Origin of the sequence: Pseudorhodoferax soli, assembly GCF_003337555.1 — a bacterium.
In the GTDB taxonomy this organism is placed as follows: domain Bacteria; phylum Pseudomonadota; class Gammaproteobacteria; order Burkholderiales; family Burkholderiaceae_C; genus Pseudorhodoferax; species Pseudorhodoferax soli.
Map to the genome: position 1 here is coordinate 1 of NZ_QPJK01000017.1, position 115343 is coordinate 115343.

At 69.4% G+C, this 115343-nt stretch carries 93 protein-coding genes and 2 tRNA genes (1 of these 95 running past the window's edge); 44 read left to right on the forward strand and 51 right to left on the reverse strand.

Annotated elements, in window-relative coordinates; all coding sequences use genetic code 11:
* Both DES41_RS36000 and DES41_RS36005 read left to right on the forward strand, forming a co-directional pair.
* Nucleotides 1–582 (forward strand): response regulator (locus DES41_RS36000; protein ID WP_147283054.1); only part of this gene is annotated, 582 nt, incomplete at its 5' end.
* Between the two features lie 110 nt (nucleotides 583–692).
* Nucleotides 693–2033, forward strand: coding sequence for a PQQ-dependent sugar dehydrogenase (locus DES41_RS36005; RefSeq protein ID WP_114472504.1), 1341 nt, complete (start codon nucleotides 693–695; stop codon nucleotides 2031–2033).
* 21 nt (nucleotides 2034–2054) lie between these two features.
* Here the strand turns inward: DES41_RS36005 and DES41_RS36010 are convergent, their stop codons facing one another.
* The 3 genes from DES41_RS36010 to DES41_RS36020 form a co-directional block, all read right to left on the reverse strand.
* Nucleotides 2055–4121 (reverse strand): TonB-dependent receptor, encoded by a 2067-nt coding sequence (locus tag DES41_RS36010; protein ID WP_245966037.1) that lies wholly within the window; start codon nucleotides 4119–4121, stop codon nucleotides 2055–2057.
* Between the two features lie 338 nt (nucleotides 4122–4459).
* Nucleotides 4460–4849: a DUF2784 domain-containing protein gene (locus DES41_RS36015; RefSeq protein ID WP_114472506.1), complete on the reverse strand. Its 390-nt coding sequence runs from the start codon at nucleotides 4847–4849 to the stop codon at nucleotides 4460–4462.
* On the reverse strand, nucleotides 4846–5799 hold the full coding sequence (locus tag DES41_RS36020; protein WP_114472507.1) for a DMT family transporter: 954 nt from the start codon (nucleotides 5797–5799) through the stop codon (nucleotides 4846–4848). The genes DES41_RS36015 and DES41_RS36020 overlap by 4 nt, the downstream gene beginning before the upstream one ends.
* Nucleotides 5800–5941: 142 nt before the next feature.
* Between DES41_RS36020 and DES41_RS36025 the strand changes: the two genes are divergently transcribed.
* Entirely contained in the window at nucleotides 5942–8011 is a 2070-nt protein-coding gene (locus tag DES41_RS36025) for an AsmA family protein (protein WP_114472508.1), read from the forward strand.
* On the forward strand, nucleotides 8008–8967 hold the full coding sequence (locus DES41_RS36030) for a YihY/virulence factor BrkB family protein (protein WP_114472509.1): 960 nt from the start codon (nucleotides 8008–8010) through the stop codon (nucleotides 8965–8967). The genes DES41_RS36025 and DES41_RS36030 overlap by 4 nt, the downstream gene beginning before the upstream one ends.
* On the opposite strand, the gene DES41_RS36035 is transcribed toward DES41_RS36030, so the two are convergent.
* Both DES41_RS36035 and DES41_RS36040 read right to left on the reverse strand, forming a co-directional pair.
* Complete coding sequence (locus DES41_RS36035; RefSeq protein ID WP_114472510.1) at nucleotides 8964–9698, reverse strand: ABC transporter substrate-binding protein; 735 nt, start codon at nucleotides 9696–9698, stop codon at nucleotides 8964–8966. The genes DES41_RS36030 and DES41_RS36035 overlap by 4 nt on opposite strands.
* Before the next feature lie 124 nt (nucleotides 9699–9822).
* Nucleotides 9823–10869, reverse strand: a complete 1047-nt coding sequence (locus tag DES41_RS36040) for a LacI family DNA-binding transcriptional regulator (RefSeq protein ID WP_114472511.1) — start codon at nucleotides 10867–10869, stop codon at nucleotides 9823–9825.
* Between the two features lie 129 nt (nucleotides 10870–10998).
* Here DES41_RS36040 and DES41_RS36045 point away from each other — a divergent pair, with 129 nt between their 5' ends.
* The 8 genes from DES41_RS36045 to DES41_RS36080 all read left to right on the forward strand — a co-directional run bounded on the left by DES41_RS36045 (nucleotide 10999) and on the right by DES41_RS36080 (nucleotide 17781).
* Nucleotides 10999–11688, forward strand: a complete 690-nt coding sequence (locus tag DES41_RS36045) for an amino acid ABC transporter permease (RefSeq protein WP_114472512.1) — start codon at nucleotides 10999–11001, stop codon at nucleotides 11686–11688.
* On the forward strand, nucleotides 11685–12341 hold the full coding sequence (locus DES41_RS36050) for an amino acid ABC transporter permease (protein WP_114472513.1): 657 nt from the start codon (nucleotides 11685–11687) through the stop codon (nucleotides 12339–12341). The genes DES41_RS36045 and DES41_RS36050 overlap by 4 nt, the downstream gene beginning before the upstream one ends.
* Before the next feature lie 286 nt (nucleotides 12342–12627).
* Nucleotides 12628–13356, forward strand: coding sequence for an amino acid ABC transporter ATP-binding protein (locus tag DES41_RS36055; RefSeq protein WP_114472514.1), 729 nt, complete (start codon nucleotides 12628–12630; stop codon nucleotides 13354–13356).
* A 19-nt stretch (nucleotides 13357–13375) separates the two neighbouring features.
* Entirely contained in the window at nucleotides 13376–14158 is a 783-nt protein-coding gene (locus DES41_RS36060) for a transporter substrate-binding domain-containing protein (RefSeq protein ID WP_114472515.1), read from the forward strand.
* A 14-nt stretch (nucleotides 14159–14172) separates the two neighbouring features.
* The gene (locus DES41_RS36065; protein ID WP_114472516.1) at nucleotides 14173–14715 is read left to right on the forward strand and encodes a VOC family protein; all 543 of its coding nucleotides are present in this window, start codon (nucleotides 14173–14175) and stop codon (nucleotides 14713–14715) included.
* Nucleotides 14715–15986, forward strand: a complete 1272-nt coding sequence (locus DES41_RS36070) for a ribulose-bisphosphate carboxylase large subunit family protein (protein ID WP_114472517.1) — start codon at nucleotides 14715–14717, stop codon at nucleotides 15984–15986. The genes DES41_RS36065 and DES41_RS36070 overlap by 1 nt, the downstream gene beginning before the upstream one ends.
* Nucleotides 15983–17275, forward strand: a complete 1293-nt coding sequence (locus DES41_RS36075; RefSeq protein WP_114472518.1) for a four-carbon acid sugar kinase family protein — start codon at nucleotides 15983–15985, stop codon at nucleotides 17273–17275. Before DES41_RS36070 ends, DES41_RS36075 begins: the two co-directional genes overlap by 4 nt.
* Before the next feature lie 23 nt (nucleotides 17276–17298).
* Entirely contained in the window at nucleotides 17299–17781 is a 483-nt protein-coding gene (locus DES41_RS36080) for a low molecular weight protein-tyrosine-phosphatase (protein WP_114472519.1), read from the forward strand.
* Here DES41_RS36080 and DES41_RS36085 read toward each other — a convergent pair.
* Complete coding sequence (locus DES41_RS36085) at nucleotides 17762–18781, reverse strand: SDR family oxidoreductase (protein ID WP_114472520.1); 1020 nt, start codon at nucleotides 18779–18781, stop codon at nucleotides 17762–17764. The genes DES41_RS36080 and DES41_RS36085 overlap by 20 nt on opposite strands.
* A 203-nt stretch (nucleotides 18782–18984) precedes the next feature.
* On the opposite strand from DES41_RS36085, the gene DES41_RS36090 reads away from it, so the two are divergent.
* Complete coding sequence (locus DES41_RS36090; protein ID WP_114472521.1) at nucleotides 18985–19374, forward strand: hypothetical protein; 390 nt, start codon at nucleotides 18985–18987, stop codon at nucleotides 19372–19374.
* Here DES41_RS36090 and DES41_RS36095 read toward each other — a convergent pair.
* On the reverse strand, nucleotides 19371–20861 hold the full coding sequence (locus DES41_RS36095; protein ID WP_114472522.1) for an AMP-binding protein: 1491 nt from the start codon (nucleotides 20859–20861) through the stop codon (nucleotides 19371–19373). The genes DES41_RS36090 and DES41_RS36095 overlap by 4 nt on opposite strands.
* 164 nt (nucleotides 20862–21025) lie before the next feature.
* On the opposite strand from DES41_RS36095, the gene DES41_RS36100 reads away from it, so the two are divergent.
* Entirely contained in the window at nucleotides 21026–22048 is a 1023-nt protein-coding gene (locus DES41_RS36100) for a transporter (RefSeq protein WP_114472581.1), read from the forward strand.
* A gap of 22 nt (nucleotides 22049–22070) precedes the next feature.
* Nucleotides 22071–23600: a CYTH and CHAD domain-containing protein gene (locus DES41_RS36105; protein ID WP_245966038.1), complete on the forward strand. Its 1530-nt coding sequence runs from the start codon at nucleotides 22071–22073 to the stop codon at nucleotides 23598–23600.
* Between the two features lie 44 nt (nucleotides 23601–23644).
* On the opposite strand, the gene DES41_RS36110 is transcribed toward DES41_RS36105, so the two are convergent.
* The 4 genes from DES41_RS36110 to DES41_RS36125 all read right to left on the reverse strand — a co-directional run bounded on the left by DES41_RS36110 (nucleotide 23645) and on the right by DES41_RS36125 (nucleotide 27749).
* On the reverse strand, nucleotides 23645–23971 hold the full coding sequence (locus tag DES41_RS36110; RefSeq protein ID WP_245966039.1) for a hypothetical protein: 327 nt from the start codon (nucleotides 23969–23971) through the stop codon (nucleotides 23645–23647).
* Nucleotides 23972–24071: 100 nt separating this feature from the next.
* Nucleotides 24072–25226, reverse strand: coding sequence for a glycosyltransferase family protein (locus DES41_RS36115; RefSeq protein ID WP_114472523.1), 1155 nt, complete (start codon nucleotides 25224–25226; stop codon nucleotides 24072–24074).
* Nucleotides 25223–26476, reverse strand: coding sequence for a glycosyltransferase family 4 protein (locus DES41_RS36120; RefSeq protein WP_114472583.1), 1254 nt, complete (start codon nucleotides 26474–26476; stop codon nucleotides 25223–25225). Before DES41_RS36120 ends, DES41_RS36115 begins: the two co-directional genes overlap by 4 nt.
* A 64-nt stretch (nucleotides 26477–26540) precedes the next feature.
* Nucleotides 26541–27749: an MFS transporter gene (locus tag DES41_RS36125; protein ID WP_114472524.1), complete on the reverse strand. Its 1209-nt coding sequence runs from the start codon at nucleotides 27747–27749 to the stop codon at nucleotides 26541–26543.
* A gap of 90 nt (nucleotides 27750–27839) precedes the next feature.
* On the opposite strand from DES41_RS36125, the gene DES41_RS36130 reads away from it, so the two are divergent.
* On the forward strand, nucleotides 27840–28430 hold the full coding sequence (locus DES41_RS36130) for a TetR/AcrR family transcriptional regulator (RefSeq protein ID WP_114472525.1): 591 nt from the start codon (nucleotides 27840–27842) through the stop codon (nucleotides 28428–28430).
* A 262-nt stretch (nucleotides 28431–28692) separates the two neighbouring features.
* Here the strand turns inward: DES41_RS36130 and DES41_RS36135 are convergent, their stop codons facing one another.
* Nucleotides 28693–29490, reverse strand: coding sequence for an IclR family transcriptional regulator (locus tag DES41_RS36135; RefSeq protein WP_114472526.1), 798 nt, complete (start codon nucleotides 29488–29490; stop codon nucleotides 28693–28695).
* 159 nt (nucleotides 29491–29649) lie between these two features.
* Here DES41_RS36135 and DES41_RS36140 point away from each other — a divergent pair, with 159 nt between their 5' ends.
* The 12 genes from DES41_RS36140 (at nucleotide 29650) to DES41_RS36195 (ending at nucleotide 44837) form a co-directional block, all read left to right on the forward strand.
* Nucleotides 29650–30642 (forward strand): tripartite tricarboxylate transporter substrate binding protein, encoded by a 993-nt coding sequence (locus DES41_RS36140; RefSeq protein ID WP_114472527.1) that lies wholly within the window; start codon nucleotides 29650–29652, stop codon nucleotides 30640–30642.
* A gap of 25 nt (nucleotides 30643–30667) precedes the next feature.
* Complete coding sequence (locus DES41_RS36145) at nucleotides 30668–31462, forward strand: enoyl-CoA hydratase/isomerase family protein (protein WP_114472528.1); 795 nt, start codon at nucleotides 30668–30670, stop codon at nucleotides 31460–31462.
* 4 nt (nucleotides 31463–31466) lie between these two features.
* Nucleotides 31467–33554 carry an acetate--CoA ligase family protein gene (locus tag DES41_RS36150; RefSeq protein ID WP_114472529.1) on the forward strand — a complete coding sequence of 696 codons (2088 nt, stop codon included), beginning with the start codon at nucleotides 31467–31469 and terminating at the stop codon, nucleotides 33552–33554.
* Nucleotides 33555–33580: 26 nt separating this feature from the next.
* Nucleotides 33581–34933: an MmgE/PrpD family protein gene (locus tag DES41_RS36155; protein ID WP_114472530.1), complete on the forward strand. Its 1353-nt coding sequence runs from the start codon at nucleotides 33581–33583 to the stop codon at nucleotides 34931–34933.
* 23 nt (nucleotides 34934–34956) lie between these two features.
* A complete protein-coding gene (locus DES41_RS36160; RefSeq protein WP_147283055.1) occupies nucleotides 34957–37602 on the forward strand; it encodes a winged helix-turn-helix domain-containing protein in 2646 nt (881 codons plus the stop codon).
* Nucleotides 37603–37690: 88 nt separating this feature from the next.
* Nucleotides 37691–39436: an FAD-dependent oxidoreductase gene (locus tag DES41_RS36165; RefSeq protein WP_211333160.1), complete on the forward strand. Its 1746-nt coding sequence runs from the start codon at nucleotides 37691–37693 to the stop codon at nucleotides 39434–39436.
* 67 nt (nucleotides 39437–39503) lie between these two features.
* Complete coding sequence (locus tag DES41_RS36170; protein WP_114472532.1) at nucleotides 39504–40247, forward strand: SDR family NAD(P)-dependent oxidoreductase; 744 nt, start codon at nucleotides 39504–39506, stop codon at nucleotides 40245–40247.
* A gap of 14 nt (nucleotides 40248–40261) precedes the next feature.
* Nucleotides 40262–41122 (forward strand): sugar phosphate isomerase/epimerase family protein, encoded by an 861-nt coding sequence (locus DES41_RS36175; protein ID WP_245966040.1) that lies wholly within the window; start codon nucleotides 40262–40264, stop codon nucleotides 41120–41122.
* Nucleotides 41123–41151: 29 nt separating this feature from the next.
* Entirely contained in the window at nucleotides 41152–42186 is a 1035-nt protein-coding gene (locus DES41_RS36180; protein WP_114472534.1) for a DctP family TRAP transporter solute-binding subunit, read from the forward strand.
* Between the two features lie 12 nt (nucleotides 42187–42198).
* Nucleotides 42199–42774, forward strand: a complete 576-nt coding sequence (locus DES41_RS36185; RefSeq protein ID WP_114472535.1) for a TRAP transporter small permease — start codon at nucleotides 42199–42201, stop codon at nucleotides 42772–42774.
* A gap of 3 nt (nucleotides 42775–42777) precedes the next feature.
* Nucleotides 42778–44058: a TRAP transporter large permease gene (locus tag DES41_RS36190; RefSeq protein WP_114472536.1), complete on the forward strand. Its 1281-nt coding sequence runs from the start codon at nucleotides 42778–42780 to the stop codon at nucleotides 44056–44058.
* A 146-nt stretch (nucleotides 44059–44204) separates the two neighbouring features.
* A complete protein-coding gene (locus DES41_RS36195) occupies nucleotides 44205–44837 on the forward strand; it encodes a hypothetical protein (RefSeq protein ID WP_245966041.1) in 633 nt (210 codons plus the stop codon).
* A gap of 18 nt (nucleotides 44838–44855) precedes the next feature.
* On the opposite strand, the gene DES41_RS36200 is transcribed toward DES41_RS36195, so the two are convergent.
* On the reverse strand, nucleotides 44856–46499 hold the full coding sequence (locus DES41_RS36200) for an aminotransferase class III-fold pyridoxal phosphate-dependent enzyme (RefSeq protein WP_114472585.1): 1644 nt from the start codon (nucleotides 46497–46499) through the stop codon (nucleotides 44856–44858).
* A gap of 53 nt (nucleotides 46500–46552) precedes the next feature.
* Here DES41_RS36200 and asd point away from each other — a divergent pair, with 53 nt between their 5' ends.
* Nucleotides 46553–47476: an archaetidylserine decarboxylase gene (asd, locus tag DES41_RS36205; RefSeq protein WP_114472538.1), complete on the forward strand. Its 924-nt coding sequence runs from the start codon at nucleotides 46553–46555 to the stop codon at nucleotides 47474–47476.
* A gap of 107 nt (nucleotides 47477–47583) precedes the next feature.
* The gene (locus tag DES41_RS36210) at nucleotides 47584–49218 is read left to right on the forward strand and encodes a methyl-accepting chemotaxis protein (RefSeq protein ID WP_114472539.1); all 1635 of its coding nucleotides are present in this window, start codon (nucleotides 47584–47586) and stop codon (nucleotides 49216–49218) included.
* Here the strand turns inward: DES41_RS36210 and DES41_RS36215 are convergent.
* The 7 genes from DES41_RS36215 to DES41_RS36245 form a co-directional block, all read right to left on the reverse strand.
* On the reverse strand, nucleotides 49215–49676 hold the full coding sequence (locus DES41_RS36215) for a GNAT family N-acetyltransferase (RefSeq protein ID WP_211333161.1): 462 nt from the start codon (nucleotides 49674–49676) through the stop codon (nucleotides 49215–49217). The genes DES41_RS36210 and DES41_RS36215 overlap by 4 nt on opposite strands.
* Before the next feature lie 134 nt (nucleotides 49677–49810).
* Nucleotides 49811–50683 (reverse strand): UDP-2,3-diacylglucosamine diphosphatase, encoded by an 873-nt coding sequence (locus tag DES41_RS36220; protein WP_114472541.1) that lies wholly within the window; start codon nucleotides 50681–50683, stop codon nucleotides 49811–49813.
* Nucleotides 50683–51486, reverse strand: coding sequence for a GNAT family N-acetyltransferase (locus DES41_RS36225; RefSeq protein ID WP_114472542.1), 804 nt, complete (start codon nucleotides 51484–51486; stop codon nucleotides 50683–50685). Before DES41_RS36225 ends, DES41_RS36220 begins: the two co-directional genes overlap by 1 nt.
* A 105-nt stretch (nucleotides 51487–51591) precedes the next feature.
* Nucleotides 51592–52947 carry a phosphoglucosamine mutase gene (gene glmM, locus DES41_RS36230; protein WP_114472543.1) on the reverse strand — a complete coding sequence of 452 codons (1356 nt, stop codon included), beginning with the start codon at nucleotides 52945–52947 and terminating at the stop codon, nucleotides 51592–51594.
* On the reverse strand, nucleotides 52944–53843 hold the full coding sequence (folP, locus tag DES41_RS36235) for a dihydropteroate synthase (RefSeq protein ID WP_114472586.1): 900 nt from the start codon (nucleotides 53841–53843) through the stop codon (nucleotides 52944–52946). The genes glmM and folP overlap by 4 nt, the downstream gene beginning before the upstream one ends.
* A gap of 68 nt (nucleotides 53844–53911) precedes the next feature.
* The gene (ftsH, locus tag DES41_RS36240; protein ID WP_114472544.1) at nucleotides 53912–55831 is read right to left on the reverse strand and encodes an ATP-dependent zinc metalloprotease FtsH; all 1920 of its coding nucleotides are present in this window, start codon (nucleotides 55829–55831) and stop codon (nucleotides 53912–53914) included.
* Nucleotides 55832–55976: 145 nt separating this feature from the next.
* Nucleotides 55977–56645: an RlmE family RNA methyltransferase gene (locus tag DES41_RS36245; RefSeq protein ID WP_114472545.1), complete on the reverse strand. Its 669-nt coding sequence runs from the start codon at nucleotides 56643–56645 to the stop codon at nucleotides 55977–55979.
* A gap of 20 nt (nucleotides 56646–56665) precedes the next feature.
* Here DES41_RS36245 and DES41_RS36250 point away from each other — a divergent pair, with 20 nt between their 5' ends.
* A complete protein-coding gene (locus DES41_RS36250; RefSeq protein ID WP_114472546.1) occupies nucleotides 56666–57148 on the forward strand; it encodes a YhbY family RNA-binding protein in 483 nt (160 codons plus the stop codon).
* 15 nt (nucleotides 57149–57163) lie between these two features.
* Here DES41_RS36250 and DES41_RS36255 read toward each other — a convergent pair whose 3' ends face one another.
* The 22 genes from DES41_RS36255 to rpsB form a co-directional block, all read right to left on the reverse strand.
* Nucleotides 57164–58291 (reverse strand): aminotransferase class V-fold PLP-dependent enzyme, encoded by a 1128-nt coding sequence (locus DES41_RS36255; RefSeq protein WP_114472547.1) that lies wholly within the window; start codon nucleotides 58289–58291, stop codon nucleotides 57164–57166.
* 2 nt (nucleotides 58292–58293) lie between these two features.
* Nucleotides 58294–58722: a DUF4149 domain-containing protein gene (locus DES41_RS36260; protein WP_114472548.1), complete on the reverse strand. Its 429-nt coding sequence runs from the start codon at nucleotides 58720–58722 to the stop codon at nucleotides 58294–58296.
* 10 nt (nucleotides 58723–58732) lie between these two features.
* Nucleotides 58733–59212 (reverse strand): transcription elongation factor GreA, encoded by a 480-nt coding sequence (gene greA / locus DES41_RS36265; RefSeq protein WP_114472549.1) that lies wholly within the window; start codon nucleotides 59210–59212, stop codon nucleotides 58733–58735.
* Nucleotides 59213–59275: 63 nt separating this feature from the next.
* Entirely contained in the window at nucleotides 59276–60145 is an 870-nt protein-coding gene (kdoO, locus tag DES41_RS36270) for a Kdo hydroxylase KdoO (RefSeq protein WP_114472550.1), read from the reverse strand.
* 18 nt (nucleotides 60146–60163) lie between these two features.
* The gene (gene carB, locus DES41_RS36275) at nucleotides 60164–63406 is read right to left on the reverse strand and encodes a carbamoyl-phosphate synthase large subunit (RefSeq protein ID WP_114472551.1); all 3243 of its coding nucleotides are present in this window, start codon (nucleotides 63404–63406) and stop codon (nucleotides 60164–60166) included.
* Nucleotides 63399–64598 (reverse strand): glutamine-hydrolyzing carbamoyl-phosphate synthase small subunit, encoded by a 1200-nt coding sequence (carA, locus tag DES41_RS36280; RefSeq protein WP_114472552.1) that lies wholly within the window; start codon nucleotides 64596–64598, stop codon nucleotides 63399–63401. The genes carB and carA overlap by 8 nt, the downstream gene beginning before the upstream one ends.
* 223 nt (nucleotides 64599–64821) lie before the next feature.
* A complete protein-coding gene (locus tag DES41_RS36285) occupies nucleotides 64822–65649 on the reverse strand; it encodes a TrmH family RNA methyltransferase (protein ID WP_114472553.1) in 828 nt (275 codons plus the stop codon).
* A complete protein-coding gene (gene rnhB / locus DES41_RS36290) occupies nucleotides 65646–66287 on the reverse strand; it encodes a ribonuclease HII (RefSeq protein ID WP_114472554.1) in 642 nt (213 codons plus the stop codon). The genes DES41_RS36285 and rnhB overlap by 4 nt, the downstream gene beginning before the upstream one ends.
* The gene (gene lpxB / locus DES41_RS36295) at nucleotides 66259–67419 is read right to left on the reverse strand and encodes a lipid-A-disaccharide synthase (RefSeq protein ID WP_245966042.1); all 1161 of its coding nucleotides are present in this window, start codon (nucleotides 67417–67419) and stop codon (nucleotides 66259–66261) included. The genes rnhB and lpxB overlap by 29 nt, the downstream gene beginning before the upstream one ends.
* 3 nt (nucleotides 67420–67422) lie before the next feature.
* Nucleotides 67423–68211: an acyl-ACP--UDP-N-acetylglucosamine O-acyltransferase gene (gene lpxA / locus DES41_RS36300; protein ID WP_114472587.1), complete on the reverse strand. Its 789-nt coding sequence runs from the start codon at nucleotides 68209–68211 to the stop codon at nucleotides 67423–67425.
* A 14-nt stretch (nucleotides 68212–68225) separates the two neighbouring features.
* Entirely contained in the window at nucleotides 68226–68666 is a 441-nt protein-coding gene (gene fabZ / locus DES41_RS36305; protein WP_056660463.1) for a 3-hydroxyacyl-ACP dehydratase FabZ, read from the reverse strand.
* A gap of 13 nt (nucleotides 68667–68679) precedes the next feature.
* The gene (gene lpxD / locus DES41_RS36310) at nucleotides 68680–69663 is read right to left on the reverse strand and encodes a UDP-3-O-(3-hydroxymyristoyl)glucosamine N-acyltransferase (protein WP_114472556.1); all 984 of its coding nucleotides are present in this window, start codon (nucleotides 69661–69663) and stop codon (nucleotides 68680–68682) included.
* 20 nt (nucleotides 69664–69683) lie between these two features.
* Nucleotides 69684–70205, reverse strand: a complete 522-nt coding sequence (locus tag DES41_RS36315) for an OmpH/Skp family outer membrane protein (protein ID WP_114472557.1) — start codon at nucleotides 70203–70205, stop codon at nucleotides 69684–69686.
* Nucleotides 70205–72490 carry an outer membrane protein assembly factor BamA gene (bamA, locus tag DES41_RS36320; RefSeq protein WP_245966043.1) on the reverse strand — a complete coding sequence of 762 codons (2286 nt, stop codon included), beginning with the start codon at nucleotides 72488–72490 and terminating at the stop codon, nucleotides 70205–70207. Before bamA ends, DES41_RS36315 begins: the two co-directional genes overlap by 1 nt.
* A 70-nt stretch (nucleotides 72491–72560) precedes the next feature.
* Nucleotides 72561–73916 carry an RIP metalloprotease RseP gene (gene rseP / locus DES41_RS36325; RefSeq protein WP_114472588.1) on the reverse strand — a complete coding sequence of 452 codons (1356 nt, stop codon included), beginning with the start codon at nucleotides 73914–73916 and terminating at the stop codon, nucleotides 72561–72563.
* Between the two features lie 10 nt (nucleotides 73917–73926).
* Nucleotides 73927–75099: a 1-deoxy-D-xylulose-5-phosphate reductoisomerase gene (gene ispC / locus DES41_RS36330; protein ID WP_114472559.1), complete on the reverse strand. Its 1173-nt coding sequence runs from the start codon at nucleotides 75097–75099 to the stop codon at nucleotides 73927–73929.
* On the reverse strand, nucleotides 75096–75926 hold the full coding sequence (locus DES41_RS36335) for a phosphatidate cytidylyltransferase (RefSeq protein WP_114472560.1): 831 nt from the start codon (nucleotides 75924–75926) through the stop codon (nucleotides 75096–75098). Before DES41_RS36335 ends, ispC begins: the two co-directional genes overlap by 4 nt.
* Before the next feature lie 10 nt (nucleotides 75927–75936).
* The gene (gene uppS, locus DES41_RS36340; protein ID WP_281277270.1) at nucleotides 75937–76647 is read right to left on the reverse strand and encodes a polyprenyl diphosphate synthase; all 711 of its coding nucleotides are present in this window, start codon (nucleotides 76645–76647) and stop codon (nucleotides 75937–75939) included.
* 37 nt (nucleotides 76648–76684) lie between these two features.
* Nucleotides 76685–77245 (reverse strand): ribosome recycling factor, encoded by a 561-nt coding sequence (gene frr / locus DES41_RS36345; protein WP_114472561.1) that lies wholly within the window; start codon nucleotides 77243–77245, stop codon nucleotides 76685–76687.
* 55 nt (nucleotides 77246–77300) lie between these two features.
* A complete protein-coding gene (gene pyrH / locus DES41_RS36350) occupies nucleotides 77301–78023 on the reverse strand; it encodes a UMP kinase (protein ID WP_114472562.1) in 723 nt (240 codons plus the stop codon).
* An 84-nt stretch (nucleotides 78024–78107) separates the two neighbouring features.
* The gene (gene tsf, locus DES41_RS36355; protein ID WP_114472563.1) at nucleotides 78108–79031 is read right to left on the reverse strand and encodes a translation elongation factor Ts; all 924 of its coding nucleotides are present in this window, start codon (nucleotides 79029–79031) and stop codon (nucleotides 78108–78110) included.
* Between the two features lie 92 nt (nucleotides 79032–79123).
* Complete coding sequence (gene rpsB / locus DES41_RS36360; protein WP_114472564.1) at nucleotides 79124–79876, reverse strand: 30S ribosomal protein S2; 753 nt, start codon at nucleotides 79874–79876, stop codon at nucleotides 79124–79126.
* Nucleotides 79877–80119: 243 nt separating this feature from the next.
* On the opposite strand from rpsB, the gene DES41_RS36365 reads away from it, so the two are divergent.
* Nucleotides 80120–81370: a D-amino acid dehydrogenase gene (locus DES41_RS36365; protein ID WP_114472565.1), complete on the forward strand. Its 1251-nt coding sequence runs from the start codon at nucleotides 80120–80122 to the stop codon at nucleotides 81368–81370.
* Between the two features lie 28 nt (nucleotides 81371–81398).
* Nucleotides 81399–82829 carry an NAD(P)H-hydrate dehydratase gene (locus DES41_RS36370; protein WP_114472566.1) on the forward strand — a complete coding sequence of 477 codons (1431 nt, stop codon included), beginning with the start codon at nucleotides 81399–81401 and terminating at the stop codon, nucleotides 82827–82829.
* A gap of 3 nt (nucleotides 82830–82832) precedes the next feature.
* Here the strand turns inward: DES41_RS36370 and DES41_RS36375 are convergent, their stop codons facing one another.
* Together DES41_RS36375 and rnr are read right to left on the reverse strand one after the other, a co-directional pair.
* Entirely contained in the window at nucleotides 82833–83582 is a 750-nt protein-coding gene (locus tag DES41_RS36375) for an SDR family oxidoreductase (RefSeq protein ID WP_114472567.1), read from the reverse strand.
* Between the two features lie 43 nt (nucleotides 83583–83625).
* Complete coding sequence (rnr, locus tag DES41_RS36380; protein ID WP_114472590.1) at nucleotides 83626–85887, reverse strand: ribonuclease R; 2262 nt, start codon at nucleotides 85885–85887, stop codon at nucleotides 83626–83628.
* A 23-nt stretch (nucleotides 85888–85910) separates the two neighbouring features.
* Between rnr and DES41_RS36385 the strand changes: the two genes are divergently transcribed.
* Nucleotides 85911–85995: transfer RNA gene (locus DES41_RS36385), tRNA-Leu, on the forward strand.
* A 244-nt stretch (nucleotides 85996–86239) separates the two neighbouring features.
* Nucleotides 86240–86324 (forward strand) — tRNA-Leu (locus DES41_RS36390).
* A 127-nt stretch (nucleotides 86325–86451) separates the two neighbouring features.
* Here DES41_RS36390 and rimO read toward each other — a convergent pair.
* The 3 genes from rimO to nhaR form a co-directional block, all read right to left on the reverse strand.
* Nucleotides 86452–87831, reverse strand: a complete 1380-nt coding sequence (gene rimO / locus DES41_RS36395; protein ID WP_114472568.1) for a 30S ribosomal protein S12 methylthiotransferase RimO — start codon at nucleotides 87829–87831, stop codon at nucleotides 86452–86454.
* A 34-nt stretch (nucleotides 87832–87865) separates the two neighbouring features.
* The gene (phaR, locus tag DES41_RS36400) at nucleotides 87866–88399 is read right to left on the reverse strand and encodes a polyhydroxyalkanoate synthesis repressor PhaR (RefSeq protein ID WP_114472569.1); all 534 of its coding nucleotides are present in this window, start codon (nucleotides 88397–88399) and stop codon (nucleotides 87866–87868) included.
* A gap of 215 nt (nucleotides 88400–88614) precedes the next feature.
* Nucleotides 88615–89511: a transcriptional activator NhaR gene (gene nhaR, locus DES41_RS36405; protein WP_114472570.1), complete on the reverse strand. Its 897-nt coding sequence runs from the start codon at nucleotides 89509–89511 to the stop codon at nucleotides 88615–88617.
* 152 nt (nucleotides 89512–89663) lie between these two features.
* Between nhaR and DES41_RS36410 the strand changes: the two genes are divergently transcribed.
* Both DES41_RS36410 and DES41_RS36415 read left to right on the forward strand, forming a co-directional pair.
* Nucleotides 89664–90194 (forward strand): Rrf2 family transcriptional regulator, encoded by a 531-nt coding sequence (locus tag DES41_RS36410; protein WP_056660422.1) that lies wholly within the window; start codon nucleotides 89664–89666, stop codon nucleotides 90192–90194.
* Between the two features lie 92 nt (nucleotides 90195–90286).
* Nucleotides 90287–91303 carry a S1C family serine protease gene (locus DES41_RS36415; RefSeq protein WP_114472571.1) on the forward strand — a complete coding sequence of 339 codons (1017 nt, stop codon included), beginning with the start codon at nucleotides 90287–90289 and terminating at the stop codon, nucleotides 91301–91303.
* A 10-nt stretch (nucleotides 91304–91313) separates the two neighbouring features.
* On the opposite strand, the gene DES41_RS36420 is transcribed toward DES41_RS36415, so the two are convergent.
* The gene (locus DES41_RS36420) at nucleotides 91314–92225 is read right to left on the reverse strand and encodes an SDR family oxidoreductase (RefSeq protein WP_114472572.1); all 912 of its coding nucleotides are present in this window, start codon (nucleotides 92223–92225) and stop codon (nucleotides 91314–91316) included.
* Nucleotides 92226–92273: 48 nt separating this feature from the next.
* Here DES41_RS36420 and DES41_RS36425 point away from each other — a divergent pair, with 48 nt between their 5' ends.
* Nucleotides 92274–93359 carry a CDP-6-deoxy-delta-3,4-glucoseen reductase gene (locus tag DES41_RS36425; protein ID WP_114472573.1) on the forward strand — a complete coding sequence of 362 codons (1086 nt, stop codon included), beginning with the start codon at nucleotides 92274–92276 and terminating at the stop codon, nucleotides 93357–93359.
* Complete coding sequence (locus DES41_RS36430; protein ID WP_114472574.1) at nucleotides 93356–94342, forward strand: Bug family tripartite tricarboxylate transporter substrate binding protein; 987 nt, start codon at nucleotides 93356–93358, stop codon at nucleotides 94340–94342. The genes DES41_RS36425 and DES41_RS36430 overlap by 4 nt, the downstream gene beginning before the upstream one ends.
* A gap of 333 nt (nucleotides 94343–94675) precedes the next feature.
* Here the strand turns inward: DES41_RS36430 and DES41_RS36435 are convergent, their stop codons facing one another.
* The 3 genes from DES41_RS36435 to DES41_RS39725 are packed head-to-tail and all read right to left on the reverse strand — an operon-like array spanning nucleotide 94676 to nucleotide 103296.
* Complete coding sequence (locus DES41_RS36435) at nucleotides 94676–98773, reverse strand: response regulator (protein ID WP_425466419.1); 4098 nt, start codon at nucleotides 98771–98773, stop codon at nucleotides 94676–94678.
* A gap of 56 nt (nucleotides 98774–98829) precedes the next feature.
* Nucleotides 98830–101667 carry a PAS domain S-box protein gene (locus DES41_RS36440; RefSeq protein WP_114472576.1) on the reverse strand — a complete coding sequence of 946 codons (2838 nt, stop codon included), beginning with the start codon at nucleotides 101665–101667 and terminating at the stop codon, nucleotides 98830–98832.
* A 36-nt stretch (nucleotides 101668–101703) separates the two neighbouring features.
* Nucleotides 101704–103296, reverse strand: a complete 1593-nt coding sequence (locus tag DES41_RS39725) for a methyl-accepting chemotaxis protein (RefSeq protein WP_114472577.1) — start codon at nucleotides 103294–103296, stop codon at nucleotides 101704–101706.
* Nucleotides 103297–103585: 289 nt separating this feature from the next.
* Here DES41_RS39725 and DES41_RS36450 point away from each other — a divergent pair, with 289 nt between their 5' ends.
* From DES41_RS36450 to DES41_RS36465, 5 genes are all read left to right on the forward strand, one after another.
* Nucleotides 103586–104947 carry an efflux RND transporter periplasmic adaptor subunit gene (locus DES41_RS36450; protein WP_114472578.1) on the forward strand — a complete coding sequence of 454 codons (1362 nt, stop codon included), beginning with the start codon at nucleotides 103586–103588 and terminating at the stop codon, nucleotides 104945–104947.
* A 2-nt stretch (nucleotides 104948–104949) separates the two neighbouring features.
* Nucleotides 104950–107151 (forward strand): hypothetical protein, encoded by a 2202-nt coding sequence (locus DES41_RS38645; protein ID WP_170168401.1) that lies wholly within the window; start codon nucleotides 104950–104952, stop codon nucleotides 107149–107151.
* Nucleotides 107148–109190, forward strand: a complete 2043-nt coding sequence (locus DES41_RS36455; protein WP_170168402.1) for a preprotein translocase subunit SecA — start codon at nucleotides 107148–107150, stop codon at nucleotides 109188–109190. Before DES41_RS38645 ends, DES41_RS36455 begins: the two co-directional genes overlap by 4 nt.
* A 23-nt stretch (nucleotides 109191–109213) precedes the next feature.
* Entirely contained in the window at nucleotides 109214–110113 is a 900-nt protein-coding gene (locus tag DES41_RS36460) for an efflux RND transporter periplasmic adaptor subunit (RefSeq protein WP_114472579.1), read from the forward strand.
* A 6-nt stretch (nucleotides 110114–110119) separates the two neighbouring features.
* Nucleotides 110120–115343: part of a DUF4347 domain-containing protein coding region (locus DES41_RS36465; protein WP_114472580.1), annotated on the forward strand (this coding region is incomplete at its 3' end). The annotated region continues 7207 nt past the right edge of the window; the window shows 5224 of its 12431 annotated nt.

Here is a 115343-nt window from a genome sequence, read left to right on the forward strand (position 1 = left end):
CGCGCCAGCGGCGGCCTGGGGCTGGGCCTGTCCATCGTCAAGCACCTGGCCGAGCTGCACGGCGGTGGTGTGGAACTGAGCAGCCCGGGCCTGGATGCCGGCACCACGGCGCGCGTGTGGCTGCCGCTGCAGCCGGCCATGGCCGACGGCGGGCCGGCTCCGGAGACCCAGCCCGGCGCGCTGGACGACGCCGCGCTGGCAGGCCTGAGCGGCCGCCGGGTGCTGGTGGTGGAGGACGACCGCGACGCGGCCGAGATGCTGGAGCACATCCTGGAGGACCGCGGCGCCCAGGTGCGCATCGCGGGCGACCACGACAGCGGGCTGGCGGCGCTGCAGGACGCGCGGCCCGACCTGCTGCTGAGCGACATCGGCCTGCCCGGCAAGGACGGCTATGCGCTGATCCGCCATTGGCGCGCGCAGGAAAAGCGTGACGGCCAGCCGCGTCTGCCGGCCATCGCGCTCACCGCCTTCGGCCGGCCGGACGACCGCGCCATGGCGCTGGACGCAGGCTTCGACGCGCACGTGGCCAAGCCGTTCGAGCCGCAGCTGCTGCTCAACACGATCCGCCGGCTGCTGGGGTGAGCCATGGTCCGCGCGGCGGACTACATGGCACCTGCCTGCGCACCGTCAGCCGCTCTGCGCCGGCCGCGCCAAGCTCGGGCCCATCCCTTTTCCAGACAGGAGTTCCGTCCATGCCAGCGCCGCAGCATCTTCGCCTCGCCCTTCCCGCCCTCTGCGCGGCCGCCGCCCTGGCCCTGCTCAGTGGCTGCGGCGAGGCCTCGCGGCTGCCCGAGACCGGCGTGGCCGGCTCGGCGCCGCAGCTGCCCGCACCCAGCACCAGCCTGATCCCCACCGTCAAGGTCGCGCCTGTGGAAGGCTGGGCTGCCGACGCGGCGCCCAAGCCCGCGCCCGGCATGACCGTGACGGCCTTTGCGCGCGGGCTCAGCCATCCGCGTTGGATCACCGTGCTGCCCAACGGCGACGTGCTGGTGGCCGAGAGCAACAAGCCGGCCAACGCGGGCGAAGGCAAGCCGCCATCCTTGCGCGGCTGGGTGCAGGGCCTGTTCATGAAACGCGCCGGCGCGGGCGTGCCCAGCGCCGACCGCATCACGCTGCTGCGCGATGCCGACGGCGATGGCGTGGCCGAAGTGCGCAGCGTGCTGCTGCAAGGCCTCACCTCGCCCTTCGGCATGGCGCTGGTGGGCCAGACCCTGTTCATCGCCAACGCCGACGCGGTGGTGAAGCTGCCCTACCAGGTGGGCCAAACCCAGGTCACGGCGCAGCCGACCAAGCTCGTGGACCTGCCCGCGAAGATCAACCACCACTGGACCAAGAACCTGATCGCCAGCGCCGACGGCAAGAAGCTCTACGTGACGGTGGGCTCCAACAGCAACATCGGCGAGAACGGCCTGGAGAACGAGGAAGGCCGCGCCGCCATCTGGGAGGTGGACGCCGAGACCGGCCAGCACCGCGTCTACGCCTCGGGCCTGCGCAACCCCAACGGCATGGCCTGGGAGCCCGGCAGCGGCAAGCTGTGGACCGTGGTGAACGAGCGCGACGAACTCGGCAACGACCTCGTGCCCGACTACCTGACGGCGGTGGAGGAAGGCGCTTTCTACGGCTGGCCCTGGAGCTACTTCGGCCAGCATGTGGACGAACGCGTGACGCCCGCGCGGCCGGAGATGGTGGCCAAGGCGCGCGTACCCGACTACGCGCTGGGCGCGCATGTGGCGCCGCTGGGCCTTGCCATGGGCGACAGCAAGGTGCTGGGCGGCAAGTTCGGCACCGGCGCCTTCATCGGCAACCACGGCTCGTGGAACCGCAAGCCACCGAGCGGCTACAAGGTGGTGTTCGTGTCGTTCGTGGATGGCAAGCCGCAGGGCCTGCCGCGCGACGTGCTCACCGGCTTCCTGACCGAGGACGGCAAGGCTTTGGGGCGGCCCGTGGGCGTGGCGCTGGACCAGCGTGGAGGATTGCTGGTGGCCGATGACGTGGGGAACGCGGTGTGGCGTGTGGGAGCGCCGGGCGGCTGAGCTGCGGCCCGGCTTGCCCCATCAGAAGTCGACCGAAGCGGACAGCATCAGCGTGCGGGGGGCGCCGACGGTCACGTAGGTGCTGGTGATCCAGTAGTCGCGGTCGAACACGTTCTCCAGGTTGGCGCGCAGCGTCACGGGCTTGCCGGAGATCCTGGTGGCATAGCGCGCACCCAGGTCCAGGCGGGTCCAGCTCGGCATGTTCAGCGTGTTGGCGGGGCTCGTGTAGACGCTGGAGGTGTGGATCACGCGGCCGTTGACGCTCAGGCCGGGCACCCAGGGCGTGTCCCAGTCCAGGCCCAGGTTGAAGGTGCGGTCCGGCACGCCGGGGGCGTTGTTGCCCTGGTTGGCCGGCGCCGTGCGCGTCAGCTTGGCGTCGTTGAAGGCCATGCTCGCCATGGCCCGCAATCCACGCAGCACCTCGCCGTAGGCCGTCAGTTCCAGCCCGCGGTTGCGTTGCTCGCCGTCAAAGCTGTAGATGTTGTTCTCGGTGAGCGAAGCAGGCCGCTTGATCTGGTAGAGCGCCACTTGCGTCATCAAGCGGCCCCAATCCACCTTGACGCCCAGCTCGATCTGCCTGGACTTCTGCGGTGGAAACAGCTGACCTTCGTTGTCCGTGCCTTCGGGCGCCACGCCGCCGCGGACCAAGCCCGCGGTGTAGTTCGTGTAGATCGACACATTGTTGACGGGCTTCACAACCAAACCGGCCAAAGGCGAGGTCGCACTCCTTTTGTAGGGTGTCGGGTTGGTCCCGAAGGATTCTTGCTCGATGGTCTGGTCGCGTACGCCGAGGGTCAGCAACACGCGGTCATTCGCAAATGCCATCGTGTCGACCAGCGCAATGCCGTACTGATGGAGTTCGTTGGACTTCACCGGCTCGCCGCGCACGCCCACCATGGGGATCAGGGGCGTCGGGTTGTAAATGCTCGATGGCGTGGAGGCCCCGGTGGTGAACAGATTGCCCGCCTCCTGCTCCAGCAGGTTCACACCCAGCGCGACCGTGTGCTTGACGGAGCCGGTGCTGAAGCGGGTGCGCAGGCCGGCATCGGCAGCGGTGGTCTTGCCGTAGTAGTCGTACCAGTTGTTGGTCACGGTGAAGCTGCCGTCCTGCCGCAGCCCACCCACAGCGCGCGGAAAGACCTGCTGGTAGTCGACCTCCGAGTAGCCAACGCCACCCCACACCGTGGTGCGGTCATCGATGTCGTACTCCAGCCGCGTCGACACCAGATCGACGTTGTCCTTCAGGTCCGTTCCCGGATACCAGTTGCTGCGTGGGGACGGCGGATCGATCGGCCGCGTGACCGTCGAAGCGAAGCTGATCTGAGGCCGGAACTCGACCGTCTTGCCACGGCTGGACATGGCGTCCAGCGACCAGCGCAGCCCCGACCCCGCATAGTCCAGCCCCAGGGACGCCAGGCCGAGGCGCTGGCGGCCACCGTCCACATTGCCCTCGCCATTGCGCCAGACGCCATTGACGCGCACGCCCCATTCGTTGTCTTGGCCAAAGCGGCGGCCCACATCCAGGTGCGTTCCGAACTGCGCTTGGCCCATGTACGTGCCCGTCAGGCGCGTCAGCGGAATGTCGCCGGCCCGCTTGGTCACGATGTTGATGCCGCCACCGATGTTGCCGGTGGGCGACATGCCGTTGAGGAACGCGCCGGGGCCCTTCAGCACCTCGACCCGTTCGGTCATCTCCAGCGGGATGCGTGTCGTGGGCGCCAGGCCGTACAGCCCATTGAACCCCACATCACCATTCGGCACCGTGAAGCCGCGGATCTGGAAGTCGTCGCCGAAGCCACCGCGCGACGTCAGGTTGCGCACCGAAGCATCGTTCATCACCACATCGGCGACCGTCAGTGCCTGCTGGTTCTGGATCAGCTCGGCCGTGTAGTTCGTCGTGCTGAACGGCACGTTCATGAGGTCGGTCGTGCCCAGGATGCCCAGGCTGCCGCCGCGCGCCAGCTGGCCCCCCGAATAGGTCTTTTGCAGGTTGCCGATGGCTTCGGCCTGGTCGGACACCGTCACTTCCTTGAGCTGGGCACTGCCGGGCGCGGTCTGCGCCAGGGCGCCCACTGACGCGATGGCCATGCTGGCCCCGATGCATTGGCGCATCAGTCGCGCAAGCGGAGTGGGCACAAAACGCTGGGCACGGCGGGACGAAAGACCGGAAATTGAATGCATGGAATGGCGTGCAGAAGATCGGAAACAAGAGGGGTCGAACACGGGCATAGCCGTGCGAAGCCTTGGACGGGCACCAACCCCATGCCGAGCGGCATAGCAATGCGAACTATTCACATTTGCAAAAATTCTAACGAGAACTTGCGTGTTTCCCGCCACGAATTCCCGGGCTGGATCACCTGGATGTGGTGCGTTCGAGACAGCGGACGCTGCCCGCGGAGCGCGCTGAACGGCGCCCGCCCGCCTGCTCAGCCCGAGCGCCGCGGCGGCCAGCGCCACCAGGCCCAGGCCACGGCCAGGCCGAACAGCGTGTAGGCCAGCGTGAACACCCAGGCCGGTGCGTCCCAGTACAGCAGCCGGTGCAGCCAGTGCTGCAGGAAGCCCCCGGCATAGCCGCCCTGCCCGGCCGCCACGCGCAGCGCGACCTCCCAGGTGGTCAACGGGCAGGTGATGCCCAGCCAGGCTTCGGTCACCACGAAGCCGATGGCCGCCAGGTGCAGCAGCCGCAGCCACCAGTGGTTGACCCAGCGCCAGCCGGCCAGGTTGCCGCCGACCACCAGCAGCAGCCCGCCGACCACGAACAGCACGATGGCCACGTGCAGCACCAGCACCGCATCGGCCAGCAAAGAAAAGCTCATGGATGCATCTCGTCCACCGGCGCCGGTGCGCGGTGCGCCGAGATGCACGACAGCACGGCCGCCGTCACCAGCACCATGGCGGCCCACTCCCAGGCCGTGGGCCAGCGCGCTTCCCACAGAAAGCCGTAAAGCAGCGCGAACAGCGTCTCGAACACCACCATCTGGCCGACCAGCGTGAGCGGCAGCAGCCGGCTGGCCTGGTTCCACAGCGCGTTGCCCAGCACCGAGGCCAGCAGTGCCACGCCGGCCGAGACGCCGACGAAGCGCCACCAGGCGCCGGCCGGCTGCAGCATGAGATCGGCCAGCACGAAGGCCGGCACGGCCAGCACCAGCGCCTGGGCGCCCGTGACCACACCTGTGAGCAGGCTCCAGTCGTGCGCCGACACACCCTGCAGCCGCGCCAGTTGCCGGCTGTTGCCCACCGCATAGCTGGACCACGAGACCAGCGCGCCGACCGCACAGGCGAAGCCCAGCCAGCGCTGCGCCTGTGGCAGCGCCGACGCGCCCGCGAGCGACTCCCAGGCGATGCAGGCCACGCCAGCCAGGCCCAGCACCAGGGACGGCGCCAGCCGCCCGAGCGGCACCGCGTTGGCGCCGCGGCTGCCGATCCAGGTCACCGCCACGGGCAGGAAACCGATCACGAGCGAGGTCATGGCCATGCCGCCGATCTGCACGCTGCTGGCCAGCAGCACGTAGTACAGGGTGTTGCCCAGCAGGCTGAGCCAGAACAGCGCGCGCCATTCCCGCCCGCCGACGTGCGGGCGCACGGCGGGCCAGCGCGGCAGCAGCAGCGCCGCGGCGATCAGGCCGTAGGCCAGGTAGCGCGCAGCCGAAAGCTGCAGCGGGTTGAATTCAGGCGCCAGCTCGGGCGCGAGGAACACCAGGCCCCAGGCCGCGCCGGCGGCCATGCCGCAGGCCACGCCGAGCCAGGTGCCCGTGGGGGCGTGCATGCGCGGGTCTCCATCGCTGTGCAAAGGCTGCCGAGCTTAGCCGCATGTCGGCGCCGTCCGACAGCAGGTCCCGCCCTGCACTGCCGCCCGCGCGCCGCCAACGCCGCCGCGCCGCGCGGTACAGGGGTCGTAGTCTCCAGCCATGCGTGGTTTCTCCCCCGGTCGCGGCACGAAGATCCTGTTGGGCCTGCTCGGCGCCATCGTCGTGTTCGTGCTGCTGTTCGACTGGGATTGGCTGCGCGGGCCGCTCAACCGCACCATCAGCGAGAAGACGCAGCGCCGCTTCGACAGTTCGCACCTGGCGGTGAAGCTGGGCTGGAACCCCGTCATCCGGCTCAAGGACGTGTACTTCGCCAATGCCGACTGGGCCGACGGGACAGGCGACAAGCCCATGGCGCGCATCGGCACGCTGGAGTTCTCGGTCTCGCTGCGCGAGCTGTTCGACGGCAAGGTCTTCGTGCCGCGCGTGGCGATGGACCAGGCCGAACTGAATTTCGAGAAGGCCAAGGACGAGCGCCGCAACTGGGTGCTGGGCGAACCGTCGGAGACCAAGGAGCCGAGCAAGCTGCTCATCTCCAGCCTCTCGGTGCGCCAGGGCAAGCTGCGCTATGTCGACCGGAGCACCCCGCTCGACATCGGCGTCGACGTCGAAACCTTCGAGCCGGCCGCAGCCGCGAAGGCCGACGATGCCAAGGCCCGTCCCGACAACGCGCGCTACACCACCCGCTACCGCTTCGCCGGCAGCTACCACGATGCCAAGTTCAGCGGCCAGGCCCAGACCGGCGACGTGCTGAGCTTCCAGGGCTCCGACGTGCCCTTCCCCATCCAGGGGCGCCTGGTGGCCGGCAGCACGCGGCTGGACGTGGAGGGCACCGTCGCCGATGCGGCCAACATCAGCGGCATCGACGTGCGGCTCAACATCGCGGGCAGCACGCTGGCCAACCTCTACCCCTTCCTGCTGCTGCCGCTGCCGGCCTCGCCGCCCTACCAGCTGTCGGGCCACCTGAAGCTGGACGGCAACCGCTATTCGATGCAGGACATCCGGGGCCGCATCGGCAAGACCGACGTGGCCGGCGAAGCCGCCTACGTGCAGCGCGAACCGCGTCCGCTGCTCACCACCACGCTGCACAGCAAGCTGCTGAACCTGCCCGACCTGGGCCCGCTGGTGGGCCTGACCACCAAGGAGACCGCCCAGTCGCGCCCGCTCACGCAGGCCGAGACGCAGACCCGCGCGAGCGCGCAGGCCCGCGAGAAGCAGAGCAGCGGCGACCGTGCCCTGCCCACGGGCACGGTGCAGGGCGAGCGGCTGCTGCCCACGGGCAAATTCGAAGGTGGGCGTTTCAAGGCCATCGACGCCGAGGCCGACCTGCGCGTGGACCGCATCGATGCGCCCGACTTCATCGCGCTGCAGAACCTGCGCGTGAAGCTGGACCTGAAAGACGCCGTGCTGCGCCTGGACCCGTTCGACGTGGACCTGGCCGACGGCGAGATCCGCTCCGTGCTGCGCCTGGATGCGCAGCAACCCACCCTGCGCGCGAACGTGGACCTCACCGCGCGCCGGCTCAAGCTGGCGCGGCTGGTGCCGCCCTCGCCGCGGCTGGCGCCGTCCAGCGGCGCCATGGGGGCGCGCATCAAGCTCAGCGCCAGCGGCAACTCCATCGCCGACCTGGCGGCCAAGGCCGACGGCCAGGTGCAGGCCGCGCTGTCGCGGGGCCAGGTGTCGAACCTGCTCGATGCCGTGTCGGGCCTGAACGGCGGCAAGATCATCACGCTGCTGATGGGCGGCGACAAGCCCATCCCGATCAACTGCGGCGCGGTGTCGTTCGACGTCAAGGACGGCCAGGGCAAGTCGGAGGTGTTCGTCGTCGACACGGCCGACACGCGCATCGAGGGCGACGGCACCTTCGACCTGGACCACGAGCGCTTCGACCTGACCATCGCACCCAAGCCCAAGCGCGCCGGCATCCTGTCGCTGCGCACCCCCGTGCGGGTGTACGGCAGCCTGCGCTCGCCCGACTACGAACTCGACAAGGCCGGCCTGGCCCTGCGCGGCGGGGGCGCCGTGGCGCTGGCCCTGGTCAACCCGCTGGCCGCCCTGCTACCCTTGATCGAGACCGGTCCCGGCGAAGACACCAACTGCCAGCAGCTGCTGGCCACCGCCGGCCCGGCTGCCAAGGCCGCCACCCCGTCCCCCACGCGATCCAGACCATGAGCACCCTGCCCCCCACTTCCGCCGCAGCGCAGCGCCATGTGCCGGACCGTCCCGTCCTGCCCACATTCAAGCAATGGCTGGCGCTGTGCAAGCAGGCCGTGCAATCATGGTCCGACGACTACGCGCCCAGCATGGGGGCCGCGCTGTCCTACTACAGCGTGTTCTCGATGGCGCCGCTGCTGCTGATCGTGATCTCGGTGGCCGGCCTGGTGTTCGGCGAGGAAGCCGCGCGCGGCGAGCTGTTCGGCCAGTTGGCCGGCCTCATGGGCGCGGACGCGGCCAAGACGCTGGAGACACTGCTGGCCAGCGTGAACAAGCCGGCGCAGGGCATCGTCTCCACGCTGATCGGGTTGGGCGTGCTGCTGATCGGCGCCACCACCGTCTTCGGCGAGCTGCAGAACGCGCTGGACCGCATCTGGCGCGCGCCCGCACGCAACACCGGCGGCGGCCTGTGGAATCTGCTGCACACGCGGCTGCTCTCCTTCGGCATGGTGCTGGGCATCGCCTTCCTGCTGATGGTCTCGCTGGTGCTGGGCGCCGTGGTCTCGGCACTGGGCAAGTGGTGGGGCGATGCCTTCGTCGGCTGGGAGATCGCGGCCCAGCTCATCAACATCGTGCTGGGCTTCGCGTTGACCACCGGCGTGTTCGCGATGATCTACAAGATCATGCCGCGCGTGCATGTGCGCTGGTACGACGTGTGGATCGGCGCGGCCGCCACGGCGCTGCTGTTCACGCTGGGCCGCTTCCTGATCGGGCTGTACATCGGCAAGAGCGGCGTGGCCTCCAGCTTCGGCGCGGCCGGCTCGCTGATCGTGATCTTCGTCTGGGTCTACTACTCGGCCCAGGTGTTCCTGATGGGCGCCGAGTTCACCTGGCTGTACGCCAAGCAGTACGGCTCGATGCGGCACCTGCCGGGCTCGGCCACGGCGCCCGCGCCCACCACGGTCAACGGTTAGGCCGCCGGCGCCACGGCGGCGCCCTGGATGCCGTGGCGGCGCAAGGCCTCCGCCACGAAGCCACTGCCCTTCATGTCCTCCACGAAGGCCGCCAACACGGCCTGGGCCGCAGCACCGCGGCCGGCGGGCAGCCCCATGGCCTGCTGGATCACCATGAAGCAGCCCGGCAGCAGGCGCAGGCCGCCCAGCCGCGCGGCGTCGGCCTCGAGTTGCTGCTTCACGCCGGCCGCCACATCCGCGGGCTCGTCCAGGAAGCTCTGCACCACGGCCGGTGAACTCGGCGCGCGCAGGATCGTGGCGGCCTTGAGTTCCCGCGTGAGGAACAGGTCGTACGCGCTGCCCTTGCCGACCATGACGCTGCGGCCCGCGGCATCGACCTCGGCATTGCCCTGCAGCGGCGAGTCCGCGCGCACCAGGTAGCAGCCTTCGATCAGCACATAGGGCGCGGTGAAGCGGATGCCCTCGCCGCGCAGCGGGTCGATCGCGAAGAAGCCGATGTCGGCCTGCTCGGCCTTCACGGCGTCGACCGACTTTCCGGCGGTGTCGAACACCACCAGATCGAGCGGCACGCCCAGCCGCTCGGCGAATGCCCGCGCCAGGTCGACCGAGACGCCCTGGGCCTGGCCCGCGGCGTCGCGGCCGGCCAGTATCGGGTTCCCCAGGTTGATGGAGGCGCGCAGGCGGCCCGTGGGGGCGAAGGCCAGGGCGAGGTCGGCGGCGATGCGGGTCATGCGGAGGGTCCTTTGCGGTGGGTCAGACGCAAGCATGCCAGCAAGCCGGCCGGGCGGTGCCTGTGCGGTGCCGGCCGCCCCGCAGCGCGGGCCCTGGGCGGCCTGGTACGCCCGCCCGGCGCAGCTAGGGCAGGTTCTCGCGGAAGATCACCTGGCTGCGCGTGCTCTCCACGCCCGCCAGGGCGGGCCGGCCTTCGCGCACGTTGACGAAGATGCGCACCGCGCTGGCCAGCGTGGCCTGCGGGCTCTGCGTGATCACCGCGTCCACGCTGCCATCGATCAGCAGCGCGCGCGTGTCGGGCGTGAGGCCGTGGCCGACGAACACCACCTTCTGGTCGCGCCCGGCCTGCTTCAGCGCGCGCGCCACCCCGTCGGACGCACCGCCGATGTTGTAGATGCCGGCGAGAAGCGGGTGCTGCTCCAGCAGCGAGCAGGTCTGCGCATGGTTCTGCTCCGAGTCGTCATGCCCCTCGCGCAGGCCCACCACCTCGAGCTGGCCGAACATCTCGGCCAGCACGTGCAGGAAGCCGGCCTCGCGCTCCTCGTGCGCGCGGTAGCTGCGGCTGCCGGCGATCAGCGCCACCTTGGCCGGGCGCTGCCCGATGAAGCGGCCGATCAGGTAGCCGGCGGTGCGGCCCGCGGCGCGGTTGTCCAGCCCCAGGTAGGCTGTGCGCGACGCATTCGACAAATCCGAGATCAGCGTGACCACGGGCACGCCGGCCGCCACCAGCTCGTGCACGGCCTCGCGCACGGCCGGGTGCTCCAGCGCCATCAGCGCCACGCCATCGGCGCGCCGGCCGTGGCGGCGCAGCGCATCGGCCAGCGCCAGCGGGTTGAAGCTCTCGATGAACTCGCTGCGGCAGCGCACGTTGTAGGGCGTCCAGTGTTCCTGCGAGTAGCCCACCATGTCGCCCAGCATGCGGATGAAGCGGTTGTTGCCGGCCGGCAGCAGGAAGCTCAGCTGCATGGGCCGCGACGCGGCCACCGCGCTGGCCTGCACCGCGGGCAGCACCGCATGGCCGAGCTCTGCCGCCGCGCGCAGCACGCGCTGCTGGGTGGCGGCGCGCACGCCCGCGCGCTGGTTCAGCACCCGGTCCACCGTGGCCGTGGACACCCCGGCCAGGCGCGCGATGTCCGGAATGCGGGGGGCCTTGGCTTCGCTGGATTCCATCAAATTCAATCAAGTTCTTGGCTGGCCTTCTGAGGCATCAATCGATACTATCACTCGCCATTTGTGCCTCAAAGCATCAAATTCCATCAGACCACAGAGCCGCAACGAGCGGCCAATACCGGAGACAGGGTGGGCTACGAATTCGACTTCGCCGCAATGCTCCAGGCCTGGCCGCAGTTCCTGGCCGGGGCCTGGCTGACCGTGCAGCTGTCACTGCCCGCCACCGTGGTCGGCTTCATGCTGGGCACGCTGCTGGCCATCGGCCGGCGCGGCCGGCACGCCTGGCTGCGCAGCGCCTGTGGTGCCTATGTGGAGGTGGTCCGCAACACGCCGCTCCTGGTGCAGGTGTTCCTGGTGTTCTTCGGCCTGGCCAGCCTGGGCTGGAAGGTGCCGGCCTTCGCGGCGGCGCTGGCCGCGCTGGTCCTCAACGTGGCCGCGTACTCGTCGGAGATCATGCGCGCGGGCATGGACGCCATCCACAAGGGCCAGATCGAGGCGGCGGAATGCCTGGGCCTCACACGCCGGCAGATCTACTGGCACGTGATCCTGCGGCCGGCCATGGAGAAGGTCTACCCGGCCCTGACCAGCCAGTTCGTGCTGCTGATGCTGGCGACCTCCATCACCTCGCAGATCTCGGTGGAGGAACTCACGGCCGCCGCAGCGCGCGTGCAGTCGGAAACCTTCCGGCCGTTCGAGGCCTACATCCTGGTGGCCGTGGCCTACCTGCTGCTCTCGCTGCTGATGCGCGCCGGGCTGTGGCTGTTCGGTCAGGCGGTGTTCACGCGGCGCCGCAAGCTCGGTGCGGGGGCAGCCCGATGATCGACGGCGGCCTGCAAGCCATCCACCTGCAGTACCTGGCGTTCGGCGCGCTGTGGACCATCTGCCTGTCGCTGATCGCCTTCGTCGGCGGCAGCATCGCCGGCGGCCTCGTGGCCCTGGCCCGCATCAGCCCGAACCGCCTGGTGCGCTGGGCGGCCATCGCCTGGATCCAGCTGATCCAGGGCACGCCGCTGCTGGTGGTGCTGTTCCTCAGCTACTTCGGCCTGTCGATCGCCGGGCTGGAACTGCCCGCGCTGGTGGCCGCCGGCATCGCCATGGTGGTCTACGTCAGCGCCTACCTGGGCGAGATCTGGCGCGGCTGCATCGAGGCCGTGCCGCGCACGCAGTGGGAGGCGGCCGAGTGCCTGGCCATGTCGCGCACGCAGCGCATGCGGCTCGTCATCCTGCCGCAGGCGGTGCGCATCGCCACACCGCCCACCGTGGGCTTCATGGTGCAGATCGTCAAGAACACCTCGCTCGCATCCATCGTCGGCTTCGTCGAACTGGTGCGCTCGGGCCAGCTCATCAACAACCCCATCTTCCAGCCGTTCCAGGTCTACCTGCTGATCGCGGCCTTCTACTTCGCGCTGTGCTATCCGCTCTCGGTGTGGAGCCGGCGGCTGGAGCGGCGTTTGCTGGTGGGCAAGGCATGAGAAACGTTGTTTCCCTCGAACAGCACCGGACCACGCCGACGGCGTGCCCTGCTCCGCGAATGTCCCCCGCCTTCGGCTCCTCCTTTATTTCGCTGCGCAGGACACGCCATCGACGCGATCCCTCCGCGCCACGATCGACCGCGTCGTGCGACGCGGCGTGCCTTGGGTCGAGGGCAGCGGGTGGCCCCTGCAGCGAAACAAAGGAGGAGGCCGCCAGGCCGGGGGACGTTCGCGGAAGGGGCCACCCGGTGGCCTCGGCCCACGCGCCACACCAGCACCGGAAACCATGAACCCCATCGTCGAACTCCAGGACGTGCACAAGCGCTTCGGCAGCAATGCCGTGCTCCAGGGCGTGTCCTTCGCCATTCCCAAGGGCCAGGTCGTGGCCATCATCGGCCAAAGCGGCTCGGGCAAGAGCACGGCGCTGCGCTGCATCGACCGGCTGGAAACCATCGACAGCGGCCGCATCACGGTCTGCGGCCATGCGGTGCACGACCCGGCGCTGGACATCCGTGCGCTGCGCAAGGACGTGGGCATCGTCTTCCAGAGCTACAACCTGTTCCCGCACCTGACGGTGGAGCAGAACATCACGCTCGCCCCCAAGGCCGTCAAGGGCCTGGGCGCGGCCGCCGCGCGCGCCATCGCCGAGCGCACGCTGCGCCAGGTCGGCCTGCTCGAGAAGGCCCAGGCCTATCCCGAGCAGCTGTCCGGCGGCCAGCAGCAGCGCGTGGCCATCGCGCGCTCGCTGGCCATGGAGCCGCAGGTGATGCTGTTCGACGAGGTCACCTCGGCGCTGGACCCGCAGCTGACCGGCGAGGTGCTGCGCGTGATCGAGCAGCTGGCCGAAGGCGGCATGACCATGGTGCTGGTCACGCACGAGATGGAGTTCGCCGCGCGCGTGGCCGACACCGTGATCTACATGCACGCCGGCCGCGTCTGGGAGACCGGCAGCGGCGCCATGCTGAAAGACCCGCAGACGCCCGAGCTGCGCGCCTTCCTGTCCCACGGGCTATGACAGTTTTCAAGGAGACCCCATGCAACTCTCTCGCATTGTTCTGGCCGCCGCCATCGGCGCGCTGAGCCTGCCGGCGCTGGCCGACCTGGCCGAAATCAAGGCCGCCGGCAAGCTGCGCGTCGGCATCGATTTCGGCGCGCCGTTCTACGGCTTCGTGGACGACAAGATGCAGCCCACGGGTTCGGATGTGGACGCCGCGCGGCTGCTGGCCAAGGACCTCGGCATCCCGCTGGAGATCGTCAACACGACGAACTCGGCGCGCATTCCCAACCTGCTGTCGAACAAGGTCGACCTGGTGATCTCCTCGCTGTCGATCACGCCCGAGCGCCAGAAGGCGGTGGACTTCTCCATCCCCTACGGCGCGATCCAGGCGGCCGTGGGCGCGCCCAAGAGCTTGAAGCTGGCCAACATCGACGACCTGGCCGGCAAGACCGTGGCCGTCACGCGCGGCGGCCCGCAGGACAAGATCGTCACCGAACGCGCGCCGCAGGCCAAGGTCGTGCGCTTCGACGACGAGGCCGCCTCCATCACGGCGGCGGCCACCGGCCAGGCCGACATCGTGGCCATCACGCCGCCCATCATCATGGCGATCGCCAAGCGCAACCCGGCGCGCGAGTTCGAGGTCAAGTTCGTGCTGCAGTCCTACCAGCTGGGCATGGCCATGCGCAAGAACCAGCCTGAGCTCATGAACGCCGTGAACGGCTGGATCAAGACCAACCTGGCCAACGGCAAGCTCAACGAGATCCACCTCAAGTACGCCGGCGTGGCCATCCCCGACGACATCGTCGCCGGCGCGAAATAAGAAGGACGACAGACATGAGCCGTCATTTCGGTGCCATCCGCCAGCTGGGCTACGTGGTCCACGACATCGAGGCCGCCATGGACTACTGGAGCCGCACGCTGGGCGTGGGGCCCTGGTTCTACAACCCCCGGGTGCCCATCGTGAACTACCGCTACCGCGGCGAAGGCCACCAGCCGCACAACTCGGTGGCGTTGGCGAACTCGGGCTACGTGCAGGTCGAACTGATCCAGACCCGCAACGACGTGCCCTCGATGTACCGCGACTTCCTGCAGGCCGGCCGCACCGGGCTGCAGCACGTGGCCTACTGGACCAGCGACTACGACGCCGATCTGGCGCGGCTCACGGCCGAGGGCTTCAAGCCGGTCATGAGCGGCGAGGTGGGCGAGCGCGGGCGCTTCGTCTACTTCGACACCGAGTACCACCCGGGCACGGTGATCGAGCTGTCCGAGGTCGCCGGCCCCAAGGGCAGGATGTTCGACATGATCCGCGCAGCGTCCGAGACCTGGGACGGCAAGACCGACCGGGTGCGGCCGTTCCCCGATCTGAGCACCCTGTGATGACGGCACCGGACCGCATCCACGCCAGCTACCTGATCGAGACGCCGCTGGACCCGGCGGCCGTGGCCGAGGTCATGGCCGGCGAACAGTCCTGCGGCACCTTCAAGCGCGTGGAAGGCGAGACCGACGCACTGCGTGCGCGCGCCCGCGCCACGGTGGAAGGCGTCGAGCCGCTGGACAGCGCCGCGGCGCCGAGCCTGCCCAACGCGCGGCTCAAGCGCCAGCAGGTGCCCGGCCCCTGGCGGCGGGCGCGTGTGCGGCTGTCCTTTCCCGTGGCCAACATCGGCGCCAACCTGCCCACGCTGGCAGCCACCGTGGCCGGCAACCTGTACGACCTGGGCGAGAGCACCGGCATGCGGCTCGAGACGCTGCAGGTGCCCGCGGGCTACCGCCGCCGTTTCGACCTGCCGCGCCTGGGCATCGCCGGCACGCGCGCCGCCACCGGCGTGGCACAGGGCGCGCTGGTCGGCACCATCATCAAGCCCAACGTGGGCTTCTCCAGCGTGCAGACGGCCGAGCTGGTGGGCCGGCTGTGCGCGGCTGGCGTGGACTTCATCAAGGACGACGAGGTCTGCGCCGACCCCGACCACGCGCCGCTGGCCGAGCGCGTGCCGGCCGTGATGGCCGTGGTCCGCGCCCACCAGCAGCGCACCGGCAAGCTGGTGATGGTGGCCTTCAACATCACCGACGAGGTGGACGCCATGCGCCGCCACGCCGACCTGGTCCAGCGCGAAGGCGGCAGCTGCGTGATGGCCAGCCTGAACTGGTGCGGCTTCTCCGCCATCCAGGCCCTGCGCCGCCACACGCCGCTGGCGCTGCACGGCCACCGCAACGGCTTCGGCGCGCTGTCGCGCCACCCGCTGCTGGGCATCTCGTTCCAGGCCTACCAGACGCTGTGGCGCCTGGCCGGCGTGGACCACATGCATGTGCACGGCCTGGCCGGCAAGTTCGCGCAGGCCGACGCTGAAGTCATCGGCTCGGCCCACGATTGCTACACGCCGCTGGCCGAAGGGCTGGACGACGCCGTGATGCCGGCCTTCTCGTCCGGCCAATGGGCCGGCACCGTGCCGCCGACCTGGGCCGCCATCGGCCGCGACGACCTGCTCTTCATGTCCGGCGGCGGCATCCTCGCGCACCCGGGCGGCCCGGCTGCCGGCGTGGCCAGCATCCGCCAGGCCTGGGCGGCCGTGCGCACGGGCCAGCCGCTGGCCGAGGCCGCGCGCCAGGCGCCCGAGCTCGCGCAGGCGCTGGCCTTCTTCGGCACGCCGTGAGCCCTGCGCTGCTCTGGTACGGCGACGACTTCACCGGCGCCACCGACACGCTGGGCACGGCCGCGCGGGCCGGCCTGCGGGCGCTGCTGTTCCTGCGCCCGCCCAGCGGTGCGCAGCTGCGGGCCGCCGGCCCGCTGGACTGCGTGGGCCTGGCCGGCTCGGCGCGCTCCATGGCGCCCGACGCGATGCGGGCCGAGCTCGCGCCCGTGGTGCCGCTGTTCCGGCGCCTGGGCGCGCGCGTGCTGCACTACAAGCTGTGCTCGACCTTCGACAGCGCGCCGCAGGTGGGCAGCATCGGCGTGGCGCTGCAGACCCTGCGCGCGGCGCTGCCGCCGGGCACGCGCACCGCCATCGTCGGCGGCCAGCCCGACCTGGGCCGCCATTGCCTGTTCGGCAACCTGTTCGCGCGGGCCGGCAGCGCCGGCGAGGTGCACCGCATCGACCGGCACCCGACCATGGCGCACCATCCGGTCACGCCCATGGCCGAGGCCGACCTGCGCCTGCACCTGGCGCTGCAGGGCCTGGAGCGGCTCGCGCTGCTGCCCTGGCCCGCGCTGCGCGCCGCCGACCCCTGGGAGCACTGGCAGCGGCTGGCCGACGGTGCGCCGGACGGCGTGCTGTTCGACGTGGCCGACAACGCCGACCTGACCCGCATCGGCCCGCTGCTGTGGCGCGAGGCGCAGCGCGCACCGCTGCTGGTGGCCGGCGCCAGCGGCGTGGTGCAGGCATTGGCGCCGGCCATCGCCACCGCGGCGCTGGCGCCATCGCCCGCCGTGGCTCCGGCGCGGGGGCCGGTGTTCGTGCTGGCCGGCAGCCTCTCGCCGGTCACGGCCGAACAGGTGCAGGCCGCGCACTCCTACGAGAAGCTCTGGCTGGACGCGCCCGCGCTGGCGAGCGAAGCCGCCTACCGCGCGCAGGCCGCGCAGCGCATCGCGGCGCTGCTGCGCCAGGGCCGCCATGTGCTGGCCTGCACGGTGGCGCCGCAGCAGTCCGGCCCGCAGCCGCTCGATGCACGCGCGCTCGCGCTGGCCGGCGGCGCCCTGCTGGCCCAGGTGCTGGCGGCGCAGCCGCTGGCACGCGTGGGCGTGGCCGGCGGGGACACCTCCAGCCTGGCGGTGCAGGCGCTGCCCGCCTGGGGACTGTCTTACGCTGGCGCCGTGGCGCCGGGGGTCTCGCTGTGCCGCATGCACAGCGACGACGCCACGCTGCACGGCAGCGAGATCGCGCTCAAGGGCGGGCAGATGGGCACGCCGGACCTGTTCGAACGGCTGGTGCACGGCAGCGCCTGACAGCGGCGCGCCACAATCCGCGCATGCCCCCTGCACGTCTCCACAGCGTCCTGTTCATCTGCACCGGCAACATCTGCCGCTCGCCCACGGCCCATGCGCTGCTGGTGCACAAGGCCCGCGCGGCCGGCCTGCAGCTGGAGGTCGACAGTGCCGCCATCTCCGACGAAGAGCGCGGCAACCCGTTCGACCGCCGCGCCGCGGCCGAACTGAAGCGCCGCGGCGTGCCGGCCCACGAGCACTGCGCGCGCCAGGTGCGGCGCGAGGACTTCGCGCGCTTCGACTGGATCGTCGGCATGACGCAGGCGCACTGCGCAGCGCTGCGCCGCCAGGCGCCGGCAGGCGCCCATGCGCAGATCGCCTTGATGCTGGACTTCGCGCCCGGCCATGCAGGCGAGGACGTGCCCGACCCCTGGTACGGCGGCGCGCAGGACTTCATCCACGCCTTCGACCTGATCGACAGCGGCGTGGACGGCCTGTTGGCCCGGATCAGCCCACCGAGCCCGTGACGGGCAGCACGATGCCGCTGATGTAGCTGGAACAACAGGGCGCGGCCAGGAACACGAAGGCCGGCGAGATCTCCTCGGGCTGCGCGGGCCGGCCCATGTCCGTGCCGGCGCCGAACTGTTCGATCTCGTCGGCCGGCTTGTCGGCCGGGTTCAGCGGTGTCCAGACCGGGCCCGGCGCCACGGCGTTGACGCGGATGCCCTTGTCCATGAGGTTGGACGCCAGCGACATCGTGAACGCATGGATCGCGCCCTTGGTGGCGGAATAGTCCAGCAGGTGCTTGCTGCCCTTGAGCCCCGTGACCGAGCCGCAGTTGACGATGCTGGCGCCACGCTGCAGGTGCGGCACGGCCGCCTTGGCCATGTGGAAGTAGCCGTAGACATTGGTGCGCAGGGTCTCGTCGAAGCGCTCCTCGCTCAGGTCCTCGATGTCCTGCGCATGCTCCTGGAAGGCTGCGTTGTTGACCAGCACGTCGAGCTTGCCGAAGGCCTGCACGGTCTGGGCCACGGCATCGCGGCAGAACGCAGGGTCCTTCACGTCGCCGGGGATCAGCAGGCAGCGCCCGCCTTCGGCCTCGACCAGCTGGCGTGTCTGCACGGCGTCCTCGTGCTCGTCGAGGTAGACGATGGCGACATCGGCGCCTTCGCGCGCGTAGAGCACGGCCACGGCTCGGCCGATGCCCGAGTCGCCGCCCGTCACCAGCGTGGCGAAGCCGGACAGTTTGCCGCTGCCCTTGTAATGCGGGGCCTCGAAGCGCGGCTTCTGCGCCATCTCGGCCTCGTGGCCGGGCTTGGCCAGGTGCTGGCGCGACAGGGGCGGTGCCGGCTCTTCGCGCTGCGGTCCGGGTGCGGGCTTCTTGCCCTTCTTGGCGCTGGCCTGCGGCTGGCCCTTGGCCTGGGCGCGGGCTTCGGCGTCGCGGTGGTCCTGTTCGCGCTGGATGCGTTGCTGCTTGCGGGCGGTGTCGTGGGCCTGGGCGGTCGGGGATGGACTCTTGCGGGGCATGGAATCTCCTGAATGCGGCTGTTGCCGCCATGCTGCGCGGCCCCGAGGGCGGGCTGTTTCGGACGGCGGCGCAGCCATGTGTCAGCCGGTGCGCTGCATCCAGATGCCGCAGCCTTCCTACGTCCGCTGACGCGGCGGCCTACAGCGCCGCCGGCACGCGCGCACTAGGCTGGTGGGCAGCACGAAACCAAGGAGAAAGACACATGGCACGCAGCAGCATCCTGGGCGGCGAGACGCCCGCCACCCGACCCAGCGGCAACGACGTCGACACGCTGGGCCCCAGCGACACGTCGGACAGCGGCAGCGATGTGCAGGGCGAACGCCGCATGGCGACCGAGGCCGACAACCCCGCCGAATGGGGCGCGGTGGTGAACGGCCACGACTCCGACAGCGACGCCTCGGGCACGGGCGAACGCGCCTCGGCCGTGGGCGACGATGGCCGCGCCAACGCCGACATCCTGCCCGACCGCATCGTCACGCCCGGCGTGGGCGCCGGCCGGGATGCGCTGGACGAAGTGCCGGGCCTGGCCGGCGAGGATGGCGAGAGCGAGGACGACCCGATCGAAGGCACGGGCGACGACGACAGCATCTAGGCCGTCTCGCGCAATGCGCGCTTGAGCACCTTGCCGTAGCTGTTCTTGGGCAGCGCGTCGACGAACACATAGCGCTTGGGCCGCTTGAACCGCGCGATCTGCGCCAGGCAATGCGCGTCGAGCGCGGCCGCATCGACCACCGCACCGGGTGCAGCCACCACATGGGCGACGACGACCTCGCCCCACTCCGCGTCCGGCGCGCCGACCACGCAGGCCTCTGCCACGCCGGGGTGCGTGAGCAGCACCTCTTCCACCTCGCGCGGGTAGATGTTGGAGCCGCCGCTGATGACCACGTCCTTGGAGCGGTCGCGCAGCGTCAGGCAGCCGTTCTCTCCCTGCACGCCGATGTCGCCGGTCCACAGCCAGCCGCCGCGCAAGGCCTGGGCCGAGGCCTCGGCGTTGCGCCAGTAGCCGGCCATCACCGTGGCGCCGCGCACCGCGATCTCGCCCGGCTCGCCCGGCGGCAATGGTTGGCCCTGCGCATCGAGCACCGCGACCTCGGTGCCGCTGCGGGCCCAGCCGACCGAGGCCAGCTGGTGCGCCGGTGCACTGCTGTGCTCGGCGCGCGTCAGGCCGGTGATGGTCATGGGCGTCTCGCCCTGGCCGTAGATCTGGGCGAACACCGGGCCGAAGGCGTCCATGGCGCGGCGCAGCTCCTCCAGGTACATCGGCCCGCCACCGTAGACGATGCAGCGCAGATGCTGCGGGCGCTGGCCACCGCGCGCGGCCAGCGCCTCGCGCAGGCGCTGCACCATGGTCGGCGCAAGGAAGGCACCGCAGCCGGGGTGCGCATCGCACAGCGCGAGGAACTCCGCCGGCTCGAAGCCATGGGAGGCCGGCACCACCTGGCGCGCCCCGCGCGCCAGCGATGGCAGCAGGTACAGGCCGGAGCCATGCGACATCGGCGCGCCATGCAGCTGGCTGCACTGCGGGCCGAGCTCGGGCTCGATGTCGGCCAGGTGCGCCACCGCCATGGCCACCAGGTTGCCGTGGGTGAGCATGGCGCCCTTGGAGCGGCCGGTGGTGCCGCTGGTGTAGAACAGCCAGGCGAGCGTGTCGGCCGCCACCGGTGCGATCTGCAGCGCGGCCGGCGCCAGCAGGGCGCCGTAGGCCGGACTGTCCAGCGCGATGCACTGGCACGGCAGGCCCTGCAGGGCCGGCGCCAGCTCCGGCGAGGCGAACAGCAGGGCCACCTGCGCGTCCTCGACGATCTGGGCCACTTCGCGCGCGTGCAGCTTGTAGTTGACGGGCACGGCGACCAGGCCGGCGGCCCAGATGCCGAACAGCAGCTCGACGAACTCCGGCCGGTTCTCCGAGACCAGCGCGATGCGCGCGCCGGGCACATGGCGCGCACGCAGCGCCGCGGCGATGGCCGCTGCACGGGTGCGCAGTTGCGCAAAGGTCCAGAGCGTGTCGGCCCCGAGGCAGACGGCCGGCAGGCCGGCGTGTCGGGTGGCGGATTGGTCGAGCAGGACGGCAAGGTTCATGGGCGAAGGTCTCCGGCCGCGAGCATAGGTTCAATCCGGCCGGATGGCGGCCGCCCTGGCGTCCTTGGCTTCCTCGGCTGCCCGGCCCCGGCGCTCTGCGTGCGCCACCGAACTGTCACACCAATGCAACATCCCGGATGCAGCATGACCGGTTGCCCGACGCCATGGACAGCGACCTCCCGATCGAACCTACACGCTATGGCGCCGATGCGCATGGCCTGGTCTGTGGCTACCGCTTCGAAACTGCCACCGCGGCCTGCCCCATCGGATCCGACGAGGCGGCGCAGTGGCTGGCCGGTGCCACGGACGGCGGCTTCGTCTGGCTGCACTTCAACCTGTCGCACGCCGGTGCCGAGCGCTGGCTGCAGCGCCACGCGCAGCTGCCCGAGTCCTTCTACGACACGCTGCACGACGACCACCGTTCCACGCGGCTGGAGCGCGACCAGGCTGCGCTGATCGCGGTCATCAACGACGTGCAGTTCGACTTCGCGTTCGAGTCCTCCGACATCGCCACGCTGTGGATCGGCGTGGACCGGCGGCTGGTGGTCACGGCGCGCCAGTCGCCGCTGCGCTCGATCGACCGCCTGCGCACGGCCATCCGGCGCGGCGAGCCCCTGCGCTCGACCACCGAGCTGCTGGAGTGGCTGCTGCGCTCGCAGGCCGAGGTGCTGGTCGACGTGGTGCGCGGCGTCACGCGGCGCATCGACGAGGTCGAGGACGCATTGCTCGCAGGCCGGCTGCAGCACAAGCGCACACGCCTGGGTGTGCTGCGCCGGCTGCTGGTGCGGCTGCAGCGGCTGCTCGCGCCCGAGCCGGCCGCACTGTTCCGCCTGCTGCAGCACCCGCCGACCTGGATGGTCGAGCGCGACGTGGACGAACTGCGCCAGGCGACCGAGGAGTTCTCGGTGGCGCTGCGCGACATGGCGGCACTGCAGGAGCGCATCAAGCTGCTGCAGGAAGAGATCGCCGAAGCCGTCAACGAGCGCACCAGCCGCAGCCTGTTCGTGCTCACCGTGGTCACCGTGCTGGCCCTGCCCATCAACATCCTGGCCGGCCTGTTCGGCATGAACGTGGGCGGTGTGCCATTGGCCGAGAACACGCACGGCTTCTGGATCCTGGTGGCCGTGGTCATCGCCTTCACGGCGGTGGCCGGCTGGCTGGCCTTCCGCGGCCACAACGACCGTTAGCATGCCTGCCATGTCCTCTTCCATGACCGAAATCGAATTCAAGTTCGACATCCCCCGCGCCGCCCTGCCCGCACTCGAGGCCGCACTGCGCGGCCCGGGCAGCCGCCGCACGCACCTGCAGGCCCGCTACTTCGATACGCCGCACGGCGACCTGGCCGCACACGGCGTGGCCCTGCGCCTGCGCAAGGAAGGCCAGCGCTGGGTGCAGACCGCCAAGGCCCTGGGCGACGGCCCGGTGCAGCGGCTGGAACACAACGTGGACCTGGGCCCGGCGCGCAAATCACAAGGGCCGCAAGGGCAGCAGGGGCTGCAGGCCGATCCCGCCCGCCATGCCGGCACGCCGGTGGGCAAGCGCCTGGACCATGTGCTGCGCCACGCCGGCACACCGCTGGTCGAGGTCTACGGCACCGACATCTGGCGCGCCACGCAGGAGCTGCAGGTGGGCGCGAGCCGCATCGAGGTCGCGCTGGACCAGGGCCGCGTGCTGGCACCCGCGCCCGATGGCGGCCTGCCGCGCAGCGCCGTGGTCTGCGAGCTGGAACTCGAGCTGCTCGAGGGCGATGTGCGCGACCTCACGGCGGTTGCCGCCGAATGGGCCGCGCGCCACGGGCTGACGCTCAGCACCGTGACCAAGTCCGAGCGCGGGCTGCGGCTCGCACATGGCCAGTCCACCCGCGCGGCGGTCAAGGCCAGCGCGCCGCAGTGGCCCGCCGGCAGCGGTTTTCCGGACGGCGCCACGGTGCAGCGCGCCGTGGTCGGCGCCTGCCTGGCGCAGATCCTGCCGAATGCGAGCGAGATCGCCGCGGGCAGCGAGGACGCCGGGCAGATCCACCAGCTGCGCGTGGGCCTGCGCCGGCTGCGCACCGCGCTGCGCGAGCTGGCGCGGCTGGGCCCGGGGCTCGACCCGGCCTGGGAGGCGCCGCTGGCGCAGGCCTTCCGCGTGCTGGGCGTGCGGCGCGACCGCCAGCAGCTGCAGGCGCTGATGCAGCCGCGGCTGCTGGCCGCCGGCAGCCCCGTCATCGTGCTGGCGCCGGTGGACGACAGCGCGCCCACCCCGGCACAGGCGGTGCACGATGCCGGCCTGCAGACCGCGCTGGTGGGCTTGATCGGCTTTGCCGCCGCAGCCGCTGGCAAGGGCCTGACGCCGCACGACACGCAACGCCACCTGCGCCAGCGGCTGGACAAGCTGCACCGCCGCGTGGGCAAGGAAGGCGAGCGCTTCGAGAAGCTGGCGCCCGAGGCGCGGCACAGCCTGCGCAAGCGCCTGAAGCGCCTGCGCTACCTGGCCGAATTCGTGGGCGCGTGCTTTGCGCCGCGCCGCGCCGCGCAGTTCACGCGCGCGCTGGAACCCGCCCAGGACGCGCTGGGCGCGTACTACGACGAGGTGGTGGCGCTGGAGAGCTACCGCGCGGCGGCAGAGCAGGAGCCGCGCGCCTGGTTCGCGGTGGGCTGGCTGCAGGCCCGGGCGCCGCACAGTGCGCACCAGGCCGGCCTTGCGCTCGCGGAACTGGCTGGGGCGGCCCGGCCGTTCTGGCGCAAGAAGAAGGACTGACCCAGGCCTGGCTCAGGCCGGGCTCAGGCCGAATTCCGGAGGGCTCAGGAGGGGCTGCTGATCGGCGCGTCGGCTGCGATGCCGGCCATTTGCTGCTGCTGCGGTGCGGCGGCCTGCTCAGGCTGGTTCAGCGCGCTGGCCTGCACGGCGAAGTCGTACAGCTTGGCCTTGCCGGCGTAGTACCGGTCCAGGCGCCATTCCCGGATGATCTGCACGGCCAGATCGAAGTCGCTGAGCTGCAGCGCGTAGAGCCGTTCGAGCTGGAAAGGCTCGCCCGATTCGAGGGACAGGACGAGGTCGGCGAGGGTCTTGGCCGAGGGCCTGAAAGGGTCCTTGGCGATGAGTTTCTTGGCTTCTTTGATGGCGTTCAACTGGGTCTTCCTGGCGCTCGGGATTAGCGCAAACCCTGATTGGACACTGCTTACCCCACGAAAATTGTGTCAATTGCATGACCAATTCGTGACCCGATTGTCACGCCACCAATTGCAGATGACCCAGCGATGGTGCATGTTGAACCAATTTCGCCATCAAATCGGGCACTTCAAAGACAGATCGGTTCCTTAACAGTGCGACCCGTGCACGATAAGCGGGCATTCGTTCGCAAAGCGCACGGACGGCGGAAGCGACGCCCGAGAAGCCCGGCAGCACCAGCCCGAGGCCCTGCTCCTGCAGCCACTGGGTGTTGTAGCGCTCCTGCGGCATGGTGAAGGCGTTGCGCGTGGTCAGCACCGGCAGGCCCATCAGCAAGGCTTCGCTCATGCTGCCGGGGCCGGGCTTGCCGATGAAGAAGTCAGCCAGCGCCAGGTAGCGCCGCACCTCGCGCGTGAAGCTCTGTACCACGCGGGGCGCGGGCGCCGGCAACGCGCGCAGGCGCTGGGCGAGCCGGCGGTGGTGGCCGCACAGCAGGATCAACGGGGTATCCGGCAGCAGCCGGGCGATGCGCTCCATCACCATGGAGCCGGCACCGCCGAACATGACCACGCCGACTGGCGGGCCCGTGTCCGGGTCCGGGAGGCCCAGCGCACGGCGCTCGGCCGCGCGGTCCAGCGCCATGGGCGCGTAGAAGTCCGGGTGCACGGGCATGCCCGAGACGAGGTGCAGCCGGCGCGCGTCGTGGCCGGCAGCGCGGGCCTGGGCGAGCGCATGCGGCGTGCCGCAGACCAGGTGCTGTTCCACGCCCTCGGCGCGCCAGAAATGCGGCGGGTGGTCGGCCATGTCGGTCATCACCGTCATGAACGGCACGCCGGGCCGGGCCTGGGCAACGCTCTCGCCCAGCGCCCGGTTGAAGTTGGGGATCAGCGAGACCACCAGGTCGGGCCGGCTTGCGCGCCAGTGCGCAGCCAGCCGCTGGCACAGCTGGCCGTGGGCCATCCGGATGAGGCCCTGCAGCAGCTTGAGCTCCTGCGCGAGCCCCAGTGTCCAGCCGCGTGCCAGCCGGGCGTTGTAGAGGTCTTCGGGCGCCATGCCGGTGCAGCGCTGGAACAGGCCCTGCGGATCGACCACGTCGACGAGATTGACAGCCTGCACGTCCCAGGGGCGCTGCTGTTGCACGCAGGCGGCCAGCAGGGCCTGCGCGGCCGCGCGGTGGCCGCCGCCGGCGTTGAAGTAGACCAGCTGGACCTTCACGGCAGGCCGGCCACCGCACGCGAGCCCGTCGCCGCGCGGATGCCGGCCGTGCCCTGGCGCGACAGCGCTTCGAAGGCCGATTCGAGCTCGCCCACGATCTGCGGCCAGGCCAGCGCCACGGCTGCGGCACGCGCCTGCAGCCGCAGCCCCTGCACAAGCGCGCAGTCGCGCGCCAGCCGCTCGGCCTGGGCAATGAACCGTGCGGGCTGCTCCAGCGGCGCCAGCAGGCCGCTCTCGCCTTCGGTGATGAGCTGGGCCGCGGCCGCATAGCCGTAGGCCAGCACCGCCAGGCCGCTGGCCATGGCCTCGGGCGTCACGTTGCCGAAGGTCTCGGTGACGCTGGGGAACAGGAAGATGTCGCCGCTGGCGTAGTGCGTGGCCAGGTCTTCGTCGCGCCGGGCGCCGGCGAACACCACGCCCTGGCCGGCCCACGCGCGCTCCAGCTCGGCACGCAGCGGGCCGTCGCCCACCATGACCAGGCGCACGCGCGGGTCGATGCGGCGCATCGCCTGCACCGCCTGCAGCAGCAGCGAGAGGTTCTTCTCGGGCGCGAGCCGGCCGACGTGCAGCACCACGGGCGTCGCCGCATCGGCGCCCCATTGCGCACGCAGCGCAGCGCTGCGGCGCACCGGGTCGAAGCGCTCGGCGTCCACCCCGCGCGCCACCACGCGCAGGCGCTCCAGGCCCTGGCCAGCCAGCTGCTGGCGCAGCGACTCGGTGGGCACCATGGTCAGGTCGCAGCGGTTGTGGAACTTGCGCAGGTAGGCCATCAGCGGCTTGTGCAGCCAGCCCAGGCCGTAGTGCTGGCCGTAGGCCTGGAAGTTGGTGCGGAAATCCGAGCTCACCGGCAGGCGCAGCTTGCGCGCGGCCTGCAGCGCCGACCAGCCGAGCGGGCCTTCGGTGACGATGTGCACGACATCGGGCCGCGACAGCGTCCACAGCCGTACCAGCGCACGCGTGGCGGGCAGGCCCATCTTGAGGTGCGGGTAGCGCGGGATCGGCAGGCCGCGCATCAGCACCTCGGCGGCGCTCGCGTGTGCAGCGTCGCCCTCATCGCAAGCATCCTGGCGCGGCCGCACCAGCTGCACCTGGTGGCCGCGCGCGCGCAGGCCCTGCACCACGCAGGCGATGGTGGCCGCCACGCCGTTGACCTCGGGCGGGTAGGTCTCGGTGACGAAGGCCAGACGCAGCACGCGCCGGGCCGGCGCGAACTCGTCCACGACGATGGGAGCGGGTTCGGCTTGCGGCATGGCGCCATGCTGCGGGCCGCCCAAGTCAACGGCGTGACGCTGCCATGGCAGTTCGGTGTCGCTGCTATGGCTTGGCGGCCACCAGCCCGCGCGAGCCGAACGCCGCCACCACAGCCAGCGCCAGCAGCAAGGCGCCGTAGCCCAGCGCGGTCGCGTGCAGGCCGAACCAGCCGGTCGCCAGGCCCGCCAGGATCGCCGGCACGCTGAACGCCAAATAGCTGCAGACGAAGAAGCTGGCCATCAGGCCGGCGCGCTGCTGCGGCGGCGCCAGCGGCACCAGCGTGCGCAGCGTGCCGCTGAAGCTGCAGCCCATGCTGAAGCCGGCGACCAGGGCACCGGCGAAGAAGGCCGCCGGTGCATGCCAGTGGACGCCGGCCAGGGCCAGCACCATGCCCAGTGTCAGCCCGCCCGCACCGAGCACCAGGGCCTGCGCCGCCAGCCGGCGCTGCATGACCACGCTGGCCAGTGCCCCCGGCAGCACCATGGCCGCGATCAACGCGCCGCCCGTCAACGGTGCAGCGTTGCCGGTCACCTGCCGCGCCAGCGTGGGCCCCAGCGACAGGAAGAAGCCCATCAGCGCCCAGCCCACGGTGTTGGCCGGCAGCAGGCGTTGCAGCACCGCGCTCGCACCTGGCGGCACGGCCATCTGCGGGCGCAGCGAGCCCCAGGCACCGGCCCGGTGCGCCACGGTATCGGGCAGGCGCAACGCCACCACCACCTGCACGGCCAGCATGGCCAGCAGCACCTCGTAGACCAGCCGCGTGGGCGCCGGCGCGAACTGCACCAGCGCCGCCGTGCCCAGCGCGCCGAGCGCCATGCCGACCATCGGCGCGACCCCGTTCATCATCGACGCGCGCAGCGGATTCAGGTCGAGCAGCATGGAACTCAGCGCGCTCGTGGCGATGCCGGTGGCCACGCCCTGCAGGATGCGCGCTGCCAGCAGCCAGGCCACCGACTCGGCCTGCCAGAACAGCACGACCGACAGGAACTCCAGCACCAGCGCGCCGACGATCACGCGGCGCCGGCCCAGGTGGTCCGACAGCCGCCCGAACATCAGCAGGGCCGCGAGCAGCGCGAACGCGTAGCTGCCGAACACCCACGTGAGCGTGAGCGCCGAAAAGCCCCAGGCCTCGCGGTACAGCGCGTACAGCGGCGACGGCGCGCTGGACGCCGCCAGGAAGGTGACCATCATCGCGGCGGTCCACCACAGCGCCGGCTTGGGCGCCAGCGGTTGGCGCGGCGAAGGAGTGGTGGCGGGGCTGGAGGTGGGCATGCGCAGCTTCTCAAACGCAAAGAAATAGCGTTTGCGCCATTGTGCACTGGCTCCACTCATAACGCAAACGCTTTGCTTTAAGATGGCGCCATGCCTCCACGCCCCAATCTCCGGCCCGGCGGGCGCAGCGCGCGCGTCCAGTCTGCCGTGCACCAGGCCACGCGCGAACTGATCGAGCAGCATGGGCGCGATGCGCTGACCGTGCCGCTCATCGCGGCGCGCGCCGGCGTCACGCCGTCCACCATCTACCGCCGCTGGGGCGATCTGGCGGAACTGCTGGCCGATGTCTCGGTCGAGCGCATGCGGCCCGAGGGCGAACCGGCGGACACCGGCAGTTTCCGGGGCGACCTCTTGCTGTGGGCCGACCAGTTCCACGAAGAGATGTCGTCCGAGGTGGGCCAGGCGATGCTGCGCGACGTGGTCGCCGCCGCCGGGCGCGGCGACGCGGCCGGCACCTGCCAGTGCGCGCAGTTCACGGCCGGTGTGGTGTCGGTGCTGGTGCAGCGCGGCGCAGCGCGGGGCGACGCCGTGCCGACGGTCGAGGACGTGATGGACCGCCTGGTCGCCCCCATCATCTACCGGCTGCTGTTCGGCATGGTCCCGGCCAGCGCGCAGCAGGTGGCCGGCTGGGCCGCAGCCTGCGCGGATGCAGTGACCGACAAGCCTTCGCGCAGCCGCTGAGCGCGCGAAGGCGTCGCTGGCGAACACCGCGGTCTGCGTGAGTGCCTAGAGACCCAGGCCTGGCGGTACAACGCGTACAGCGGGAGGGCGCGCTGGAGGCGCCCACGAAGGTCCGTTGCATGGCGGCAGTCCAGGCCAGAGCCGGGTTCGGCGCGCGCCGGCGCACCGGCGAAGGATGGTCTGGGGCGGTGCGCGGCATGGCAGGGCTCGTAACAGACTGAGACTGCAGAGGTAGCTGCAGTCACGCGCTGGTCTGCAGCACTCAATCCGGCAGCCGCCGCGCATGGCCGCTGCGGATGTCCGCGACGAGCTGCAGCAGGCGGGGCGCGAGCTGCGCCGCCACGCTGGCCATCGGCTCGGCCGTCGACACGCTGACGTTGAGCGCGTAGGCCGCGTCGTCCAGCACCAGCGGCGCCGCCAGCGCGACCACCTCGGGCTGCCAGGATGCGGCGCAGAAGCCGTCGCGCTGCACGGCCGCGTGGGCTTCGTCGATGGCGCGCGACAGCGCCGGCCATCCGGTCCGCCGGCGGTCGCGGAACACGGCGAGAAGCCGCTTGCGACGCGGCTCCGGCGCCACCGCCAGGTAGGCCCGGCCGAGCGAGGTCAGCTCCATCGGAATGCGCTGGCCCGACACCACGTGCCGCAGGATCACGCGCCGGTTGTAGCGGATGGATTCGAGGTAGACCATCTCGTCGCGGTCGGGCGCGGCCAGGCCGACGTTGATGCGCTGGCCCTCCGCCAACACACGCATCAGCGGCGCCGCGATCGCCAGCACCTGCGAGCCCGAGCGCATGGCGTGGCCCAGGCTCAGCACGGCGGGGGCGAGCCGGTAGGCGCGGCGTGCCGTGTCCAGCTGCAGCATGCCGGTGCCGACCAGGGTCTGCGTCAGTCGGCTGACGGTGGATTTGGACAGGCCAGTGCGCTCGGCCAGTTCGCCGTTGCCCAGCAGCTCCGAGCCCTGCCGGAAGGCGCGCAGCAGCTCGATGCCGCGCTCCAGCGAACGGTTGGCGGGCGACAGGCCGGGCTTGTCGTGGGCGATGACGGTGCGGACGGATTCCATGGCGTTCCCTGCAGTGACGGCGCAGTATCGCTGTTCCACTGAGTGGAATTGACGGGGTTACTTTGGCGGGCGAAGTTCCTAAGCTCAGCGCACGGTGATCGCAGCGCGGCGCCGCCACAGCCCGGGCCTTGCGGCCCTCACAGCCATGGAGACATTCACATGCGTCAACCCACCTTCCGCCCCTTTCACACCCGCCGCGCCTTCGCCGCATCCCTGCTCATCGTCGGCCTGCTCGCCGTCGGCGCCGCGTCGGCCAACACCTTCCCGCAAAAGCCCGTGCGCATCGTCGTGCCGTTCTCGCCCGGCGGTGGCACCGACCTGATCGCGCGCACGCTGGGGCAGGAAATGTCCAAGGACCTGGGCCAGCCCGTCATCATCGACAACAAGCCCGGCGCCGGCACCATCATCGGCACGGACGCCATCGCCAAGGCCCAGCCCGATGGTTACTCGCTGGTGATGGCCAGCTTCGCGCATGCGGTGAACCCCAGCCTGCAGTCCAAGCTGCCGTTCGACAACGCCAAGGCCTTCGCGCCGGTGATCCTGGTCGGCCGCGGCCCCAACGTGCTGGTGGTGCGCCCGGCCAGCCCGTTCAAGACGGTGGCCGACGTGCTGGCCGCCGCCAACGCCAACCCGGGCAAGCTGACCTATGCGTCGCAGGGCGCCGGCACCTCGGCCCACCTGGCCGGCGAGATGTTCGACAACCTGGCCAAGGTCAAGACCCTGCACATCCCCTACCGCGGCGCCGGCCCGGCGATGACCGACCTCATGGGCGGGCAGGTCGAGATGTTCTTCGGCACGGCCGCGGCCGTGGCACCGTTCGTGGAGCGCGGCCAGCTGCGCGCCATCGCCGTGACCAGCGCGGTGCCCTCCCCTGCCTTCAAAGGCGTGCCCACCATCGCCGCGACCATCCCCGGCTACGCCGTGGAGAGCTGGTACGGCCTGTACGCGCCGGCCGGTACGCCCAAGGACGTGATCGACCGCCTGAACGCCGCCGGACGCAAGGCCGCGCGCTCGCCGGACTTCACGCGCAAGGTGGAGCAGGAGGGCCTGAACATCGCCGCAGGCGACCCGGCCGAACTCGACACCTACGTGCGCGCCGAAGAAGCCCGCTGGGCCCGCATCGTCAAGGAAAACGGCATCAAGGCCGACTGAACCTCACCCCATCCAGGAGACCCACATGCCCTACGAACTCATCACCCTGCAGGTACACGACAGCATCGCCACGCTGACCCTGAACCGCCCCGACAAGCGCAACGCCTTGAGCGATGACATGCGCACCGAATTCATCGATGCGCTGGAACGCGTGGCCGCCGACAAGGCCATCAAGGCCCTGGTGCTGACGGGCGCCGGCAAGGGCTTCTGCGCCGGTGGCGACATCGCCGGCATGCAAAAGCGCATGAACGCACCGACTGGCGAGGTGGGCTTCAACGGCTGGCACCGCCAGCAGCGCGTGCACCATGTGCAGGCCCTGCTGCACACCATGCCCAAGCCGGTGATCGCGGCCGTCAACGGCGCGGCCTCGGGCCTGGGTGCGGACACCGCACTGGCCTGCGATTTCGTCATCGCCAGCGAGTGGGCCAGCTTCACCTGGTCGTACATCCACCGCGGCATCATTCCCGATGGCGGCGGCATGTACTTCCTGCCCCGCCGCGTGGGCCTGCCCAGGGCGAAGGAATTGATCTTCACCGGCCGCGTGGTGAAGGCGGACGAAGCCTTGTCGCTCGGCATCATCGACCGCAAGACCAGCGCCGAGACGCTGGTGGCCGACGCGCAGGCCTGGGCCGCCGAGCTCGGCCGCGGCTCGGCCACCGCGCTCGCACTGACCAAGACCATCCTGAACCAGAGCTTCGAGCTGTCCTCGCACGACGTGTTCGCGCAGGGCAGCCAGGCGCAAGGCATCTGCTACACCAGCAGCGAGCACCGCGCCTCGGTCGAAGCCTTCCTCAACAAGACCGCTGCCGCCAAGGAGTGATGCCATGAACGACGCCATTTCCCGCCTGCTGCAGCCGCGCAGCGTCGCCGTCATCGGCGCCTCGGCAGACGCCGGCAAGACTGCAGGACGCCCCGTTTCCTACCTCGTCAAGCACGGCTTCGCGGGCGCCATCTACCCGGTGAACCCCAAGGTCGACCGCATCGGCGAGCTGACCTGCTACCCCGACATCGCATCCCTGCCCGGCGTGCCCGACGTGGGCATCGTGCTGCTGGGCGCCGAGCGTGCCCACCTGGCGGTGCGCGACCTGGCAGCGCGTGGCTGCGCCGCCGCCATCGTGCTGGCCAGCGGCTACACCGAGACCGGCGAAGACGGCGCGCGCCGCCAGAAGCAGTTGATCGAGGCCGCAGGCAGCATGCGCATCCTCGGCCCCAACACCATTGGCCTCGTGAACCTGACCGACAACATCGTGCTGTCGGCCACCGGAGCGCTGGAGATGGCGCACTTCCCCGTGGGCGGCATCGGCGTGGTGTCGCAAAGCGGCGGCATCCTGGGTGCGCTGCTGTCGCGTGCCGCAGCGCGCGGCGTGGGCCTGTCCAAGCTGATCTCCACCAGCAACGAGGTGGACCTGGAGCTGGCCGACTTCATCGACCACCTGGCCGACGACGAAGCCACCAAGGTCATCGCGCTGTACGTGGAAACCGTGCGCGACCCGGCCAAGTTCCGCAACGCCTGCCTGAAGGCCGCGCGCAAGGGCAAGCCGGTGGTGGCGTTCAAGATCGGCCGCTCCGAGGCCGGTGCCAAGGCCGCCGTCTCGCACACCGGCGCATTGGCCGGCGCCGACCGCATGTACGACGCGCTGTTCCAGCAGGTCGGCGTGATCCGCGCGCAGACCTTCGGCGAGCTGCTCGACATCCCGGCCGCGCTGGCCACCGGCCGCAGGCTGCAAGGCAAGCGCGTGGCCATCCTGACCTCCACGGGCGGCGCCGGCACGCTGGTGTCCGACGACCTGGGCATGGCCGGCTTCGACACGCCCGCGCCCGACGCGGCCACGGCCGAGGCCCTGCGCGCCCTGCAGACCGGCGACCACGCCGTGCTCGACCGCAACCCCATCGACGTGACGCTCGCCGGCCTGCAGCCCGCGCTGCTGCGCGGCGCCATCAACGTGCTGCTCAAGAGCGACAGCTACGACGCGCTGACCATCATCGTGGGCTCGTCCAGCCTGGCCATGCCCGAGCTGCTGGCCGGCGCCATCCAGGACTGCCTGCCGAACTCCGACAAGCCGGTCATCGCGTATGTGAGCCCGCATGCGCCCGAGGTGGGCGCCCTGCTGACGCAGCGCGGCGTGCCCGCCTTCGCGGCGGCCGAGAGCTGCACGGCGGCGCTGCGCGCGATGTACCAGGTCGCACACCTGCAGCCCCAGGTCGAGGCCAGCGCGCCTGCCGCCCCGGTGGCGCTGGACGACCTGCCATCGGGCTCGCTGGACGAGTACCAGGCCAAGCAACTCTTCACGCGCTTCGGCGTGCCCTGCGCGGGCGAGCGCATCGTGGCCACGCCGGCCGAGGCCGAGGCCGCCGCGCGCGAGCTGGGCGGCCGCGTGGTGCTGAAGATCCTCTCGGCCGAGATCACGCACAAGAGCGACGTGGGTGGCGTGGCCGTGGGCCTGACGGCCGACACCGTGGGCGCGCGCCTGGTGGCCATGGCGGCCGAGGTCGAAGCCAAGGCCGGCGTGCAGCCCAGGCGCTTCCTGGTGCAGGAGATGGTGGGCAGCGGCACCGAGCTGATTCTGGGCATGCACCGCGACGCGCTGGGCACGGCCATCCTGCTGGGCATGGGGGGCGTGACGGCAGAACTGTTCAAGGACACCACCATGCGCCTGCTGCCCCCTGAAGGTGGCCTCTCGCGCGCCGATGCGCTGGCGATGGCGCAGGCGCTCAAGAGCTGGCCGCTGCTGGACGGCTTCCGTGGCCGGCCCAAGGCCGATGTAAAGGCGCTGGTCACGGCCATCGTGGCGTTCTCGCAGATGGCGGCACAGCTGGGCGAGCGGCTGGTGGAGGCGGAGATCAACCCAGTGTTCGTGCAGGCCCAAGGGCAAGGCGTGCGTGCTGCCGACGGCGTGGTCGTGCTGGCCTGAGCGAACCCAGTCCGGAAGACCCCGCCATGCATGCCACTGAAGTGTTCGGCCACTACGCCCAGGACTACCACCGCACCGCGCTCCCCGACGAGGTAGTCCACCACGCCAAGCGCGCCGTGATCGACTGGTACGCCGCGCTGTTCCCCGGCCTGGCGACTGCCCCGCTGGCGCAACTCGAACAGGTGCTGGCCGACGACCTGGACCGCGGCCGCGCACGCCTGGGCAACGGCCGCAGCGCCACCGCGCGCGCCGCTGCGCTGTACAACGGCACGGCGGCCCACGCGGCCGAGGTGGACGACAGCTTCCGCGACGCGATGTACCACCCCGGCGCAGCCACCATCGCCGCCGCGCTGGCCGCCAGCCAGGACGCGGGTGCCAGTGGCCTGGACTTCCTGCGCGCGCTGGTGCTGGGCTACGAGGTGTCCACGCGCATCGGTGTGGTGCTGGGCCGGCCGCACTACCAGTACTGGCACAACACCGGCACGGTGGGCACCTTCGGCGCCGCGGCCGCGGCCGCCGGCGCGCTGCGGCTCGGCGCCCAGCCGTTCGCGCACGCGCTGGCCACGGCCGCCACCTTTGCCGCCGGGCTGCAGCAGGCCTTCCGCATGGACTCCATGTCCAAGCCCCTGCACGCCGGCCGCGCGGCCGAGGCCGGCCTGCTGGCCGCGCAGCTGGCGGCGCGCGGCGTGACCGGCTCGCTCGACGTGCTGGACGGCGAGGCCGGCCTGGGCCGGGCCATGGGCGACGGCCCCGATTGGTCGCAGGTCGGCGCCACGCTGGGCCGCGACTTCCACATCACGCGGCTGACCTTCAAGAACCACATCGGCTGCGGCCACACCTTCGCGGCCGTCGACGGCGCACTGGCGCTGCGCGAACAACACGGCCTGCAGGCCGACGACATCGCCCATGTGCAGGTGGACACCTACCGGCCCGCGCTGGACATCGCCTGCTACGAGAAGCCGGCCACGGCCAACGAGGCGCGCTTCAGCCTGCGCTACGTGGTGGCCACGGCGCTGGCGCGTGGCAGCGTGCGGCTGGCGGCCTACGAGCCGGCGCAGTTGGACGATGTGCGTGCGCGCGAGCTCATGACGCGCATCGACGTGCGCGTGGACCCGCAGATCGACGCCGCGTTTCCAGGCCAGCGCGCCGCGCGGGTGGAGATCTCCACGCACAGCGGCGCGAAGCTGGTGCACCTGCAGCCCAACCGCAAGGGCGACCCGGAGCTGCCACTGTCGGATGCGGAGCTGGAGAGCAAATTCCTGGAGCTGTCGGGGCCGGTGATCGGGGATGTGGGGGCCAAGGATCTGCTGGCCCAGCTGTGGACGCTGGAGCGGGCGGCAGCGCTGCCAGCGACGCCCGGCGCCCCTGGGGACCGCTGAATCGGCGGTGTGAAAATGGCCGCATGGCCACCACAGATCATCGGCCCCTGCTGAAAGCCAAACTGGCAAGGCCTCTGGCTCCGCGCATGGGCCTGTCCCGTCCACGGCTGTTGGAGCTGCTGTCCGATGCGATCCGCAGGCCCTTCACGTTGCTCTGCGCTCCGGCAGGCTTCGGCAAGTCGAGCCTGCTCTCCACCTGGGCTGCGGAAGCGGTCGAGCAGCCCATCGCAGCGTGGCTCGTCCTGGACGAAGAAGACAACGATCCTGCCAGGTTCTTCGAATATGTCCGAGGCGCGCTTCGCTCTGCCGGCATCGAGATCGGTGGCCCTGCCGCGCGGACACACCCCGGTGCCGCTTCGCCATCGGCCAAGGACCGGATGGCCGTGCTGCTCGATGATCTTGCCGATCTGACCCAGCCGGTGATGCTTGTCCTCGACGACTATCACCTTGTCCGAAACGCGGAGCTCGACACGGCGCTGGCGTTCCTTGTCGAGCACGCGCCGGAGAACCTGCGCTTGGTGATGGCCACACGGGAAACGCCGCGTTTCCCATTGGCGCGCTGGCGCACGAAGGAATGGATGTCGGAGATCGGTGCCGACCAACTGCGGTTCACGCAAGAGGAGGCCTCGGCCTACCTTTCGCGCAGCATGGGCCTGACCATCGAGCCACAGTCGCTGCGCGCACTGGCCGCGCGCACGGAAGGGTGGATCGCCGGACTCCAGATGGCGGGCCTCTCCCTTCAGAGACACATCGAAGTGCAGGGAAGTGCGCAGCTTGCGCAGGTGGTCTCGGCCTTCAATGGAGAACACTCGCATGTGATCGACTACCTGGCTGGCGAAGTGATGCGGCTGCAATCCAGGGAGCTCAGCGAATTCGTCCGCAAGGTGTGTGTTCTCGACCGCTTCTGTGCGGGCCTGTGCGACGCCGTGACCGGACGCTCCGACAGCAGCGCGCTGCTGGCCGCCGTGGAGCGTGGCAATTTGTTTTTGCAGCGGCTCGACGATCAAGGCCGCTGGTTCCGGTTTCACCAGCTGTTCGCCGACTTCCTGCGCAACGGCGTCGACGAAGCAGAGGCGTTCGAACTTCATCGAAAGGCAAGCGCATGGTTCGAAGCCCACGACCGCGGGCCGGAAGCCATCAAGCATGCCTTGGCGGCACGCAGCGATGCCGATGCGGTGCGGCTGTTCCGCCAGCAAGTCGAGGAGTTGCTCGCACGCGGCGAGCTCCCGACCTTGCTCGCCTGGCTGGAGATGCTCCCGACGACGCTGGTCAGGCAGCACCAGGACCTGGCAGGCTACAAGGCCTGGCTTCTCTTCATGAGCGGGCGGACGACGGAGGCGATGGAGTACCACGGCGTGGCGACCGCCCTTGCGGCGTTGCCCGATGCGCCGGAGCCGCCGGAGATCCTGTTCTCGCTGCAAGCGTTCATCGCCATCAACTCGGACCAGCCAGAGCTTGCGATCGAGCTGTCCCAGCAAGCACTCAGCCGACTCGGCAATACCACCTCGTTCTTCCGTCTGTGGCCTCTTTTCTACAGTGGACTGGGATTGCTGCGCACCGGCAGCACCAGGGAGGCAGCGGAGGTGCTGCGGCAAGCCCTCGACCTGGGGTGGTCGTTCGGGCACCGATTGACGGCGCTCGACGCGCTCGGACATCTGATCCCGTTGATGAGCGGGCAGGGGCAGCTGCGCGAGGCAAAGCTGCTTTGCGAAGAGTTTCTGGCGCAATGCTCGCCGTCCGACGAAGCACATGCTCCCATCAGCGGCCTGCTCCTCATTCCGATGGGCATGCTTGCGTACGAGCGCAATGAACTGCGCGAAGCCGTGGAACTGCTGGAAGCCGGCACCGGGTTGTGCAAGCGCTTGGGCAGCGTGTTCCATGCGTTGGCGGGGACCTGCGCACTCGCCAAGGCCTTCCACGCCAGCGGCATGCGCGATCGCGCGTGGAACGCCATCGCCGCTGCGCGTGAGCTTGCCGACAGATCGCGCAACCCGCGCCGGCGCCGTGCTGTTTTGGTCGCCAGCGCCGACCTGCACCTGCGCGACAACAACGTAGAGGCCGGGCGGCTGGCACTGGAGGAGCTCGGCCCGGCGTTGGAAGTGGCAGTGGAAGCCCAACTGCTGCAGGTGCGTGTTCTGCTCAGCTCCGGTGCGACGCTGCCCGCCATGCGCATGCTCGGCGGCATCGAGGCCGCCTGCCGGGATCAGGGCCAGCAAGGCACGCTGATTTCCGTGCACTTGCTGCAGGCCCTGGGGCATCGGGCCAACGGAGGGCGTGCTGCGACTCTCGAGCACCTCGACAAGGCCATTTCGCTTGCCGCAGCCGGCGGCTACGTGCGCCCGTTCCTGGATGCCGACGCGGAACTCGCCACCTTGCTGCGCCATGCCAGCCTTGGCAGGTCTGCCTTCGTGGAGGAGCTGCTGGGCGCCGTCCGCCATCCGGCCCAGTCGCCGGCTGCCTCACAGGAAACGGCACCGATGCAGCTCACGCGGACACAGCTGGAGGTCCTCGTTCTGATCGGCAAAGGCCTGGGCAACCAGCAGATCGCAGAGCAACTCGTCATCACCGTCGGCACGGCGAAGTGGCACGTCAGCCAGATCTTCGAGAAGCTGGGCGTGCGCAACCGTTCTCAGGCAATCGCGAAGGCACGCGAGTTGTCGGTCCTCTAGGGACTTTCCCTAGACAGGGGCCGAAACCTAACTTTCGGCAGGGGCGAGATAGGCGAGCCCGTTGGACCGGCTGGGAAGAATTCGGTCCGTGAACACCCCCCGGACCACCTCCCCACAGATCCCAGTCGCTTGCGACGTGCTCGTCGTCGGTTCCGGCGCTGCAGGCCTGGCGGCAGCCGTGACGGCGGCCTGGCATGGCCTGCGCGTCGTCGTCGTCGAGAAAGAAGCGGTCTTCGGTGGCGCCACGGCCTGGTCGGGCGGATGGATGTGGGTCCCCGGCAATCCGCTGGCCAAGCGTGCGGGGATCGTGGAAGACCCTGCCCAGCCGCGGACCTACCTTCGCAACGAACTGGGCGACCACTACGACGCGAACCGCGTCGATGCGTTCCTGGACCACGGCCCACGCATGGTGGAGTTCTTCGAGACGCACACCGAGCTGCAGTTCGTCGATGGGAACGGCATTCCGGACATGCATGGAGACACGGAAGGCGCAGCAACCCAGGGGCACCAGGTGATCGCTGCGCCGTACGACGGGCGGGCGCTGGGCGATTTGCTCGGACGGCTGCGCAAGACGCTGCGCGAGACCTCGTTCGCGGGAATGCCGATCATGGCTGGCGCTGACCTGGCGGCCTTTCTCTCGGTGACCCGCTCGGCCCGCTCGGCCGTCCACGTTGCAAGACGCCTGGGGCGGCACCTGGTCGATCTGGCCCGCCATGGCCGGTCGACGCAGCTGGTCAATGGCGTCGCGCTGGTTGCACGCCTGGCAAGGTCCGCGGACCAGCTTGGCGTCACCCTCATGGAGTCTGCCGCGGCGAAGGAACTCATCGTTGCCGAAGGTGCTGTGAAAGGCGCCGTGGTCGAGACGTCCCGCGGCAGGCTGGAGATCCGGGCATCGCGCGGGGTCGTCCTCGCAAGCGGGGGATTCCCCCATGACGTGGAGCGCCGCCGCAAGCTGTTTCCCCGCACATCCACGGGGCACGAGCATCTCGCACTGCCGCCCGCATCGTGCAGCGGCGACGGCATCTCGCTGGGCGAATCGGTGGGTGGCGTGTTCGCGACGGACCTCGCATCGCCGGTGGCCTGGGCGCCTGTCTCGAAGATCCACCACGCCGACGGCACGGTGGGCCACTTTCCGCACATCATCGACCGCGCCAAGCCGGGTGTGATCGGGGTGCTGGCCAACGGCCAACGCTTCGTGAACGAGGCTGGCGGCTACTACGACTACACCGCGGCCATGGTGGCCAATGCGCCGCAGGGCGCCGAGGTGGCCTCCTGGCTGGTGTGCGACCACCGCTTCCAGCGCCGCTACGGGCTTGGTTACGCGAAGCCGTTCCCGATCTCCGTCCAGCCTCTGCTGCGAAGCGGCTACCTGGTGCGCGCCCACTCCATCGGGGAGCTGGCACGGCAGTGCGGCATCGACGTGGAGGGCCTCAAAAGAACCGTCGCGCAATTCAATGTGCACGCGCGGCAGGGTCAAGACCCCCAGTTCAAGCGGGGCTCCACCGCCTTCAACCGCAAGGGTGGCGACGCTGCGCACCACCCGAATCCCTGCGTTGCGCCGATCGAGCAGGGCCCGTTCTACGCCGTCAAGGTGTTGCCGGGCAGCTTCGGCACTTTTGCAGGACTGAGGACCAACGAGGCAGCGCAGGTGCTCGACGACGCGGCAGCGCCGATTCCCGGCCTCTATGCAGCCGGAGCCGACATGGCCAGCGTCATGGGTGGTCGCTATCCCTCGGGAGGCATCAACCTGGGGCCTGCCATGACCTTCGGATACATCGCCGGGCTGCATCTGGCAGGACAGCTGTGCAAGCCGTCCACCGGCGGGAAGCCCTAGCCGGCAACGGCTTCGCCCTGGGCCGCGCAAGCACCGGCGGCATTTTCTTCACCAACGACGATCAACCATGAACACGAACAGACAAGCGCAGACAGCCATCATCACGGGGGGCGCGCGCGGGCTGGGTCTTGGCATTGCAAAGAGGCTTGCCGACGAAGGGACCGACGTCATCCTGTGGGATGTCAACTTCCAGGGCTTCGATGCCGCCACCGCGGGCCTGCAGCCCCTGCTGCAGCAGCAGGTCGATGTGTCCAACTGGGAATCCGTGGGCCGTGCATTCCAGGAGGCCGTCGAGGTCGCAGGAGGCCAGATCCAGATCCTCGTGAACAACGCGGGCATCAATGGGCCCATTGCCCCGACAGCCGAGTACCCCTTGGATCAGTGGCAGCGCGTGATCGACATCGACCTGACCGGCGTGTTCCATTGCTGCCGTGCAGCCATCCCGCACATGACGCACAAGGGCTACGGCCGCATCGTGAATGTGGCATCCATTGCAGGCAAGGAAGGCAACCCCAACAGCGCGGCCTACGCGGCAGCGAAGGGCGGCGTGATCGCGTTCACCAAGTCCATCGCGAAAGAGATCGCGCAGTCCGGGGTGCTCGTCAACTGCGTCGCGCCCACGATGGCGGAGACGGATCTCTTGCAACAGATGACACCCGAGTTCATCAGCGGGATCAAGGCCAAGATCCCTATGGGGCGCTTTCTGAAGATCGAGGAAGTCGCGGCGATGGTTGCATGGATCGCCGGACCGGACTGCAGCTTCACCACCGGCTTCACGTTCGACCTGACCGGCGGCCGGGCGACTTACTGAGAAGGAGAAGCGCTTTGACCGAACGTTTTGCACTCCATCGGATGTCGCTCGCGAACCTCACGGTGGGACGCGTGGCGCAACAGGACCTCATCACTGCCGCTGCAGCGGCTGGATTCGGCAAGGTCGGCCTGCTCATCATGACCGCGACGGCGCAGCCGCTGCAGCACGAGCTGCTCGGCAGGCCGGAGATGGTCCGTGAGGTCAAGGCCGCCCTGCGCGACACCGGCACACGCGTGTTCGACATCGAGGCCTTCGTGCTGTCTCCGGCAACGGATCTGGCGCGGTTCAAGCCGGCACTGGAACTCGGCGCCGAACTGGGCGCAACGCACATCTCCTCCATCGGCACCGAGCTCGGGGAGGGCGCCGTCTTCCTTTCGCCAGCGCAACGGGTCGATCTGTTCGGGCGCCTGTGCGACGAAGCCATGCAGTTCGGCCTGACGGTGGGTGTCGAGTTCATGCTGTACCGGGACATCCGCACGTACAGGGATGCCCTGCAACTGGTCGAGGCCGCCGGCCGCCGCAATGCGGGCCTCATTCTCGACATCCTGCACTTCGTTCGCGGCGGTGGCACTGCTGCCGACCTGCAGGCGGTGCCAGCGGAGCGGATCGCCTACGCGCAGCTGTGCGACTGCGCCCAGGCGAGCTTGCCGGTGCACGCCCTGCCTGCCGAAGCCCGCACCTCGCGTTTGCACCTCGGCGATGGCATCGCACCGTTGTGGCCCGTACTCGACTTGCTGCCAGAAGAACTTCAGCTTGTCGTGGAGACACCCGTTCTGGCGGAAGCCGGCTGGACCACTGCCCAGCGCGCGGAGTCGGCAGCCAGGCACACCACCCAGTTCTTCCAACGGCGCGACCAACAGCGGTCTGCGGCCTGACATTCCCACGCACCCATCCAGGAGACACCATGTACCCCATCCCCAACGCCTCGCTGCGCCACACCATCACGAAGTGGAGTGCGAGCATCCTTGTCGGCGTCGCCGCGCTGGCCTCGGCCGCACACGCCGAGATCCGCGAGCACAAGATCAAGTTTGCCTACGTCACGGCGGCGGACACCGGCAAGCTCAACGGTGTGGACAAGTTTGTCGAACTGGTCAAGCTCAAGAGCGCAGGCAAGATCGACATCAAGGTGTTCCCTGGCGGATCGCTCGGCGGTGACGTTCAAATGATTTCGGCCATGCAGGGCGGCACGCTCGAGATGGCGGTGATGGGGCCGAACGCCCTGGTCGGGGTCGTTCCGGACTTCAGCCTGCTCGATCTTCCCTACCTGGTCGACAACGAGAAGGAGGCGTCTGGTCTCATCGACGGCGCGGTCGGCAAGGCGCTGTTCGACAAGCTCGCGGCGAAAGGCGTCGTCGGCATGCCGATCTCGGCATTCGGCTTTCGCCACCTGCACAACAGCAAGCGGCCCATCAACCGCCTCGAAGACATCAGCGGGCTCAAGCTCCGTGTGATCCAGAGCCCGGTCTACGTCGACTTCGTGAAGACGCTCGATGCCAATCCGGTGGCCATGTCCTTCACCGAGGTCTACAACGCGATGGAACAGAAGGCCATCGACGGGATGACGAACACTGCACTGATCGCATCGAGCATGAAGGCGTACGAAGTGCAAAAGTACATGTCGCTCACGCGGCACATGTACAACCACATCGTCCTGCTGATCAGCGCAAAGGCGTGGGACCGGTTCAACGAAGAAGAAAAGACCCTGATCCGTCAGGCTGCTGACGAGGCGAAGCAGCACCAGCGCAAGCTGCTGGTCGATGTCACGGAGAAGGCCATCGCGGACCTGAAGGCGAACAAGATGGCGGTCAACGAAGTGCCTGCTGGCGAAATTGCCCGGATCAAGGCCGCAGCGCAGCCTGTGGTCGACAAATACGCCAAGAACCTGAGCCCCGGTCTGATGCAGATGGCGACCCAAGAGATCGCCGCCATGCGCAAGTAGGTCGCGGGCCACATGGAACAAGCATTCAACATGCTCCACCGCGCGCTGGAGAATCTCATCGCGCTGCTGCTCGCCGCCATGGTCGTCCTGGTGTTCGGCAATGTCGTCCTGCGCTACGGATTCAACTCGGGCATCACGGTATCGGAGGAGCTGGCTCGCTGGTTCTTCATCTGGGCCACATTCCTTGGTGCCATCGCGGCCATGCGCGACCGTAGCCACCTGGGCGTGGACATGCTGGTGAGCCGGCTGCCTGCCTGGGGAAAGCGGCTGTGCCTGGTCGCGAGCCACCTGATCATGTTGCTGATCGTCTGGATGTTCTTCACCGGGAGCCTGGCGCAGACCCGCATCAACTGGGATGTGAGCGCGCCGACGTCCGGCTACTCGATGGCCTGGGTCTACGGCGTGGGCTGCGTGTTCGCTTGCCTGGCGGCGCCCTTGTTGATGCTTGACCTGTGGCGGATCTTGAGCGGACAGCTGTCCGACGACCAACTAGTGATGATCCAGGAGTCGGAAGAGACTGCCAACCTGGACGAGATCCTGCGTGAGCACCAGGCCGGCGGCCCGAACACCGTCGCGACGGGGAGATAGGACATGACGGTCTTTGTTTTCATCGGCTCGCTGCTCCTCACGATGGCACTTGGCATGCCCATCGCCTATGCGCTTCTGGCAAGTGGGGTGGCCTTGATGTGGCACCAGGATCTGTTCGATGCGCAGATCCTAGCGCAGAACCTGATCGGTGGCGCCGACAGCTTCCCCTTGCTCGCGGTGCCATTCTTCATGCTGGCCGGCGAGATCATGAACGTCGGTGGCCTGTCACGCCGGATCGTGAACCTTGCGCTTGCCGTGGTCGGGCATGTGCGCGGCGGCCTGGGCTACGTGACGATCATGGCCGGTTGCCTGCTTTCGGCGTTGTCCGGGTCGGCTGTTGCAGACGCGGCCGCTCTGACGGCATTGCTTCTGCCCATGATGGCCAAGGCGGGGCACGACCGCGCCCGCGCGGGCGGATTGATCGCAGCTACGGGTGTGATCGGACCAGTCATTCCCCCTTCGATCGGCCTCGTGATCTTTGGCGTGGCTGCGAACGTGTCGATCTCCAAGCTGTTCATGGCGGCCATCGTCCCTGGCCTGCTCATTGGTGGCGCTCTGTGGATCACCTGGGCGTGGCTGGTGCGGCGGGAGACGATCCAGCCCCCACCACGCAAGAGTGGGAAAGAGATCCTCCAGGCGGCCCGGGAAGCGGGGTGGGCGCTCGTGCTGCCCATCATCATCCTGGTCGGATTGCGCATGGGCATCTTCACCCCCACCGAGGCGGCGGTCGTGGCCGCGGCCTATGCGTTGTTCGTCGCCACGGTCGTCTACCGCGAGCTGGGCATGAAGCAGCTCCACACGGTTTTCATCGTGGCGGCGAAGACGAGCGCCATCGTGATGTTCCTGATCGCCGCTGCCATGGTGAGCGCATGGCTGATCACGGTGGCGGACCTTCCCAGCAAGGTGGTGGAGATGCTCCAGCCATTCATTGGAAACCCGATCTTGCTCATGGCGGCGATCATGCTTCTTGTCATGGTCGTCGGGACGGCCATGGACATGACACCCACGATTCTCATCCTCACCCCGGTGCTGATGCCGGTCGTGAAGGCAGCCGGAATCGACCCTGTGTACTTCGGCGTGATGTTCATCATCAACAACGCCATTGGCTTGGTCACGCCGCCCGTCGGCACGGTGTTGAACGTGGTCGCAGGCGTGGGCCGGCTCAAGATGGATGAGGTGATGCGAGGCGTGATGCCCTTCATGGTGGCCGAGTTCGCCGTCATGTTTCTCATGGTCATCTTCCCCTGGCTCGTCACGGTGCCTGCGAAATGGTTTGCCGGTTGACGCACCTTGCCCCCATGCGCCTGAACGCCGGCACCCGCCAGCCGAAGCAGGTGTGCGCCGAGCATCGTCTGATGTCGGGTGCCCGTTGAGAACCGGCGCCGCCCCTGTCATCAGTCCTTCATGCCCCGTCGTCACGATCGCGCCACATGACAACGGGAGCCCGTGTGCACGACTTCTTCCAGACCCTGCAGATCCAGCGCGATGACGACCATCGCTTCTACCACCACAGCCGCATCAACCAGAGCCTGCACCTGCTCTCGGCCTGCACCTTCGTGTGCAGCTATGTGCTGCTGTTCATCGACCCAGCCGTGGCGGCGCTGCTGGCCTGGACGGTGGCCATGGTCAGCCGCCAGGCCGGCCACTTCTTCTTCGAGCCCAAGGGCTACGACCATGTGAACCAGGCCACGCACGAGCACAAGGAAGAGATCAAGGTCGGCTACAACCTGCGCCGCAAGGTGGTGCTGATGCTGCTGTGGGTGGCGCTGCCACTGCTGCTGTGGCTGGAGCCCGGCCTGTTCGGCCTGGTCGAGCCGGCCACCGGCGTCGAAGGCTGGCTGCGCCATGTGGGCCTGGCGTGGCTGGCGCTGGGCGTGGCCGCCGTGCTGATGCGCACTGTGCACCTGTTCTTCCTGCAGGGCGTGATGGCCGGCCTGGCCTGGGCCACCAAGATCCTGACCGACCCCTTCCATGACATCAAGCTGTACTGGAAGGCGCCGCTGGCCCTGATGCGCGGCGAACTGATCGACCCGATGGACGACGTGCAGAACGCGGCCCGCTGAACGCAGGCCGCCCGCCCCTCAGCGTCCCAGCATTTCCCGCAGGATGCGGCGTTGGATCGATTGCTTCGTCAGCCCCGCGTCCTGCCACCACCAGCCGTCGGCCTGCATGGCCTGGCAGCCCGCGACGAAGCGGCGGGCCACCTCGGCGAACTCGGCGTCGCCGTAGTTCAGGCTGAAGATCAGCCGGCCGGTGCCGACCCAGCTCAGCGCCAGGCCTTGTTCGCGCAGGTAATACGGCAGCATCCAGTGGTAGCGCGATGGTTGCGTGAAGCCCACCGCCCAGACGGTCGACATGGCGCCCACGCGCACCGGCAGGCTGGCGCCTTCGAGCATCTGGTTCAGCTGCGCGGCGCGGGCCTCCCAGGTCGCGTCCAGGTTCTCGTACATCTTCTGCACCGCGGGCGTGGCCAGCCGCTCCAGGAACACCTGCATCGCGCCCATCACATAGGGGTGGGCGTTGAAGGTGCCGCGCGCAAAGCAGATGTCCGCCGGCTTGTCCTCGCGCCAGCGCTGCATGAGGCGGTGCGGGCCGCAGACCACGCCGACCGGCAGCCCGCCGCCCAGCGTCTTGCCGTAGGTGACCATGTCGGCCTGCACGCCGAAGTACTGCTGCGCGCCACCGGGCGCCAGGCGAAAGCCGAGGAACACCTCGTCGAAGATCAGCACGATGCCGCGCGCCGTGCAGACGGCGCGCAGCCGCTGCAGCCAGGCGGTGTAGGCGGCGCGGTCGAAGGCCGGCGCGGCGCGGCCGGCGATGAGGGCGGAATCCGAGGGCGCGTTGGCGTTCGGGTGCAGCGCCTGCAGCGGGTTGACCAGCACGCAGGCGATGTCGCGCCGGCTGCCGAGCACGCGCAGCGTGCGCTCGTCCATGTCGCGCAGCGTGTAGGTGCGCTCGGCCGCGACGGGGTTGCCGATGCCGGGCTGCACGTCGTCCCACCAGCCGTGGTACGCGCCGCAGAAGCGCACGATGTGCGTGCGCCGCGTGTGGTAGCGCGCCAGCCGCACGGCCTGCATCACGGCCTCGGTGCCGGACATGTGGAAGGAGACTTCGTCCTTGCCCGAGATGGCGCGCAGCGCGCGCACGTTGGCCAGCACGGCCGGGTGGTAGCTGCCCAGCACCGGGCCGAGATCGTGCACACGCGCGCTGCCCTCGGCGATGCAGGACTTGTAGAAGTCCTGGCCGAACAGGTTCACGCCATAGGAGCCGGTCAGGTCGTAGAAGTCGTTGCCGTCCAGGTCGGTCACCTGCACGCCGTGGCTGGCCTGCACGAAGGCGCCCATCTTGAGGCTCTCGCGCAGCACGCGGCTGTACTGGAAGGGTACGCGGTAGCGGCTCGTGAACTGCAGGTCGGCGATGCCTTCGCGCGCGGCCTCGGTCATGGCCAGCGTCTTCGGGAAGCGCTGGGCAAACAGCGCCGCGAGCCGCGCCAGGCCGGCCTCGCGCTGCGCCGCCACGGCCGCAGGAGCGCCGTCGGAGTCGAAGAAGCGCTCACGACCGAAGTCGTAGAACGGCAGGCGCCGCGCCACGCGGCGCGACAGCTTGGAATGGCCGGCCAGCGAGCGGTGCTTGGCGCGCGACAGCGCCAGGCGCTGCTGGGCGGCAGGCATGAGGGCCAGCACGGCCGCGGCACCGAAGCCGCCGAGAAAAGTGAGTTCGTTCATGGGGTCGTGGAATTGGCGATCCCCCATTGGTAACCCTTTCATTTGTCAACACGATGACGCAGACCACCGCCTCCACCTCTCCATCCGCCCTCGCCCGCCTGCGCGACCGCCTGCTGCTGCAGGAAGACCTCAATTTCCTGTTGACCAACCGCGTGCCGCGGCTGGCGCTCACGCGCTTCATGGGCTGGTTCAGCCAGATCGAGAACCCGCTGGTGCGCGCGGCCTCCATCGCCGCCTGGCGCGCCTGCACCGAGATCGACCTGTCGGACGCGCAGGAGAAGCGTTTCAAGAGCCTGCACGCCATGTTCACGCGTGCCTTGAAGCCGGGGGCGCGGACGGTGGCGATGGAGCCGGACGTGCTGGCCAGCCCCTGCGACGGCATCGTCGGCGCCTGCGGGCCGGTGGACGGCACACAGCTGTTCCAGGCCAAGGGCTTTCCGTACGAGATCGGCGAGCTGTTCGGCGACGCCGAAGCCGCCCGCCCCTGGCACGGCGGCCAGTACGTGACGCTGCGGCTGACCTCGGCCATGTACCACCGCTTCCACGCGCCCCACGACTGCACGGTGGAGCAGCTGCGCTACCTGTCTGGCGACACCTGGAACGTGAACCCGATCGCGCTCAAGCGCGTGGAGCGGCTGTTCTGCCGCAACGAGCGCGCCGTGCTGCGCGCGCGGCTGGCCAGCGGCCACCCGGTCGCGCTGGTGCCGGTGGCGGCGATCCTGGTGGCCAGCATCCGGCTGCACTTCATGGACACGCTGCTGCACCTGCGCACGCTGGGCAGCAAGCCGGTGGACTGCGCCGAGCGCTTCACCAAGGGCCAGGAGATGGGTTGGTTCGAGCATGGCTCGACCATCATCGTGTTCGCGCCCAAGGGCTTCGCGCTGGCTGAGGGCATCGCCGAAGGTGCGCAGGTCCGCATGGGACAGGCGCTTCTGCGCTTGCCTCCCGGCGCTGCTATTGCGCCGACGCAGGTCTGATCCGCTCATCGGCGTATCCACGGCTTTCGTCGCTCCGGCGAACCGTTCGATCGCATGGCAACTGCGCGAATTGCATACTTTGCATCCGACATCGACAGGAGCAAAGCATGCGCACCAACCTATCCGTCACGCAGAGGGAGTACATGTTCCCGGACGATGCCACTCTGTTGTCGACGACGGACACCCAGAGCCACATCACCTACGCCAACGCCGCTTTCCTGCAGGCCAGCGGGTTCTCGCGCGATGAACTGCTCGGTCAGCCGCACAACCTCGTCCGCCATCCAGACATGCCGGCGCAGGCCTTCGGCGACCTGTGGTCCACGCTGAAGTCCGGCAACTCCTGGACGGCCCTGGTCAAGAACCGGCGGGCGGATGGCGACCACTACTGGGTGCGCGCCAACGTGACGCCGGTGGTGCGCAGCGGCCAGACCGTGGGCTACATGTCGGTGCGTACCAGGCCCGCACGCGAGGAGGTGGCACAGGCCGAGGCCTTGTACGCGCGCTTTCGCGGGGGACGGGCCAAGGGCTGGACCTTCCACCAGGGACTTGTGCTGCGCACGGGCATGCTGCGCTGGCTGTCGCTGCCGCAGACCATCCCGGTGCGGTGGCAGCTGCGCCTGGCCTTGCTGTTCGTGCTGCTGGTGTCGGTGGTCGGGGCCGAGCTTCTGCCGCGCCTGGGCGCAAGCACCGAAGCCGTGGCCGGGGCGGTGGCCCTGGCCTGCGCGACTGCGGTGCTGTGGCTGGAGGCCCGCATCGCCCGCCCGCTGCAACGCGTGCTGCGGCAGGCCCAGTGCGTCGCTTCCGGCAGCCCGGGCGAGAACGTCCAGCTCGAGCGCGTGGACGAGATCGGCATGGTGCTGCGCGCCGTCAACCAGGCCGGGCTGAACCTGCGCTCGCTGGTGGACGACGTGGGCGAGCAGGTGGCCGGCGTGGAGCATGCAAGCCAGGGCATCGCTCGCGACAACCAGGACCTGAGCGCGCGCACCGAGCAGGCGGCGTCCAGCCTGCAGCAAACCGCGGCGTCCATGGAGCAGATGACGGCCACCGTCAAGGCCACGGCCAGCGCGGCCGCGCAGGCCGTGGGCCTGGCGGGCGCCGCGAGCACGGCCGCGCGGCAGGGCGGCGCGGTGATCGGGCAGGTGGTGCAGACCATGGACGCCATCACGGCGGCCAGCAGCAAGATCCGCGACATCATCGGCGTGATCGACGGCATCGCGTTCCAGACCAACATCCTCGCGCTCAATGCCGCGGTGGAGGCCGCGCGCGCGGGTGAACAGGGCCGCGGTTTCGCTGTGGTGGCGGCGGAGGTGCGGGCCCTGGCGCAGCGCAGCGCGCAGGCAGCCAAGGAGGTGGGCAAGCTCATCCACAACAGCAGCGAACAGGTGGACAGCGGCAACCAGCAGGTGCGCGACGCCGGCGCGGCCATGCAGGACATCGTGCAACAGGTGGGCAAGGTGGCCGACCTGATCCAGGAGATCGGCGCCTCGGCGCGCGAACAGTCGCAGGGCATCGACCAGGTCAACGTGGCGGTGACCGAGCTCGACCAGATGACCCAACAGAACGCCGCCATGGTGAGCCACGCACGCGAGGCCACCAGCGGCCTGCGTGCCCAGGCGCGCCAGCTGCTCGATGCGATCGGCGTGTTCCAGGCGCGTGTTCCCGGTGCATTGGTGCAGCCCGCCACTGCAGCACCGCGGCGCAGCCAGGCACCAGGCCTGCAGGCGGCGGCCCTGCCGGCCTAGCCGAACGCGCGCACCATGTAGGCCGCACCGGGGCCGTAGGCTGCCAGCTTGGACTGGCCAGCGCCCAGGTCGCGCACCTGGTAGCCCAGCCGCTGCCAGTAGCTCGCGGCGCCATCCACGGCGACCAGGGCGCCCCGGACGAGGCCTTGCGCCCGCGCCTGCGCCAAGGCCTGCGCATAGAGCACCGCCGCCATGCCCTGCCCATGGGCGCGCGATGCCACGGCGCAGTCGTGCAGGTACCAGCAGACTGCGGCCGGCGGCAAGGCGCCGAGCGCGCTGTGCAGCGCGGGCGGAGCGGCATCGACCCAGGGGTGGGACAGCAGGTAGCCGAGCACGGCGCCGGCCGCATCGCAGGCCACCAGGCACAGGCCGGGCGCCAACGCCATGCGGTCACGGAACACGGCGGGCTGCTCGGGTGCGAAGTCGGCGGCGGCGTAGGCCTCGGCCTGAATGGCCATCACACAAGGGAGGTCGGCGGCCGCCATGGCGCGGACATGCCAACGGGAACGGACGGGAGCGGAACAGGACAAGGCGAAAGGCAAACGCGGATGTGCCGCTGCAAAACGGGCCCGTATTTTCGCCGAAGGCGGGTTCAGACCGTGGCCGACTCCGCCGCGGCCGGCACACGCTGGCGGTGCTGGTGCGCGCCATGCCATTGCACGAGCTCGAGCCGGCCGTCGTGGTGTTCGACGAGCGCGGTGAGGCTTTCGACCCAGTCGCCATCGTTGCAGTAGAGCGTGCCATCGATCTCGCGCATTTCGGCGCGGTGGATGTGGCCGCAGACCACCCCCTGGTAGCCGCGCTTGCGCGCCTCGGCGGCCACGGCCTGCTCGAAGGCGGTGACGTAGTTGAGCGCCTTCTTGACCTTGTGCTTGAGGTAGGCCGACAGCGACCAGTACGGCAGCCCCATGCGCGCGCGCAGGCTGTTGAGGTGGCGGTTCAGCCGCAGCGTGAGCTCGTAGGCGTTGTCGCCCAGGTAAGCCAGCCACTTGGCGCACTGGATCACGGCGTCGAAATGGTCGCCGTGCACGACCCACAGGCGCCGGCCGTCGGCGGTGGTGTGCACGGCCTCCTCGCGCACCTCGATGCCGCCGAAGTGGTGGCCGGCGAAGCCGCGCGCGAATTCGTCGTGGTTGCCCGGCACGAACACCACCTTGCAGCCCTTGCGGGCGCGGCGCAGCAGCTTTTGCACCACGTCGTTGTGCGCCTGCGGCCAGAACCAGCGCCGGCGCAGCTGCCAGCCGTCGACGATGTCGCCGACCAGGTACAGGGTCTGGCTCGGGTGGGCTTTCAGGAAGTCCAGCAGCGGCTCGGCCTGGCAACCAGGCGTGCCCAGGTGCAGGTCGGAGATGAAGACGGCGCGGTAGCGCGGCGGGCCGCTGTCCTCGGCATCGAACGTGGCGCCGTGGTCCGCGCCAGCGCCCGTGGCCTGCCAGAAGCCGGTGGCGTCGAAGGCCGCACGCATCAGCGGCTCCCGCCGAAGTGGCGGCTGTAGCGCGGGGGCATGTCCTGCAGCCGCATCAGCAGCGGCAGGTCGGCGGTGTTGAAGTCCGGATCCCAGGCCGGCGGGCCCAGCAGCTTGGCGCCCAGGCGCAGGTAGCCCTTGACCAGCGGCGGTGCCTCGACATCCAGGCTGTCGTCGAAGCGTTCGACGGGCAGGGGCAGGCGCGGCAGCACATGCTGGGTGATGGGGGCCAGGTGCGTGGCGCGCAGCTGGCGCCACAGGCTGGCCGCCACGGCGGGGTTGAACACGCCCTGCTGCTGCAGCGGCACGCTGGCGCTGCCGATCACGAGATCCAGCCCGTTGCGCTGCATGAAGGCGATCAGCGCCGACCACAGGCTCATGATCACCCCGCCCTGGCGGTGGTCCGGGTGCACGCAGCTGCGGCCCAGCTCCACCATGCGCGGGCGCAGCTGGCGCAGCCGGGTCAGGTCGAACTCGGTGTCGGCGTAGAAGCTGCCGATGCGGCGTGCCTGCACGGGCGTCAGCACGCGGTAGGTGCCGACGACCTCGCCGCTGGCGGCCTCGCGCACCAGCAGGTGCTCGCAGTAGTCGTCGAACAGGTCGATGTCGTGGCCGGGCAGCGGCGTGGCCAGCCGCGCGCCCATTTCGCCGGCGAACACGGCGTGGCGCAGCCGCTGGGCAGCACGCACCTCGTCCTGGTGCTGCGCCCACTGCACCAGCAGGCCGCCGGCCGCGGGCAATGCCTGCGGCGTAGGGCGCGGCCCCAGCGACAGCGGATAGGCTGGGGACGGCAACTCTCTCATGGTCTGGCTCCTGCGACACGGGCGCCCCACCAGGGAGCGCACGGGAGCCAGTGTGCGAAGCCGCCATGACCGGCGCATGTCGCGCCGATGGCAGCTGCGTGACGCTCAGCGCAGCGTGGCGGCGATGCGCTCGGCGCAGCGGCGGGCCTGGGCCGCGTCGCGTGCCTCGACCATCACGCGCAGCACGGGCTCGGTGCCGCTCGCGCGGATGAGCACACGGCCGTTGTCGCCCAGTTCGCGCTCCACCTCGGCCTGGGCCTGGGCCATGGCCTGGTTCGACTTCCAGTCCTGGCCGACGGCCAGCCGCACGTTGATCATCGTCTGCGGGAACAGCGTGACCTCACCCAGCGCCTGGGCCAGGCTCTGGCCATTGCGCACGCAGATCTGCAGCACCTGCAACGCGCTGATGAGACCGTCGCCCGTGGTGTGCTTGTCCAGCGCCAGCAGGTGGCCGGAGCCCTCGCCGCCCAGCACCCAGCCGCGCTTTTCGAGCTCCTCGAGCACGTAGCGGTCGCCGACCTTGGCGCGCACCAGCTCCACGCCCTTGGCCCGCAGCGCCACCTCCACGGCCTTGTTGGTCATCAGCGTGCCGACCACGCCGGCGACTGCCTCGCCGGCGCGCTTGCTGCGCTGCGCACCGCCGCGCGACAGGCGCTCGTTGACCATGATGTAGAGCAGCTCGTCGCCGTTGAACATGCGGCCGTCGCGGTCGACCATCTGCACGCGGTCGGCGTCGCCGTCCAGGGCCACGCCGAAATCGGCCCGGTGCGTGTGCACGGCCTCGACCATGGCCTCGGGATGCGTGGCCCCGACCTTCTCGTTGATGTTGAGCCCGTCGGGCGCACAGCCGATGCGGATCACCTCGGCCCCGAGTTCATGGAACACCATGGGTGCGATCTGGTAGGCCGCGCCATGCGCACCGTCTACCACGATGCGCAGGCCCTTGAGCGTGAGCGCGGTCGGGAAGGTGCTCTTGCAGAACTCGATGTAGCGGCCGGCTGCGTCTTCCAGCCGCGTGGTCTTGCCCAGGCTGGCGGAATCCACCCACTGAGGCGGCAGCTCCAGCGCCGCCTCGACCGCGATCTCCCAGTCGTCGGGCAGCTTCGTGCCCTGCGCGCTGAAGAACTTGATGCCGTTGTCGGCGAACGGGTTGTGGCTGGCGCTGATGACCACGCCCAGGCTGGCGCGCTGCGCCCGCGTGAGGTAGGCCACGCCCGGCGTGGGCAGCGGGCCCAGCAGCACGACATCGACGCCGGCCGAGTTGAAGCCCGATTCGAGCGCGCTTTCCAGCATGTAGCCCGAAATCCGCGTGTCCTTGCCGATCAGCACCGTCGGCCTGGCCTCGGCCTTTCGCAGCACGCGGCCCACGGCATGGGCCAGGCGCAGCACGAAATCGGGCGTGATGGGGGCCTGGCCCACGGTTCCGCGGATGCCATCGGTGCCGAAATAGCGACGGGTCATGGAGAGGTTCCTTCTTGTTGTCTGACGGAAAAGGGGTCGGGGGTGGCGGCACGCCACACCTGCAGAGCGGCCACCGTGTCGCGCACGTCGTGCACGCGCACGATGCGCGCGCCGCGCTCCACCGCCAGCAGGGCTGCGGCCACGCTGGGAAGCATCCGTTCGCTGGCCGGGCGGTCGGAGCCACCGGCCACGGCCGCCAGCGAGGACTTGCGCGACCAGCCCGCCAGCAGCGCATGGCCCAGCTCCAGCAGCTCGGCCTGGCGCGCCAGCAGCGCGAAGTTCTGGGCCACGGTCTTGCCGAAGCCGATGCCGGGATCGAGCACGATCCGTTCGGCCGCCACACCACGCGCGCGCAACTGCAGGGCGGCCTCGGCGAGGAAGGCCCGCACCTGGGCCGGCGCATCGCCGTCCATGGGCTCGCGCTGCATGGTGGCGGGCTCGCCGTGCATGTGCATGAGGCAAACACCGCAGTGCGGATGGCCGGCCACCACGGCCTGGGCCGCGCCTGGCGCCTCGCCGGCCGCGGCATCGTGCCAGCGCAGGGCCCAGATGTCGTTGACGATGTCGGCGCCGAGGTGCAGCGCGGCCTGCATCACGCGCGGCTTGTAGGTGTCGATGGAGACGGGCACGCCCAGCCGTGCGGCCTCGCGCAGCACCGGCAGCAACCGCGCCAGCTCCTCGTCCGCCGGGAGCACGGCCGAACCGGGGCGCGAGGATTCGGCGCCCAGGTCCAGGATGTCGGCGCCTTCGGCCAGCAGCTGTTCGCAATGGCGCAGCGCCGCGCCCGGGCCGGCATGGCGACCGCCGTCCGAGAAGGAATCGGGCGTCAGGTTCACGATGCCCATGACGCGGGGCTGGCGCAGGTCGATCAGGTGGCGCGAGGTCTGCCAGAACATGTGGGAATCGGACGGGAAAAACAAAACGGGGCCGCGAGGGCCCCGTATTGTGGTTCAGACCGGCGACGTCATGCTGCAGACGGCGCTGGCTCCGGATTGACGGCCGGCGCACCGCCGCTGCCGCCGCCGTTGCCACCCGTCGGCGTGCGCGGCGTGAAATCCTTGGGCGGACGCGGTTCGCGGCCGGCCATGATGTCGTCGATCTGCTCGGTGTCGATGGTTTCCCACTCGAGCAGGGCCTTGGCCATGGCGTGCATCTTGTCGCTGTTCTCTTCGATCAGGCGACGCGCGAGGTTGTACTGGTCGTCGATGATGCGGCGCACCTCGCCGTCGACCTTCTGCATGGTCGTCTCGCTCATGTTGGTGGTCTTGGTGACCGAGCGGCCCAGGAACACCTCGCCCTCGTTCTCCGCGTACACCATGGGGCCCAAGGCATCGGTCATGCCGTAGCGCGTGACCATGTCGCGGGCGATGGAGGTCGCACGCTCGAAGTCGTTGCTGGCGCCAGTGGTCATCTGGTTCATGAACACTTCTTCGGCGATGCGGCCACCGAACAGCATGCTGATCTGGCTCAGCATGTATTCCTTGTCGTAGCTGTAGCGGTCCTGCGCGGGCAGGCTCATGGTCACCCCCAGCGCACGGCCGCGCGGGATCACGGTGACCTTGTGCACCGGGTCGCACTTGGGCAGCAGCTTGCCGATCAAGGCGTGGCCGGCTTCGTGGTAGGCGGTGTTGCGCCGCTCTTCCTCGGGCATGACCATGCTCTTGCGCTCGGGGCCCATGATGATCTTGTCCTTGGCCTTCTCGAAGTCCTGCATCTCGACCACGCGCGCGTTGCGGCGGGCGGCCATCAGCGCGGCCTCGTTGCACAGGTTGGCCAGGTCGGCGCCGGACATGCCAGGCGTGCCGCGCGCGATGATGCTGGGGCTCACGTCCTGGCCGATCGGCACCTTGCGCATGTGCACGTTGAGGATCTGCTCGCGGCCGCGGATGTCGGGCAGCGTCACGTAGACCTGGCGGTCGAAGCGGCCCGGGCGCAGCAAGGCGGCGTCCAGGATGTCCGGGCGGTTGGTCGCGGCGACCACGATCACGCCGAGGTTGGTCTCGAAGCCGTCCATCTCCACGAGCATCTGGTTCAGCGTCTGCTCGCGCTCGTCGTTGCCACCGCCCAGGCCAGCGCCACGCTGGCGGCCCACCGCGTCGATCTCGTCGATGAAGATGATGCAGGGGGCGTTCTTCTTGGCGTTCTCGAACATGTCGCGCACACGGGCCGCGCCCACGCCGACGAACATCTCGACGAAGTCGGAACCCGAGATGCTGAAGAACGGCACCTTGGCTTCACCCGCGATGGACTTGGCCAGCAGCGTCTTGCCGGTGCCCGGGGGGCCGACCAGCAGCAGGCCGCGCGGAATGCGCCCGCCCAGCTTCTGGAACTTCTGCGGATCCTTGAGGAAGTCGACAACTTCCTTCACCTCTTCCTTCGCCTCGTCACAACCGGCGACGTCGGCGAAGGTGACGGTGTTGTTGTTCTCGTCGAGCATGCGCGCCTTGCTCTTGCCGAAGCTGAAGGCGCCGCCCTTGCCACCGCCTTGCATCTGGCGCATGAAATACACCCAGACACCGATCAGCAGCAGCATCGGACCCCAGCTGACCAAGAGGGTCATCAGCAGCGAACCCTCTTCACGCGGCTTGACGTCGAACTTGACGTTGTTGGCGATCAGGTCGCCGACCAGGCCGCGGTCCAGGTAGGTGGCGGTGGTGCGCACGCGGCGGTCGTCGGTCGTGATCGCGACGATCTCGGTGCCACCCTGCCCTTCCTGGATGGTGGCAGTCTTGATGCGCTTGTTGCGGACCTCTTCGAGGAAGTCCGAATAGCCCACGAAGCCTGCACCCGCGGAGGCACGGGTGTCGAACTGCTTGAACACCGTGAACAGCACCATGGCGATCACGAGCCAGACAGCAACTTTGGAAAACCAGGGATTCTTCAAGCGGGGACTCCGGTAAGCCGTACGACAGACAGCGGCGACAGCGACGCTGAGGCGTACTTGCGCGCCATTTTAGGCATTTCAAGTGTGCGACAAGGGCGCCAAACCCGCGTCAGCCATGGCCGGAGCAAGGGTTTACGCCGTTTTCTCAGCCGTTTTGCACGGCCTTGAGCCCGATGCCGACGAGGAATGTCTCAGAGGATTTGTCGCGCGAGGCCTTGGGCTTGATCGGCTTGACGACCCGGAACTCGCTGCGGAACAGCTTGACCAGCTCGGCGTAGCCGCTGCCATGGAAGAGCTTGACCACCAAGGCACCCTCCGGTTTCAGGTAGGTCTGGCAGAACTCCACCGCCAGTTCCACCAGATGGGCAATGCGGGCCGCGTCGGCGGATTCGATGCCCGACAGGTTGGGCGCCATGTCGGACACCACGACATCGGCCTGGCGCCCGCCCATGGCGGTGTGCAGTTGCTCCAGCACCTCGGGTTCGCGGAAGTCGCCCTGCAAGAATTGGACTCCCTCGATCGCCTCCATCGGCAGGATGTCCAGTGCGATGATGGTGCCATTGAGCTCGCCCACGGCCGCACCCTGGGGCGACAGGCGCCGCCGCACGTACTGGCTCCAGGCGCCCGGCGTGGAACCCAGGTCCACCACGAGATGGCCGGGTTGCAGCAGCTTGAGGCCTTCGTCGATCTCCTTGAGTTTGTAGGCCGCGCGCGCGCGGTAGCCCTCCCTGGCGGCGAGCTTCACGTAAGGATCGTTGACATGGTCGTTCAACCATGCCTTGTTGACCTTCTTCGATTTGGTCTTGACTTTCATGCAGCCTGGATAATACGGGGATGCCCCAAATTCAACTCACCCCCGCGCAACGCAAGGTCCACCGCGCCGAGGCCCACCATCTGGACCCCGTGGTCATGGTTGGCGGCGATGGCCTGACCCCAGCGGTGGTGCGCGAGACCGATCTCGCGCTCAACGCGCACGGCCTGATCAAGGTGCGCGTGTTCGCCGACGACCGTGTCGCGCGAGAAGCCATGTACCAGCAACTGGCCGACGAACTCAACGCCGCGCCGATCCAGCACATCGGCAAGTTGCTGGTGCTGTGGCGGCCCAAGCCCGAGGTTGAGCGCGAGCGCACAGAGGACGAGGACCGCAAGCCCGGCCCGCGCGACGTGAAGATCCTGAAGTTCAGCAAGCGCGGCGGCCAGCGGCCCGAGGTCAAGACCCTGCGCGTGCTGGGCAACCAGCGCCTGACGGCCGGCGGCAAGGTCAAGCGCGCCAAGCCGAAGCCGCCGACCAGCGTCAAGAAGCGCAGCCAGACCTGAGCCTGACGGCGCCTTTCACACCACCTGGTCCAGCGCCTTGGCCAGGTGGCCCACGGTGCGGTCCACGTTCTGCCACTTCTCCAGGCCGAAGAGGCCGATGCGGAAGGTACGGAAGTCCGCGGGTTCATCGCACTGCAGCGGCACGCCGGAGGCGGTCTGCAGGCCGACGGCCAGGAACTTCTTGCCGTTCTGGATGTCCGGGTCGGTCGTGTAGCTCACCACCACGCCCGGCGCCTTGAAGACCTCGGCCGCCACGCTGGGCAGGCCGCGCGATTCCAGCAGTGCACGCACCTTGCTGCCGAGTTCGATCTGCGCCTGGCGCACCGTATCGAAGCCGATTTCACGCGTCTCCAGCATCACATCGCGCAGCCTTACCAGTGCGTCGGTCGGCATGGTCGTGTGGTAGGCGTGCTGGCCCTTTTCGTAGCCCTCGGCGATCTGCATCCACTTCTTGAGATCGCAGGAGAAGCTGCTGCTCGTCGTGCCATCGATGGCCTCGCGCGCCCGCGCGCTCAGCATCACCATGGCGCAGCACGGCGAGCTGCTCCAGCCCTTTTGCGGTGCGGAGATCAGCACGTCGACGCCGGTGGCCTGCATGTCCACCCACATGGCGCCAGAGGCCACGCAGTCCAGCACGAACAGCGCGCCGACTTCATGCGCGGCCGCGCTGATGGCGCGCAGGTAGTCGTCCGGCAGCAGGATGCCGCTGGCCGTCTCCACGTGCGGCGCGAACACCACCTTGGGCTTCTCGGCGCGGATGGCGGCGGCCACCTCGTCGGCCGGCGCAGGCTGCCAGGCAGCCTGCGGCCCGTCGCCCACGCGGCGCGCCTTGCAGACCACGGCACCGCCGCCCAGGCCCCCCGCGTCGAAGATCTGGCTCCAGCGGTAGCTGAACCAGCCGTTGCGCACGATCAGCACCTTCTCGCGGTTGGCGAACTGGCGTGCCACAGCCTCCATGCCGAACGTGCCGCTGCCAGGGACCAGCACCGCGGTGTGTGCGTGGTAGACCTGCTTGAGCGTGGACAGGATGTCCTGCACCACGCCCGTGAAGCGCTTGGACATGTGGTTCAGCGCGCGGTCGGTGTAGACCACCGAGAATTCCAGCAGGCCGTCCGGGTCGACATCGGGCAAGAGTCCGGGCATGGTCAGTCTCCTTCTTGGGATGGGGGCGCAGGGCGCGCCAGTTGCCACAGCGTGATGCTGGCACAGACCCATTGCAGCAACAGCATGCCGCTGCCCAGGTTGTGCCAGAGCTTCAGATTCTCACGCGCCACGATGCGCGGCGCGACCGCGAACTCGACCACCAGTGCCAGCAGCAGCCCACCCAGCACCCACGGCAACACAGGCCGGGCCCAGGTCGCCGTGCGGTCAGCATCGCGCGGACGCGAGGCCATCAGGATCAGCAGACAACAGGCGAGTGTGGCCCAGGTCTGGCCGCTGAACAGCCGGGCCGCTGCGGCGCCAGCCAGGGCCGGGCTGGGCAGCTGCATGAACAGCAGCGGCACGATCCAGAACAGGGCCGTCAGGCTGCCCCACCACAGGGAGGCAGCCAGTAGCGGCAGGCGCGCGCGCATCGCCAGCGCTTCAGATGTAGCGGACGCCGATGACTTCGTAGCGCTTGATGCCGCCAGGCGTGTGCACCTCGGCGCTGTCGCCCTCGCCCTTGCCGATCAGGGCGCGTGCGATCGGGCTGGAGATGTTGATGCGGCCCAGCTTCAGGTCGGCCTCGTCCTCGCCGACGATCTGGTAGGTCACGGCCTGGCCGCTGTCCTCGTCTTCGAGGTCGACAGTGGCGCCGAACACCACCTTGCCGCCGGCATTGAGCTCGGCCGGGTCGATGACCTGGGCCACCGACAGCTTGCCCTCGATCTCCTGGATGCGGCCTTCGATGAAGCCCTGGCGGTCCTTGGCGGCGTCGTAGTCGGCGTTCTCGGACAGGTCGCCCTGCGCGCGCGCTTCGGCGATCGCATTGATGATGAAGGGGCGGTCCACGGTCTTCAGGCGGTGCAGTTCGGTCTTCAAGGCCTCGGCGCCGCGCCGGGTCACCGGAAAGGTGGTTGTCATGTTTCAGGTCTCCAAAAGCAAACCGCCGAACGTCGCCGTTCGGCGGTTGGTAGGTGAGGGGGGTCAGACGAGTGTTCGTCCGGTCAGCCGGCTCAGAATTGCCAGCGGACTAGCGGCGGGATTGTATTGGCTCGCTGCCGGCAGATGCAGTGTCTGCTCGGCCATGAACTGGCCCGACATCACCGCATGCGATGTCTGGTCGGAGAAGCACACCCAGACCGAGCCCGGCGAGAAGGGCACGGTCTGCTGCGGTGCGCTCTGCTGGTAGCCCAGGTCGGACTTCATCGCGTCGTGCAGCTGCAGCATGAGGTGGTCGTATTCGCTGCGCAGCGACTTGGTCACGCGCAGTGCCCGCAAGGCCTTGGCCTGCCAACGGGAATAGGGCTTGAGCCGCGGCAGGAAGCGCTGGGCCACGGCACCGAAGGGCTCGCCCACGCGCCAGACGCGTGGCGCGCCGTTGGGATTGAGGTTGGCGAAGACGCGCAGGATGCGCTCACCGTAGTTGGGCCGCGACGGGAAGGCATCGACATGCAGGCGCTTGTCGTCCGCACGCCAGGACTGCGTGCGCGTTTCGACCTGGGCTGGGCGAAAGCTCGTGGGCGCCATCCGCAAGGCAGGCCCGTAAGCCGGCAGCAGCCCGTCCACGAGTTGTCGTGCCTGGCTGCGAAAACGCGCGACCATGGCGGCTGTGGCCTGCTGCTTCGCTGCGTCGCCGGCGGCCCCCTTGAGCCGGCCCGTGGCGTCCAGGCTGATGTTGCGCGAACCTTCGGCCAGCAGCGCGGGATCCAGCAGGCGCTGCTCGTCGGCCAGCAACTCGAACCGCAGGCGCGGGAAGTACAGCACCTTGCCTGCCTCCAGCGCAGCGATCCAGTCGTCGTTGGAGCGGGCCCCGGCCCAATCGGCCAGGTCCAGCTCCACCAGTTGCGACGTCATCGGCCGGCCCTCGTCGGATCAGGCCAGCTGCGCGTGCATCTCCTGCACCGAGATCACGTCGAGCTGGTCCAGGTAACGCATGCCTTCGACAGCAGCCTCGGCACCGAAGATGGTCGTGAAGGTGGTCACACGCGCCAACAGCGAGGAGGTGCGGATGGCACGGCTGTCGGCGATCGCATTGCGGCGCTCTTCCACCGTGTTGACCACCAGCACGATCTCGTTGTTCTTGATCATGTCGACCACGTGCGGCCGGCCTTCGGTGACCTTGTTGACGGTCTTGCAGGCGATGCCGGCTGCCGTGATGGCGGCTGCCGTTCCCTTGGTCGCGACCACGGTGAAGCCCTGCGCCACCAGCGCGCGTGCCACTTCCACGGCGCGCGGCTTGTCGCTGTTCTTGACCGTCAGGAAGGCCGTGCCCGAGCGCGGCAGCTTGGTGCCAGCGCCCAGCTGGCTCTTCACGAAGGCCTCGCCGAAGGTCTTGCCCACGCCCATGACCTCGCCCGTGGACTTCATCTCGGGGCCGAGGATGGTGTCCACGCCCGGGAACTTCACGAACGGGAAGACGGCTTCCTTGACGCTGAAGTACGGCGGCGTGACTTCGGCGCCGATGCCCTGGGAATCCAGCGACTGGCCGGCCATGCAGCGCGCCGCGACCTTGGCCAGCTGGATGCCGGTGGCCTTGGACACGAAGGGCACGGTGCGGCTGGCACGCGGGTTGACTTCCAGCACGTAGATCACGTCCTGGCCGTCTTTCTCCTGGATCGCGAACTGCACGTTCATGAGGCCGACCACGTTCAGGCCTTCGGCCATGGCCGCAGTCTGGCGCTTGAGCTCGTCCACCGTCGCCTTGCTGAGGTAGTACGGCGGCAGCGAGCAAGCGGAGTCGCCGCTGTGCACGCCGGCCTGCTCGATGTGCTCCATCACGCCGCCGATGAACACGCGGCCGGTGGCATCGCGGATGGCATCCACGTCGCACTCGATGGCGTCGTTCAGGAAGCGGTCCAGCAGCACCGGGGAGTCGTTGCTGACCTTGACGGCCTCGCGCATGTAGCGCTCCAGGTCGCGCTGTTCGTGCACGATTTCCATCGCGCGGCCACCCAGCACATAGCTCGGGCGCACCACCAGCGGATAGCCCAGCGCCTGGGCCTTCTCCAGCGCCTCAGGCTCGGCACGGGCCGTGGCGTTCGGTGGCTGGCGCAGACCCAGGTCGTGCAGCAGCTTCTGGAAGCGCTCACGGTCTTCGGCCGCGTCGATCATGTCGGGGCTGGTACCGATGATCGGAACGCCGGCGGCCTCCAGGCCCAGCGCGAGCTTGAGCGGCGTCTGGCCGCCGTACTGCACGATCACGCCCAGCGGCTTTTCCTTCTCGACGATCTCGAGCACGTCCTCCAGGGTCAGCGGCTCGAAGTACAAGCGGTCCGAGGTGTCGTAGTCGGTCGAGACGGTCTCGGGATTGCAGTTGACCATGATGGTCTCGTAGCCGTCCTCGCGCATCGCCAGCGCCGCGTGCACGCAGCAGTAGTCGAACTCGATGCCCTGGCCGATGCGGTTCGGGCCACCGCCCAGCACCATGATCTTCTTCTTGTCGGTCGGCTCGGCCTCGCACTCGTCCTCGTAGGTCGAGTACATGTAGGCGGTGTCGGTCGAGAACTCCGCCGCGCAGGTGTCAACGCGCTTGTAGACGGGACGAATGTTCTGCGCGTGGCGCGCGGCGCGCACCGCGTTCTCGTCGGTCTTGAGCAGCTTGGCCAGACGGCGGTCGGAGAAGCCCTTCTTCTTGAGCAGGCGCAACTCGTCAGCCGTGACCCTGGAGAGCGCCTCGGCGCCGTGTTCCTCGGTGTGCTTGTCCAGATCGAGCTCGATCTTGATGATCTCCTCGATCTGCACCAGGAACCACTTGTCGATCTTGGTCAGCGCGTGGACTTCGTCCAGCGACCAGCCGGAGGCGAAGGCGTCACCCACGTACCAGATGCGATCGGGGCCGGGCTCGCCGAGCTCTTCTTCGAGCACCTCGCGGTCCGTCGTCTTCTGGTTCATGCCGTCCACGCCGACCTCCAGGCCGCGCAGCGCCTTCTGGAAGCTCTCCTGGAAGGTGCGGCCCATGGCCATGACCTCGCCCACGCTCTTCATCTGCGTGGTGAGGTGGCTGTCGGCGGCCGGGAACTTCTCGAACGCGAAACGCGGGATCTTGGTCACCACGTAGTCGATGCTTGGCTCGAAGCTCGCAGGCGTGGCACCGCCCGTGATCTCGTTGCGCAGTTCGTCCAGTGTGTAGCCGATGGCCAGCTTGGCCGCGACCTTGGCGATCGGGAAGCCCGTGGCCTTGGAGGCCAGCGCCGAGGAACGCGACACGCGCGGGTTCATCTCGATCACGATCATGCGCCCGTCGGCCGGGTTGACCGAGAACTGCACGTTCGAGCCGCCGGTGTCCACGCCGATCTCGCGCAGAACCGCCAGACTGGCGTTGCGCAGGATCTGGTATTCCTTGTCGGTCAGCGTCTGCGCGGGCGCCACGGTGATGGAGTCGCCCGTGTGCACGCCCATCGGGTCCAGGTTCTCGATCGAGCAGACGATGATGCAGTTGTCGGCCTTGTCGCGCACGACCTCCATCTCGTACTCTTTCCAGCCCAGGAGCGATTCCTCGATCAGCAATTCGCTGGTCGGCGAGGCTTCCAGGCCGCGCTTGCAGATGGTCTCGAACTCTTCGGCGTTGTAGGCGATGCCGCCGCCCGTGCCGCCGAGCGTGAAGCTGGGGCGGATCACGGTCGGGAAGCCGACAGTCTTCTGCACGGCCCAGGCCTCGTCCATGGTGTGCGCAATGCCCGACCGGGCAGAGCCCAGGCCGATCTTGGTCATCGCGTCCTTGAACTTCAGGCGGTCTTCGGCCTTGTCGATGGCCTCGGGCGTGGCGCCGATCAGCTCGACCTTGTACTTGTCCAGCACGCCGTTGCGCCACAGGTCGAGCGCGCAGTTCAGCGCGGTCTGCCCGCCCATGGTCGGCAGGATCGCGTCGGGCCGCTCCTTGGCGATGATCTTCTCGACCGTCTGCCAGGTGATGGGTTCGATGTAGGTGACGTCGGCCGTGGCCGGGTCGGTCATGATCGTCGCAGGATTGCTGTTGATCAGGATGACCTTGTAGCCCTCCTCCCGCAGCGCCTTGCAGGCCTGCACGCCGGAGTAGTCGAATTCGCAGGCCTGGCCGATGACGATGGGGCCGGCGCCGATGATGAGGATGCTCTTGAGGTCTGTGCGCTTAGGCATTGCTCGCCTCCGCCTTGAATTTTTCCATGGACTGCGTGAAGCGGTCGAAGAGGTAGCCGATGTCGTGCGGGCCGGGCGATGCTTCCGGGTGGCCCTGGAAGCAGAAGGCCGGCCTGTCGGTGCGGGCCAGGCCCTGCAGCGTGCCGTCGAACAGGCTCACGTGCGTGGCGCGCAGATTGGCCGGCAACGTTTTCTCGTCGACTGCGAAGCCGTGGTTCTGGCTCGTGATGGACACGCGGCCGTTGTCCAGGTCTTTCACCGGGTGGTTGGCACCGTGGTGGCCGAACTTCATCTTGAAGGTCTTGGCGCCCGAGGCCAGGGCCATGATCTGGTGGCCGAGGCAAATGCCGAACGTCGGGATGCCGGTCTCGATCAGTTGGCGCGTGGCCTCGATCGCGTAGTCGCAGGGCTCCGGGTCGCCAGGGCCGTTGGACAGGAAGATGCCATCGGGCTTGAGCTTGAGCACGTCGGCCGCGGGCGTCTGCGCCGGCACCACCGTGATGCGCGCGCCGCGCTCGGCCAGCATGCGCAGGATGTTCTTCTTGACGCCGTAGTCGAAGGCGACGACATGGAACTTGGGCGTGATCTGCACGCCGTAGCCGGGTTTGCCGTTCAGGCCCACGAGCTGCCACTCGGTCTCGGTCCAGCTGTAGGTTTCGCGCACCGAAACGACCTTGGCCAGGTCCAGCCCCGACATCGCCGGCGCTGCCTTGGCCTGGGCGATGGCACTGTCGATGTCCTTCTGCGTGACCGTGCTGCCGGCGGCCAGCGCCACGATGGCGCCGTTCTGCGCGCCCTTGGTGCGCAGGTGGCGCGTGAGCTTGCGCGTGTCGATGCCGGAGATGGCCACCGTCTTGCCGGCCACGAGGTACTGACTGAGGCTGGCGCTGCTGCGGAAGTTCGATTCCAGCAGCGGTAGATCCTTGATGATCAGGCCCGCAGCATGGATCTTGTCGGCTTCGATGTCTTCGGCGTTCGTGCCGTAGTTGCCGATGTGCGGATAGGTGAGCGTGACGATCTGCTGGCAGTAGCTCGGATCGGTCAGGATTTCCTGGTAGCCGGTGAGCGACGTGTTGAACACGACTTCGCCGACGGTTGCGCCAAGGGCGCCGATCGAGTTGCCGATAAAGACCGTGCCGTCAGCTAGCGCCAGGATCGCGGGCGGGAAGGATCCCTGGAGGGATGAAAGCACTGGGTTCTCCGGATGGTGACGGTCGCCCGGCGCCCTCGACAAGCACCTGGAGTGCTTCCCTGGACTGCTGCTTTAAGGGGATGTGGCGGTGGATGCGGCCGGCGACGCGATTGCGAAAAAGCCCACGATTGTAGCGCGGGGCGCCAGCTGGCCCGCCAGATCAGGGGCTGTTCCGGGCCGTGAACCTGGGATTTACCCTAGGCCACCGCACGCCAACCGCTGTTCAGGGCCGTGGGGCGCTCGCATGGAGGCAAATGGCGGCGGCGGCTGCGACGTTGAGCGATTCTTCGCCGCCTGGCTGGGCAATGCGGATGTGCAGGCCGGCACGCGCCTGCAGTGCCGGCGACACGCCCTGCCCTTCGTGGCCCATGAGCCAGGCGCAGGGATAGGGCGGCGCCGCCGCATGCAGCCACTCGCCCTGGTGCGAACTGGTGGCGACCAGCGGCACCTGGAGCGTGGCCACGGCATCTTCGCCCGCCGCCTCGATCAGGCGCAGGCCGAAATGGGCGCCCATGCCGGCGCGCAGCACCTTGGGCGACCACAGCGCAGCCGTGCCAGCCAGCGCCAGCACCTGGCGGAAGCCAAAGGCACCCGCGCTGCGCAGGATGGAGCCGACGTTGCCGGCATCCTGCAGCCGGTCCAGCACCACGGTGGCGGCCAGCGGGTCCAGCGCCGGCGTGGCCGGCAACGCGAGCACGCAGGCGAAGCCGGCCGGCGAGCCCAGCGCGCTGAGCTGGCTCCAGAGCGCATCGGCCAGCAGCAGGCGCGGCACGCTGGCATCCAGGCCCAAGGCGGCGGCCATGGCCGCGCCTTGCTCCGACATCACCAGTTGCGCGGGCTGCCAACCGCGCGCGAGCGCGGCGCGGCACAGATGCTCGCCCTCGATCCAGATGCGCCCCTGGCGCCGGTAGGCGCCGTTTTCCTGCGCCAGCCGGCGCAGTTCCTTGAACTGCGGGTTCTCGCGCGAGCGGATTTCCAGCAGGCTGGCTGGCGTACCTTCGCCCTGTCGGGCTGCAGTGCCATGGGCTTTCGGAACGGCCGGGCTGCTCATGGGGCCACCACCGTCACGGCACGCACACCCGCCTCGCGCACGGGCGCGAAGGACTGGCGGTGCCAGGCGCAGGCCCCGTGCAGGCGCAGCGCCTCCAGGTGCGCAGCCGTGCCATAGCCCTTGTGGGCATCGAAGCCGTACTGCGGGAATTGCGCGTGGATTTCGCCGCACCAGCGGTCGCGGTGCACCTTGGCCAGGATGGATGCGGCTGAGATGGCCGGCACCAGCGCGTCGCCCTTGACCACGGCCTCGGCCAGCATGTCGAGCACGGGCAGCTGGTTGCCATCCACCAGCACGCGCACCGGCTTGAGGCGCAAGCCCTGCACGGCGCGCTGCATGGCCAGCAGCGTGGCCTTGAGGATGTTGAGCCGGTCGATCTCCTCGACGGAAGCCTCGCCGATCGCGCAGCACAAGGCCTTAGCGCGGATCTCGTCGTACAGGCGCTCGCGGCGCAGGGCCGTCAGCGTCTTGGAATCGGCCAGGCCCTCGATGGGTTGGCGCTCGTCCAGGATCACGGCCGCAGCGACCACGGGGCCGGCCAACGGCCCGCGGCCCGCCTCGTCCACGCCCGCCATCAATCCAGGTGCAGCCCAGCCCAGCACCTGCTGCTCAGCCCGCAAGAAGTTTTTCGATCGCATCGCTCGCCAATCGTGCCGTATCGCGCCGCAGCTCCAGGTGCAGCGCCGTGAACCGTTGTTCCAGGGCCGCGATTGTCTCCGGTGCCGTGTCCCGCGCCTGCAACCAATGGTCCAGCGCCGCTGCCAAGGCCGCGGGCGTCGCTGCATCCTGGATCAGTTCGGGCACGACCGTGTCGCGGCACAGGATGTTGGGCAGGCCGATCCAGGGCATCAGGTTGCGCCCCCGCATGAGCCAGTACGACAGCCGGTTCATGTGGTACGCAATGACCATGGGCCGCTTGTACAAGGCCGTCTCCAGCGTGGCCGTGCCGCTGGCCACGAGCGCCACGTCGCACGCGGCCAGCACAGTGTGCGACTGGCCGCGCACGACCTGCAGGCGTGCCCCGAGGCCGGCGGTATCGGCCAGGCGGCGGATCTCCGCCTCTTGCGAGGGCACGGCCGGCACCACGAACCGCAGCGCCGGTCGGCTGCGCAGCAGCGTGTTTGCCGCGGCAAAGAAGCGCGCGCCCATCTGCTGGACTTCCGAGCCACGGCTGCCCGGCAGCACGGCGACCACGCAGGCCTCGTCTGCCAGCCCGAGCTGCCGCCGCGCGGCCGCGCGGTCCGGCTCCAGCGGGATCACGCTGGCCAGCGGATGGCCGACATAGGTGGCGGGCACGCCATGCGCAGCCAGCAATGCCGGCTCGAACGGAAAGATGCACAGCACATGGTCGGCACTGCGCTTGAGCGTCTCGACCTTCTTCGCGCGCCAGGCCCAGAACGAGGGGCTCACGAAGTGGACCGTCGGAATGCCGGCGGTGCGCAGCCGGGCTTCCAGGCCGAAGTTGAAATCGGGAGCGTCGATGCCGATGAAGATGTCGGGCCGCTCTTGCAGTAGCCGATCGCCCAGTTCGCGGCGGATGGCGAGCAAGCGGCGCAGGTGCGGCACCACCTCCAGGTAGCCGCGCACGGCCAGTGTCTCGCTCGGCCACCAGGGCTCGAAGCCGCGCGCCTGCATCTGGTGTCCACCGATGCCCATGGATTGCATCGCCGGCCAGCGTGCCCGCAGGCCGTCGAGCAGCAGCCCGGCCAGCAGGTCACCCGAGGCCTCGCCGGCCACCATCGCGCAACGCCGCGCCGAAGCCAGGGCCATGGCTCAGCGCGCGATGCCGACGGTGGAACTGCGCAGAAAGCCGAGCATGGCCGCGACCTCGCCGGCAGCCTCGGGATGCGATGCGGTCAGCGCCTCGATGCCGGCCATGGCCTCGTCCAACGGCTTGCCCTGGCGATAGAGCAGCTTGTGCATCTCGCGCACGGCCGTCTGGCGCTCCGCGGAGAAGTCACGCCGGCGCAGGCCGACCAGATTCACGCCGCGCACCTGCAGCGGGTTGCCGTCGACCACGAGGAAGGGCGGCACGTCCTTGTTCACGTGGCTCGCAAAGCCGATCATGGCGTGGTCGCCGATCCGCATGCGCTGCAGGATGCCGGTCAGGCCGCCCACGGTCACGTGGTCGCCCAATTGCACATGGCCGGCCAGTGTGGCGTTGTTGGCCATGGTGGCGTGGTTGCCGACCTGGCAGTCGTGCGCGATGTGCACGTAGGCCATGATCCAGTTGTCGCTGCCGATGCGCGTGACGCCGCCATCCTGCACGGTGCCCAGGTTGAAGGTGCAAAACTCGCGGACGACGTTGCGGTCACCGATCACGAGTTCGGTCGGCTCGCCTGCGTACTTCTTGTCTTGTGGCACGGCGCCCAGCGAGGCGAACTGGAAAATCCGGTTGTCACGCCCGATGGTGGTGTGCCCTTCGATCACGCAGTGCGGGCCGACCTCGGTGCCGGCGCCGATGCGCACATGCGGGCCGATCAGGCTGAACGCACCGACCCGGACCGACGCATCGAGCTCGGCCGCCGGATCGACGATGGCACTGGGATGGACATGGGCCACGTGGCAGATCCCCTTCAGGCCACCTTGCGCATGGTGCACATCAGCTCGGCCTCGCAGGCGATGGTCTCGCCCACACTGGCCGTGCCTTTGAACTTGTAGATGCCGGCCTTCTGGCGCAGCAATTCCACATCGAGCACCAACTGGTCGCCCGGCTCCACGGGGCGCTTGAACCGCGCCGCGTCGATGCCCGCAAAGTAATAGACCGTGTTGTCGTCCAGGTCCTTGCCGCTGCTGGCAAAGGACAGCAGCGCTGCGGCCTGGGCCATGGCCTCGAGCATCAACACCCCCGGCATCACCGGCCGGTTCGGGAAATGGCCGACGAAGTACGGCTCGTTGATCGATACGTTCTTGAGCGCCTTGATGCGCACGTCCTTCTCGATCGACAGCACGCGGTCCACCAGCAGGATGGGATAGCGGTGCGGCAGCTTCTTGAGGATTTGGTGGATGTCCATCATGTCGTCGTCTTCTCTATTCGTCGCGGGCCGGCAAGCGGCGCTCCAGCGCACGCAGGCGCTCGCGCAGGCTGGGCAGCTGGCGCAGCGTTGCCGCGGACTTCTCCCACTTGCCAAACTCGTCCAGCGGGTACACCCCGCCATAGGCACCCGCCTTGCGGATGCTGCCCGTGACCGAGGCACCGCCACCGATGTGCACGTGATCGACGATGGTGGCGTGGCCGGTGATTTTGGCCGCACCGCCGATGGTGCAGTGCTCGCCGACCGTGGTGCTGCCGGCAATCGCGGCGCTGCCAGCGATGGCCGAATGCCTGCCGATGCGCACGTTGTGCGCAATCTGGATCAGGTTGTCGAGCTTGACGCCGTCTTCGATCACGGTATCGCCCAGCGCGCCGCGGTCGATGCAGGTGTTTGCGCCGATGTCCACGTCATTGCCGATGCGCACCGCACCCAGTTGTTCGATCTTCTCCCAGCGGCCCGCGTTCGGCGCGAAGCCGAAGCCGTCTGCACCGATCACGGCACCGGGCTGGACGGTGCAACGCTCGCCGATGCTGCAGCGTTCACCCACCGTCACGCGTGAGGTGAGCACCGTGTCCGCACCGATGCGCGCGCCGCGTTCGACCACGCACAGCGGGCCGATCCAGGCGCTCGGATGGACTTCGGCTTCGGGGTCGACCACGGCGCTCGGGTGCACACCCGCGGAGCGGGCCGGCATCTGCGTGCGCTTCCAAAGCTGCGTCAGCCGGGCGTAGTACAGGTAAGGATCGTCCGCGACGATGCAGGCGCCGCGCGCCTGAGCCTGATCGCGCAAGGCCGGGGCGACGATCACGCAGGCCGCCTGGCTGGGCGCCAGTTGCGCAACCAGCTTGGCGTTGCTCAGAAAGGTGATCTGCCCCGCACCAGCCGACGCCAGAGGCGCCAGGCCTTCGATGGCCAAGGAGCGCTCGCCGTGCAGTTCTCCACCCAGCGCGTCGACGATCGCGCCAAGATCCAGAGCCACGTCAGGTCGGCAAGTCCCGCTCACTTGGTGGGGTTGGCCGCGTTCAAAGCCTTGATGACTTTGTCGGTGATGTCGTGCTTGGGATTGATGTACGCGGCCTCCTGCAGGATGGCGTCGTACTTCTCGGTCTCGGCAACCTGCTTGATGATGCGGTTGGCCTTGTCGATGACCTGCTGCAGCTCTTCGTTCTTGCGCAGGTTCAGGTCTTCCTGGAACTCGCGGCGCTTGCGCTGGAAGTCGCGGTCCTGCTCCGTCAGCTGGCGCTGGCGTGCTGTGCGCTGGCTTTCGGCCAGGGTCGGCGCCTCGCGCTCGAACTTCTCCGAGGCTGCCTTGAGCACGTTGCCGGCATCCATCAGGTCCTTCTCGCGCTTGGAGAATTCGGCCTCCAGCTTGCTTTGCCCGACCTTGGCCGGATTGGCTTCGCGCAGCAGGCGGTCGATGTTGACGAACCCGATCCGGAAGTCTTCAGCCTGCGCTTGGGCTGCCAGTGCCGCCAACCCCAGCAACAGGGCGGCTCCGAACGGACGCAAAAAAGTCTTCATCAAAACGACGTACCTATCTGGAATTGCAGTTTTTGGATTCTATCGCCCGCGAACTTGCGCACCGGATTGGCGATGGCCAAGCGCAACGGACCGACAGGGGAAATCCAGCTCACGCCCACACCGACGGAGGCGCGCATGTCGCTGAGCTCGAACTTGTCGTCCTCGCCGTACACGTTGCCGACGTCGACGAAGCCGTACATGCGCAGCGTGCGGTCGTTGCCGGCGCCAGGGAATGGCGTCAGGATCTCGGCGTTCAGCGTGACCTTCTTGCTGCCGCCGATGACGGAGCCGGTCACGTCGCGCGGACCCAGCGTGCCCTGCTCGAAGCCGCGCACCGATCCCAGACCGCCTGAGTAGAAGTTCTTGAACACCGGGAATGGCCGGCCCGACAGGCCCTTGCCGTAACCCAGCTCGCCGTTGAACGCCAGCGTGTACTGCTTGTTCAACGGGATGAACTGCTGGTACTGGTAGCTGCTGCGCACGTAACGTGTGTCGCCGAACAGCCCGATCTCGGCATTGACCTTGTTCAGGGTGCCATTGGTCGGGACCAGCGTGCTGTCACGGCTGTCGCGCTGCCAACCGACCGACAGCGGGACCGAGTAACTGGTGTAGCCAAACTTCTCGCCATAGGCGAGGTAGGCAGCCGGGATGTTGGTGCCAGGCTTGATGGTCGTGCGCTCCAGCGTGCCGCCGAAGTACACCGTGTCGACCTCGCTGAACGGCACGCCGAAGCGCACGCCCGCACCCGTGGTTTCCAGCTGGTAGTTGCCGCCCTGGTCGTTGTAGGGCCGCGAGTTGCGGTGGAACAGGTCCAAAGACAAGGACACACCATCGGTCGTGAAGTACGGGTCGACCGTGTTCAGCACGATGGCGCGGTTGTATTTGCTGGTGTTGATGTCGAGCCCCAGGTAGTTGCCCGAGCCGAAGGCGTTTTCCTGCTTGATGCCGAAGGACAGCGCGAGCTTTTCCGCGCTCGAGAAGCCGGCACCCATGGTCAGGCTGCCGGTGGGCTTCTCGGCCACGGTGACCTGCAGGTCGACCTGGTCCGGTACGCCCGGCACCTCCAGGGTCTCCATGTTGACTTCGGTGAAGTAACCCAGGCGGTCGACCCGGTCGCGCGACAAACGGATCTTGTTGCCGTCGTACCAGGACGATTCGAACTGGCGGAATTCGCGGCGGATGACTTCGTCGCGCGTGCGCGTGTTGCCGACCACGTTGACGCGGCGCACGTAGGCACGGCGCGAGGGCTCGGCCGTCAGCAGCAGCGCCACGCTGTTGTTGCTGCGATCGATGTCGGGCCGCGCCTCCACGTTGGCGAAGGCGAAGCCGTAGTTGCCGAAGTTGTCGCGGAAGGACTTGGTGGTCTCGGCCACGCGGTCGGCGTTGTAGGCCTCGCCCGGGCGGATCGTGATCAACGACTTGAACTCGTCGTCGCGGCCCAGGTAGTTGCCCTCCAGCTTGACGCTGGACACCACGTAGCGCTCACCCTCGGTGATGTTGAGCACGATGGCGATGTCTTCCTTGTCCGGCGAGATCGCCACCTGGGTCGACTCGACCTGGAATTCCAGGTAGCCGCGCGACAGGTAGTACGAGCGCAGCGTCTCGATGTCGGCGTTGAGCTTGGCGCGCGAGTAGCGGTCGGACTTGGTGTACCAGCTGAGCCAGCCACCGGTGTCGAGCTCGAACAGGTCGCGCAGCGTGGACTCGCTGAAGGCCTTGTTGCCGACGATGCGGATTTCCTTGATCTTCGCCGGATCGCCTTCGGTGACGGTGAAGGTCAGGTTGACGCGGTTGCGCTCGATCGGCGTCACCGTGGTGACGACCTGTGCGCCGTACAGGCTGCGGTTGATGTACTGCCGCTTGAGCTCCTGCTCGGCACGGTCGGCCAACGCCTTGTCGAAGGGGCGGCCCTCGGTCAGGCCGATGTCGCGCAGGGCCTTTTTCAGGGCGTCCTGCTCGAACTCCTTGGTGCCTGCGAAGGTGACGTCGGCCACCGTGGGGCGCTCTTCGACCACCACCACCAGCACGTCACCACTGACTTCGATGCGCACATCGGTGAACAGGCCCAGGCCGAACAGGGAACGGATCGCGGAGGCGCCCATTTCGTCGGAGTAGGTGTCGCCCACCCGCAGCGGCAGGGATGCGAACACCGTGCCGGGCTCCACGCGTTGCAGGCCTTCGATGCGGATGTCGCGCACCTTGAACGGATCGACCGCCCAGGCCTGGTGGGCCACCAACAACAGCCCCAGGGCCGTGGTCAGCGCGCGCGTGCGAAAGCGAAGCATGGAATGTTTCATGGATAAGAAAGAGGGCCGACGGCGTGGGCCGGGCTGGTGGGCTGGCCTCGATGTCGGGTCAGCCGAAGATTCGTGTCACGTCGTTGAACAAGGCGATGGACATCATCACGAGCAGCAAGGCGACCCCGGTGCGCTGCATGCGTTCCATCCATGCATCCGACACGCCTTTGCCGGTCACGGCCTCCCAAAGATAATACATCAGGTGCCCCCCATCGAGGACCGGGAGCGGCAGCAGGTTCAGCACCCCGAGGCTCACACTGATCAGGGCCAGAAACACCAGGTATTGGGTCAGTCCCAGGCTGGCGGATTTGCCCGCGTAGTCGGCGATCGTGAGCGGCCCGCTGAGGTTCTTGAGCGAAGCTTCGCCGATCACCATGCGGCCCATCATGCGCAGCGTGAGGGCCGAGACCTCCCAGGTCCGCACCACCCCGTTCCACAGCCCGTCAAGGGGTCCATAGCGCACCGTGACCATGGCTGGCGGCGCGCCGACCATGGCGCCGACACGGCCGATCCAGGCATCGCCCTCGCGCAGCGCTTGTGGGGTGACCTCGATGTCCTGGCGCTGGCCGGCGCGATCGATGCGCCAGCGCTGCGTGAGCGGCTCCTCGCCACGCACCGACGCGCGGATGGTCTCGCGCAGCTGCGGCCCGTCGACGATGGGTGTGCTGCCGATGGCCAGCACCACGTCGCCGCTCTGCAGGCCAGCCCGGGCGCCGGCGCCATCGGCCACGACCTCGCCGATGACAGGCTGCGTCCAGGGCGAGACGATGCCGATGCGCCGGAACAGCTGGGCGTCGGCCTCGCGCACGCCCATCTGCGCCAGCGGCAACACAAGTTCACGCGTCGCGCCCTGCGCGTCGAGCTCGAGCCGCACATCGTGCCCGTCCAATGCGCCGCGCGTCAGCAGCCAGCGCAGTTCCTCGAACGAGCGCAGCGGCTGCAGCGTGTCGCCGTCCCAGGCACCGCGCACCACGTGCTCACCGCCGCGCACGCCGGCCTGCTCCGCGATGGACGCCGGCACCGGGCTGGCCAGCACGGCCTGCGGTTCCTCCACGCCACTCCAGTTGACGAGCGCGTAGAGCAAGACGGCCAGCAGCAGGTTGGCGGCCGGGCCGGCCGCGACGATGGCCGCACGCTTGCCGACGGTCTGGGTATTGAAGGCACGGTGGCGCTCGGCTGGATCGACGGCGCCCTCACGCTCGTCCAGCATCTTGACGTAGCCGCCCAGCGGAAACGCGCAGACGACGAATTCGGTCGGCGAGCCCTTGGGCTGCCAGCGCCAGAGGACCTGGCCGAAGCCGATGGAGAAACGCTCGACCTTGACACCGCAGGCCACCGCCACACGGTAGTGGCCGTACTCATGGACCGCGATCAACAGGCCCAGCGCAACGATGAAGGCCACAACGGTCAGCATGGAGTCCTTTCTAGAGCCGGGCGATGTGCCCGTGCGCGTGTTCGCGCGCCAGCGCATCGAGCGCCAGCAGATCTGCCAGCGACCCTGGCTTGGAGGGCGCCAGGCCCTCCAAAGTTGCATGGCTGAGCTGGTGGATCTGGTCGAAGCGGATGCGGCGCTCCAGGAAGGCGGCCACGGCCACTTCGTTGGCCGCGTTCAGGACCGCGCAAGTCCCCGAAGGCGCACGCAGAGCGTCCCAGGCCAGGGCCAGGCAGGGAAAGCGCACGAGGTCGGGTACCTCGAAGGTCATCGCGGCGATGCGCGAGAAATCGAGCCGCGGCGTGCCGCTGTCGATGCGCTCGGGCCAGGACAGGCCGTAGGCGATGGGCACGCGCATGTCGGGCGTGCCCAGCTGGGCCATCACCGAGGCGTCGTGGAATTGCACCATCGAGTGGATGATCTGCTGGGGATGGATCACGACCTCGATCTGCTCGGGCGTGACGCCGAACAGGTACTTGGCCTCGATGACTTCCAGCCCCTTGTTCATCATGGTGGCCGAGTCGACCGAGATCTTGCGGCCCATGGCGAAGTTCGGGTGCGCGCAGGCTTGCTCTGGCGTCACATCGCGCAGCGTGGCCGGGTCGCGCGTGCGAAATGGCCCGCCCGACGAGGTCAGCATGATCTTCTCGATGCGCCGGCGCCAGGTGGCAGGATCCTCGGGCAGTGACTGGAATACGGCGGAGTGTTCGCTGTCGATCGGCAGCAGCAGCGCGCCGCCGGCCTGCACGGCGTCCAGGAACACCTGGCCGCCCACGACCAGCGCCTCCTTGTTGGCCAACAGCAGGCGCTTGCCCGTGCGCGCCGCCGCCAGACAGGGCGCCAGCCCCGCCGCGCCGACGATGGCGGCCATCACGGCATGCACATCGGGGTGCGCAGCAACTTCTGCAATCGCCTCGGCACCGGCCATGACCTCGACCGGCAGGCCCTCGGCATGGATGCGTTCGCGCAGCCTGCGCGCCGCGTCGGCATCGGCCATCACGGCAAAGCGAGGACGGAACTGCGCGCATTGCTGCAGCATCGTCTCGACCTGGGTCGCGGCCGTCAGCGCGACGACCTCGAAACGCTCCGGATGCCGCGCCACCACATCCAGCGTGTTGGCGCCCACGGAACCCGTGGAGCCCAGAATACTCAGCCGCTGCTTCATGCCACCACGCAATACAACATCATCGCCAACGGCACCGTCGGCAACAGCGCGTCGACACGGTCCAGCACACCGCCGTGGCCCGGCAGCAGCCTGCTGCTGTCCTTGACACCGGCGCTGCGCTTGATCAGCGACTCGACCAGATCGCCGACCACGCTCATGGCACACAGGAACAGCACGGCCAGCGGCATCAGCCAGGGCATGCCGGCCCAGAGGCGGCTGAACAGGTTGTTGCCCGACGGGCCGTCGACCAGAACCCAGCCCGCAGCCAGCAGCAGCACACCCACCGCACCGCCGTAGACGCCCTCCCAGCTCTTGCCCGGACTGATGGCCGGTGCCAGCTTGCGCCGCCCGAAACTGCGGCCCGCGGCATAGGCGCCGACATCGGCCATCCAGACCAGTGTCAGCACCGAGAGCAGGAAACCGATGCCGATCACGCGTGCCTGCACCACGGCCAGCCAGGCCAGGCACAGCGCCAGCAGGCCACCGACGATGCGCAACAGGCGTGGAATCGGTGCCCAGCCCGGCACGCCACCGCGGATCAACAGCACCGCAGCGAGCACCCAGGCGCCGCCGGCCAAGGTCCATAGGGTGAGTGAGGGCCGGGCCAGCCAGCCCGCCTGCCACATCGCAGTGCACAGGGCAGCAGCCACCAGCGCGAGCCCGCAGGCGCCCGCCTGGCCCATCTGGTTGAGGCGGCCCCACTCCCAGGTGGCGGCCGCAATCATCACGAGGGCGACGATGCCGAATGGGGTGGGGTCGGCGTAGAACAACGCCGGCAGCAGAATGGCCAGCAGCACCAGGGCGGTGATGATGCGCGTGCGCAGCATGGCGCAGGCCTCAGGCAGCCCGGTTGGCGACGACTTGCTCGGAGGTCTTCCCGAAGCGGCGCTCGCGTCGGCCATAGGCCGCGATGGCGTCGTCCAGTGCCGCGGGGTCGAACTCGGGCCACAGCTTGTCGCTGAACACGAACTCCGAATAGGCCGACTGCCAGAGCAGGAAGTTGCTGATGCGGAACTCGCCCCCCGTGCGGATCACGAGGTCCGGGTCCGGCACATGGGCCAACGCCATGGCACGGCCCAGGCTGGCTTCGGTGATGGCCTCGCCGGCCGCCGCCAGGCGCTGCGCGGCCTGGGCGATGTCCCAGCGGCCGCCATAGTTGAAGCAGATGTTCAGGACCAGGCGCTGGTTGCCGGCGGTCTCGCGTTCCGCCTGCTCCAGGCCACCGCGCACCTTGTCGGACAGCGCAAGCAGCGCACCCACGAAGCGCAGCTGCACGCCGTTGGCCTTGAGCGGTTTCACTTCCTTGGCCAGCACGCTGACCATCAGCGACATGAGGCCCGAAACCTCGTCCTGCGGCCGGTCCCAGTTCTCCGACGAGAACGCGAACACGGTCAGCACGCCCACGTCGCGGTCCAGGCAGGCCTGCACGCAGCGGCGCAGCGATTCGACACCCTGCCGGTGGCCGGCCACGCGCGGCAGGAAGCGGCGCGTCGCCCAGCGGCCATTGCCGTCCATGACGATGGCGATGTGGTGCGGCACCACACTCACGCGAGCATCCCCCACTGACGACACGGCAACACGCGCATCAGACCGCCAGCAGGTCCTGCTCCTTGGCCGCCACGATGTGGTCGACGTCGGAGATGTGCTTGTCGGTGACCTTCTGGATGTCCGCCTCGGCACGCTTCTGGTCGTCCTCGGAGGCCAGCTTGTCCTTGACCAACTTCTTGACGGCCTCGTTGGCGTCACGGCGCAGGTTGCGGATCGCGACCTTGGCGTTCTCGCCTTCGCTGCGCACCACCTTGGTCAGCTCCTTGCGGCGCTCCTCCGTCATCATGGGCATGGGCACGCGGATCAATTCGCCCATGGATGCGGGGTTCAGGCCCAGGTCGCTCTCGCGGATGGCCTTCTCGATCTTGGCGCCCATGCCCTTCTCCCAGGGCTGCACGCTGATGGTGCGCGCGTCCAGCAGCGACACGTTGGCCACCTGGCTGATCGGCACCATGGAGCCGTAGTAGTCGACCTGCACCACGTCCAGCAGCGCTGGGTTGGCACGGCCCGTGCGCACACGCGCCAGGGCGTTCTTCAGCGAGGCCAGGGACTGGTCCATGCGGCTGTCGGCCGCGCTCTTGATGTCTGCAATCGTCATGCTCTCTCCGGCTTCTTGTGGGCCCGACCGGCGGCGCAACGCCGCCCTGCCAGCCTCAGGCGTAGACCAGGGTGCCCTCGTCTTCGCCCAGCACTACGCGCTTGAGCGCACCGTGCTTGAAGATCGAGAACACCTTGATCGGCAGCTTCTGGTCGCGGCACAGCGCGAACGCGGTGGCATCCATGATGCCCAGATTCTGCGAGATCGCCTCGTCGAACGAAATCCTGCTGTAGCGTGTGGCCGTCGGATCCTTCTTCGGGTCCGCGGTGTACACGCCATCCACCTTGGTCGCCTTGAGTACCAGCTCGGCACCGATTTCGGCACCACGCAGCGCTGCGGCGGTGTCGGTGGTGAAGAACGGATTGCCAGTGCCGGCGGCGAAGATCACGACCTTGCCCTCTTCGAGGTATTGCAAGGCCTTGGGGCGCACGTAGGGCTCGACCACCTGCTCGATGGCGATCGCCGACATGACGCGGGCGATCAGGCCAGCCTTGTCCATGGTGTCGGCCAGGGCCAGCGAATTCATGACCGTGGCGAGCATGCCCATGTAGTCGGCCGTGGCGCGGTCCATGCCGACCGAACCACCCGCGACGCCGCGGAAGATGTTGCCCCCGCCGATCACCACGGCGACCTGGACGCCCAGGCGCGTGATCTCGGCAATTTCCTCGACCATGCGCACGATGGTGGCGCGGTTGATGCCGAAGGCATCGTCGCCCATCAGGGCCTCTCCCGACAGCTTCAACAAGATGCGCTTGTGGGCTGGCGCGGGAGCGGGCATGGGCAATTCCTTCAGGTGGTGCAAATGGGGGGCAATGGTAGCGCGGGCCGACGACAGTTCAGACGCCGGACCCGCATGGCGCGATCAGGCGCCGGTCTTGGCAGCAGCGACCTGCGCCGCCACTTCGGCCGCGAAGTCGTCGACCTTCTTCTCGATGCCTTCGCCCACGACGTACAGCGTGAACGACTTGACCTGCGTTTCCGAGGCCTTGAGCATCTGCTCGACGGTCTGCTTGTCGTTCTTCACGAAGGGCTGGTTGTACAGCGAGACTTCCTTGAGGAACTTCTGCACGCCGCCTTCGATGCGCTTGGCGACGATGTCGGCCGACTGCACCGGCTTGCCGGCGGCTTCGGCGGCCTTCTTGTCCTCCTCGGCCTTGGCCGCGGCGACCGAACGCTCCTTCTCGACCAACTCGGCGGGCACTTCGGCCGACGACAGCGACACCGGCTTCATGGCGGCCACGTGCATGGCGATGTCCTTGGCGGCCGTCTCGTTGCCTTCGTACTCGACCAGCACGCCGATGCGCGTGCCGTGCAGGTAGGCGGCCAGCTTGCCGCCATCGGCGTAGCGCTTGAAGCGGCGGAAGCTCATGTTCTCGCCGATCTTGCCGATCAAGCCCTTGCGCACGTCTTCCAGCGTGGGGCCGAAGCCGTCCTGCGCGTAGGCCAGTGCACCCAGGGCGGCGATGTCGGCGGGATTGTGCTCGGCGACCAGGTTGGCGGCGGCTTGCGTCAACGCCAGGAAGCTGTCGTTCTTGGTGACGAAGTCGGTTTCGCAGTTCACTTCGATCAGGGCGCCCACATTGCCGTTGATGGCGCTGGCGACCACGCCTTCGGCGGTCACGCGCGAGGCGGCCTTGCCGGCCTTGCTGCCCAGCTTGACACGCAGCAGTTCTTCGGCCTTGGACATGTCGCCGGCGGCTTCGGTCAGCGCCTTCTTGCATTCCATCATCGGTGCGTCGGTCTTGCCACGCAGTTCAGCAACCATGCTTGCGGTGATAGCAGTCATGCTCAGATCTCCATCTCGAATTCAAGGAACTAAAAAAAAGGGGGCCATGCAGCCCCACTTTGATCGCGCGGGATGTCGCGCGTGGGTCAGGCTCAGGCGGCCTCGTTGACCTCGACGAATTCGTCGCTGCTCTCACCGGCTGCCACCGTCTTGACGACATCGGCGCCAGCGCTGTTGCGGCCTTCGATGATCGCATCGGCGATGCCACGGGCATACAGCGCCACGGCCTTGGCCGAGTCGTCGTTGCCGGGGATGACGTAGTCGATGCCCTGGGGCGAGTGGTTGGAGTCCACCACACCGATCAGCGGAATGCCCAGCTTGCGGGCTTCAGCGATCGCGATCTTGTGGAAGCCCACGTCGACCACGAAGATCGCGTCGGGCAGCGCGCCCATTTCCTGGATGCCGCCGATGTCCTTTTCCAGCTTGGCCATTTCGCGGGAGAACATGAGCTGTTCTTTCTTGCTCATGTTGTCCAGGCCGGCTTCCTGCTGGACCTTCATGTCCTTCAGGCGCTTGAGCGAGGTCTTGACCGTCTTGAAGTTGGTCAGCATGCCGCCCAGCCAACGCTGGTCGACGAAGGGCACGCCGGCGCGGCGGGCTTCTTCGGCCACGATCTCACGGGCCTGGCGCTTCGTGGCGACCATCAGGATGGTGCCGCCATTGGCGGTCAGCTGCTTGGCGAACTTGGCCGCCTCCTGGAACATCGGCAGCGACTTTTCCAGGTTGATGATGTGGATCTTGTTGCGATGGCCGAAGATGAACGGGGCCATCTTGGGGTTCCAGAAGCGGGTTTGGTGGCCGAAATGGACACCGGCTTCCAGCATTTCGCGCATGGTGACGGACATTGAAATAACTCCAAAGGTTGGGTCTAAAATCCCGCCCGTTTTGCGCCATGCCAACCCGTCTATAACCGGGCGATCGATGCAGGCGCAACACCTTGATGTGGGCGGGTTTGCGATTTGTCTTGCGTTTTTTAGTCACTTGACCAGGTCATTTGACTTGACGCGTGGCGCCGGCAGGCCGGACCACTTCGCAAAACCCAAAGAGTCTAGCACATCACGGGCCCACCCCAGTGGCGCCCCCTCCCCATGCACATTGCCATCATCGGTGCCGGCGTCGTCGGCATCACCACGGCCTACGAGCTGGCCGCGGACGGCCACCAAGTCACCGTCTACGAGCGCCACACCGCCGCCGCGGCCGAGACCAGTTTCGCCAACGCGGGCGTGGTGGCCCCGGGCTATGTGACGCCCTGGGCGGCACCGGGCATGCCCGGCAAGGTGGCGCGCTATCTGCTCAAGCGCCACGCGCCGATCAAGCTGGGCTGGCCCCTGGCTGCACGCGATCTGGCCTGGATGGCGCGCTGGCTGCGTGCCTGCAAGCTGGACACCTACCTCGCCAACCGCACGCGCATGCAGCGCCTAGCCTTCTACAGCCGCGACCGGCTGCACCAGCTGACCCAGGATCTGCGCCTGGCCTATGACCGCAGCGACGGCTACATGGTGCTGCTGCGCTCCGAGGAGGATGGCCGCCTGGTCGAACCAGGCCTGCAGGTGCTGCGCAACGCCGGCGTGCGCTTCGCGCGGCTGGACGCGGCGGCGGCACGCCAGGTCGAGCCCGCGCTGAGCCCGGACATGGATTTCCACGGCGCGATCCAGCTCCCCGATGACGAAGTCGGCAACTGTCGGCAGTTCTGCATGCTGCTCAAGGCAGAGGCCCAGGTCCTGGGCGTCGACTTCCAGTTCGGCAGCGCCATTGCGCGAATCGAGGCCGGGCCGCCTGTCACGCTGCGCCTGGCCGATGGCAGCGTGCGCGGCTTCGATGCACTGGTCTGCTGCGCCGGCCTCGGCTCCGCACCGTTGCTGCGACCGCTGGGCCTGCATCTGCCGCTGGCGGCGGTGTATGGCTACTCCATCACCGCGACCATCCGCGAAGGGCTGAACGCGCCGCGCAGCGCCGTGATGGACGAGCGCTACAAGGTGGCGATCTCCCGGCTCGGCCAGCGCGTCCGCGTGGCTGGCAGCGCCGAGATCGGCGGCAGACCGAACGTGCACCGCGAAGCCTCGGTGCAGACGCTCTACAAGGTGCTGCACGACTGGTTCCCGGGCGCTGCCAGCATGCAGGCGGGCGTGCAGGTCTGGAAGGGTGCGCGGCCGATGTTGCCGGACGGGCCACCGGTGCTGGGTGCCAGCGGCATCCCAGGGGTCTGGCTGAACCTGGGCCACGGCTCCAGCGGCTGGGCGCTGAGCTGCGGCAGCGCACGGGTGCTGGCCGACCAGATCGCGGGACGCACGCCCGCCGTCGACACGGAAGGCCTGGGCATCGAACGCCTGCGGCGGTAGGGCCGGGACGCGCCGCACAATGCGCGGCATGCACCCCATCACCCTCGACCGGGCCTGGCCGTTACACGGCGGTGCGGCCACGCGGCGACTCGAAGCCCAAGCGATCGCGGCAGCCGGTCCCCATGTGCTGATGCGGCGCGCCGGCCTGGCCGCGGCCCGGCTCGCACTGGCATTGGCGCCACACGCGCGGCAGGTCTGGATCGCCTGCGGCCCCGGCAACAACGGTGGCGATGGGCTGGAAGCGGCCATGCACTTGCAGCACTGGGGCCGACAGCCGTGCGTGCGCTGGTTCGGCGACGAACACCGCCTCGCGCCCGACGCCGCGGCATCGCTGGCGCGCGCACGCGCAGCCGGCGTGCCGTTCACCGACGCCATGCCGGAGCTGCAGCCGCAGGATCTTGCGATCGATGCCTTGCTGGGCCTGGGCAGCGCGCGCCCCGCCACGGGCGATCTTGCCGCCTGCATCGCAGCACTCAATGCCAGCGCCGCACCGGTGCTGGCCATCGACTTGCCGACCGGCCTCGCCGCGGACACCGGCCAGGCGAATGGCCCCGCCGTGCAGGCCCAGCACACCTTGAGCCTGCTGACGCTCAAGCCTGGCCTGTTCACCGGCGTGGGCCGCGACCTGGCGGGCCAGGTCTGGTTCGACGCATTGCAGCAGTGCGCGACAGCGCAGGCCGATGCGACGCTGGCCGGACCGCCCCCCACCCGCACACGCGCGCACGCCAGCCACAAAGGCAGCTACGGCGATGTGGCGGTGCTGGGCGGCGCACCCGGCATGCGCGGCGCGGCCGTTCTGGCCGGCTCGGCCGCGCTGCACGCCGGCGCGGGACGCGTCTACGTCGCCGCGCTGGATTCGGGCCCCGACCTGACGACCGATGCGCCGGAACTCATGTGGCGCGCCCCCGCAGAACTCGCGCTCGCCCGGCTGACCGTTGCCTGCGGGTGCGGCGGCGGCCCGCAGATCGCGGCCTGGCTGCCGCAGGTTCTGGCCGAAGCAGCCCAGCTCGTGCTCGATGCGGACGCGCTCAATGCGCTGGCGGCCGACGAGGGCCTGCAGGATCGCTTGCGCCAGCGTCGGCAGCCCACGGTGCTGACGCCCCACCCGCTCGAAGCCGCCAGGCTGCTGGGCAGCAGCACCGCCGCAGTGCAGGCCGACCGCCTGGCGGCCGCGCAGACACTGGCAGAACGCTTCGGTGCCGTTGTCGTGCTCAAAGGCTCGGGCACGGTGGTCGCGGCACCCGGGCAGGCGCCCGCCATCAACCCCACAGGCAACGCCCGGCTGGCCACCGCGGGCACGGGCGACGTGCTCGCCGGTTTCGTGGCGTCGCATCTGGCCGCCGGCAGCAGCGCCAGCGAAGCAGCCCGCCACGCCGTGTACCAGCATGGCGCCCTGGCCGATGCCTGGCCCGCGGGCCAGGCGCTCACGGCGTCGGCGCTGGCCCGCGCCGCCAACTGAACGTCAGCCGCGGCCGGCGAACGGCATCTTGGTGGCCATGACGGTGTGGAACATCACATTGGCCTCCAGCGGCAGGTTGGCCATGTAGAGCACCGACTGGCCGACGATGTTGACATCCATCAGCGGCTCGACCGCGATCTCGCCATTGGCCTGGGGCACGCCCTTGGCCATGCGCATGGCCATTTCGGTGCCGGCATTGCCCACGTCGATCTGCCCGACCGCGATGTCGTACTTGCGCCCGTCCAGCGAAGCCGACTTGGTCAGGCCTTGGACTGCGTGTTTGGTGGAGGTGTAGGCGATGGAGTTCGGCCGCGGCGTGGTGGCCGAGATCGAGCCGTTGTTGATGATGCGCCCGCCGCGCGGCGTCTGCGACTTCATGACACGGAAGGCCTGCTGGATGCACAGGAACATGCCGGTCAGGTTGATGTCGACCACGTTCTTCCACTGCTCCAGCGTGAGGTCTTCGAGCGGGATGCCGGGCGCGTTGACACCGGCGTTGTTGAACAGCAGGTCCACGCGACCATAGGTCTTGACGGCGGTGTCGAACAAGGCTGCCACCGAGCCTGCATCGGCCACATCGGTCGGCACGACGAGGGCAGCTGTGCCTGCGGCAGCCTTGACCTCGTCCAGCGGCTCGGGCCGGCGCCCTGCCAGCACCACGCGCCAGCCGCCCGCGGCCAGCGCCAGTGCCGCCGCCTTGCCGATGCCCGTGCCTGCACCGGTCACGATGGCCACTTTTTCATTCGAACTCATTGCGATCTCCTTTTTTTTGCATTGATCGTTTCGGCGGCCTGGCCTAGCGCCGGCCGCGTGCCTTGTTCACTGCGGCCTTCTTGCCGGCAGACTTCAGTGTCTTGGCCAGGCCGCCGCTTCTGTCTTCGCGCCGCTTGGGGCTGTCGCGACGCCCCCCGTCGAAGCGGGCATCGCTGGCGGCCTCGCGTGCGGCGGCCTTGTCCTTGATGCTACGGGGACCAGACTCCTCGCCTTCCCGGATCAACCGGAAATCGATCTTGCGGCCGTCCAGATCGACGCGGCTGACCTGCACCTGTACGCGCGTGCCCACGGCATAGCGGATGCCGGTGCGCTCGCCGCGCAGTTCCTGGCGCGCCTCGTCGAACTTGAAATACTCGCCGCCGAGTTCGGTGATGTGTACCAGGCCCTCGACATACATTGCGTCCAGCGTGACGAAGATGCCGAAGCTCGTGGCGGCCGTGACGACGCCGCCGTATTCCTCGCCCAGGTGCTCGCGCATGTACTTGCACTTGAGCCACGCCTCGACATCGCGGCTGGCTTCGTCGGCGCGGCGCTCGTTGGCACTGCAATGCAGGCCCGCCGCCTCCCAGGCCTGCACCTCGGCGCTGACCTTGCGCGGCCGCTGGTCAGGCTCGGCCACCTTGTCGCTCAGGCGCGCGGCCTGGTTCTTCTGCAGGCGTTTGGCCAGCTTGGCATGGGCCTCGCCGGGCGTCGGCAGGGCAGGCAACTGGTAACGGGTGCGCGCCAGGATGGACTTGATCACGCGGTGGACCAGCAGGTCCGGATAGCGCCGGATCGGGCTCGTGAAGTGCGTGTAGGCCTCGTAGGCCAGGCCGAAGTGGCCGCTGTTGGTCGGCGTGTAGATCGCCTGCTGCATGGAGCGCAGCAGCATGGTGTGGATCTGCTGCGCGTCCGGCCGGTCCTTGGTGGCTTCGGCAATGGCCTGGAACTCCGCGGGCTTGGGGTCGTCGCTGACTGTCTGCGCGACGCCGACGGCCTTCAGATAGTTGCGCAGCGTTTCCTTCTTCTCGGGCGTGGGGCCCTCGTGCACGCGGAACAGGCCCGGGCGCTTGTTCTGCGCGATGAAGTCGGCGCTGCAGACGTTGGCCGCCAGCATGGCTTCCTCGATCAGCCGGTGCGCCTCGTTGCGCGTGCGCGGCACGATGCGCTCGATGCGGCCGTTCTCGTCGCAGACGATCTGCGTCTCCACGGTGTCGAAGTCGACCGCACCGCGCTTGCCGCGCGCGCCCAGCAGCGCGCGGTAGACGTCGTGCAAATGCTCCAGCTGCGGCACCAGCGCGCGCCGGCGCACGGCCTCGGCACCGCGCGTGTTGGCCAGGATCGCCGCCACCTCGGTGTAGGTGAAACGGGCGTGGCTGAACATCACTGCCGGGTAGAACTGGTAGGCATGGACCTCGCCCTTGGAGGTGACGAGCATGTCGCAGACCATGCACAGGCGCTCGACCTCGGGGTTCAGCGAGCACAGGCCGTTGGACAGCTTCTCGGGCAGCATGGGGATCACGCGGCGCGGGAAGTACACGCTGGTGGCGCGCTCGTAGGCGTCGACGTCGATGGCCGAGCCGGTCTCCACGTAGTGGCTCACGTCGGCGATGGCGACCAACAGCCGCCAGCCCTTGCTGCGGCCCACCTTGGTCGGCTCGCAGTAGACGGCGTCGTCGAAGTCGCGTGCGTCCTCGCCATCGATGGTGACCAGCGGCACGTCGGTCAGGTCGACGCGTTGGCGCTTGTCCTGCGGCCGCACCTTGTCGGGCAGCGTGCGCGCCAACGCGATGCAAGCGTCCGAGAACACATGCGGCACGTCGTACTTGCGCACCGCGATCTCGATTTCCATGCCGGGGTCATCGACTTCGCCCAGTACCTCCTTGACCCGGCCGACCGGCTGGCCGTACAGCGCCGGCGGCTCGATCAGCTCGACAACGACGACCTGGCCCGGCTTGGCCGTGCCGGTCGCGCCCTTCGGTATCAGGATGTCCTGGCCGTAGCGCTTGTCCTCCGGCGCGACGAGCCAGACGCCGCTCTCCTGCAGCAGGCGGCCGATGATGGGCTGTGGCGGCCGCTCGACGATCTCGACGACGCGCCCCTCGGGCCGCCCCTTGCGGTCGTAGCGCACCACGCGGGCCTTGACGCGGTCCTTGTGCAGCACCGCACGCATCTCGTTGGAAGGCAGGTAGATGTCCGACTGGCCGTCGTCGCGCTGCACGAAGCCGTGCCCATCGCGGTGTCCCTGGACCGTGCCTTCCACTTCTTCGAGAAGGCTTGTTGTGTAGTTGGAATTTTTGATGATATGATCGCTTTCTTTCCTGAAATGCCCAGGTGGCGGAATTGGTAGACGCACTAGTTTCAGGTACTAGCGAGTAACATCGTGGGGGTTCGAGTCCCTTCCTGGGCACCAATCATCGATTGGAACACATCAGAAAGAACACATCGAAGCCGCTGAGTCATCAGCGGCTTTTTTGTTGCCTGCTCGACAACAGCCGCTGCGCTCGCCGACCCCACGGACAACGCAAAGGATGCATCCTCCGCTGCAGGCATGACGATAAGCCCGCGCACGCCCCGAACGAAATCCTGTCGATCTTCAGAGTGGAAAACGCAGAGCGGGCCAAAAAACATTGCTATAATCGTAGGCTTCCTGAGATGCCCAGGTGGCGGAATTGGTAGACGCACTAGTTTCAGGTACTAGCGAGTAACATCGTGGGGGTTCGAGTCCCTTCCTGGGCACCAATCATCGATTGGCACATGTCGGAAAGATCGCAACGAAGCCGCTGAGCCATCAGCGGCTTTTTTGTTTCCGGGCCGGCCAAAAATGAACAGCCTCCCCCGTGAGAGGAGGCCTTCGTTGCCGCCAGACTCAAACCGGCACCGCCACCAGATCGTGGCCTTGAGTGCCGACGATGCGGGCACGTGTGAATTCACCCACCTTGAGCGTCTTGCTGATCTTCTCCGGCGGCAGCAGGTGCACCACACCGTCGATCTCGGGCGCATCTGCATAGCTGCGGCCCTTGCCGCCCTTGCGCCCCAGGCCCGGTGCCGAATCCACGAGCACCTGCATGTTGGCGCCGATGCGCCTGCGCAGGCGCGCGGCCGAGACCTCTTCGGCCACCGCCATGAAGCGCGCACGGCGCTCCTCGCGAAGTTCCAGAGGCAGCATCGGCGCGATGGTGTTGGCTGCCGCACCCTCGACGGGGCTGTAGGCGAAGCAGCCTGCACGGTCGATTTGCGCTTCGCGCATGAAGTCGAGCAGGTGGGCGAACTCTTCCTCCGTCTCACCCGGGAAGCCGGCGATGAAGGTGCTGCGGATCACGAGCTCGGGGCAGATCTCGCGCCAGCGCTGGATGCGCTCCAGGTTCTTCTCGCCGCTGGCTGGCCGCTTCATGCGGCGCAGCACATCGGGGTGGCTGTGCTGCAGCGGCACATCCAGATACGGCAGCACGCGGCCCGAGGCCATCAGCGGCAGGATGTCGTCCACGCTGGGGTAGGGATAAACGTAGTGCAGCCGCACCCAGGCGCCATGCGGCTCGGCAAGTTCACCGAGCGCCTGCACGAGTTCGAGCATGCGTGTCTTGACCGGCTTGCCGTCCCAGAAACCGGTGCGGTACTTGAGGTCCACGCCATAGGCCGAGGTGTCCTGGCTGATGACCAGCAACTCCTTGACCCCGCCCTCGAACAGAGCGCGTGCCTCCTTGAGCACATCGCCCACCGGCCGCGACACCAGGTCGCCGCGCATCGAGGGGATGATGCAGAAGGTGCAGCGGTGGTTGCAGCCCTCGCTGATCTTGAGGTAGGCATAGTGCTTGGGCGTGAGCTTGATGCCCTGCGCCGGCACCAGGTCCACGAAGGGGTCGTGCGGCTTGGGCAAATTGGCATGGACGGCGTCCATCACCTCCTGTGTCGCATGCGGGCCGGTCACGGCCAGCACGCTCGGGTGCATCTCGCGCACCATGTTGCCGCCGCCCTGCCCGGTCTTGGCGCCCAGGCAGCCGGTCACGATCACGCGGCCGTTGTCGGCCAGCGCCTCGCCGATGGTGTCCAGGCTCTCCTTGACGGCATCGTCGATGAAGCCGCAGGTGTTGACGATCACCAGGTCGGCACCTTCGAAGGTCTTGCTGGTCTGGTAGCCCTCGGCGCTCAACTGCGTGAGGATGAGTTCGGAGTCCGTGAGCGCCTTCGGGCATCCGAGGCTCACGAACCCGATCTTCGGGACTTTCGTGGGGGCTTCTGCAACTGTCATCGCGCTATTGTCGCCGCGATGCAGGCGGCGGGTGTCAGCGCTTGACGACCAGGGAGCCGAGCAGTTGCTCGGTCTGCTTCTGCATCTGCTCCTGGAGCTGCACGAAGACGTTCTTGGACTGCTCGACGTAGTTGCCCATCATCCCCTGCATCATGGGCGATTGCATGCTCAGGAACTGCGACCAGAGTTCGGGCGACATGCTCTTGGATTGCTCGGTCATCTTGGCCTGCATGTCGACGAAGGCCTGCATGTTCTTCTCGAGGTACGGCCCGATGAAGCTCTGCATCGTGTTGCCGTAGAAGCGGATGATGTTGGCCAGCGCCTGTTCGGTGAACAGCGGGGCGCCGCCGGCTTCCTCTTCCAGGATGATCTGCAGCAGGATGGAACGCGTAAGGTCTTCGCCGGTCTTGGCATCGCGCACCACGAGGGGCTGGCTGCCCATCACCAGCTTCTTGACTTCCGACAACGTGATGTAGGTCGAAGTGTCCGTGTCGTAGAGCCGGCGGTTCGGATACTTCTTGATCACACGCTGGGCCGGCTTCTCGGCGCTGGGCTTCTTGGTCTGCACTGCGTTCCTCGGGTTGGTGCTCGTTGCACTGCAGCAGATTCTAGAGAGCGGCCTGCAGACAGCGCCCAAGGATAACCCTGACGGTGCGCGCCCGGCTCGGCATGGGCACCGACAGTGGCTTGTCCGCCCGCTCCTACAGAGCGCTCAGAAGCATGTCCTTAGGCTGCATGGCCATGCCCCGCTCCATTCGACCATCCGGTCTCCGCGCCGCCGCTTCAGACGTGGAACAGCTTGGCGCGCGCGGCATGCGTGATGGCCGCCACGCTCGGGTGGCTGATGCGCCGCTCCACCGAGATCGCAAAGAACTCCTCGACCAGCTCCTCGCTGCGCCCCAGCACACCCACACGGTACTGCGCCGCGATCTGCGCCTCCAACACGGTCGGCCCCATGAACACGCCGCGGCCCTCGCGGCCGAAGGCATTCATCAGCGCCGTGTCGTCGAACTCGCCGACGATGCGCGGCCGCAGGCGGTGGCGCACCAGCCAGGGATCGAGCTGGCGGCGCACCGAGGCCGTCGGCCCCTGTACCAGCATGGGCGCACCTTCCAGGCATTGCGGGAAGCGCTCGCCCAGCCGCTCGCGCAGGCTGTCGGCGCAGAAGAACGTCATGGAACTGCGGCCCAGCAGGTGGTTGAAGGCGCGCACGCTGACCTTGGGCGAGACGCGCTCGTCCGCGATCAGCAAATCCAGCCGGTGCAGCGCCAGTTGGGCCAGCAGATCCTCGTACTTGCCCTCGTGGCAGATCAGCCGCACCGGCTCAGGCCCGTCCAGGGCCGGCTCCAGCAGCTGGTAGACCACCGACTTGGCCACCGCGTCGGCCACGCCCACCCGAAAGTCCAGCGAGCGGCGCTCGCCACGCTTGTGCCGTACCGATGTCTCCAGCTCGGCGCCCAGCGCAAAGATTTCCTCGGCGTAGTCCAGCGCGACGCGGCCCTGCTCGGTCAGTTCGAGCCGGCGGCCGACCTTGCGGAACAGCTTGTGCCCGATCCAGTCTTCGAACAGCTTGATCTGGCCCGACAACGTCTGCGGCGTCGTGTGCAACTGCTCGCCAGCGCGCATCACGCCGCCCGCCTTCGCCACGACCCAGAAATAGCGCAAATGCTTGAAGTTCATGGAACCTCCGGCCGAAAGCTGGGTCAACCGATCAGAAGGTTCCATCGCTTTTCTCGAAGTGTTTTTGTCTCAAATACGAATATACGCGAAGTGTTCGAACCTTTAGAGTTGCACCTTTCCGCCCATAGCCCGTTACAACAAGGAGCCCAGTCATGCGATTGACCACCAAGAGCCGTTTCGCCGTGAACGCGATGATCGACGTCGCACTGCGGGAACACCTCGGTCCCGTGACGCTGTCGGCGATCGGTGCCCGGCAGAAGATCTCGTTGTCGTACCTGGAGCAAATGTTCAGCCGCCTGCGCCGCTCCGGCCTGGTCGAGAGCGCACGCGGCCCGGGTGGCGGCTACACGCTCGCCCGCAAGGCCAGCGCCATCAGCGTGGCCGACATCATCCTGGCCGTGGACGACCAGGCGGCACAGGACGCACAAGGCGCCGTGGCGCAAGGCGATCCAGACGCCAAGATGGCCGGCGACCTCTGGGACAGCCTGTCCGCCTGCATGCTCGACTACATGCAAGGCATCTCGCTGCGCCAGCTGGCCGACGAGCAGCGCGCCAAGGGCGTGGAGATCGAGGCCGCCCCCAGCCGCCGGCGGGCCGCCGTGCAGCCGCGGCCGCGCCAGGCCACCGTGCGGGCACCGAACTCCGTCTTCGCCTACGGCCAGTACCTGCAACTCAAGGGCTGACGCCCGCACCTGCAAGGCCTTGCCCCGGGCCTTGCAGTGGTTCGTTTCCGGGTGCATCCTGTGCGCATCGTCCCCAGCTTCGGGAGTTCGCCATGCGCAGCATCCGATCCGCCTTCCTCGTCCTTGCCCTGGCGCTTGCCCAGGGGCCGGGCCAGGCGGCCACCACCCCTCCCCCTGTCCAGCAGATCATCGACGCGCTGAGCCGCGCGCACGCGGCCGTGGTCGGTGTGCAGGTGGTCGCCAGCGAGGACGCCGGCTCCGCCGAGACCCTGGGCCGCCAGCGCCAGGGCTCCGGCGTGGTGATCGGCCCGGACGGCCTGATCCTCACCATCGGCTACCTGATGCTGGAGGCCGAGCACATCCAGGTCGTCACGCAGGACGGCCGGCGGCTACCGGCCCAGGCCGTGGCTTACGACCTGGCCACCGGCTTCGGGCTGCTGCGCCCGCTGCTGCCGCTGCGCGGCGTGGGCGCGGTGCCCCTCGGCAGCCATCCCGAGCTCGAGCCCGGCATGGTGCTCATGGCGGCCACAGGCGGCGATGGCGGTGACGTGGCGATGACCCAGCTGGTCGGCAAGCGCGCGTTCTCAGGCTACTGGGAGTACTTCATCGACACCGCGCTGTTCACCAGCCCGCCAGTCGCCAACCACTCCGGCGCACCGCTGTTCAACCAGAAGGGCGAACTGGTCGGCATCGGCAGCCTGTTCGTGATGGACGCGCTGGGCACCGGCCAGCGCATGCCCGGCAACATGTTCGTGCCCGTGGACTTGCTCAAGCCCATCCTCGCGGAAATGCAGAGCACCGGCAGCACGCGGCTCAGCAAGCGGCCCTGGCTGGGCGTCAATTCCGTGGAGCAATCGGGGCGCGTGCAGGTCGCGCGCGTCGGCAAGGCCAGTCCGGCCTCCGCGGCCGGCCTGCAGCCGGGCGATGTGGTGCTGGCGGTGGACGGCACCAAGGTGACCACACTGGAAGGCTTCTACAAGAAGCTCTGGGACCGCGCCGATGCCCAGGCCGAGGTGCAGCTCACCGTGCTGCAGGGCGCGGACGTGAAGACCCTGACCATCAAGCCCGTGGACCGCCTGAGCACGCTGCGCAAGCCCAAGGGCATCTGACCGTCATCTGTCAGCGCAGCCCGGTCTCCGCCGTCGGGTGGTGCAGCGCAAGCCGCAGTTCGCGCTTGAGGCGCTGGTTCAGCAACCGGCGCGACTCGGACATGAAGCTCAGCACCATCAGCGACAACTGGCCACGCGCCTCCTCGGCCGCCACGCGCGGCGGCCGCGCCATGCCGTACAAGTCGGCCGCCAGGTCGAAGTAGTCGCCCATCTTGAGCGCGGTGTCGTCGCTGGCGTTGACCACGCGCTGCGCCTGCCCGCGCCACAGCGCGGCGATGCAGGCGCGTGCCAGGTCATCGGCATGGATGTGGTTGGTGTAGACATCGTCCTCGGCCCGCAGCACCGGCGTGCCCTTGGCCAGCCGCTCGCGCGGCGTACCGCCCGCACGGTCGGGTGCATAGATGCCTGGAATGCGCAGCACGCTGGCACGCACGCCGCCGGCCCGGCCCAGGAAGCGCACGGCAGCCTCGGCATCGAGCCGGCGCAGCGCGCGCTCGGTGCGCGGCGCCGGCCGGCGCGTCTCGGCCACCCAATCGCCACCGCAGTCGCCGTAGACGCCGCTGGTCGAGCCATAGACCAGCGCCCGCGGCCGCGTGCGGCGCAGCAACGCCTGGCCCAAGGCACGCGTGCGCGCATCGCGCCCGCCGGCGCCCGGCGGCGGCGCCAGGTGCAGCACGCGGTCGGCCAGGCCCGCCAGCCGGCGCAGCGAGGCCGCATCGTCCAGGTTGCCGCGCAGCGGCACCAGGCCCTGGCTGCGCAGCGCGGCCACGCGCTCGGCCGACGAGGTCAGCGCCAGCACGCGCACGCCGGCCGGCAGGCGGGCGGCCACGCGCTGGCCCACGTCGCCGCAGCCGACGATCAGCACACGGGTGCGGCGAAAGCGCGCGGGCAGCGCGCCGAGCGGACATTGGTTTGAAGGCAAAATCCTGGGTTCACTGAAGCGGCGAAAAGCCCAAGAGGATACCCAAAGATGACCCCGACGACAGCCGCCGCGCCCCCGTTCAAGATCACCGTGCAGCCCAGCGGCCGTTCGTTCGAAGCCAGCGAAGGCGAGGCCATCCTGTCCGCCGGCATCCGCCAGGGCATCGGCCTGCCCTACGGCTGCAAGGACGGCGCCTGTGGCTCGTGCAAATGCAAGATGCTGGAAGGCCGCGTCGAGCACGGCCCCCACCAGAGCAAGGCGCTGTCCGCCGAGGAAGAAGCCGCCGGCCTCATCCTGACCTGCTGCGGCGTGCCGCTGTCCGATGTGGTGCTCGAATCGCGCCAGGTCACCGACGAGAGCGCCTTCCCCATCAAGCGCATGCCCGCCCGCGTGAGCAGCCTGGCCAAGGTCTCGCACGACGTGATGGTCGTGCGCCTGCAGCTGCCGGCCAACGACACCATGCGCTACCACGCCGGGCAGTACGTGGAATTCCTGCTGCGCGACGGCGCGCGCCGCAGCTACTCCATGGCCAACGCCCCGCACACCGCGGGCGGCCAGCCCGGCGCCGTACCGCCCGTCGGCCCCAGCGTGGAACTGCACATCCGCCACATGCCCGGCGGCAAGTTCACCGACCACGTGTTCGGCGCCATGAAGGAAAAGGAAATCCTGCGCATCGAAGGGCCCTACGGCAGCTTCTTCCTGCGCGAGGACTCGGACAAGCCCATCGTGCTGCTGGCCTCGGGCACGGGCTTCGCGCCGATCAAGGCCGTCATCGAGCAGCTGCAGTTCAAGGCCAGCACGCGATCGGCCACGGTCTACTGGGGCGGCCGCCGCCCGGCCGACCTGTACATGGACGCCTGGCTGCGCGAGAAGCTGGCCGAGATGCCCAACCTGCGCTATGTGCCGGTGGTCTCCAACGCACTGCCCGAGGACAACTGGACCGGCCGCACCGGCTTCGTGCACCGTGCCGTGCTGGAGGACCTGCCCGACCTCTCGGGCCACCAGGTCTACGCCTGCGGCGCGCCCATCGTCGTCGATTCGGCCCGTACCGAGTACAGCGCCGCAGCCGGCCTGCCGCCCGAGGAATTCTTCGCCGACGCCTTCACCTCCGAAGCCGACAAGGCGCAGCCATGACCACCCGCATCAACACCCTGCGCCGTGCCGCGCTGCTGTCCGCCCTCGCGGCCGCGTCCATCGCCACCCTGCCGGCGCTGGCGCAGAACAAGCCGATCCGGCTCGTCGTCCCCTACGCTGCCGGCGGCCCCATCGACGTCACGGCCCGCGTGCTGGCCGAGCGCGTGAAGGACCAGCTCGGCACCGTGATCATCGACAACAAGCCCGGCGCCGGCGGCAACATCGGCGCCGATGCCGTGGCCAAGGCGCCGCACGACGGGCTGACCATCGGCATCGCGGCCACCGCCACGCACGCCGTCAACCCCTGGCTCTACCGCAGGATGCCGTTCGACGCCGCGCGCGATTTCGCGCCCATCACGCAGATGGTGCGCGTGCCCAACGTGCTGGTCATGAACGCCGACACCGCGCAGCGGCTCAAGATCGCCACCGTGGCCGACCTCATCGCCTACGCCAAGGCCAACCCCGCCAAGCTCAACTACGCCTCGGGCGGCAACGGCAGCGCCGGCCACCTGGCCGGCGAGATGTTCAAGGCACAGGCCGGCATCTTCGCGCTGCACATCCCCTACAACGGCGGCAACCCGGCCCAGCTGGCGCTGCTGTCCGGCCAGGTCGACTTCAATTTCGACAACCTGGCCACTGCCGCGCCCGGCATCCGCTCGGGCAAGCTCAAGGCGCTGGCCGTCACCACGCTGCAGCGCTCGCCCGCCCTGCCCGATGTGCCGCCCGTGGCCGACACGCTCAAGGGCTTCGCCATCGACACCTGGTGGGGCCTCGTGGCGCCGGCAGGGACGCCCGCCGATGTGCTGGAGCGCCTGAACCATGCCTTCGTCGCGGCACTGCAGTCCGAGGAAACGCGCCAGCGCTTCGCCAACCTGCTGGCCGAACCGGTGCCCAGCACGTCGGCCCAGTTCGGCGCCTTCATGCAGGCCGAGCTGGCCAAGTACCAGAAGCTCGTGAAGGCCTCCGGCGCACAGGTCGACTGACGGCGTGCGGGCAGGCCATCCCGGCACTGTCCGACAGCGCCCGGCCGGGCGAGCGGCCATCCTGGATGCAGGGGCTGCGCAAGCCGCGCGGCCATCCACCGGGAGGCCCGCCATGATGAGCACTCTGTTGGCCATCGCCATCGTCGCCAGCGTCTGCTGCTTCTGCCGCCACGTGCCTTGAGCACCGCGGCGCTGCAAGAAAAAGGGCTGCCCAAAGGCAGCCCAATCGATGCATCCGCTTCCCAGAAAGCACCTTGTCTGGATGCACCGCGGATCCATCATCGGGCGGCGGCCTTCCCGTACCTGTAGGAAAGCAGGCCCTCGGCGGGAGAGTCAAGCGCTCAGGGCCTCGCGCACGATGCCGAGGCCGGCCTCGAAATCGTAGGCCGCCGCCGCGCGCCGCAGCGCATCGAAGGCCTCGTTGCCCAGCGCGCCGTGGAGCACCGCCGCCTCGCTGGCGATCAGGTCCTGCGCGTCTGCATCGCTGTCGGCCAGCAGCGCGGCCAGCCGTTGCAGCAGTCCGGTGGCCTGGGCCGGCGTCACCGCCGCCGCGCGCGATGCCAGCACCTCGTCCGGCAACTGGTCCCCGACCGCCTGCACCAGGGCCTGCAGCGGTGCGCCCACGGCGTCCAGCAGCAACTCCAGCCGCTGGGCCGAAGCCCCGCCGCGCAAGCCCTCTTCCAGGTCTCCGGCCAGGCCCTGCAGTTGCAGCGCGCCGATGTTGCCGGCCACGCCCTTGAGCGTGTGGGCCTGCCGCTCGGCCGTGGCCCGGTCACCGGCGGCCAACGCCTGCCGGACCGCCGCCACCGCGTCGCGCTGGCCTTCCACGAATTTGCCCAGCAGCGTCAGGTACAGCGACCGCTTGCCCAGCACGCGGCGCAGGCCCTTGGCCACGTCCAGCCCGGGCACCGGCCGCGCCAGCACAGGCGCATCGTCCTGCGCAACGGAGGCCTGCACCGCCACCGGCAGCCCTCCGAGCCCCGCGCGCGGACGGATCCACAGGGCCAGCGCGCGCCACAGCGCATCCGGCTCGATCGGCTTGGCGACGAAGTCCTGCATGCCCGCCTCCAGGCAGCGCTGGCGGTCGGCGGCCATGGCGTTGGCCGTCATGGCCAGGATGGGCAGGCCGGCGTGGCGCCCGTCCTGGCGCAGCAGCCGCGTGGCGCCGACACCGTCCAGCACCGGCATCTGCATGTCCATCAGCACCAGGTCGTAGGGCGTGGCAGAAGGCAGCAGGGTGGCGGCGATGCGGTCCATCGCCTGCTGCCCATCGCCGGCCACATCGACGGTGAAGCCGGCGGCCTGCAACAGCTCGCAGGCCACCTGCTGGTTCAGATCGTTGTCTTCCACGAGCAGGATGCGCGCGCCGCGCAGCGGCTCCAGCGCATGCAGCGCCGGCGTGCGCCGCTCCTGCCCTGCTTCGGCGGCGAACGCGTCGCCGGCCTGCTCGCCCAGCACGCGCATCATCGTGTCGAACAGCACGGAGGCGCTCACCGGCTTGAGCATCAGATGGTCGATGCCGGCCTCCTGGGCGCTGCGGATCACCTCCTCGCGGCCATAGGCCGTGACAACCACCATGCGCGGCACCGGCGCCATGCCCAGCGCACGGATGCGCGCGGCCGTCTGCAGCCCGTCCATGCCCGGCATCTGCCAGTCCAGCATCACGATGTCGAAGGGCGTGCCCGCGTCGAAGGCCTCGCGCACCCGGGCGACCGCCTCGGCGCCGCTCAGCACCGCGCGCACCTCGAAGGCCTGCGCGGCCAGCAGCTCGGACAGCACCTGCGCGGCGTGCGCGTTGTCGTCCACCACCAGCACACGGCGCCCGCGCAGGTCGATCTGCGGCAACACCGGCCGGCCGCGCCGCTCGCCGAGGCCCAGCCGCGCGGTGAACCAGAAGGTGGAGCCCCGGCCCGGCACGCTCTCCACGCCCACATCGCCGCCCATCAGGCCGGCCAGCCGCTTGCTGATGGCCAGGCCCAGGCCGGTGCCGCCGTACTGCCGCGTGATCGAGCTGTCGGCCTGCTCGAAGCTGCGGAACAACCGCTGCTGCTGCGCTTCGGTCAGGCCGATGCCGGTGTCGCGCACCTCGAAGCGCAGCAGCACCTGCGGCCCGCCCTCACCACCGCCGCCCGGGCCGAACTCCAGCACCCGCACACCGATGTCCACCTCGCCCGCCTCGGTGAACTTGATCGCGTTGCTGGCGTAGTTGATGAGGATCTGTCCCAGCCGCAGCGGGTCGCCCTTGAGCTGCTGCGGCACATCGGCCGCCACATCGCAGACCAGCTCCAGCCGCTTGGCGTTGGCGCGGTCGGCGATCACGCCGGCCATCGTGTCGATCACGCGGTCCAGCTCGAACGGGATGTGCTCGACCTCCAGCTTGCCGGCCTCCACCTTGGAGAAGTCCAGGATGTCGTTCAGGATGCCCATCAGGTGCTGGCCCGATTGCTGGATCTTGTTGAGGTAGTCGCGCTGCTGCGGCGTCAGCTGCGTGCGCAGCGCCAGGTGCGACATGCCGATCACCGCATTCATCGGCGTGCGGATCTCGTGGCTCATGTTGGCCAGGAAGTCGCTCTTGGCCTGGTTGGCCGCGCCCGCGGCATCGCGCGCCTGCGCCATCGCCGTGATGTCGATCGCCACGCCGATCACGCGGCGCGCCCGGCCCGCATCGTCGCGCAGCACCCGGCCCACGCTCTGCACCGAGCGGATGCGGCCATCGGCCAGCGGCACGCGGAACTCGTGCTGGAACGTGGACGCCTGGGGGTCGGCGATGGCCGAGCGGAACAGCTCGGCGGCGCGCGCGCGATCTTCCACGTGCACGTGCCGTTCCCAGAACTCCGGCGTGCCGTCGTAGCTGCCCGGCTCCAGGCCATACAGGCGTTCGAGCTGGGGGGCCCAATAGCCGCGGCCGCTCTGCATGTCCAGGTCGAACAGGCCGATGCCGCCGGCATCCTGGGCCACCTGCAGCCGCTCGTTGGCATCCTGCAGCTGCTGCTGCGCCTCCTTCAGCGGCGTCACGTCCACGATCACCCCCACCAGGCCGGCGCTGCTGTCGTCCGCCATGCGGATCGCGCTCACCGAGAACAGCGTGGTGTGCATGCGGCCATCCGCAAAGCCGAACTGCGCCTCCCGGCTCAACCTGCCGCCGCTGTGCACCAGCGCCAGCTGCTCGGCGTGGCCGGCCTCGCGCTGCGGCACATAGGGCAGGTCCAGCACCGTCTTGCCGACCAGGTCCGAAGGCTGCAGGCCGAACGCCTGCCCATAGGCCTGGTTGCAGCCCAGGAAGCGGCCCTCGTCGTCCTTGTAGAAGATCGGGTTGGGGATGCGGTCCATCAGCGCCTGCAGGAAGGCCGCGTGCTCGGCCGCCAGCCGCAGTTCCTCGCGGCGGTGCACCAGCATCTGGCCGGCAAAGCGGCTGCCGACCAGGATCAGTGCCAGGCCGAAAGCTGCCACCAGGCCGGCGACGACGCGGTGCCGCTGCCGCATGGGCGCCAGCTCCTGCAGCGCCGTCAGCGTCAGCAGCTGGTAGTGCGGATCGGACAGCGCCATGCGCCGCAGCAGGTAGGGCTGGCCCTCGATCAGCCAGTGGCCGGCATACAGGGGATCGGCAGGCGCCCGCACGTCCAGCGGCTCGCCCAGGTCCTCGCCGCCCTCGGGCGGCCGCACCGTGCCGGCCGGCAGCAGCGCAGCCAGGTTGCGCAGCATGAAGCGCTCCGACGGCGCGCTGACGACCCGCCCCTGCGGGCCCACGATCAGGGCGATGTGCCGCCCCGACAGGTAGGGCGCCATGTCCGGCGCATCGAACTTGACCGTGACCGAACCCTGCGGCACGCCGCCCGGGCCCTCGATGCGGCTCGCCACGAAGTAGGCCGGGACGTTGTTGAGCCGGCTGATGCCGAACTGCTTGCCCACGCCGTCGCGCAGCGCATCGATCAGGTAAGTGCGGCCGCCGTAGATCTGGCCCACGATGCTGTCGGCCTGGTCCCAGTTGCTGGCCGACACCGTGTCGTCCGACAGGTTGCTCATGTAGATGCGGGCATAGCGCAGGTCGCCCGCCACCGCGTTCATGTAGTCGCCCACCTCGCGCACCTGCGGGTCGCGCGTGAACTGCGCGGCGCGCTGCTGGCGCGTCAACCGGGCCGCGCCGGGCGCATCGGTGCGGTAGCGCGTGGCCACCTGGATCACCAGGCTCTGGCGCGCCACCATGTTGGACACGCTGGCCATCTCGGTGAACAGCCGGTCCACGATGCGCGCGGTGGCCTCGGCATCGTGGTCGGCGCTGGCGGCCAGGCTGTCCAGCTGCGCCGCAAGGATGCGCTGCGAGGCCCACCAGCCCAGGCCGGCCACCAGCGCCAGCCAGGCCAGGGCCAGCGCGGCGGCCGCATGGCGCACTGCACGTGGCACCTTGGGTGCCGGCCGGCCGCGCAGGCCCATGCGGGCAAAGCCATGGGCCGGCGCGGGCGGCGCGGGCGGCGCGGGCGGCGCGGCGCTCACGCCGCCTCCGGCAGCCAGGGCGCCAGCGCCGGGCTGCCGCGCAACAGGGCCAGGGCATCTTCCAGGTCGTAGTGCTGCACCAGGCGCACCAGCTTGTGCAGCTGCGCAGGCGGCAGCTGCAGCTGCAGCCAGGGCCGCATGGCCTGGAGTTGCGTTCCGGTGCTGCCGTCCATGGACTCCAGCATCTCACACAGAAGTGCCAGCCCGCTACGCGCCTGGGCGTCGGTCAGCGCGGCCACCCCGCCGCTTGTCCAGGCGGAGGCGGCCGGGGCCGGCGCGGCCTCGGGCTGGCAGCGCCCCGAGCCCGCACGGCACGGCCATGCCAGGCGGATGCAGGTGCCCGCGCCCAGCGCGCTCTGCGCCGCGATCGCCCCGCCGGCCGCATCGGCCAGACGCTTGCAGAGCGCCAGCCCCAGCCCGATGCCGCCGAAGCGCCGCGTGCTCGATCCGTCCACCTGCCGGAACGGCTGGAACAAGGGGCCGAGCTGCTCCGGCGCGATGCCGATCCCGGTGTCGCGCACGGCGATCTCCAGCACCACGCCGCCGCTCTCCGTGGGCCGGTACCCGCACTGCAGCACCACCTCGCCCTGCGCGGTGAACTTCAGGGCATTGCCCAGCAACTGGCCCAGCACCTGCTCGAGCCGCTGCACGTCGCCGCACAACTGCCGCGGCACGGCTTCGTCGACATCCAGGCGCAGCGCCAGGCCCTTGTCGTCCGCCTGCGGCCCATGGCGGGACGCCAGCCGCGCCAGCAAAGCATCCAGGTCGAAATCGGCCTCCTGCAGCACCAGCCGGCCCGATTCGGTCTGCGAGAAGTCCAGCACGTCGTTGGCGATGGCCAGCAGGGCCTGGGCCGCGCCGTGCACCTTGTGCACATGCACGCGCTGGGAGGCGCTCAGCTCGCCCTGCAGCGCCAGGTGCGCCTGGCCGATGATGGTGTTCAGCGGCGTGCGGATCTCGTGGCTCATGTTGGCGAGGAAGTCCGACCTGGCCGCCACCGCCGCCTCGGCCGCGTCCCTGGCGGCCTGCATGGCCTGGGCCGTGCGCTTGCGCTCGGTGATGTCCACACACCAGCCGAAGGCCACGTCGGGCTGTCCGCCGAAGCTGCCGCGCGTGAACGACAGCTGGGCCCAGAAGCGGTCGCCATCGCCCCGCACCATCTCCAGCTCCGATGCCCGGGCGAAGCCGTCGCGCCACAGGTGCTCCATCAGCGCAGCGCGCTGCGATGGATCCGCGTACCGGGCCTGCATGCCCTGCGCCGCCAGCGTCGCGGCATCCACGCCGAACATCTCCAGTGCATTGCGGTTGTGGAAGAGCACCCCGCCGCTGCCATCGGCCGCCACCACCGCGCCGGGCGCGGACTCGAGCAGGTCGCGCAGCAAGCGCTCGCGCTCGCGCAGCGCCGCACGTGCCTGCGCCTCCTCGCTGATGTCCAGCAGCACGCCGACCATGCCGGCCGTGCCGCCGTCCAGCGCGCGCAGGCCCTGGCCCCAGAACAGCGTCTGGTGCACCCTGCCGTCGGCCCAGTGGCTCTCCAGCGCATGCTGGATGCGCCCGCCGCTGTGCACCACCTCCATGTCGCGGCGGTGCGCCTCCTCGCGCGTGTTGGCATCGAGCAGCGGCAGCTCCAGCACCGTGCGGCCGATGATGTCCTCGCGGCGCACGCCGTAGGCCGCCTCGAAGGCCTGGTTCAACGTGGTGTAGCGGCCCTCGGCGTCCTTCAGGAACAGCGGATTGGGCAGGGCATCGATGAGCCGCTGCTGGAACGCCAGCTCGCGCGCCACCGCCGCCTCGGCCTGCCCGTGCTCCCAGGCGCGCCGCGCCTGCCGCGCCCGGCGGCGCAGCCCGGCGGCGGCCAGTCCCAGGCTGGCCGCCAGCGCCGCCACGGCGGCGGCCAGGGCGGTGCCGCCCTGCTCGGCTGGCGTCAACGGCCGCAACACCACCAGCTGCCAGTCGCGCCGGGCGGCGGGCCAGTCCAGCGTGGTGAAGGCGCGCTCGACACGCTCCCCGTCCAGCCGCTCCCCGCCGACGCCCAGGGCCAGCGGCAGCGCCGGTGGCACGCCCTTGGCGAACAGGTCGCCGTAGCGCTCGTCGCGCGCCAGCTGCGCCCGGTCCGCGGCGCCGATGGGCGCCAGCGTGTGCAGCAGCCACTGGCTGCGGTTGCCACCGAAGACCACGCCCTCCGGCGACACCAGCAGCGCCGTGTGCGCATAGCGGCCCAGCTGCGCATCGATGCGCTCCATGCCGATCTTGACCACCGCCACGCCGACCGGCTCGGCCTGCGGATCGAGCTGCCCGCGCACCGGCGCAGCCAGGTAGATGCCGCGCTCGCCGGTGTTCTTGCCCACTGCCGGATACAGGTTGGGCGTGCCCGCCATGGCGCGCCGGAAGTACGGCCGCACCGACAGGTCGCGCCCCAGGCCACGGCCGCTGCCGTCCTGCGCGCGGTAGGCCACGGTGCGGCCGTGGCGGTCCAGCACCAGCGCGTTGTCGGCGCCGTACTCGCCGATGACGGCCGCCAGCATGGCCTGCAGCTCCGCGTCCTGCGCCGTCGTCTCACCTTCCAGCAGCTGCCGGATGTGGATGTCCACCAGCCCCAGCAGCTGCACGCCGCCCATGGCCCGGCCGTCGCTGCTCAGCGCGTGCACCTGGTCGACCAGTTGGTCCGCGTCGCGCTGCACCTCCTGCTGCAGCCGCTCGGACTGGCGCTGCTGCACCACCCAGCCCACCAGCACCGCAAGCACCAGGCAGGCTGCCACGGCCGCCCAGGTGGCGCCCTGGCCCAGCGGGCGCCAGGGCGGGCCGCCGCTGGCTGGCACGGATGCGGCAGGCATCGCAACGGGACCTGGCACGGCCGCCGCGCGCCGCCTTCAGGCCGCCTGCGGCAATGCGAGCTTGGCCACCGGCCCGTCGAGCTGGAACACGCCGACGATCTGCGCCTGCTTGTGGGCCTCGGTGCGCAGCGAGGACGCGGCAGCGGCGGCCTCCTCCACCAGCGCGGCGTTCTGCTGCGTGGTGGTGTCCATCTCGGTGATGGCGGTGTTGATCTGCTCCAAGCCGCTGATCTGCTCGGCACTGGCCGCGCTGATCTCGGCCATGATGCCGGTGATGCGCTGCACGCTCTGGACGACCTCGTCCATGGTGCTGCCAGCGCGGGCCACCAGGGTGCTGCCGGCTTCCACCTGCTGCACCGAATCGTTGATCAGCGCCTTGATCTCCTTGGCCGCCCCGGCCGAGCGCTGCGCCAGGTTGCGCACCTCGGAGGCCACCACCGCGAAGCCGCGGCCCTGCTCGCCGGCGCGGGCCGCCTCCACCGCCGCGTTCAGCGCCAGGATGTTGGTCTGGAAGGCGATGCCGTCGATCACCGAGATGATCTCCACCACCTTCTTGGACGAGGCGTTGATCGACTGCATGGTCTGCACCACCTCGCTCACGGCATGGCCGCCGCGCTGGGCGACCTGGGCGGCGGTCTGCACCAGCTGGTTGGCCTGGCGCGCGCTGTCGCTGTTCTGGCGCACCGTGCTGGTCAGCTGCTCCATCGCCGCGGCGGTCTGCTGCAGTGCGCTGGCCTGGCGCTCGGTGCGCATCGACAGGTCGTCGTTGCCGCGCGCGATCTCGCTGGTGGCGGTGGCGATGTTGTCGGCGCCGGAACGCACCTCGCCCACGATGCGCTGCAGGCTGGTGTTCATCTCCTGCAGCGCGCGCAGCAGCTGGTCGGGCTCGTCGGGGTAGCGCACGCGGATGCGGCTGTTCAGCACGCCCGAGGCCACCACCTGCGCCACCTTGACCGCATGGCGCAGCGGCGATGTGATGCTGCGCGCCACCAGCAGCGCCATCACCACCGCCGCCGCCATGGCCAGCACCATGATGCCGAGCAGCAGCGCCGTGTCGCGCCGGATCAGCGTGCGCGCCGCGCCCTCGTCCGCCTCCACCCGCCGGCTGGCCAGCTCCACCACCTTGTCGATGGCGGCGCGGTGCGTCTCGTACGCCGCGTCCAGCCGCTGCATGGTGGCCGCCACCTTGCCTGCGTCGCCGCCGCGCACGGCCGGCACCAACTCGTCGAAGACCATGCGGTAGAACTCCTGGGCCGGACGGTGGGCATCGTCCAGCAGCAGGCGGCCCATCTCCGGCGCCAACGCCTGCTTCTGCCAGAAGTCGTGGCGCTCGTCGAACTGCCCCTTGAGGCTGCGGATGCGCTCGGCCATGGCCTGCTGCCGCCCGGCGTCGTCCGTGCGCGAGAGCTGCAGCGCCAGCAGGTACGACTCGATGATGTACTCGGGCGGCGGCAGGATGTCGGCGATCAAATCCTTGCCCTGCACGATGCGCTCGTAGATCGGCCCGTTGACCTTGAGCGTGTCCAGTGTCTTGAAGGCCCAGGCCCCCGACAGCACGAAGCCGATGGCGAAGATGGCGATCAACACCGCCAGCCGGGCGGAGAGCTTCAACTTCCTCAACACATGCATGCGCTGCCCCCTGAACCACGGGTATTTGTAAAGCCCATGATTCATCAACCGCAGCCAAATGTCCACGATTCGTACCAGGAAAGTTGCAGCGCACACGACAAACGGATGCGCGGACGTTTGTTCCTGACCAGAGGCGCACAAAAGTTGCGCATACAAAGCAACGAACCAGTATAAGAAAGCTCGACTGTTGCAGAATGCGGGACTTGTCCGACATGAACAGCATCTTTCCCGTCATCTCGATGACGCCGAAACCGCGCCTGACCGGCCTCGGACAGGCCCGGCGCCAGCCATGAACCCGCGGCTGCCCGACCCCCAGATCCTGGCGCTTGCCCTGCAGGCGACGGTACTGGCACACGGGCAGTTGCGCGAGGCCGCCACCGCCTTCGCCAGCGAACTGGCCAACGGCAGGGGTTGCGCGCGGGTGGGCGTCGGGTTCGTGCGGGGCCAGCAGGTCGAGCTGGTGGCGATCTCGCACGGCACGGGCGAAAACCTGCACCGCCAGGCCTTCAACCCCCTCACCGCCGCCATGGACGAGGCCGTGCAGCAAGGCGCCAGCGTGCACTGGCCCGCCGAAGGGGCACCCGCCATCCGCCATGCCCACCGGCTGCTGCTGGGCGAACGCGGCGGCGCCGTGGTCACGGTGCCCATCGTCCACCTGGGCCGCGCCGTGGGCGCCGTCACGTGCGAGTGGACCAGCGCGCCGACCGAGCTGCCCGCCGCGGTGGCCGAACTGGAGAACAACGTCAGCCTGGCCGGCCCGGTGCTCTACCTGATGGCCCAGCGCGAGCAGCCGTGGTACCGCCGGATGCACCAGCGCATGGACCCTGCGGACACCGGCAGCCGGCGCCGCACCGCCCTGCTCGCGGCCGGCGCCGCCGTGCTGCTGGCCGCCCTGCTCGCCTGGCCGGTGTCCTACCGCGTCGGCGGCCATGCGCGCGTCGAGGGCCAGCAGACGCGCGCCATCGTCGTGCCGGCCGACGGCTACCTGCAGGCCGTGCATGTGCGCCCCGGTGACCGCGTGGCGCAAGGCCAGCTGCTGCTGGAGATGTCCGACCAGGACCTGCAGCTGCAAAAGCGCAAGTGGGGCAGCGAGCTCGGCCAGTACGAGAACGCCTACGCCAGTGCACTGGCGCGCGCCGACCGCGCGGCCATGGTCATTGCGCTGGCACGCGTGGAGGAAGCCCGCGCCCACCTGGGCCTGGTCGAATCCGAGCTGGTGCGTGCGCGCATCACCGCGCCCTTCGCCGGCATCGTCGTCGATGGCGACCTCACGCAGTCGCTCGGCGCCCCGCTGGAGCGCGGCAAGCCGCTGCTGCAACTGGCGCCCCTGGACCGCTACCGCGTCATGCTGCAGGTGGACGAGCGCGACATCGGCCATGTCCGCGTCGGCCAGACCGGCGAGCTGGCGCTGTCCGCCCTGCCCTGGGATGCGCTGCCCATCCGCGCCGTGCGCATCACGCCCATGGCGCGGCCGGTCGAAGGGCGCAACGTGTTCGAGGTGGAGACCGACGTGACGGCCGACGCGGAGCGCATCCGCCCGGGCCTGGAAGGCGTCGGCAAGCTGGACACCGGCCGCGCCGCGCTGGGCTGGGTCTGGTTCCACGGCGTGGCCGACTGGCTGCGCCTGGCCCTGTGGTCCTGGGTGGCGTAGCCATGCGCTGGCTCCGCTCCGCCAAGGCAGGTGCGCAGCAAGCGGACGCGCAGGCGGCGCAGGAATCGCTGTTCAACCCGCGCTGGCACCGCGTGGCCGGCCTGCGCCCGCAGCTGCGCCCCCACGCCGAACTGCGGCTGCAGGTGCAGCGCGGCAAGCCCTTCCACGTGCTGCGCGACCTCACCAACGACAACGCGCTGCGGCTGAACGAGGCCGCCTACGCCTTCGTCGGCCGCTGCGACGGGCAGTGCAGCGTGCAGCAGATCTGGAGCGCCATGCTTGCGGCCCAGCCGCACCAGGCCGTCACGCAGACCGAGATCATCGAGCTGCTGGTCGGCCTGCACGGGCGCAACCTGCTGCAGTTCGACGTCACGCCCGACGTGGAGAACCTGTTCCACGCGCAGGACCGGCGCCGCCGCCGGCGCCGTGCCGGCGGTGTCAACCCGCTGGCCTTTCGCCTGCCCCTGGGCGACCCCTCGCGCCTGCTGGCGCCGCTGCGCCCGCTCGGCCCCTGGCTGTTCTCGCGCACCGGCCTCGTGCTGTGGCTGGCGGCCGTGCTGCCCGCGCTGCTGGCCGCGGCCATGCACTGGGACGAATTGGCGCAGGGCGCCGGCAAGGTGCTCGCCTCGCCCGGTTACGTGCTGCTCGCCTGGCTGTGCTACCCCTTCATCAAGGGCCTGCACGAGGCCGCCCACGCGCTGGCGCTGCAGCGCTACGGCGGCGCCGTGCACCAGGCCGGCGTGACCCTGATCGCGCTGAGCCCGGTGCCCTTCGTCGACGCCTCCGCGGCCGACGGCCTGCGCCAGCGCGGCCAGCGTGCGCTGGTCAGTGCCGCCGGCATCCTGGCCGAGCTGGCCATCGCCGCGCTGGCCATGGGCGTGTGGCTGGCCGTGCAACCCGGCCTGGTGCGCGACCTGGCCTTCATCGTCATGCTCACCGGCGCACTGTCCACCGTGCTGACCAACGGCAACCCGCTGCTGCGCTACGACGGCTATTTCGTGGTGTGCGACCTGCTGGACCTGCGCAACCTCGCCACGCGCAGCGGGCGCTGGTGGTCCGAGGCCATCGGCGAGCGGCTGTTCGGCGTGCGTGTGCGCACGCCGGTCGAACCGCTGCCCGGCGAGCGCATCTGGCTGCGGCTCTACGCGCCGCTGTCATGGACCTACCGCATCGTGCTGTCCGTCGTCGTCGCGCTGTGGCTGGGCAGCTTCGCCGCCATGCTGGGCGTGGCCGCGCTGGTGGTGCTGCTGGGCGCCAACATCGCCGTGCCCTTCAAGAACATGCTGCAGATGCTGGGCCTGTCCACCCGCGAGGACGGGGAACGCCGGCGCGCCTGGCTGCGGGCCGGCCTGGTCGGCGCGGCGCTGGCCGCCTTCGTCACGCTGGTGCCGCTGCCGCAGTCCAGCGTCGCCGAAGGCGTGGTCTGGCTGCCCGACAACGCCCAGGTGCGCGCCGGCACCGACGGTTTCATCACCGAACTGGACGCCGGCGACGGCCAGCAGGTGCATGCCGGCGCGCGCATCGCGCTGCTGGACGACCCGGTGCTGCCGGCGCGGCGCGCCACGCTCGTCGGCGACGTGGCCGAAGCCAACGTGCGCCTGTTCTACGCCATCGACCGCGCCCCGCAGGATGCGCCCGACCTGCGCCAGCGCCTGGCCTACCACGAGGCCGAGCTGGCGCGCCTGGACGAGCGGCTGGCCGTGCGCGAGGTCGCGGCGCTGGCAGACGGCCTGCTGGTGCTGCCCCGGCACGACGAGCTGGTCGGCCAGTTCCGCCGCCGTGGCGAAGCCATCGGCTACGTGCTGACCGCCGCGCCCACCACCGTGCGCGTGGCCCTGCCCCAGCAGCAGGCCGATCTGGTGCGCGGCAGCACCCGGGGCATCGCGGTGCGGCTGCTCGAAAGCCCGGCGCAGCCCCATGCCGGCCGCATCGCACTGCGCGTGCCCGGCACGCTGAACCAGTTGCCCAGCGCCGCGCTGGGCGAAGCCTCCGGCGGCCGCATCGCCACCGACCCGGCCGACCCGGACGGCCTGCGCACACGCCAGCCGGTGGTGGTCATGGACATCGAGCTGCAAGGGCGTGCGAGCCCGCGCTTCGGCACGCGCGCGCTGGTGCGCTTCGACCACGGCACGGCGCCCCTGGCGCAGCAGGCCCTGCGCGGCCTGCAGCAGCTGCTGCTCGGCCACTTCAACCCCCGGTCATGAACACCGCCGCCCTGCACCTGCCCGTCCCTGGCATGCGCTGGGGCAGCTACCCCGAGCGGCCCGAGCCGCCCGGCGGTCGCAGTTGGCGGCGCGGCCTGCCGCTGCCCTTCGCGCTGCGCTGGCCCGGTGCCTGGCGCCAGCGCGCGCAGGCCGTATGGGACCAGGCCGCGCAATGGCAGGCGCTGGACGACACAGCCTTCGCCGCGCTGCGCGAGGAGGTGCAGCAGCGGCTGCTGCGCTCGGGCCTGGACGGCGCCGCCGCCGCCCAAGCCCTGGCCTACGTGGCCGAGGCCGCACGCCGCACCCAGGGCCGCCAGGCTTACGTCACGCAGCTCATGGCCGCGCTGGCGCTGCTGCGTGGCCACCTGGCCGAGATGGCCACCGGCGAAGGCAAGTCGCTCGCCGCGGCGCTGACGGCCGGTGTCGCCGCGCTCGCCGGCATTCCCGTGCACGTGCTCACCGCCAACGACTACCTGGTGCAGCGCGACGCCGAGACCTTCGCGCCGCTGTACCGGCTGCTGCACCTGCGCTGCGCCTGGGTCGGCGCCCGCCACGACGAGGCCGAGCGCCGCCAGGCCTATGCCGCCGATGTCGTCTACGCCACCGCCCGCGAGGCCGCCTTCGACTACCTGCGCGACCGCATGCGCCACGGCACCGGCGGCGCGCCGCTGCAGCAGCGCGCGCGCGCGCTGGCCGGCCGGGACGGCGAGGGGCCGGTGCTGCGCGGCCTGTGCATGGCCGTCATCGACGAGGCGGACAGCATCCTCATCGACGAGGCGCAGATGCCGCTGGTGCTCTCGCGCGAGGTGGTCGATCCCGCCGCCCGCGCCTTCCTGTGGCAGGCCTGGGCGCTGTCCGGCCGGCTCGTGCTGGGGCAAGACTTCATGCTGCAGGGCCAGCCCGCGCGCGCCGCGCTGCTGCCCGCCGGCCTGGAGCGCCTGGCGCGCCTGGCCGCCGGCCTGGGGCCGCTGTGGGTCAACGCCCAGCAGCGCGCCGAGACCGTCGTCACCGCACTCAGCGCGCGCCACCTGCTGCAGCGCGACCGCGACTACGTGGTCGTGCCGGGCGATCCGGCCAAGCGCAGCAAGCCGGAGATCGCCATCGTCGACATGCTCTCGGGCCGCATCGCCGAAGGCCGGCGCTGGTCGCGCGGGCTGCACGGCCTGGTCGCGCTCAAGGAAGGCATCCCCATGCCGCCCGAGTCCGAGACCATGCTGCAGATGACCTACCAGCGCTTCTTCCGCCGCTACCACCGCCTGTGCGGCATGAGCGGCACGCTGGCCGAAGGCCGCACCGAACTGCGCCAGCTGTACGGCTGCACCATGCTGCGCGTGCCGCTGCGCCTGCCCGACCGCAGCAGCGCCTGGCCACTGCGCTGCTACGCCGACGAGGCAGCGCGCCAGCGCGCCGCCGTCGCGCGCATCCAGGCCCTGGCGGCCAGCGGGCGGCCGGTGCTGGTCGGCTGCGATTCGGTCGCCGCCAGCGAGGCCATGGGCCAGGCCCTGGCCACCGCCGGCGTGGCGCACCAGGTGCTGCATGCGCGGCTCGATGCAGCCGAGGCCGCCATCGTCGCGCGGGCCGGCGCGCACGGCCAGGTCACCGTGGCCACCAACATGGCCGGCCGCGGCACCGACATCCACCTGGACGCCCTGGCCCTGGCCGCCGGCGGCCTGCACGTGCTGAGCTGCCAGCACAACGCCTCGCGCCGGCACGACCGCCAGCTCTCCGGCCGCGCCGCGCGCCAGGGCCAGCCCGGCAGCCACGAGACCTGGCTGGTGCCCCGCGCCCCGCTGGCCGCGGGAACGGACGAAGCCGGTGGCGCCGGCGCCCGGCTGTCCGGCCTGCACCGCCTGCTGCGCCTGCTGCCGGGCCGCGTGCGCGCCGATGGCCGCGCCGCCCTGCCGCCCGCCCTGCTGGCCTGGGCACTGCAGCGCGAGCAGGGCCGCACCGAGCGGCTGCAGGCCCGGCGGCGCCAGCAGCTGTTCCAGCACGACATCCGCTTCGATGCCAGCCTGTGCTTCACAGGCCAGCGCCGCTGACCGAACCATCCTTGATCCACCCCATGCCGATGCTTCACCCACCGATGCACCCACCGCCACGCCGCAGCCCCCTGCCCTGGGTGGGCCTGTCGCTCGCCCTGCTGGCGACGGCCAGCCAGGCCCAGCCGGCCCCGCAGGCCCTGGCCTGCCTGATCCAGCCGGCCCAGGTGGCCGAGGTCGGCAGCGCCGTCATCGGCGTGGTGCAGACGCTGCAGGCCGACCGCGGCGACCGCGTGCAGAAGGGCCAGGTGCTGGCCACGCTGCGCTCCGAGGTGGAGCGCGCCAGCGCCGAGGCCGCCCAGTCGCGCGCCAGGAGCCTGGGCGAACTGCGCGGCGCCGTCGCCGCGCTCGACCTGGCCGAGCTGCGGCGCGACCGCGCCAGATCGCTCAAGGACGAGAACTTCGTCTCGGCCCAGGCGCTGGAGCAGGCCGAGGCCGAGTTCCGTGTCGCGCGCGAACGCGTGGCCCAGGTGCGCGAGGCGCTGCGCACCGCCACGCGCGAGGTCGACACCTCCGAGGCCCAGCTGGCCCAGCGCACGCTGCGCGCGCCCTTCGATGGCGTGGTAGTGGAACGCTACGCCAACCTGGGCGAGCGCTTCGAGGAAAAGGCCTTGTTCCGCATCGCCGCCGTCGCCCTGCTCCGCGTGGAGCTGGTGGCGCCGCTGCCGCTGTTCGGCCAGCTCAAGGTCGGCCAGAAGATCCAGGTGACGCCCGAGTTGCCAGGCGCCCAGGTGCGCACCGCCAGCATCGTGCAGATCGACCAGGTGCTCGACCCGGCCAGCAACACCTTCCGGCTGCGGCTCGACCTGCCCAACGCCGACGGCAGCCTGCCGGCCGGCCTGCGGTGCCGCGCCGATCTGGGCCTGGCAGCCGCCGCCAAGGCGCCGCCGGCTCCCCAGATGAACGGCGCTGCCGCGCGCTAGAACGCCATGCCCCTGCCGCCGCGCCAGCGCCCGCTGCTCGAAGACATCGAGCGGCGCATCCTGTATTCGGCCGACACCCCGGCCGCGGCGCTGGCCGCCGCGCTCCCCAGGACGGAGGCGCACGCCGAGCAGGCCCCGGCCGCCGCCCCTGCGCAGGCGCAGCCGGTGGTGGAGCTGGTGGTGCTGGACGAGCGCGTACCCGATGCCGACGCCTTGCTGCAGGACATCGCGGCCCAGGCCGCCGAGGGCCGCAGCATCGAGGTCGTGCGCGTGGGCGCCGACGAGGACGGCGTGGCCGCCATCACCGCCGCGCTCGCCGGCCGCAGCGACGTGGCCGCGCTGCACATCGTGAGCCATGGCGGCAGCGGCGCGGTGCAGCTGGGCCAGGACGCACTGGACAACGACACCCTGCTCGCGCGGGCAGGCGACATCGCCGGCTGGGGCAGCCACCTCGCCCGGGGCGCCGACATCCTGCTGTACGGCTGCGACGTGGCCAGCGACGACGACGGCCGCGCCCTCGTGCAGGGCCTGGCCGACCTGACCGGTGCCGACGTGGCCGCCTCCCTTGATGCCACCGGCGCCACCGCGCTGGGCGGCAACTGGACGCTGGAGATGCAGACCGGCGCCATCGAGGCGCAGCTGGCCTTCGGCCTGCAGACCCAGGCGCAGTGGCAGGGTCTGCTGGCCACCTACACCGTGACCAGCACGGCCGACAGCGGCGCCGGCACGCTGCGCCAGGCCATCACCGACGCCAATGCCAACGCCGGTGCCGACAGCATCGTCTTCGCCATCCCCGGCGCTGGCCTGCAGACCATCAGCCCAACCACGGCCCTGCCCACCATCACCGGCGCGGTGGCCATCAACGGCTATACCCAATCCGACGCCACGGCCAACAGCGCCAGCACCGGCAGCAACGCCGTGATCCGCATCGCGCTGAACGGCGCGGGCGCCGGGGGTGGTGCCAACGGCCTGAACTTCGGCGCGGGCAGCGCCGGCAGCAGCGTGCGCGGCCTGGCCATCGGCAGCTTCAGCGGCGCCGGCATCCTGACCAGCGTGGGCGGGCTCACGGTGGCCGGCAACTTCATCGGCACCAACGCGGCGGGCTCGGCGGCCAGCGCCAATGCCACCGGTGTCTCGGTGGGGGGCACAGGCGCCACCAGCATCGGCAGCGCCACCCTGGCCGACCGCAACCTCATCTCGGGCAACACCAACAACATCGTCAGCAGCGCCACCGGCGCGCTCACCGTCCAGGGCAACCTGGTCGGCACCAACACCGGCGGCAGCACCACCATCGGCACGCCCACGGCCGGCATCAGCATCTCGGCCGGCACGGCCAATGCGGTCGGCGGCGCCAACGCCGGCGAAGGCAATGTGATCGCCGGTGGCGCCCGGGGCGTGGTGGTCACCAACGCCGGCACGGTGGCCAGCATCGTCGGCAACACCATCTCGCAGACCACGGTGCTGGGCATCGACCTGGCCAACGACGGCGCCACGGCCAACGATGGCGGCGACGCCGACACCGGGCCCAACGCGCTGCAGAACTTCCCGGTGATCACGGGCGCGCAGACCAGCGCCAACGGCTACCTGGCCATGCAGGGCACGCTCAACAGCACGGCCGGCAGCCAGTACCGCATCGACTTCTACGCGAGTCCCTCGGGCACCACCATCCGCGAAGGCCGCGTCTACCTGGGCTACACCACCGCCACCACCGACGCCTCGGGCAACGTGAGCTTCAAGGCCACGCTGTCAGGCAGCACCGTGGCCACGGGCGCACTGATCAGCGCCACGGCCACGCGCATGGGCGGCACCGCGCTGGCCGAGACCTCGGAGTTCTCGGCCTACCAGGCGACGACGGCGATGAACGTGGTGACGGTGACCACCACGGCCTACAGCGGGGCGGGCTCCCTGGAAGCCGCGATCAGTGCGGCCAACGCGGCGTCGGGCCCCACGCTGATCCGCTTCAACATCGCCGGCACGGGCCTGCACACGATCACGTTGCCGCCGCTGCTTGACCCGGACAATCCGATCGTCTTGCGCATCACCGAGCAGGTGATCATCGATGCCACGACCGATGACAGCTTCGCCGCCAACGGCAACCAGCCGGCCATCCAGATCGATGGCAACGGCAACGAAGCCGGCCCCACGCTGAGCGTCGACGCGTCTGGCAGCACCGTGCGCGGCCTGGCGCTCACGAACTTCAGCTACGCCGGCATCTACACGGAGATCGGCTCCAGCAACAACGTCATTGCCGGCAACTACATCGGCACTATCGGTGCGGGCGGGCAGATGCTGTCCACCTCGATCCCGACCGGCATCTGGATCGACAGCGGCAACAACAACCGGGTCGGCGGCAGCACGGCGGCGGACCGCAACGTCGTCATCGGCATCACCCAGGTCGCCATCCTGGTCACCGCGGACGGTCCCGACGCCACGGGCAACGTGGTGCAGGGCAACTACGTCGGCGTGATGCCCAACGGCCTGTCGGCCGTGACCAGCCCCGGCCAGGGCATCCAGGTGGCGGGGACGACCCTCACCAACACGCTGGTGCTGAACAACTGGGTCGCCCGCACCACCTTCAGCGGCATCTCGATCAACTTCGGCGCCACGGGCACCATCGTGCAGGGCAACCGCATCGGCACAGACGCCGCCGGCACCGCCAACTGGGGCATGCTGAGCAGTGCGGGGGTGTTCCTGAGCGGGGGTGTAGCGAACAACCTGATCCAGAACAACGTGGTGGCGTTCAGCGGCGCCAACGGTGGCGTCCTGATGGCGGCCGACACGGGCACGGGCAACGCCATCCTGGCGAACCAGATCTACAGCAACACCGGCCTGGGCATCGACCTGGGCTTCAACAACGTCACGGCCAACGACACGGGCGACGCCGACACGGGCGCCAACAACCTGCAGAACTTCCCGGTGCTGACGCTGGCGCGCACCGACGGCAGCGGCAGCCTGGAGATCACTGGCACGCTCAACAGCACGGCCAACACCTACTTGCGCATCGAGCTGTTCGCCAACACGGCCAACGACAGCCTGGGCTACGGCGAGGGCCAGACCTTGCTGGGCTTCGTCAACGTGCTGACCGACGGCAGTGGCAACGCGAACTTCGCGACCACGCTCTCCGCCAGCGTGGCGGCCGGCGCCTTCATCTCGGCCACCGCCACCAGGAGCAACAGCGGCTACACCAGCTTCAGCGACACCTCGGAGTTCGCCAGGAGCATCGTCGCCATCTCGACCGTGCAGAACACGCTGGTCGTCGACACCAACGCCGACACGGTGAACGGCGACACCACCAGCCTGTCCACGCTGCTGGCCACCAAGGGCGCGGACGGGTTCATCTCGCTGCGCGAGGCGCTGCTGGCCATCAACAACACGCCGGCCAGCAGCCTGCCCACGCTGGTGAACTTCAACATCAGCGGCAACGTGGTGCACACCATCACGCTCGCGTCGGCGCTGCCGTCCATCACCAAGGCCGTGGTCATCGACGGCACCACCGACACCGGCAGCGTCACGGCCAACGGCGGGCGGCCGGCCATCGTGATCAACGCGAACGGCATCGTGGCCGACGGCCTGCGGCTGGCGGCCGGCTCGGGTGGCTCCACCATCCGCGGGCTGGTGATCCAGAACTACGCTTCCGGCGCGGACAGCTCGGCCATCCGCATCATGGCTGGCTCCGACGGCAACACCATCGCCGGCAACTACCTGGGCGCCGTGGGCGCCAATGGGGAACAGGCGGCCGTGGCCTCCGGCGACGACGTCATCTGGATCCAGAGCAGCAACAACACCATCGGCGGCAACACAGCAGCAGACCGCAACGTGATCGGCCTGGATGGCACGCCGGCGGGCACCTACGGCATCCTGATCACCGCCGGCAACGGCAACCAGATCCTGGGCAACTACGTGGGCGTGAACGCCAGCGGCACGACGGGCTTCACAGGCCTGCAGTCCGGCATCTGGATCAACAACAGCGGCGTGGCCAACACCCGCATCGAAGGCAACTTGCTGTCTGGCGCGGGCGACCTGGCCGCCATCGGCATCAGCACTGCCGCGCCGGGCACACTGGTGCTGAACAACCGCATCGGCATCAACGCTGCGGGAACCGCCCGCATCAGCACCGTGCAGTCAGGCATCACGATCTACCAGGCAGGCGCAGGCACGGTGGTCAGAGGCAACTGGATCGGCGAAAGCACACTGTCGGGCATCGCCATCCTCAACGGCACCAGCGGCGTTGTCGTGCAGGGCAACCGCATCGGCACCGATCTGGCGGGCACAGCCAACTGGGGCAGCCGAGGCAGCGCCATCCGCATCTTCGGCAGCGACACCATGGTCGGTGGAACGCTGCCGGGTGAAGGCAACGTGGTGGCCTTCTCCAACCAGGACAACGCAGTGGCCGACGCCATCCAGGTGGTCAGCGGAGTCCGCAATGCCATCCTGGGCAACAGCATCTACGGCACGGGCCTGAATTCCGGCGCGCTGGGCATCAACCTGGGCGCCACTGGCGTGGAGGCCAACGACGCGGGCGACGCCGACACCGGCGCCAACAACCTGCAGAACTTCCCCGTGCTGGCGCTGGCGCGCACCACCGGCAGCGGCAGCTTCGAGATCACGGGATCGATCAACAGCACGGCCAACACCTACCTCCGCATCGAGCTGTTCGCCAACACCGGCACCACCACCAGCGGCTATGGCGAAGGCCAGACCTTGCTGGGCTTCGTCAACGTGCTGACCGACGGCGCGGGCAACGCGAGCTTTACCACCACCCTGGGCGCCACGGTGGCCGTGGGCGCCTACATCTCGGCCACGGCCACGAAGTCGGTGGCCGGCTACGGCAGCTTTAGCGACACGTCGGAGTTCGCCAGGAGCATCGTCGCCATCTCGACCGTGCAGAACACGCTGGTCGTAACCACCGCGGCCGACACGGTGGACGGTGACACCACCAGCCTGTCCACGCTGCTGGCCACCAAGGGCGCGGACGGGTTCATCAGCCTGCGCGAGGCCTTGCTGGCCATCAACGGCACGCCGGCCGGCAGCTTGCCGACGCTGGTGAACTTCAACATCGCCGGCAGCGGCGTGCACACCATCACGCTGGGTTCGGAACTGCCCTTGATCAACAGGCCGGTGGTCATCGACGGCACCACCGACAGCGCGAGCTTCACAACCAATGGGAACCGGCCCGCCATCGTGCTGCAGGGCAATGGCAGCGGTGGGGGCTGGAACGGGCTGAACCTGG

What these genes read in the sequence shown, in the direction of transcription:
- DES41_RS36125 (WP_114472524.1), bottom strand. Translation starts at nt 27,749, where the DNA reads ATGCCCACCTCCAGCCCCGCCACCACTCCTTCGCCGCGCCAACCGCTG.
- DES41_RS36010 (WP_245966037.1), bottom strand. Translation starts at nt 4,121, where the DNA reads ATGGCCATCGCGTCAGTGGGCGCCCTGGCGCAGACCGCGCCCGGCAGT.
- DES41_RS36410 (WP_056660422.1), top strand. Translation starts at nt 89,664, where the DNA reads ATGCGATTGACCACCAAGAGCCGTTTCGCCGTGAACGCGATGATCGAC.
- rimO (WP_114472568.1), bottom strand. Translation starts at nt 87,831, where the DNA reads ATGACAGTTGCAGAAGCCCCCACGAAAGTCCCGAAGATCGGGTTCGTG.
- DES41_RS36005 (WP_114472504.1), top strand. Translation starts at nt 693, where the DNA reads ATGCCAGCGCCGCAGCATCTTCGCCTCGCCCTTCCCGCCCTCTGCGCG.
- DES41_RS36220 (WP_114472541.1), bottom strand. Translation starts at nt 50,683, where the DNA reads ATGCGTGCGGCCTTCGACGCCACCGGCTTCTGGCAGGCCACGGGCGCT.
- DES41_RS36145 (WP_114472528.1), top strand. Translation starts at nt 30,668, where the DNA reads ATGCCCTACGAACTCATCACCCTGCAGGTACACGACAGCATCGCCACG.
- DES41_RS36190 (WP_114472536.1), top strand. Translation starts at nt 42,778, where the DNA reads ATGACGGTCTTTGTTTTCATCGGCTCGCTGCTCCTCACGATGGCACTT.
- nhaR (WP_114472570.1), bottom strand. Translation starts at nt 89,511, where the DNA reads ATGAACTTCAAGCATTTGCGCTATTTCTGGGTCGTGGCGAAGGCGGGC.
- carB (WP_114472551.1), bottom strand. Translation starts at nt 63,406, where the DNA reads ATGCCTAAGCGCACAGACCTCAAGAGCATCCTCATCATCGGCGCCGGC.
- DES41_RS36225 (WP_114472542.1), bottom strand. Translation starts at nt 51,486, where the DNA reads ATGAGAGAGTTGCCGTCCCCAGCCTATCCGCTGTCGCTGGGGCCGCGC.
- DES41_RS36245 (WP_114472545.1), bottom strand. Translation starts at nt 56,645, where the DNA reads ATGAAAGTCAAGACCAAATCGAAGAAGGTCAACAAGGCATGGTTGAAC.
- DES41_RS36160 (WP_147283055.1), top strand. Translation starts at nt 34,957, where the DNA reads ATGGCCACCACAGATCATCGGCCCCTGCTGAAAGCCAAACTGGCAAGG.
- DES41_RS36430 (WP_114472574.1), top strand. Translation starts at nt 93,356, where the DNA reads ATGACCACCCGCATCAACACCCTGCGCCGTGCCGCGCTGCTGTCCGCC.
- DES41_RS36365 (WP_114472565.1), top strand. Translation starts at nt 80,120, where the DNA reads ATGCACATTGCCATCATCGGTGCCGGCGTCGTCGGCATCACCACGGCC.
- DES41_RS36030 (WP_114472509.1), top strand. Translation starts at nt 8,008, where the DNA reads ATGAGCACCCTGCCCCCCACTTCCGCCGCAGCGCAGCGCCATGTGCCG.
- DES41_RS36050 (WP_114472513.1), top strand. Translation starts at nt 11,685, where the DNA reads ATGATCGACGGCGGCCTGCAAGCCATCCACCTGCAGTACCTGGCGTTC.
- bamA (WP_245966043.1), bottom strand. Translation starts at nt 72,490, where the DNA reads ATGCTTCGCTTTCGCACGCGCGCGCTGACCACGGCCCTGGGGCTGTTG.
- DES41_RS36040 (WP_114472511.1), bottom strand. Translation starts at nt 10,869, where the DNA reads ATGGAATCCAGCGAAGCCAAGGCCCCCCGCATTCCGGACATCGCGCGC.
- DES41_RS36180 (WP_114472534.1), top strand. Translation starts at nt 41,152, where the DNA reads ATGTACCCCATCCCCAACGCCTCGCTGCGCCACACCATCACGAAGTGG.
- DES41_RS36140 (WP_114472527.1), top strand. Translation starts at nt 29,650, where the DNA reads ATGCGTCAACCCACCTTCCGCCCCTTTCACACCCGCCGCGCCTTCGCC.
- DES41_RS36155 (WP_114472530.1), top strand. Translation starts at nt 33,581, where the DNA reads ATGCATGCCACTGAAGTGTTCGGCCACTACGCCCAGGACTACCACCGC.
- DES41_RS36210 (WP_114472539.1), top strand. Translation starts at nt 47,584, where the DNA reads ATGCGCACCAACCTATCCGTCACGCAGAGGGAGTACATGTTCCCGGAC.
- DES41_RS36285 (WP_114472553.1), bottom strand. Translation starts at nt 65,649, where the DNA reads ATGAGCAGCCCGGCCGTTCCGAAAGCCCATGGCACTGCAGCCCGACAG.
- fabZ (WP_056660463.1), bottom strand. Translation starts at nt 68,666, where the DNA reads ATGATGGACATCCACCAAATCCTCAAGAAGCTGCCGCACCGCTATCCC.
- DES41_RS36100 (WP_114472581.1), top strand. Translation starts at nt 21,026, where the DNA reads ATGGACAGCGACCTCCCGATCGAACCTACACGCTATGGCGCCGATGCG.
- DES41_RS36450 (WP_114472578.1), top strand. Translation starts at nt 103,586, where the DNA reads ATGAACCCGCGGCTGCCCGACCCCCAGATCCTGGCGCTTGCCCTGCAG.
- DES41_RS36370 (WP_114472566.1), top strand. Translation starts at nt 81,399, where the DNA reads ATGCACCCCATCACCCTCGACCGGGCCTGGCCGTTACACGGCGGTGCG.
- frr (WP_114472561.1), bottom strand. Translation starts at nt 77,245, where the DNA reads ATGACGATTGCAGACATCAAGAGCGCGGCCGACAGCCGCATGGACCAG.
- DES41_RS36055 (WP_114472514.1), top strand. Translation starts at nt 12,628, where the DNA reads ATGAACCCCATCGTCGAACTCCAGGACGTGCACAAGCGCTTCGGCAGC.
- DES41_RS36065 (WP_114472516.1), top strand. Translation starts at nt 14,173, where the DNA reads ATGAGCCGTCATTTCGGTGCCATCCGCCAGCTGGGCTACGTGGTCCAC.
- DES41_RS36135 (WP_114472526.1), bottom strand. Translation starts at nt 29,490, where the DNA reads ATGGAATCCGTCCGCACCGTCATCGCCCACGACAAGCCCGGCCTGTCG.
- DES41_RS36085 (WP_114472520.1), bottom strand. Translation starts at nt 18,781, where the DNA reads ATGCCCCGCAAGAGTCCATCCCCGACCGCCCAGGCCCACGACACCGCC.
- pyrH (WP_114472562.1), bottom strand. Translation starts at nt 78,023, where the DNA reads ATGCCCGCTCCCGCGCCAGCCCACAAGCGCATCTTGTTGAAGCTGTCG.
- asd (WP_114472538.1), top strand. Translation starts at nt 46,553, where the DNA reads ATGACGCAGACCACCGCCTCCACCTCTCCATCCGCCCTCGCCCGCCTG.
- DES41_RS36335 (WP_114472560.1), bottom strand. Translation starts at nt 75,926, where the DNA reads ATGCTGCGCACGCGCATCATCACCGCCCTGGTGCTGCTGGCCATTCTG.
- lpxB (WP_245966042.1), bottom strand. Translation starts at nt 67,419, where the DNA reads ATGGCCCTGGCTTCGGCGCGGCGTTGCGCGATGGTGGCCGGCGAGGCC.
- DES41_RS36105 (WP_245966038.1), top strand. Translation starts at nt 22,071, where the DNA reads ATGACCGAAATCGAATTCAAGTTCGACATCCCCCGCGCCGCCCTGCCC.
- ispC (WP_114472559.1), bottom strand. Translation starts at nt 75,099, where the DNA reads ATGAAGCAGCGGCTGAGTATTCTGGGCTCCACGGGTTCCGTGGGCGCC.
- DES41_RS36020 (WP_114472507.1), bottom strand. Translation starts at nt 5,799, where the DNA reads ATGCACGCCCCCACGGGCACCTGGCTCGGCGTGGCCTGCGGCATGGCC.
- DES41_RS36250 (WP_114472546.1), top strand. Translation starts at nt 56,666, where the DNA reads ATGCCCCAAATTCAACTCACCCCCGCGCAACGCAAGGTCCACCGCGCC.
- DES41_RS36170 (WP_114472532.1), top strand. Translation starts at nt 39,504, where the DNA reads ATGAACACGAACAGACAAGCGCAGACAGCCATCATCACGGGGGGCGCG.
- DES41_RS36425 (WP_114472573.1), top strand. Translation starts at nt 92,274, where the DNA reads ATGACCCCGACGACAGCCGCCGCGCCCCCGTTCAAGATCACCGTGCAG.
- kdoO (WP_114472550.1), bottom strand. Translation starts at nt 60,145, where the DNA reads ATGACGTCGCAACTGGTGGAGCTGGACCTGGCCGATTGGGCCGGGGCC.
- folP (WP_114472586.1), bottom strand. Translation starts at nt 53,843, where the DNA reads ATGTTCTGGCAGACCTCGCGCCACCTGATCGACCTGCGCCAGCCCCGC.
- DES41_RS36315 (WP_114472557.1), bottom strand. Translation starts at nt 70,205, where the DNA reads ATGAAGACTTTTTTGCGTCCGTTCGGAGCCGCCCTGTTGCTGGGGTTG.
- glmM (WP_114472543.1), bottom strand. Translation starts at nt 52,947, where the DNA reads ATGACCCGTCGCTATTTCGGCACCGATGGCATCCGCGGAACCGTGGGC.
- DES41_RS38645 (WP_170168401.1), top strand. Translation starts at nt 104,950, where the DNA reads ATGCGCTGGCTCCGCTCCGCCAAGGCAGGTGCGCAGCAAGCGGACGCG.
- rnhB (WP_114472554.1), bottom strand. Translation starts at nt 66,287, where the DNA reads ATGCGATCGAAAAACTTCTTGCGGGCTGAGCAGCAGGTGCTGGGCTGG.
- DES41_RS36455 (WP_170168402.1), top strand. Translation starts at nt 107,148, where the DNA reads ATGAACACCGCCGCCCTGCACCTGCCCGTCCCTGGCATGCGCTGGGGC.
- DES41_RS36080 (WP_114472519.1), top strand. Translation starts at nt 17,299, where the DNA reads ATGCCCCCTGCACGTCTCCACAGCGTCCTGTTCATCTGCACCGGCAAC.
- DES41_RS36215 (WP_211333161.1), bottom strand. Translation starts at nt 49,676, where the DNA reads ATGGCCATTCAGGCCGAGGCCTACGCCGCCGCCGACTTCGCACCCGAG.
- DES41_RS36185 (WP_114472535.1), top strand. Translation starts at nt 42,199, where the DNA reads ATGGAACAAGCATTCAACATGCTCCACCGCGCGCTGGAGAATCTCATC.
- DES41_RS36255 (WP_114472547.1), bottom strand. Translation starts at nt 58,291, where the DNA reads ATGCCCGGACTCTTGCCCGATGTCGACCCGGACGGCCTGCTGGAATTC.
- DES41_RS36015 (WP_114472506.1), bottom strand. Translation starts at nt 4,849, where the DNA reads ATGAGCTTTTCTTTGCTGGCCGATGCGGTGCTGGTGCTGCACGTGGCC.
- rseP (WP_114472588.1), bottom strand. Translation starts at nt 73,916, where the DNA reads ATGCTGACCGTTGTGGCCTTCATCGTTGCGCTGGGCCTGTTGATCGCG.
- DES41_RS36090 (WP_114472521.1), top strand. Translation starts at nt 18,985, where the DNA reads ATGGCACGCAGCAGCATCCTGGGCGGCGAGACGCCCGCCACCCGACCC.
- DES41_RS36460 (WP_114472579.1), top strand. Translation starts at nt 109,214, where the DNA reads ATGCCGATGCTTCACCCACCGATGCACCCACCGCCACGCCGCAGCCCC.
- greA (WP_114472549.1), bottom strand. Translation starts at nt 59,212, where the DNA reads ATGACAACCACCTTTCCGGTGACCCGGCGCGGCGCCGAGGCCTTGAAG.
- DES41_RS36035 (WP_114472510.1), bottom strand. Translation starts at nt 9,698, where the DNA reads ATGACCCGCATCGCCGCCGACCTCGCCCTGGCCTTCGCCCCCACGGGC.
- DES41_RS36095 (WP_114472522.1), bottom strand. Translation starts at nt 20,861, where the DNA reads ATGAACCTTGCCGTCCTGCTCGACCAATCCGCCACCCGACACGCCGGC.
- DES41_RS36025 (WP_114472508.1), top strand. Translation starts at nt 5,942, where the DNA reads ATGCGTGGTTTCTCCCCCGGTCGCGGCACGAAGATCCTGTTGGGCCTG.
- DES41_RS36070 (WP_114472517.1), top strand. Translation starts at nt 14,715, where the DNA reads ATGACGGCACCGGACCGCATCCACGCCAGCTACCTGATCGAGACGCCG.
- DES41_RS36435 (WP_425466419.1), bottom strand. Translation starts at nt 98,773, where the DNA reads ATGGGCCTGCGCGGCCGGCCGGCACCCAAGGTGCCACGTGCAGTGCGC.
- tsf (WP_114472563.1), bottom strand. Translation starts at nt 79,031, where the DNA reads ATGACTGCTATCACCGCAAGCATGGTTGCTGAACTGCGTGGCAAGACC.
- DES41_RS39725 (WP_114472577.1), bottom strand. Translation starts at nt 103,296, where the DNA reads ATGCATGTGTTGAGGAAGTTGAAGCTCTCCGCCCGGCTGGCGGTGTTG.
- DES41_RS36200 (WP_114472585.1), bottom strand. Translation starts at nt 46,499, where the DNA reads ATGAACGAACTCACTTTTCTCGGCGGCTTCGGTGCCGCGGCCGTGCTG.
- DES41_RS36150 (WP_114472529.1), top strand. Translation starts at nt 31,467, where the DNA reads ATGAACGACGCCATTTCCCGCCTGCTGCAGCCGCGCAGCGTCGCCGTC.
- DES41_RS36440 (WP_114472576.1), bottom strand. Translation starts at nt 101,667, where the DNA reads ATGCCTGCCGCATCCGTGCCAGCCAGCGGCGGCCCGCCCTGGCGCCCG.
- DES41_RS36130 (WP_114472525.1), top strand. Translation starts at nt 27,840, where the DNA reads ATGCCTCCACGCCCCAATCTCCGGCCCGGCGGGCGCAGCGCGCGCGTC.
- DES41_RS36060 (WP_114472515.1), top strand. Translation starts at nt 13,376, where the DNA reads ATGCAACTCTCTCGCATTGTTCTGGCCGCCGCCATCGGCGCGCTGAGC.
- DES41_RS36195 (WP_245966041.1), top strand. Translation starts at nt 44,205, where the DNA reads ATGACAACGGGAGCCCGTGTGCACGACTTCTTCCAGACCCTGCAGATC.
- DES41_RS36260 (WP_114472548.1), bottom strand. Translation starts at nt 58,722, where the DNA reads ATGCGCGCGCGCCTGCCGCTACTGGCTGCCTCCCTGTGGTGGGGCAGC.
- rpsB (WP_114472564.1), bottom strand. Translation starts at nt 79,876, where the DNA reads ATGTCCGTCACCATGCGCGAAATGCTGGAAGCCGGTGTCCATTTCGGC.
- DES41_RS36120 (WP_114472583.1), bottom strand. Translation starts at nt 26,476, where the DNA reads ATGCCGCAAGCCGAACCCGCTCCCATCGTCGTGGACGAGTTCGCGCCG.
- DES41_RS36375 (WP_114472567.1), bottom strand. Translation starts at nt 83,582, where the DNA reads ATGAGTTCGAATGAAAAAGTGGCCATCGTGACCGGTGCAGGCACGGGC.
- DES41_RS36415 (WP_114472571.1), top strand. Translation starts at nt 90,287, where the DNA reads ATGCGCAGCATCCGATCCGCCTTCCTCGTCCTTGCCCTGGCGCTTGCC.